At 66.5% G+C, this 115343-nt stretch carries 77 protein-coding genes, 1 tRNA gene and 1 pseudogene (1 of these 79 running past the window's edge); 37 read left to right on the plus strand and 42 right to left on the minus strand.

What is annotated here, in order from left to right; all coding sequences use genetic code 11:
* Window positions 1-282: 282 nt before the first annotated feature.
* The 5 genes from FHS28_RS21900 to FHS28_RS21920 all read left to right on the plus strand — a co-directional run bounded on the left by FHS28_RS21900 (window position 283) and on the right by FHS28_RS21920 (window position 2703).
* Window positions 283-711 carry a hypothetical protein gene (locus FHS28_RS21900; RefSeq protein ID WP_246410457.1) on the plus strand — a complete coding sequence of 143 codons (429 nt, stop codon included), beginning with the start codon at window positions 283-285 and terminating at the stop codon, window positions 709-711.
* An 81-nt stretch (window positions 712-792) separates the two neighbouring features.
* Window positions 793-1131 carry a hypothetical protein gene (locus FHS28_RS21905; protein ID WP_088453979.1) on the plus strand — a complete coding sequence of 113 codons (339 nt, stop codon included), beginning with the start codon at window positions 793-795 and terminating at the stop codon, window positions 1129-1131.
* Window positions 1128-1490, plus strand: coding sequence for a hypothetical protein (locus FHS28_RS21910; RefSeq protein ID WP_184295416.1), 363 nt, complete (start codon window positions 1128-1130; stop codon window positions 1488-1490). The genes FHS28_RS21905 and FHS28_RS21910 overlap by 4 nt, the downstream gene beginning before the upstream one ends.
* Before the next feature lie 219 nt (window positions 1491-1709).
* Window positions 1710-2270: a hypothetical protein gene (locus FHS28_RS21915; RefSeq protein ID WP_088453981.1), complete on the plus strand. Its 561-nt coding sequence runs from the start codon at window positions 1710-1712 to the stop codon at window positions 2268-2270.
* A 70-nt stretch (window positions 2271-2340) separates the two neighbouring features.
* Window positions 2341-2703 (plus strand): DUF2185 domain-containing protein, encoded by a 363-nt coding sequence (locus FHS28_RS21920; protein WP_088453982.1) that lies wholly within the window; start codon window positions 2341-2343, stop codon window positions 2701-2703.
* 57 nt (window positions 2704-2760) lie between these two features.
* On the opposite strand, the gene FHS28_RS21925 is transcribed toward FHS28_RS21920, so the two are convergent.
* Complete coding sequence (locus tag FHS28_RS21925; protein ID WP_088453983.1) at window positions 2761-3456, minus strand: ABC transporter ATP-binding protein; 696 nt, start codon at window positions 3454-3456, stop codon at window positions 2761-2763.
* On the opposite strand from FHS28_RS21925, the gene FHS28_RS21930 reads away from it, so the two are divergent.
* The 5 genes from FHS28_RS21930 to FHS28_RS21950 all read left to right on the plus strand — a co-directional run bounded on the left by FHS28_RS21930 (window position 3455) and on the right by FHS28_RS21950 (window position 10186).
* Window positions 3455-4150: an arylesterase gene (locus FHS28_RS21930; RefSeq protein ID WP_246410458.1), complete on the plus strand. Its 696-nt coding sequence runs from the start codon at window positions 3455-3457 to the stop codon at window positions 4148-4150. The two genes, FHS28_RS21925 and FHS28_RS21930, sit on opposite strands and share 2 nt — an antisense overlap.
* Before the next feature lie 74 nt (window positions 4151-4224).
* Complete coding sequence (locus tag FHS28_RS21935) at window positions 4225-5445, plus strand: alpha/beta fold hydrolase (protein ID WP_088454145.1); 1221 nt, start codon at window positions 4225-4227, stop codon at window positions 5443-5445.
* A 169-nt stretch (window positions 5446-5614) separates the two neighbouring features.
* Complete coding sequence (locus FHS28_RS21940) at window positions 5615-7027, plus strand: efflux transporter outer membrane subunit (RefSeq protein WP_088453984.1); 1413 nt, start codon at window positions 5615-5617, stop codon at window positions 7025-7027.
* A gap of 10 nt (window positions 7028-7037) precedes the next feature.
* Window positions 7038-8231, plus strand: coding sequence for an efflux RND transporter periplasmic adaptor subunit (locus FHS28_RS21945; RefSeq protein ID WP_088453985.1), 1194 nt, complete (start codon window positions 7038-7040; stop codon window positions 8229-8231).
* Window positions 8231-10186, plus strand: a complete 1956-nt coding sequence (locus tag FHS28_RS21950) for a MacB family efflux pump subunit (protein WP_088453986.1) — start codon at window positions 8231-8233, stop codon at window positions 10184-10186. The genes FHS28_RS21945 and FHS28_RS21950 overlap by 1 nt, the downstream gene beginning before the upstream one ends.
* 20 nt (window positions 10187-10206) lie before the next feature.
* On the opposite strand, the gene FHS28_RS21955 is transcribed toward FHS28_RS21950, so the two are convergent.
* Both FHS28_RS21955 and def read right to left on the minus strand, forming a co-directional pair.
* Window positions 10207-12261 (minus strand): DUF6600 domain-containing protein, encoded by a 2055-nt coding sequence (locus FHS28_RS21955; RefSeq protein WP_088453987.1) that lies wholly within the window; start codon window positions 12259-12261, stop codon window positions 10207-10209.
* 121 nt (window positions 12262-12382) lie between these two features.
* Window positions 12383-12919, minus strand: a complete 537-nt coding sequence (gene def, locus FHS28_RS21960) for a peptide deformylase (protein WP_088453988.1) — start codon at window positions 12917-12919, stop codon at window positions 12383-12385.
* An 84-nt stretch (window positions 12920-13003) separates the two neighbouring features.
* Here def and FHS28_RS21965 point away from each other — a divergent pair, with 84 nt between their 5' ends.
* From FHS28_RS21965 to FHS28_RS21975, 3 genes are all read left to right on the plus strand, one after another.
* The gene (locus FHS28_RS21965; protein ID WP_088453989.1) at window positions 13004-13486 is read left to right on the plus strand and encodes a hypothetical protein; all 483 of its coding nucleotides are present in this window, start codon (window positions 13004-13006) and stop codon (window positions 13484-13486) included.
* A 63-nt stretch (window positions 13487-13549) separates the two neighbouring features.
* Window positions 13550-14599: an MBL fold metallo-hydrolase gene (locus FHS28_RS21970; protein WP_246410460.1), complete on the plus strand. Its 1050-nt coding sequence runs from the start codon at window positions 13550-13552 to the stop codon at window positions 14597-14599.
* Between the two features lie 215 nt (window positions 14600-14814).
* Window positions 14815-15174, plus strand: a complete 360-nt coding sequence (locus FHS28_RS21975) for a hypothetical protein (RefSeq protein ID WP_184295419.1) — start codon at window positions 14815-14817, stop codon at window positions 15172-15174.
* A gap of 842 nt (window positions 15175-16016) precedes the next feature.
* On the opposite strand, the gene ntrC is transcribed toward FHS28_RS21975, so the two are convergent.
* From ntrC to FHS28_RS22025, 10 genes are all read right to left on the minus strand, one after another.
* A complete protein-coding gene (gene ntrC, locus FHS28_RS21980; protein WP_088453991.1) occupies window positions 16017-17492 on the minus strand; it encodes a nitrogen regulation protein NR(I) in 1476 nt (491 codons plus the stop codon).
* A 43-nt stretch (window positions 17493-17535) separates the two neighbouring features.
* Window positions 17536-18648: a nitrogen regulation protein NR(II) gene (gene glnL, locus FHS28_RS21985; RefSeq protein WP_088453992.1), complete on the minus strand. Its 1113-nt coding sequence runs from the start codon at window positions 18646-18648 to the stop codon at window positions 17536-17538.
* Window positions 18649-18696: 48 nt separating this feature from the next.
* Window positions 18697-19170, minus strand: coding sequence for a coiled-coil domain-containing 22 family protein (locus FHS28_RS21990; RefSeq protein ID WP_246410462.1), 474 nt, complete (start codon window positions 19168-19170; stop codon window positions 18697-18699).
* A 275-nt stretch (window positions 19171-19445) separates the two neighbouring features.
* Window positions 19446-20864, minus strand: coding sequence for a type I glutamate--ammonia ligase (gene glnA, locus FHS28_RS21995; RefSeq protein WP_088453993.1), 1419 nt, complete (start codon window positions 20862-20864; stop codon window positions 19446-19448).
* 315 nt (window positions 20865-21179) lie between these two features.
* Window positions 21180-21989: a competence/damage-inducible protein A gene (locus tag FHS28_RS22000; protein ID WP_088453994.1), complete on the minus strand. Its 810-nt coding sequence runs from the start codon at window positions 21987-21989 to the stop codon at window positions 21180-21182.
* An 89-nt stretch (window positions 21990-22078) separates the two neighbouring features.
* Entirely contained in the window at window positions 22079-23050 is a 972-nt protein-coding gene (locus tag FHS28_RS22005) for an EI24 domain-containing protein (protein WP_246410464.1), read from the minus strand.
* Window positions 23050-24126: a sterol desaturase family protein gene (locus FHS28_RS22010; protein ID WP_088453995.1), complete on the minus strand. Its 1077-nt coding sequence runs from the start codon at window positions 24124-24126 to the stop codon at window positions 23050-23052. The genes FHS28_RS22005 and FHS28_RS22010 overlap by 1 nt, the downstream gene beginning before the upstream one ends.
* Before the next feature lie 27 nt (window positions 24127-24153).
* Window positions 24154-24975, minus strand: coding sequence for a polysaccharide deacetylase family protein (locus FHS28_RS22015; RefSeq protein ID WP_310736849.1), 822 nt, complete (start codon window positions 24973-24975; stop codon window positions 24154-24156).
* A gap of 130 nt (window positions 24976-25105) precedes the next feature.
* Complete coding sequence (locus FHS28_RS22020) at window positions 25106-26329, minus strand: YncE family protein (protein ID WP_259373089.1); 1224 nt, start codon at window positions 26327-26329, stop codon at window positions 25106-25108.
* A gap of 281 nt (window positions 26330-26610) precedes the next feature.
* Window positions 26611-27423 (minus strand): TIGR00266 family protein, encoded by an 813-nt coding sequence (locus FHS28_RS22025; RefSeq protein ID WP_088453996.1) that lies wholly within the window; start codon window positions 27421-27423, stop codon window positions 26611-26613.
* 152 nt (window positions 27424-27575) lie between these two features.
* On the opposite strand from FHS28_RS22025, the gene FHS28_RS22030 reads away from it, so the two are divergent.
* Complete coding sequence (locus tag FHS28_RS22030) at window positions 27576-28502, plus strand: IclR family transcriptional regulator domain-containing protein (RefSeq protein WP_184295422.1); 927 nt, start codon at window positions 27576-27578, stop codon at window positions 28500-28502.
* An 8-nt stretch (window positions 28503-28510) separates the two neighbouring features.
* On the opposite strand, the gene phbB is transcribed toward FHS28_RS22030, so the two are convergent.
* From phbB to pgeF, 4 genes are all read right to left on the minus strand, one after another.
* Window positions 28511-29248 (minus strand): acetoacetyl-CoA reductase, encoded by a 738-nt coding sequence (phbB, locus tag FHS28_RS22035; RefSeq protein WP_088453997.1) that lies wholly within the window; start codon window positions 29246-29248, stop codon window positions 28511-28513.
* Between the two features lie 110 nt (window positions 29249-29358).
* On the minus strand, window positions 29359-30546 hold the full coding sequence (locus tag FHS28_RS22040) for an acetyl-CoA C-acetyltransferase (protein WP_088453998.1): 1188 nt from the start codon (window positions 30544-30546) through the stop codon (window positions 29359-29361).
* 41 nt (window positions 30547-30587) lie between these two features.
* Complete coding sequence (gene phaC / locus FHS28_RS22045; RefSeq protein ID WP_375140797.1) at window positions 30588-32258, minus strand: class I poly(R)-hydroxyalkanoic acid synthase; 1671 nt, start codon at window positions 32256-32258, stop codon at window positions 30588-30590.
* A gap of 599 nt (window positions 32259-32857) precedes the next feature.
* Complete coding sequence (gene pgeF / locus FHS28_RS22050) at window positions 32858-33634, minus strand: peptidoglycan editing factor PgeF (RefSeq protein ID WP_088454000.1); 777 nt, start codon at window positions 33632-33634, stop codon at window positions 32858-32860.
* Between the two features lie 39 nt (window positions 33635-33673).
* Here pgeF and FHS28_RS22055 point away from each other — a divergent pair, with 39 nt between their 5' ends.
* Window positions 33674-34222 carry an NUDIX hydrolase gene (locus FHS28_RS22055; RefSeq protein WP_088454151.1) on the plus strand — a complete coding sequence of 183 codons (549 nt, stop codon included), beginning with the start codon at window positions 33674-33676 and terminating at the stop codon, window positions 34220-34222.
* A 51-nt stretch (window positions 34223-34273) separates the two neighbouring features.
* Here the strand turns inward: FHS28_RS22055 and FHS28_RS22060 are convergent, their stop codons facing one another.
* Together FHS28_RS22060 and FHS28_RS22065 are read right to left on the minus strand one after the other, a co-directional pair.
* A complete protein-coding gene (locus FHS28_RS22060) occupies window positions 34274-36202 on the minus strand; it encodes a bifunctional diguanylate cyclase/phosphodiesterase (protein ID WP_088454001.1) in 1929 nt (642 codons plus the stop codon).
* Window positions 36203-36254: 52 nt separating this feature from the next.
* Window positions 36255-36953, minus strand: coding sequence for a transglutaminase-like cysteine peptidase (locus tag FHS28_RS22065; RefSeq protein WP_088454152.1), 699 nt, complete (start codon window positions 36951-36953; stop codon window positions 36255-36257).
* Between the two features lie 132 nt (window positions 36954-37085).
* Between FHS28_RS22065 and FHS28_RS22070 the strand changes: the two genes are divergently transcribed.
* Window positions 37086-37958: an HDOD domain-containing protein gene (locus FHS28_RS22070; RefSeq protein WP_088454002.1), complete on the plus strand. Its 873-nt coding sequence runs from the start codon at window positions 37086-37088 to the stop codon at window positions 37956-37958.
* A 10-nt stretch (window positions 37959-37968) separates the two neighbouring features.
* On the opposite strand, the gene FHS28_RS22075 is transcribed toward FHS28_RS22070, so the two are convergent.
* From FHS28_RS22075 to aceE, 4 genes are all read right to left on the minus strand, one after another.
* Window positions 37969-38883 carry a delta(1)-pyrroline-2-carboxylate reductase family protein gene (locus FHS28_RS22075; RefSeq protein WP_088454003.1) on the minus strand — a complete coding sequence of 305 codons (915 nt, stop codon included), beginning with the start codon at window positions 38881-38883 and terminating at the stop codon, window positions 37969-37971.
* Between the two features lie 180 nt (window positions 38884-39063).
* Window positions 39064-40917 carry a dihydrolipoyl dehydrogenase gene (gene lpdA, locus FHS28_RS22080; protein ID WP_088454004.1) on the minus strand — a complete coding sequence of 618 codons (1854 nt, stop codon included), beginning with the start codon at window positions 40915-40917 and terminating at the stop codon, window positions 39064-39066.
* A 61-nt stretch (window positions 40918-40978) separates the two neighbouring features.
* Window positions 40979-42709 carry a dihydrolipoyllysine-residue acetyltransferase gene (gene aceF / locus FHS28_RS22085; RefSeq protein WP_088454005.1) on the minus strand — a complete coding sequence of 577 codons (1731 nt, stop codon included), beginning with the start codon at window positions 42707-42709 and terminating at the stop codon, window positions 40979-40981.
* Window positions 42710-42737: 28 nt separating this feature from the next.
* Entirely contained in the window at window positions 42738-45446 is a 2709-nt protein-coding gene (gene aceE, locus FHS28_RS22090) for a pyruvate dehydrogenase (acetyl-transferring), homodimeric type (RefSeq protein ID WP_088454006.1), read from the minus strand.
* 288 nt (window positions 45447-45734) lie between these two features.
* Here aceE and FHS28_RS22095 point away from each other — a divergent pair, with 288 nt between their 5' ends.
* The 4 genes from FHS28_RS22095 (at window position 45735) to FHS28_RS22110 (ending at window position 52287) form a co-directional block, all read left to right on the plus strand.
* Window positions 45735-48335, plus strand: coding sequence for a PAS domain-containing sensor histidine kinase (locus FHS28_RS22095; protein ID WP_088454007.1), 2601 nt, complete (start codon window positions 45735-45737; stop codon window positions 48333-48335).
* Window positions 48332-48958 carry a response regulator transcription factor gene (locus tag FHS28_RS22100; RefSeq protein WP_058934215.1) on the plus strand — a complete coding sequence of 209 codons (627 nt, stop codon included), beginning with the start codon at window positions 48332-48334 and terminating at the stop codon, window positions 48956-48958. Before FHS28_RS22095 ends, FHS28_RS22100 begins: the two co-directional genes overlap by 4 nt.
* A 72-nt stretch (window positions 48959-49030) precedes the next feature.
* Window positions 49031-49894, plus strand: coding sequence for a bifunctional methylenetetrahydrofolate dehydrogenase/methenyltetrahydrofolate cyclohydrolase FolD (gene folD, locus FHS28_RS22105; protein WP_088454008.1), 864 nt, complete (start codon window positions 49031-49033; stop codon window positions 49892-49894).
* A gap of 302 nt (window positions 49895-50196) precedes the next feature.
* Window positions 50197-52287: a M3 family metallopeptidase gene (locus FHS28_RS22110; RefSeq protein WP_088454009.1), complete on the plus strand. Its 2091-nt coding sequence runs from the start codon at window positions 50197-50199 to the stop codon at window positions 52285-52287.
* Between the two features lie 536 nt (window positions 52288-52823).
* Here the strand turns inward: FHS28_RS22110 and FHS28_RS22115 are convergent.
* Window positions 52824-55589, minus strand: coding sequence for a M16 family metallopeptidase (locus tag FHS28_RS22115; RefSeq protein ID WP_184295425.1), 2766 nt, complete (start codon window positions 55587-55589; stop codon window positions 52824-52826).
* A gap of 567 nt (window positions 55590-56156) precedes the next feature.
* On the opposite strand from FHS28_RS22115, the gene FHS28_RS22120 reads away from it, so the two are divergent.
* Complete coding sequence (locus FHS28_RS22120; RefSeq protein WP_184295428.1) at window positions 56157-56807, plus strand: hypothetical protein; 651 nt, start codon at window positions 56157-56159, stop codon at window positions 56805-56807.
* Window positions 56808-56883: 76 nt separating this feature from the next.
* On the opposite strand, the gene FHS28_RS22125 is transcribed toward FHS28_RS22120, so the two are convergent.
* Window positions 56884-57321: an HIT family protein gene (locus FHS28_RS22125; protein ID WP_088454013.1), complete on the minus strand. Its 438-nt coding sequence runs from the start codon at window positions 57319-57321 to the stop codon at window positions 56884-56886.
* Window positions 57322-57390: 69 nt separating this feature from the next.
* Between FHS28_RS22125 and FHS28_RS22130 the strand changes: the two genes are divergently transcribed.
* Window positions 57391-58389 carry a Bug family tripartite tricarboxylate transporter substrate binding protein gene (locus FHS28_RS22130; protein WP_088454014.1) on the plus strand — a complete coding sequence of 333 codons (999 nt, stop codon included), beginning with the start codon at window positions 57391-57393 and terminating at the stop codon, window positions 58387-58389.
* A 293-nt stretch (window positions 58390-58682) separates the two neighbouring features.
* Window positions 58683-60602, plus strand: coding sequence for a methyl-accepting chemotaxis protein (locus FHS28_RS22135; protein WP_246410466.1), 1920 nt, complete (start codon window positions 58683-58685; stop codon window positions 60600-60602).
* A gap of 110 nt (window positions 60603-60712) precedes the next feature.
* On the opposite strand, the gene FHS28_RS22140 is transcribed toward FHS28_RS22135, so the two are convergent.
* From FHS28_RS22140 to uraH, 3 genes are all read right to left on the minus strand, one after another.
* Window positions 60713-61963, minus strand: coding sequence for a urate hydroxylase PuuD (locus FHS28_RS22140; RefSeq protein WP_088454016.1), 1251 nt, complete (start codon window positions 61961-61963; stop codon window positions 60713-60715).
* Between the two features lie 192 nt (window positions 61964-62155).
* Window positions 62156-62965, minus strand: coding sequence for a xanthine dehydrogenase accessory protein XdhC (gene xdhC, locus FHS28_RS22145; protein ID WP_088454017.1), 810 nt, complete (start codon window positions 62963-62965; stop codon window positions 62156-62158).
* 1 nt (window position 62966) lies between these two features.
* Window positions 62967-63323: a hydroxyisourate hydrolase gene (gene uraH / locus FHS28_RS22150; RefSeq protein ID WP_088454018.1), complete on the minus strand. Its 357-nt coding sequence runs from the start codon at window positions 63321-63323 to the stop codon at window positions 62967-62969.
* A gap of 66 nt (window positions 63324-63389) precedes the next feature.
* Between uraH and FHS28_RS24370 the strand changes: the two are divergent.
* The 5 genes and pseudogenes from FHS28_RS24370 to FHS28_RS22175 form a co-directional block, all read left to right on the plus strand.
* Window positions 63390-64148, plus strand: a pseudogene (locus FHS28_RS24370) (GntR family transcriptional regulator); the annotation flags it as partial.
* Between the two features lie 257 nt (window positions 64149-64405).
* Complete coding sequence (gene puuE / locus FHS28_RS22160) at window positions 64406-65416, plus strand: allantoinase PuuE (RefSeq protein ID WP_088454019.1); 1011 nt, start codon at window positions 64406-64408, stop codon at window positions 65414-65416.
* Window positions 65417-65423: 7 nt separating this feature from the next.
* Entirely contained in the window at window positions 65424-67220 is a 1797-nt protein-coding gene (uraD, locus tag FHS28_RS22165; protein WP_088454020.1) for a 2-oxo-4-hydroxy-4-carboxy-5-ureidoimidazoline decarboxylase, read from the plus strand.
* A 23-nt stretch (window positions 67221-67243) separates the two neighbouring features.
* Window positions 67244-68521 (plus strand): M20 family metallopeptidase, encoded by a 1278-nt coding sequence (locus tag FHS28_RS22170; RefSeq protein WP_088454153.1) that lies wholly within the window; start codon window positions 67244-67246, stop codon window positions 68519-68521.
* Window positions 68522-68634: 113 nt separating this feature from the next.
* Window positions 68635-70866, plus strand: coding sequence for a prolyl oligopeptidase family serine peptidase (locus FHS28_RS22175; RefSeq protein WP_088454021.1), 2232 nt, complete (start codon window positions 68635-68637; stop codon window positions 70864-70866).
* A 106-nt stretch (window positions 70867-70972) separates the two neighbouring features.
* Here FHS28_RS22175 and FHS28_RS22180 read toward each other — a convergent pair whose 3' ends face one another.
* Both FHS28_RS22180 and FHS28_RS22185 read right to left on the minus strand, forming a co-directional pair.
* Entirely contained in the window at window positions 70973-73675 is a 2703-nt protein-coding gene (locus tag FHS28_RS22180) for a TonB-dependent receptor plug domain-containing protein (protein ID WP_088454022.1), read from the minus strand.
* A gap of 156 nt (window positions 73676-73831) precedes the next feature.
* On the minus strand, window positions 73832-74905 hold the full coding sequence (locus FHS28_RS22185; protein WP_184295434.1) for a helix-turn-helix transcriptional regulator: 1074 nt from the start codon (window positions 74903-74905) through the stop codon (window positions 73832-73834).
* A 732-nt stretch (window positions 74906-75637) separates the two neighbouring features.
* Here FHS28_RS22185 and FHS28_RS22190 point away from each other — a divergent pair.
* From FHS28_RS22190 to FHS28_RS22220, 7 genes are read left to right on the plus strand one after another with little or no spacing between them, the layout of a single operon-like run.
* Window positions 75638-78814, plus strand: coding sequence for a hypothetical protein (locus FHS28_RS22190; RefSeq protein WP_088454025.1), 3177 nt, complete (start codon window positions 75638-75640; stop codon window positions 78812-78814).
* 47 nt (window positions 78815-78861) lie between these two features.
* Window positions 78862-82170: a hypothetical protein gene (locus FHS28_RS22195; RefSeq protein ID WP_088454026.1), complete on the plus strand. Its 3309-nt coding sequence runs from the start codon at window positions 78862-78864 to the stop codon at window positions 82168-82170.
* Window positions 82171-82207: 37 nt separating this feature from the next.
* Window positions 82208-84739 carry a hypothetical protein gene (locus tag FHS28_RS22200; protein ID WP_088454027.1) on the plus strand — a complete coding sequence of 844 codons (2532 nt, stop codon included), beginning with the start codon at window positions 82208-82210 and terminating at the stop codon, window positions 84737-84739.
* Window positions 84740-84760: 21 nt separating this feature from the next.
* A complete protein-coding gene (locus FHS28_RS22205; RefSeq protein ID WP_088454028.1) occupies window positions 84761-88117 on the plus strand; it encodes a hypothetical protein in 3357 nt (1118 codons plus the stop codon).
* A 23-nt stretch (window positions 88118-88140) separates the two neighbouring features.
* Window positions 88141-91695, plus strand: coding sequence for a hypothetical protein (locus tag FHS28_RS22210; protein WP_088454029.1), 3555 nt, complete (start codon window positions 88141-88143; stop codon window positions 91693-91695).
* A gap of 24 nt (window positions 91696-91719) precedes the next feature.
* Window positions 91720-94836: a hypothetical protein gene (locus FHS28_RS22215; protein ID WP_088454030.1), complete on the plus strand. Its 3117-nt coding sequence runs from the start codon at window positions 91720-91722 to the stop codon at window positions 94834-94836.
* A 7-nt stretch (window positions 94837-94843) separates the two neighbouring features.
* The gene (locus FHS28_RS22220; RefSeq protein WP_088454031.1) at window positions 94844-98005 is read left to right on the plus strand and encodes a hypothetical protein; all 3162 of its coding nucleotides are present in this window, start codon (window positions 94844-94846) and stop codon (window positions 98003-98005) included.
* A gap of 48 nt (window positions 98006-98053) precedes the next feature.
* Here FHS28_RS22220 and FHS28_RS22225 read toward each other — a convergent pair whose 3' ends face one another.
* The 3 genes from FHS28_RS22225 to FHS28_RS22235 form a co-directional block, all read right to left on the minus strand.
* Window positions 98054-100480 (minus strand): membrane-bound PQQ-dependent dehydrogenase, glucose/quinate/shikimate family, encoded by a 2427-nt coding sequence (locus FHS28_RS22225; RefSeq protein ID WP_088454032.1) that lies wholly within the window; start codon window positions 100478-100480, stop codon window positions 98054-98056.
* Window positions 100481-100767: 287 nt separating this feature from the next.
* Window positions 100768-102309 (minus strand): class I SAM-dependent methyltransferase, encoded by a 1542-nt coding sequence (locus tag FHS28_RS22230; protein ID WP_246410468.1) that lies wholly within the window; start codon window positions 102307-102309, stop codon window positions 100768-100770.
* Between the two features lie 110 nt (window positions 102310-102419).
* Window positions 102420-103412 (minus strand): response regulator, encoded by a 993-nt coding sequence (locus tag FHS28_RS22235; protein WP_088454033.1) that lies wholly within the window; start codon window positions 103410-103412, stop codon window positions 102420-102422.
* Between the two features lie 420 nt (window positions 103413-103832).
* Between FHS28_RS22235 and FHS28_RS22240 the strand changes: the two genes are divergently transcribed.
* Window positions 103833-105638 (plus strand): hypothetical protein, encoded by a 1806-nt coding sequence (locus FHS28_RS22240; protein WP_221194187.1) that lies wholly within the window; start codon window positions 103833-103835, stop codon window positions 105636-105638.
* Window positions 105639-105645: 7 nt separating this feature from the next.
* Here FHS28_RS22240 and argJ read toward each other — a convergent pair whose 3' ends face one another.
* The 4 genes from argJ to secA form a co-directional block, all read right to left on the minus strand.
* Window positions 105646-106875 (minus strand): bifunctional glutamate N-acetyltransferase/amino-acid acetyltransferase ArgJ, encoded by a 1230-nt coding sequence (argJ, locus tag FHS28_RS22245; RefSeq protein WP_088454155.1) that lies wholly within the window; start codon window positions 106873-106875, stop codon window positions 105646-105648.
* 204 nt (window positions 106876-107079) lie between these two features.
* Window positions 107080-107634, minus strand: coding sequence for an FxDxF family PEP-CTERM protein (locus tag FHS28_RS22250; protein ID WP_088454035.1), 555 nt, complete (start codon window positions 107632-107634; stop codon window positions 107080-107082).
* Between the two features lie 174 nt (window positions 107635-107808).
* Entirely contained in the window at window positions 107809-108354 is a 546-nt protein-coding gene (locus tag FHS28_RS22255) for an FxDxF family PEP-CTERM protein (RefSeq protein WP_088454036.1), read from the minus strand.
* A 312-nt stretch (window positions 108355-108666) separates the two neighbouring features.
* On the minus strand, window positions 108667-111420 hold the full coding sequence (gene secA / locus FHS28_RS22260) for a preprotein translocase subunit SecA (RefSeq protein WP_088454037.1): 2754 nt from the start codon (window positions 111418-111420) through the stop codon (window positions 108667-108669).
* 258 nt (window positions 111421-111678) lie between these two features.
* Here secA and FHS28_RS22265 point away from each other — a divergent pair, with 258 nt between their 5' ends.
* Window positions 111679-112014, plus strand: coding sequence for a DciA family protein (locus FHS28_RS22265; RefSeq protein WP_088454038.1), 336 nt, complete (start codon window positions 111679-111681; stop codon window positions 112012-112014).
* 168 nt (window positions 112015-112182) lie between these two features.
* On the opposite strand, the gene trhA is transcribed toward FHS28_RS22265, so the two are convergent.
* The 5 genes from trhA to FHS28_RS22290 all read right to left on the minus strand — a co-directional run.
* Window positions 112183-112857: a PAQR family membrane homeostasis protein TrhA gene (trhA, locus tag FHS28_RS22270; RefSeq protein ID WP_088454156.1), complete on the minus strand. Its 675-nt coding sequence runs from the start codon at window positions 112855-112857 to the stop codon at window positions 112183-112185.
* A 316-nt stretch (window positions 112858-113173) separates the two neighbouring features.
* A tRNA-Thr gene (locus tag FHS28_RS22275) sits at window positions 113174-113249 on the minus strand.
* A gap of 104 nt (window positions 113250-113353) precedes the next feature.
* Window positions 113354-113920 (minus strand): ClpXP protease specificity-enhancing factor, encoded by a 567-nt coding sequence (locus tag FHS28_RS22280; RefSeq protein WP_088454039.1) that lies wholly within the window; start codon window positions 113918-113920, stop codon window positions 113354-113356.
* Window positions 113921-113933: 13 nt separating this feature from the next.
* Window positions 113934-114551: a glutathione S-transferase N-terminal domain-containing protein gene (locus FHS28_RS22285; RefSeq protein WP_058934185.1), complete on the minus strand. Its 618-nt coding sequence runs from the start codon at window positions 114549-114551 to the stop codon at window positions 113934-113936.
* A 123-nt stretch (window positions 114552-114674) separates the two neighbouring features.
* Window positions 114675-115343, minus strand: the 3' portion of a protein-coding gene (locus FHS28_RS22290) for a cytochrome c1 (protein WP_088454040.1). 114 nt of this gene lie beyond the right edge of the window; 669 of the gene's 783 nt are visible here — the last part of the coding sequence; its start codon lies off the right edge, out of view; its stop codon occupies window positions 114675-114677.

Below are 115343 nucleotides of genomic sequence, written 5' to 3' on the forward strand. Positions count from 1 at the left end.
GCACGCTCACGCACCTCGGGTGAGAACTTGTTCGACTTGCTCATGGCTCAATCCTCTCAGAGTGTTGAGCCTCCTCAAAACCCGGGTTGATTCAGCAGTGGGCATTCGCGACCGACCGCTTTCAGGCAACAGTCGCGGCACGTTACCTCGGGTCTGCATGCTGCAATCTAGCATCTGGCATCGTGCGGCGTAAGTGGCACCCGTTAGGGCAAGCAAATGATCAAGACAGGAATGCACGCTGGTTATTGGGTGGTTACCTGGGCGGACGGTTTTGATCCATCCTTGGACGACCTGCTGCCACATATTCCTGAGGCTGTCTTAGGGCGGCGCGTCCTGATTGCTTCCTTCGACAGCGGTCAATTTAGTCCGACGCAGCATGAACTTGAGCATGGCTGGTCGGTGCAAGGAAACCAAGCGGTAAGTGCACCGGTTAAAGCCGTCTCAGACGTTCCAGCGGTGGGCTTCGACGAGTGGTATGTCTATGACGGCGATGTCCCCCTCGGACATCACAAAGCGTTTGTCAACCGGTTAGGCTTCTCGCCGCTGGACCCAGCTTGCTTGGAAGCTACCGAGTTCTGGAAGCAAGTGGCGCGCTTCCAACCGCTGAATGTGCTTGGCGCCGGAACGCCGACCATGTTCCTGGTAACTCGGGACGCGCAAATCTACGCGCGAGCCGTAGCGGTTGGGGGCTTACCAGAAGTGCGCCCCTAACGTCAGCGCCCGGCCAGGTGCGGTCGCAAGCGATAGACTGCTTCGAGGCACTCCTCCCTCGCGTCTGAGGCGCACCAACATATGCCCGAAGTCTTGCTCTGCACGGTCGAAGACACCTTCTTGGTGACGGGGTGGGGGCTCATCATTGCACCGATGTTTCCAGTCTCGGAGTTCCGCTTCGATTCAAATCATCAGGTGCGCATCGTCCGCCCTGATGGCGAAGTGCTCGAATGCCGCTGCCATTTTCAAGTTCCGTTTCAGAGTCCGCCAGCGAAGGTAATGAGCTTTGTCTGCGCGCTGCAGGGTGTCGGGAAGGAGCACGTTCCCATTGGCAGCCGGGTTTGGCTTCTGGGGAAAACCGAAGCCGACATCAAAATTACCGCCGAGCCGCAGGTTGCGAGGAGCGCGCGGCGGCCATGAGCGGTCCTTTTCTCGGAGACACCGTAACCCAATCAGTCGCGCCTGAGATTGAAACTCGGGCAATTGACGCGGCTTCAGCCCAGCCATTATGGGCCGAAGCGTCGATGCATGCGCACTGCGCTACAGAGGTTTTTTCGATGCCGAAAGACTTCGTAAAACGCATGCCCAATGTCACGGAGGGCGAGCGTAGCGAGTTGCTTGCCGCACTTGCGCTGGAAGATTCTGTTGTGATCGTGGGGGGCTGGACTGCCGAACGCAAGCCGGAGCCGCTCACCGGGGGCGGGAAGCTCTATGCGTTCATGATTCATCCGTCTTCGTTCAAGGTTCTGCATGCCGGCGTCGGAACGTGGCGGTCTTAGCACGATGCCCGTTCTAAGCAGGAGGAAGCTGGCCCGCTCTGGTTCGCTGGATGTCCGCTTCCGGGCGCTCAACCTGGTCATGCCGATGCCGCCTTTGAGTCGAGAGCTGTCAGTCTTCCGTGAGCCCGTGATCGACCGCTCCCAGCCTACAGCCGCCGCCCATCACAAGCCCCAGCTTCGCAGCCGAAGTCGGCCAATGAAACATGGCAGACTTCCGGCATGCTGACTGAGCGTGACGCTTGCCATTTGGTACTTCATGAGCTTGACCACCCCGAAGCCTTCGTGGTGCAGTCGTGTTCATTGTCGACGCATAAGGACTACTGGGTCGTCCGCGCGAACAGCGCCGACGATGTGCTGCGAGGAAACGTGGCGCAGTGCTACGTCGGTGTCAATGCTTACCTCGTCGACGTGAGAACCGGCGAGATCGAAATCGTCGGCAGCAACGAATCGGTTCATTCGTATCTCCAGGACAAATACGACCTTCGCAAGGCTGCGGGCCGGCACTACGTTTTGCGAGCGGCTTTTGCCCGCTCGGACAAGCGCGCCATCATTCACCTGCACAAGGCGCTGGAGTGCACGCTCCAGCGAGCGCGGGAGCTTTCCGAAGAAGATTGCGATTGGCTCACTGGCATTCGGGGGCATGTGCGCGACGCACAGGAGCTGCTTCGACAGAAAGGCATCGCCACCTCGATTGAGCTTGTTGATCACGCGGAAAGTGTCCGGCCAATAGACCACCGAACACGGCGCTGGGAAGAGCTGAAGAATCTACTTCGTCACTAACCACCAGCGCATGAAGCCAATCATTCCCACAGAGCTCTTGGTCGTCCAGCCCACAAGCCCCTCCGCCCCAATGTCCGACCCAACGCAAAAGCCCTTCAAGCTCCCCGCCGCCGACATCAAACCTTTGGCCACGGGCCATGGCGGCTGCATCGCCACGGACATGATCACCTGCGAAGGCAGAAAAGTCGCCTTTATGTACCGCGAGGAGCCCGACAACGACATCGACAGCGGATGGCGGTTCCTGTCCGGCTTCGAATCGGACGAGTACATGGACAACCCGGACCATCACGCCGCCTATGACGTGAACACCATTGCCAACTACGACCCGGACATCATTCGATTCCTGGACGCACCCGTCGGATCGGCCTTCGAGCGGGAAGACGGGGTCGGCGACTTTGTGGAAGTGCAAGACTTCGAGCCGTCTGACGACTGATCGCCGGCTTCGCGGATGGACTTAGAAGGACGTCTCAGCGCCCTCCACCGCCCCAAATCACGCCGGCAAATCCGCCATCGTCACATCCTGCAAGTGCCCCGCCGCAATCTTCAGCTGCCGGTCACACTGCCGCGCGATGTTCTGGTCATGGGTGACCATCACCAGCGTCGTCCCCAGCTCCCGATTCAGGTCGAACATCAGCTTCATCACCTGCTCGCCGGTGGCGAAGTCCAGGCTGCCCGTCGGTTCATCCGCCAGTAGCAGATCCGGCTGCTGCACAAACGCCCGCGCCAGCGCCACCCGCTGCTGCTCCCCGCCGGACAGCACCCGCGGATAGTGAGACAGCCGCTGCCCCAACCCCACACGCTCCAGCATCTGCCGCGCCAGACCCCGGGCATCCCGTTCGCCCCGCAATTCCAGCGGCAGCATCACGTTTTCCAGCGCGGTCAGGTGACCCAGCAACTGGAAACTCTGGAATACGAACCCCAGATGCGCCCCGCGCAGCGCCGCACGGCCGTCTTCGTCCAGGGCAAACATGTCCTGCCCCCGCAGACGCACCGTGCCGCTGGTGGGCGTGTCCAGGCCCGCCAGGATGGACAGCAACGTGCTCTTGCCCGAGCCCGACGCGCCCACGATGGCCACGGATTCCCGTGCCTGCAGCTGGAAGGTGATGTCATGCAGAATCGTCAGCACGCCGCTGGCGTCCTGCACCGACTTGTTGACGTGATCGACCTCGAGGATGTTTAGAACCATGAATCAACCGCAGATGCGCCGCCGTGAGTGGATGCGCTACTCTAGCGCCACTCTCCTGTCCGTGACCCTGGCGGTGTCTCTCGCCGGACCTGCCGCCGCACAAGGAAAGTCCGCAACCGCCGCCAAGGCCGATGCCGGGCCCCGCCGCATCCTCGTCCTGGGCGACAGCCTTTCCGCCGAATACGGCCTGGCCCGCGGCGCCGGCTGGGTCGCCCTCATGACCCAGCGGCTCAAGGAGCAGCAACTGCCCGCGGAGGTCGTCAACGCCTCCATCAGCGGCGACACCACCTCCGGCGGCCTGGCCCGCCTCCCCGCACTGCTCAAGCAGCACAAGCCGACCTTGCTGGTGATCGAGCTGGGCGGTAACGACGCCCTGCGCGGCCTGCCCCTGGCCAGCACGCGGGACAACCTGCGCGCCATGGTCAAGGCCGGCAAGGCGGCGGGCGCCAAGGTGCTGCTGGTGGGCATGCAGATTCCGCCCAACATGGGCCCCAGCTACACCCGGGAATTCGAAGCAGGCTTCAAGACGGTGGCGCAGGAGGAGAAGGTGCCGCTGGTGCCGTTCCTGCTGGCCGGCGTCGCAGACCGCACCGATGCCGCGGACTGGTTCCAGGCCGACCGCATCCATCCGCTGGCCAAGGCCCACCCGGTGATGCTGGACAACGTCTGGAAGCAATTGCGGCCGATGCTGTGAACCGTCGGTTCTCGGTGTCCCTGGCGGGTCCCTTGGACCTCACGCCCTCCTCTCTCTTCATGCAGGACTTTTTGATGCTGTCTCGTCGCTTCCCGTTGTCGCTGCGCAGCGGCGCTGCCGCCGTGTCGTTCGGCTTCGCCTCCCTGGCTTCCTCCGCCGCTCTGGCAGTGTCGCCCGCCACACCTGTCCCCAACACCCACGAGGCACCGCCAGCCGCCGCATCGAACAGCATCAACGCCGCCAGCGGAGCCACCGGGGCCACCACCCAGCCCAGCTACGGCCCGCAGCTCGAAGGCTTCGCCTACCCCCATCCCCAGCAGCGATTCCGCTTCACCTCCCAGCAGCAAACGCTGGAGATGGCCTACATGGATGTAGCGCCCCGCGGCACGCCCAATGGCCGCACCGCCGTTCTGCTGCATGGCAAGAACTTCTGCGGCGCCACCTGGGAGTCCACCATCGAAGCGCTGACCGGCGCCGGCTTCCGCGTGATCGCGCCGGACCAGATCGGCTTCTGCGCCTCCAGCAAGCCGCGTGGCTACCAGTTCAGCTTCCAGCAGTTGGCGGCCAACACACATGCACTGCTGCAGTCACTCAACATTGCGCGCGCCACGGTCATCGGCCATTCCATCGGCGGCATGCTGTCTCTGCGGTATGCGCTGCAATATCCGCAGGACGTGGAGCAGCTGGTGGTCGTCAATCCCATCGGCCTGGAAGACTGGCAGGCGCTCGGGGTGCCGTATGCCTCGGTGGACACGCTCTATCAAGGCGAACTCAAGACCAGCTTTGAATCGATCAAGGCCTACCAGCAGCGCTTCTACTATCACGGCCAGTGGACTCCGGCGTATGGCCGCTGGGTGTCGATGCTGGCTGGCCTCTACACCGGCCCGGGCCGCGAAACCTTCGCCTGGAACCAGGCCCAGACCACCGAGATGATGTTCACCCAGCCGGTGGTGCATGAGCTGGACCGCATCCGCGTGCCCACCACCCTGATCATCGGGCAGAAGGACCGCACCGCCCCAGGCGCCAATCGCGCCAGCCCGGAGTTGCAGCGTCAGTTGGGCGACTATCCGGTCCTCGGTCGCCGCGCGGCGCAGGCGATTCCTGGTAGCCGTCTGGTGGAGCTGCCGGAACGCGGCCACTCGCCGCAGGTGGAGGCACCGGAGGAATTCAATGCCGCGCTGCTGCAATCGCTGCAGGCCGCATCGCCCTCCCAGCCGATCCGCCCCACCGCTAACGATGCGAAGGACGCGAGCGAAGTGAACGACGCAGGGCGCGCCAGCGGCGCCAAGCCTTGATTCCGCGCCTTCTCTGCGACTCACCACTCCAATGAGTGGTGACTTTTGCACATTGCAATGCATTCATCACTGCATTGCATCAACCCTGACAAAGTCGCTTTACTGCTGAGCCAACATCCGCCCGGAGCCGTGCGGCATGATGGAGGCGCTTTCAACACACGTTTGCCGAATGACTCATGCCCGTGCGCGCCTGCGGCCGGGCTGGCGCTCCGGTTCAGCCTTGGTGCTGGCCCTGACGCTGGCCGGTTGCGTGAACCTGGCGCCCGACTATCACCGCCCCGCCGCCGCTGTGCCGCAAGAAGGCACCCCTGCCCCGCAGGACGCCGCTCAACTGCCCTGGCGAAGCGTTTTCAATGACGGACGGCTGCGGGAGACCATCGCCCTGGCCCTCGCCGAGAACCGCGACCTACGCGTCGCGGCGCTGAATGTCGAGAAGGCTCGTGCCGCCTTCGTGCAGACGGATGCGCAGCGTTGGCCAACGATCACGGCCGGCGCCAGCGCCTCCCGCTCCGACAACGCCAGCGGCACCGCGAACGCCTTCTCTGCGCAGCTTGCGATGACCAGCTTCGAGCTGGACGTCTTCGGACGCGTGCGCAACCAGAGCGCCTCGGCGGAAGCGTCTCTGTGGGGCCTGGATGCCACGCGCCAGAGCGTGCAGATCAGCCTGGTGGCGGAAGTGGCCAGTGCCTGGCTCACCTGGGCGGCGGACCTGCAACGTCGGGCGCTCGCCCAGCAGACCCTGGCCAGCCAGGAACAGACGCTGGCGCTGACCGAACGCCGTCATGCCGTCGGTGCCGTCTCCGGCCTGGCGCTGGCGCAGGCCCGCACTGCGGTAGAAAGCGCCCGTGCCGATGTGGCCACCTATCCCGCCACGCTGGAGCAGGACCGCCACGCCCTGGAACTGCTGCTCGGCACGGCCCTGCCTGACGCGCTCCGGCCGCAGGCCGGCGATGCATTTGCACAGGTCAGCACCCTGGTCGATCTGCCCGCGGGTGTGCCGTCGAGCGTGCTGCTGCGTCGGCCGGACGTGCGCTCGTCCGAGCAATCCCTCATCGCCACCCACGCCGACATCGGCGCCGCCCGCGCTGCACGCTTCCCGACGATCAGCCTCACCGCCAGCGCCGGCCGCGCCAGCCCGGCCTTGTCCGACCTGTTCAAGTCGGGCAATGGCAGCTGGTCCTTCGGCCCTTCCGTCTCGCTGCCGGTCTTCGACGCCGGTGCCAGCCGCGCCGCAGTGCGACAAGCCGAAATCAGCCGCGACATCGCCGTCGCCAGCTACGACAAGACGGTGCAGACCGCCTTCCGCGAAGTGGCCGATGCCCTGTCCATCCGCGCGACGCTGGCCGATAGGCTGACCGCCCAGCAGACGCTGCTAGCCGCCACCGAGCGGCAATTGCGTCTGGCCGAAGTGCAATACCGCGCCGGCAGCAGCACGCAGCTGGACGTGCTGGACGCGCAGCGCTCGCTGTATTCGGCGCAGCAGTCCCTGATCACGCTGCGCCTGACCGAACAGCTCAACCGCATCACGCTCTACAAGGTGCTGGGTGGCGGCTGGAACGATGACAACACCCTTGCATCCTGAGGATTTCCGAATGAAGACATGGTTGAGGCCGGGGCGGCTGGTGCTGCTGCTGGTCGTTCTGGTGGTGCTGGGTTTCATCGTCAAAGCCGTCTGGTTCTCCCCGCCCCCGCCGCCGCAGGTCACCACCGCGGTGGTCGAGCGCGGCGACCTGGAAGAGTCGGTGCTGGCCACCGGCACGATCAACGCTTACAAGCTGGTGAGCGTCGGCGCGCGGGCGACCGGTGAAGTCAAACGCCTGCATGTGGCGCTGGGGGACCAGGTCAAGGAAGGCCAGTTGATCGCCGAGATCGATGCCCTGACGCAGCAGAACGCGTTGCGGGACGCACAGGCCTCGCTGCGCAGCGCCGAAGCCTTGCTGGCTTCGCGTCGGGCCACGCTGGCCCAGGCGGAGCTCACGCTGAAGCGTCAGCGCGCCCTGAACGAGGCGGATGCCGGCGCCCGCGCCGATCTCGAAACCGCCGAAGCCACGCTGGGCACCGCCCGCGCCGATGTCGAGTCCCAGCAGGCGCTGGTGGCCCAGGCCAAGGTGAATGTCGACACAGCGCAGGTCAACCTCGGCTATGCCCGCGTGGTGGCGCCGATGGACGGCACCGTGGTGGCCATCGTCACCGAGCAGGGGCAGACGGTGAACGCTACCCAGTCGGCGCCCACCATCATCAAGCTGGCCCGCCTGGACACGATGACCATCAAGGCCAAGATCTCCGAAGCCGACGTGCCACGGGTGCGTCCGGGCATGCCGGTCTACTTCTCGCTGCTGGGCGATCCCGACCGCCGCATCGAAGCCAAGCTGCGGGCGATCGAGCCGGGCGACACCACGCTGGCGGACACCACCAGTTCCACCAGCAGCTCCACCTCCACCACCAGCGCCATCTACTACAACGGCATCTTCGACGTGCCCAACCCCAGCGGGCAACTGCGCATCAACATGACGGCGCAGACCACCATCGTGCTCGACCAGGCCAAGGGTGTGCTCCTGGTGCCTTCTGCCGCCCTCGGCAAGAAGGATGCGCAAGGCCGCTACACCGTGCGGGTGCAGCAGCCGGATGGCCGCATCGAGCCGCGCACCATGCGCATCGGCCTGAACAGCCGGGTGCGCGCACAGGTGCTCGAAGGGTTGAAGGAAGGCGAGCGGGTCGTGACCAGCGAAGCGCTGGCCGACGCAGCGCCGAATGAAGGCGGCCGTCGCGGCCCGCCCCCGATGTAATGACCGCCCTGCTTGAACTGCGCGGCCTGGTCCGCGAATTCCCGGCCGGTGACGGCGTCGTCGCCGTGCTGCGCGATGTCGATCTCACCATCGAGGCGGGCGAGATGGTGGCCATCATCGGCCCGTCCGGCTCCGGCAAGTCCACCCTGATGAACATCCTGGGTTGCCTGGACCGTCCCAGCCGCGGCAGCTACCGCGTCGCAGGGCAGGAGACGGGCGCGATGGGGCCCGATGAACTGGCGCGGCTGCGCCGGGAGCATTTTGGATTCATCTTCCAGCGCTATCAGCTGCTGGGCGACCTCAATGCCCTGGGCAACGTCGAGATTCCGGCCATCTATTCCGGGACGCAGGCGGAGCATCGCCATCAGCGGGCGCGGGAGCTGCTCACGCGGCTGGGACTGGCGGAGCGGCTGGAGCATCGGCCGGGACAGCTCTCCGGCGGGCAGCAGCAGCGCGTGTCGATCGCGCGGGCGCTGATGAACGGCGGCGACGTCATCCTCGCCGACGAGCCGACCGGCGCGCTCGATCAGGCCAGCGGCCGCGAGGTGATGAAGATTCTGGAAGAGCTGCATGCGGACGGGCACACCATCATCCTGGTGACCCACGATCCGCAGGTGGCTGCGCATGCCCAGCGGGTGATCGAGATCAGCGACGGGGTCATCGTGGCGGACCGCCGCCGCGACGACGCAGCCGCACCGGTCACCAAGGTGGCCCCGCCCGCCGCGCCGACGAGCGCCTCCTGGCAGGCAGTGATCGGCCGCGTGGCCGAAGCGGCCCGCATGGCCTTGCGCGCCATGGTGGCGCACCGTCTGCGCACGCTGCTGACGATGCTGGGCATCATCATCGGCATTGCCTCGGTGGTGTCGGTGGTGGGGCTGGGCCAGGGCACGCGTGCCAAGGTGCTGGCCGACATCAGCGCCATGGGCACCAACACCATCAACATCATGCCGGGCAGCGGCTTTGGTGACCGCAAGGCGGCGGCCATCCGCACGCTGCGGGCCGGGGATGCAACGGCACTGGCGCAGCTGGACTATGTGGACAGCGTCTCGCCCTCGGTGGCGGTCAGTGCCGGCCTGCGTTACCGCAATGTGGACGTCACTGCCTCCATCACCGGGGTGGGCGGGCAGTACTTCCGCGTCTACGGCTACACCTTCGCCCAGGGCGGTGCCTTTGATGAGCAGGACGTGCGGGCGCAGGCGCAGGTGGCGGTAATCGACGACAACGCCCGCAAGACGCTGTTCCCGAACGGCGAGTCCGCACTGGGCGAGGTCATTCTTCTGGGCAGTGTGCCAGTGCGCATCGTCGGTGTGACCGCGAAGAAGGCCAGCGCCTTCGGCAATGACGACTCGATCAACATCTGGCTGCCCTACACGACGGCGATGAGCCGGATGACGGGTCAGGACTACCTGCGCAGCATCACGGTGCGGGTGAGCGACGCGGTGCCGAATGCGGCGGCGGAGCAAGGCATCCGCACCCTGCTGACCCAGCGGCATGGCCGCACCGACTTCTTCCTGATGAACACCGACAGCATCCGCAAGACGGTGGAGCAGACCACCGCCACCATCACCCTGCTGATCTCGTCGATTGCGCTGATCTCGCTGCTGGTGGGCGGCATCGGTGTGATGAACATCATGCTGGTGTCGGTGACCGAGCGCACCGGGGAGATCGGGGTGCGGATGGCGGTGGGCGCGCGTCAGAGCGACATCCTGCGCCAGTTCCTCATCGAGGCGGTGCTGGTGTGCCTGATCGGCGGCGCCCTGGGCGTGGGGCTGGCGGTCGGCGTCAGCCTGCTGTTTGACTACCTCGCCGGCGCGGCCGGGTTCAAGATGATGATCTCGACCTCGGCCATTGCCGGCGCGTTTGGGGTGTCCAGCCTCATCGGCGTCATCTTCGGCTTCCTGCCGGCGCGCAATGCGGCGCGGCTGGATCCGGTGGAGGCGCTGGCGCGGCCTTGAGGGCTGCGCGCCCGTCGCGTTCAGCGCTCGCTTTGGCGGCGCTCCTCCCCCCGCTGCCGCATCGGCTCGGCGGCGGGTCGCGCGGGTTGGGCGGCTTGGGGCGGCACGGCCACTGGGCGAACGCCGTTTTCACGGCGAGGCGGTTCCACCCGCGGGGCCTGCGGCTGCGGCTGCATCTGCGGCGGGGGCTGCATCTGCGGCTGCGGCGGCGCCATCACCGGACGCGGCGCCTCCATGCGCGGCGGCTCGCGGTTCTCCCGGATCGGTTCACGGATCGGCTGACCGCGCGCGTCACCCCGCCACGGCTCACTGCGCGGCGGTTCATAGCGCGGCATGTCATTGCGCGGCTCCGGTCGGTTCTGCACCGGGACGCCAAAGCGTCCGTCGTCCCGACGCCCCGGCTCATTGCCATCGTCGCGCCGCTGCGGCTGCCAGCGCTCGTCGCGCGGGCTGCGCTCCTCGCGGGCGTTGTCCGGTACGCCGGTGAAGGGCCGCACCCCGTTGGGCGCCGGTGCGGGCACCGCAATCGGACGCACCTGGCCCGGCGGGGTGCCCCCCGGGCGCCCGTCCGGCCGGCCGTCCCAGCGGCCGTCGTTGCGGTTGTCATTGCGGCCGTCGGGTCGGCCACCGGCGACACCGCCCGGACGATCCGGCCCCGACCGCATCGGCGTGCGGGGCTCGACCACCGGCAGCGGTCGTGTCACCGGCCGGCTGGGATTGAACAGTCCGCCGTGTTCACGTTCATATCGGAACGGCGGCACCGGATCATTCGGGCGCGGCACGCGGCCCGGCTCGATGCGCGGATTCACCCGGCGCCAGTAGTCATTGGAATAACGGCCCGGTGGGTAATACGCCTCGCGCGGGGCCAGCGGCACCCAGGCGCCATACCGTGGCGGCGGCGGGCGTCGGCCGCCGCTCCATACATTGATGCTCAGGCCGGCGCCACCGACCCAGCCCACCACGGCGGGCGCATAGGCCGGCCGCGGCTCGTAGGGCCCGGGCACCCAGCACCAGCGGTTCCCCCAGTAGGCCCAGCGGCCGTAATGGAAGGGGGCGAAGCCCCAGGGCATGTCGTCCACCCAGGTGTAACCCCAGCGGCTGCTCCAGACCCAGCGACCGTAGCGGTAAGGGGCCCAGTCGTCCACGATGACCGTGGTCGGCACCCACACCTGGCCGTATTCGGGAGACTGCTGCCAGGTGCCGTAACGGCTCAGTTCTTCGACGCCGGTCATCTCCGGCGACACGACATTTGCCGGCACCGGCAGAGCGATGGCCGCGCGTTCGTCGGTCAGCAGGATCTGCGCGAAAGCGTCCCGCTGCAGCGGCTGGCGTTCGGTACGCGGGCCGTTGTCCCACCAGAACTCGGCCTGCTCGTTGGTCGCAATGAACACCGGCGGCACATCCATCGCGCGGGAATCAAAGCGCAGCTTGCCCTGCCACGCCTGCGTCTGGGTGCCGCGATCCAGCTGGCTGACGCGGTAGAGGCCCTCACGCTCGAAGGAGACCCGACCTTCCAGGGTCTGGAAGGTCCACTCGTCGGCAGCCTGCGGCGAGCGCAGCCGTACACCGGCACCGCCGCGCACGATCTGCACCGACACCCGTTGTTCGGCCAGCGCGTTGAATTCAATCTCGGAGCGCTCATCCACCCACAGGGTGCTGGAGCCAATCGTCAGCGTGACACCAGCGCGCTCGTCGGTCCGGATGCGGTCGCCTTCGCCGACGCTCTGGTTGCGTTGCAACTGCAGCCATTCACGGCCATCGGGGTCGTAGATCCAGACGCCACTGCTCACCTCGGCCACGCGGCCGGCGCGGGTGGGCACATCGCCCTGGATGCCCTGTACGCTCTGGCGCCCCTGCTCGGGCGGCTCGGCCAGGGCCGTGCAGCCGGTGGTTAGCGCTAGCATCGCTGCCACTGCCGTGGCGCACAGACCGGTCAGCGGGCGCGTCCAGCCGGTGGCGGCCGGGCCGACGCCTGACCGCGCCCCCGAGGGCGACGGACCGCGCAGGCCACCGTCGGGCACGGCGGCCGCCTGGCGGGTCTGAGACAGGCGCGAGGAGAACGACAAAACGGTCATGCGAACGGCTCCGCCGGTAGGAGTCTGTTTAACGATCTGGACACGAAATGGTGGACGTCTGCTTACAACTTGACGCGCTATTGCGGGCTCGTCAAGGCAACCGGGGAACCTGTCGGCGCCCTCAGTCGTCGCTTCGCGGATCCATCCCCGGGAACAGCACTTCGGTAAAACCGAACTGGGTGAAGTCCTTGATTCGCATGGGGTACAGCATGCCCACCAGGTGGTCGCATTCATGCTGCACCACCCGCGCGTGGAAGCCATCCACTTCACGGTCGATGACTTCGCCCTTCGCATCAAACCCCTGATAACGGATCTTTTGCCAACGCGGCACCATGCCACGCAATCCTGGCACCGACAGGCAGCCTTCCCATCCGTCCACCTGCTCGTCGCCGATGGGCGTGATGGTGGGATTGATCAGCACCGTCATCGGCACCGGCGGCGCTTCCGGATAACGCTCATTGCGGTTGAAGCCGAACACCACCACCTGGAGGTCCACGCCGATCTGCGGCGCGGCCAGGCCGGCCCCATTGGCGGCCACCATCGTGTCGAACATGTCCTGCAGCAGGTCCCGCAGCTCCGGGGTGTCGAAGTGCTCGACCGGCTTGGCAACTCGCAGCAGACGGGGATCGCCCATCTTCAGGATTGGTTTCACGGCCATCGTTTTGTCTCCGAGGGGTTGTCTCGTGGCGAAACCCTGCATCTTGCCGGAAACTCCAGGCATCTTTCGGAACAAGGTTGGAGCATGGACACAGCCTGGAAGCGATGGCTGTCGCTGGCCGTGCGCCTTGGCGTGGTCGGCGCGCTGGTGGCGCTGCTGGTGCGCGGGTGGACGCAGGGTAATGCCATGATGGCGGTGTTGGCGGCGGTGAACCTGATCGGCCTGGGCGCGGTGATGCTGGCGTCGCCAGCGATGGATCTCACGGCGTTTCTGTTTCGGTCCACACGCAGCGCTGCACTGCGGCCGGAGGAAGGTCGCTGGCGGGAATTCCGGGGGGTGCCGGTGACCGTACGGCGCCTGGACCACGAATTTTTCGTGCGCGTCAGCGACGCCCGAAGGGTCTGCGGCGCTGCATGGCCGCAGACGCTGGCAGCAGCCCGGTCGATTCCCGGTGAACGCGGTGAGTTCCTGCGGGCCCGCCTGCTGGCGGACAACCTGGAACGGATTGATCCGATGCCGGACATGCGCCTGATGGCGTTTGTGCACTGGCTGCGGACGCTACGCTGACAGTACGGCCGCAGCGTCGCTGCCATCGACAGCACCACAACAACAGACACGCAAGGAGACATCTTGCCCGCCAATGCCCTGCCCTCGACCTCGCCGTCAACGCCCTCGACATCGTCGAAGCTGCCGTCTTATGCCCAGGAGTTCGGCCACGGCATCTACGCCATCGACACCGCTTTCCAGCGCGATCACTTCGATGCCGCCTACCTGATGGTGGACGACGGCCGTGCGGCCTTCATCGACACCGGCACTCGTCACGCGGTGCCACGCCTGCTCGGCACGCTGGAAGCGCTGGGCCTCTCGCCGCAGGCGGTGGATTGGGTCATCCCGACCCACGTGCACCTGGACCACGCCGGCGGCGTCGGCCCGCTGATGGAACAGCTGCCGACCGCACGTCTGCTGGTCCACCCGCGCGGCCTGCGCCACATGGTCGACCCCTCGGCGCTGTGGGCCGGCGCGCTGGCCGTGTATGGCGAGGAAGAAATGCAGCGCTCCTACGGCACGCTGGTGGGCGTGCCGGAAGCACGTACCGTCGCCAGCACCGACGAACAGCGAATCACGCTCGGCCAGCGCGAACTGCGTCTGATCGATACCCCGGGTCATGCGCGCCATCATCATTGCATTTGGGATCCGGTCAGCAGGGGCTGGTTCACCGGCGATACCTTCGGCCTGTCTTATCGCGAGTTTGACGATACCAACGGCCGCGCCTGGATCCTGCCCACCAGCACGCCGGTGCAGTTCGAGCCGGATGCGCTGATCGCGTCGATCGAGCGGATGCTCGCCGCGCAGCCGCAGCGGATGTATCTCACCCATTACGGCGCGGTGGGTCGGGATGCCGCGGATGTACAGCGGCTGGCGCAACTGCTCGTCTCGCAGATCCGGGAGATGGCTGCCATTGCGATGTCATTGCGTGAGGCATCGGACCGGCATGAGGCGCTCAAGCGCGAGTTGCTGGCGCTGTATCAGCGCGGCGTGGCGGCGCATCTGGTGGATGCGATGCCGCCCGATGCCATGACGCCGGAACGGGTCGCCCATCTGCTGACGATGGACGTTGAGCTCAATGCGCAGGGGCTCGGCGTGTGGCTGGACAAGCTTGACAAGCTCCCGACACGTTAAACACAGATAAGCGTCCCGGCACGGCAGGTTGATTCCCTTCCAACGGTGGCTTCGTTGATCGGTGTCCTTGCGCTCACGAATCGCGCTCACGATGACTGCATGAGGTCCAACCGTCGTAGAGGATCAATCGGAGCATCCAAGCCCGTCGCACGCTTGGTTAAACGGCAGCGCTCGGAGTTAACCGGCACGGCGTGCTGGATAAACTCTTAGGCATCATGCCCAAACACCTTCTCATTGCATGCATCCTGTACATCGCTTCTCGCGGCGCAATGGCAGCATTGGCACCGCTGTATGAAACAGGTATCCCGAGATTCACGTCGCCAGCCTTGATGCTTCTTTTCCTAACAGTTGCGGTTCTGTTCATGCGCCGGTCTGCATGGGCTTGGCGGTTTATGCAATGGGTTGCCTTCACCGAGATCGCACTTAACGCGTTCTTCTACCCAAATCCAAAGTTTCACGGTGCCTACACAGGCATAGCACAAGTCCTGATCGCACTAGTCATGGCTGCATGCTGCGTCATTCTTTGGTCTATGGTTTGCAATCCAAAGACCAAAGCTTGGTTCTCGCGACAGTGATGCCTAACCCTTCCATCATGAACAAAGAAGAGCCCGTCTCCCAGACTGAGTTTGAAGAGGAGAGGCGTCGTGCCCGTGACCGACCCGCTCTCTCGGTGGGGGACATCTACGAAGACTGCGCTTTTCACCCTGTCTTGTGTGTCTCAGTGGACTACGAGCAGGATGACATCTCTGGTATTTCTTTGATTGACGGTACATATCCTCGCTCATGTAGTCTTCGACATTGCGGCGTTCGAAAGCTGAGCGTGGAGGAAGCCTGGGAAATTCGCCGCACGGGTCCGGCAGATCCAAAGGTGCGAGAGAAGCTTTCTGCGGAGCGAAGATGGTGGCGCGGATAGCGCAGCCCGGACGGCAGGCGGCGGGCCATCGGGACGTCAACGCCCGAACGCTGTCGTTCAACGTTGGAGGTAACCGGCGGGCCGTCAAGCATGTCCGGTTGACCGAGAGCTTAGGCTGCGTACTCACAGCCCGGCGATGAAGAGAACACCGATGACAGCCACACCTGCGCCCCAAAGGATGATGGTTGTAGGGCGCAGACTGCTCTCGTCGCGAGTGCCGAGTGCCGAGTGCCGTGACCCTGATGGCCTTGCGGCGAGCCTGCGCAACGCTTCGAGCGGCCAAGATTGCGAAGGCTCCCACAGCCAGCAACAGCGCTCCCACGAAGCGTTGAGGAGCGCCGAAGAGAACAAAGAGCACGACTGCAGCAAGAAAGCCAGCCAACACTGCAGCGACAAGGACGATGCCGAGACGGTCTTTCATGCGCGTGAACTCTCGTCGCTTCCCGCCGGCGGCACGCGGGGCTCGAATGTCCCTCGGCGCGCCCCGGCGCTCACCCACCTCACTCAAGCATCCAGATTGAGTTCCTGAATCTTGCGCGTGATGGTGTTGCGCCCGATGCCCAGCTTCTGCGCGGCTTCAATGCGCCGTCCGCGCGTCAGGTCCAGGGCGGTCAGGATCAGGCTCGCCTCGAATCGACGCGTCAGCACATCCCACACATCCGGCTCCCCGGCTGCCAGCAGACGTCGCGCTTCCCGCGCCATCTCTGCCACCCACGCATCCGGCGATGCCGTCATCGGCGCGGCCCCGGCCGTGGCCACCGGCATCGCCGTGTTGCTGGTCAGCCCGCTGCTGACGGGCACCGCCTCGGACAGGCCGCTGCCCCCACCCGGCGCCAGCAGTTCCTGCGGCAGGTCCTTGGCCTCCACCACCAGGCTCGGCGCCATCACGCTCAACCAATGGCAGATGTTCTCCAACTGCCGCACGTTGCCCGGGAAATCAAAATTCACCAGTCGCTGCAGCGCGGCCTCGGACAGCCGCTTCGGCTCCACGCCCAGCTCCGCCGCACTGCGCTGCAGGAAATAACGCGCCAGCAGCGGCACGTCTTCACGGCGCTCCCGCAGCGGCGGCAGGCGCAGCCGGATGACGTTGAGCCTGTGGAACAGGTCTTCACGGAAGCGACCTTCCTTGACCAAGGTCTCCAGGTTCTGGTGGGTCGCCGCGACCACCCGCACATTCGCCCGTTGCGGGCTGTGTCCGCCCACACGATAGAACTGCCCGTCCGACAGCACCCGCAGCAGCCGGGTCTGCAGATCCAGCGGCATGTCGCCGATTTCATCGAGGAACAGCGTGCCGCCCTCGGCCTGCTCGAAGCGGCCGCGACGGGTCGCCTGCGCGCCAGTGAAGGCGCCGCGCTCATGGCCAAACAGTTCCGACTCCAGCAGGTCCTTCGGAATCGCTGCCGTGTTGATGGCCACAAACGGTCCATCCGCCCGCGGGCTGTGCTTGTGCAGCGCCCGCGCCACCAGCTCCTTGCCCGATCCCGATTCGCCTGTGATCAGCACCGTCACATGGCTCTGGCTCAAACGCCCGATGGCACGGAAGACATCCTGCATCGCCGGGGCCTGGCCCAGCATTTCAGGCATCTGGACCTGCGTCTCTTCCGCCACCGATTCCCGCTGGCTTTCTTCCTGCGCGCGGCGGATCAGCTCCACCGCTCGAGGCAGGTCAAACGGCTTGGGCAGGTATTCAAACGCACCGCCCTGAAAGGCGGACACGGCGCTGTCCAGATCGGAGTACGCCGTCATGATGATCACCGGCAGCCCCGGCAGCTGCTTCTTGATCGTGCTCAGCAGCTCCAGCCCCGATCCACCCGGCATGCGGATGTCCGAGACCAGCACCTGCGGCGAGTCTTCCTCCAGCGCCGCGAGCACCTCGCGGGCCTGGCTGAAACTGCGCACCGGCAGTCCTTCGCGCGTCAGCGCCTTCTCCAGCACAAAACGAATGGAATGGTCGTCGTCAACAATCCAGATCGACTTCATCTAAGGCTCCCCTTCATCCTATGCGCGCGCTTGTGGCACTGCGTCAGGGTAAAGGCAGGGTGATTCGGAAATCGGTCCGGCCCGGCTGGCTGTCACAGTCGATCATCCCCTGGTGCTGTTGGGCAATCGTCTGTGCCAGCGTCAGCCCGAGACCGGAGCCGCCATCCCTGCCCGACACCAGCGGGAAAAAGATGCGGTCCTTGATCTCCTCGGGCACGCCCGGGCCGTTATCTTCAATATGCAATTCCAATGCCAAGCGCCACCGCTGCTTGCCAATCGTCACCTGACGGGCGACCCGCGTGCGCAAATGAATGACGGCATCGCCGGCGGCAATACGCTCATGCAGCGCCTGCGCCGCGTTCTGCACGATGTTGAGCACCGCCTGAATCAATTGCTCGCGGTCTCCGCGGAAATCAGGCAGTGAGATGTCGTAGTCCCGCTGCAGTCGCAGGCCGCGCGGATATTGCGCCTGCACCAGCGTGCGCACCCGCTCGCAGATCTCGTGGATGTTCACATCGCCCACCACCTGCGCGCGGCGGTGCGGCGCCAGGAGGCGGTCCACCAGCGATTGCAGCCGGTCCGCCTCGTGGATGATGACTTCGGTGTATTCCTCCAGCTCGGGCCAGAGGTCGGTGGGCTGCAGTTCCAGTGCGAGCAGCTGCGCCGCCCCGCGAATGCCGCCCAGCGGATTCTTGATTTCATGGGCGAGATTGCGGGTCAGCTCCTTGGTGGAGCGGACCTGGTCGAGGTTGCGTTCCTCGCGGTCCTGTCGGCTTTGCTGGGCGTTCTCGATCAGCTCGATCACCAGCCGCTGCGGATCATCCGTCTGGCTGACGATGACATGCACCGGCAGCGCATCGTCATGGGCCCGCGGCCCGCGGCGGATCTGCGCGTCGAAGCGGCTGCTGGAGAATTCGTTGCGGGAGACGCCTTCCAGCGCCTCAAGCAGGCGGCTGGGGTCCGGGAACCAGTCGAGCAGGTTGCTGCCCTGCACTGCCCGGCGGGGCAGGTTGAACAGAGTCTCGACGGCCGTATTGGCGAATTCGCAGATGCCGTCAGGCCGGACGACCGCCACCAGCGTGGCGAGCAGATCGAAGGCCTGGTAGGCATGCGGCGCTACGGAAGCGGCGGAGGGAGGCGGTGTTTTGGCAGTCATCGGAGTTACCGTGCATCACCATCGATGCGGCTGCTCCGACCGACCCGCTCAGTTCGGAATCTTGGAGAGCTCGCGCTTGATGGCCTGGATGTCGCTTTCCTGGCGAGACACGCTGGCCTTGAGTTCCGCAACGCGTTCCACGTACTTCTGGTAGTTGCGCTCGTTGCCCTGGCGTTCCGGCTCGCCGTTGTTGTATTCCTTCTGGAGCTTGGCCAGCCGCTCTTCGGCTTCACGCAGTTCCTGCTCCAGCACCCGGCGACGTTCGTTGTCGCGGGATTTCTGATCTTTCGGGTCCACCCGCTCATTGGGCGCTCCCGAAGCCGCCGTCGGGCTGGTGCTGCCGGCCTTGGGCTTGATCGGCGAGAAGACGGTGATGGGCGTGCCATCGATGCTGCGGCAGCCCTTGTCCTGCGCTTCCTTGGCGGACAGCGCGTCGGTGTAGAGCACCGGTGGGCCGGGGCAGCGATAGACCGTGGCCTGCGCCGACGCAGGCCCGGTCACGCCGGCCAGAGCCAGCACCATGGCCGCTGTCAGGCCCGACGCACTGATGGTCGTCGTCCCCAAGGTCCGGGGAAATGCCCCGAAAGTCCCAACCCGCTTGATTCGCATTGCTCGCATCCAATTGACCGAAGTCGATACTCATTGTGACGCAAGCTGGGGTTTTACGGGATGGAAGCTTTGCACAGCCCTGTTGCGAGGTGTACGGTTCGGGAACTCTCCACGCGGCGGCCCAGAAAAAAAGGGATGACCTTGGCGGCCATCCCTTCTTCAGTCCCGAGGGACGCATGGGCGCTCGATCAGAGCGCGTAGTACATGTCGAACTCGACCGGGTGCGTGGTCATGCGGAAGCGCTGGACTTCCTGCATCTTCAGCTCGATGTAGGCATCGATGTACGCATCGGTGAACACGCCGCCCTTGGTCAGGAACGCGCGGTCCTTGTCCAGGTATTCCAGCGCCTGGTCCAGGCTGTGGCAGACGGTCGGGATCTTCGCGTCTTCTTCCGGCGGCAGGTGGTACAGGTCCTTCGTTGCGGCTTCGCCCGGATGGATCTTGTTTTCCACGCCGTCCAGACCGGCCATCAGCAGCGCTGCGAAGGCCAGATAGGGGTTGGCGGAAGGATCGGGGAAGCGCGCTTCGATGCGGCGGCCCTTCGGGTTGGCCACATACGGAATGCGGATCGAGGCCGAGCGGTTCTTGGCCGAGTAGGCCAGCTTCACCGGGGCTTCGAAACCGGGGACCAGACGCTTGTAGCTGTTGGTGCCGGGGTTGGTGATGGCGTTCAGGGCACGGGCGTGCTTGATGATGCCGCCGATGTAGTACAGCGCAAAGTCGCTCAGGCCGGCGTAGCCGTCACCCGCGAACAGGTTCTTGCCGTCTTTCCAGACCGACTGGTGCACGTGCATGCCGGAGCCGTTGTCACCAACGATTGGCTTGGGCATGAAGGTGGCGGTCTTGCCATAGGCATGGGCCACGTTCTGGATGATGTACTTTTGCAGCTGCAGCCAGTCAGCGCGCTGCACCAGCGAGCTGAACTTGGTGCCGATTTCCATCTGGCCGGCGTTCGCCACTTCGTGGTGATGCACTTCGACCGGGATGCCCATCTGTTCCAGGATCAGGCACATTTCCGAGCGCATGTCCTGGCCGGAATCGACCGGGGGCACCGGGAAGTAGCCGCCCTTGACGGTGGGGCGGTAGCCGCTGTTGCCGTGCTCGTATTCCTTGCCGGTGTTCCAGGCGGCTTCTTCGGATTCGATCTTCACGAAGCAGCCCGACATGTCCACATTCCAGCGGACGCTGTCGAAGATGAAGAATTCGGGTTCCGGACCGAAGTAGGCGGTGTCGCCCAGGCCGGACGACTTCAGATAGGCCTCGGCACGACGGGCCAGCGAACGCGGGTCGCGCTCATACGCCTTGCCGTCGGTCGGGTCGATGACGTCGCAGGTCAGGATCAGGGTCGGTTCTTCGAAGAACGGATCGATGTTGGCCGTGTTCGGGTCCGGCATCAGCAGCATGTCCGAGGCTTCGATGCCCTTCCAGCCGGCGATCGAGGAACCGTCAAAAGCATGACCCGACGCGAACTTGTCTTCGTCGAAGGCGGACACGGGCACGGACACGTGCTGTTCTTTGCCGCGGGTGTCAGTGAAGCGGAAGTCAATGAACTTGACTTCATGCTCCTTCACCATGTTCATCACGTCGGCGACGGTCTTGGTGGCCATCAATCACTCCTAGGGGGACTGGGGATAAGAAGAAAGATTCGTCGGGCAGGACTGCGACCTGCATCCGGTGAACTATTTAGCAGGTTGCATGCCAACTCGGGGGTCGCCGCGCGCCACCTTCGCACATTGCCCGGCCAGGCAGGCGCCACCTCGGTGCATGCCGCACCGGGCCTGGACTTGCGCCCGATCTTGCGCTGATCCTGCGGCCGGTCACCCTCGTGTGCGAAGGAGACCGTCAGGGATTCTGGCGGGGCGTTGTGACGAAAGTGAGGCACTGGGCGACCACCCGTGGGCGGCCCGTTCCAGCGCGGTGCATCATCGCACCATTTCAGTGCTGATGACAGCACCAAATTGGACGACCCCCTCCCGGAGGGCGCCGTAGGCGGCGTCGAGCTGGTCGGGTGTGAGGTCGGTGCCGGCCGGCTTGACCCCCAGCTCGATGTGGCGACCCCATTGCGGATGGTCCACGCTGGGGAGCGAGAACACCTTGATGCCGGGGTGTTCGGCTTCCACCCGCTCCATCAGCGGCGTCAGCGAGGCCTCCATCGCGCCCTGGACGATCATCGACCGCTCCCGGGTGCTGACCTGCCGATGCAGGGCAGCGTACTGCTGGTCCAGCACCCATTCGATCATCGGGTGGGCCATCACCGGGAAGCCCGGCACGAAGTACACGCTGCCCACCGAGAAGCCGGGGATCTTGTTGTAGGGATTGGGAATGATGGCGGCGCCTTCCGGGAAGACGCCCATCTCCATGCGGCGCTGGGTGTCGGGATGATCCCGCTCAGGCGCGGTGCCCTGCTCCGCCGCCATCTGCTGCACCCGCTGCCAGATGAATTCCGCCGCCTCCGGATGCAGCGCCATCGGACGGGCCAGTGCCGCTGCGGCGGCCTGCCGGGTGTGGTCGTCCGGCGTGGCGCCGATGCCGCCGCAGCTGAAGACCAGATCACCGCTGTCAAACGCGGAGCGCAGCTCGCGGGTCAACTGGTCCCGGTCGTCGCCGAGGTACTTGGCCCAGGACAAGGACAGGCCCCGCGCACTCAGCAGCTCGATCACCTTGGCCAGGTGTTTGTCCTGCCGCTTTCCGGAGAGGATTTCGTCGCCGATGATGATGAGGCCGATGTTCATGAGCTGTCCTGAAGGTCAAAGAAGAGCGACGGCATGATGCCGCCGCTTTGCAGGGGTTGCTGAGGCAGGGATTTGCCCCGCGGCGCGGATCAGGATCCGGGCACGCCCGGCACGCCTGGGACGCCTGGGATGGCAGCGCCGGGGGGCCGAGTCGGCTCATCGGGCGGGAAGTCCTCCACCCGTGGCGGCGGTGTCGCATAGTTCGCCGGCAACGCGTCCATCACATCATCGAGCGGGGTGTGCGGGGTGACGCTGTCCTCGCGCCGCATCTCCTGCAGCGCCGCCAGGGCATAGTGGGTGAACCACAGCGAACTGAAGGCAAAGACCAGGGTGAACAGCCAGACCGCCAGCGGCAGCAGGAAGGGGCTCAGCGCGATCGCCAGCAGGCCGAGCGAGAACAGGGCTGCCGGCGCCGCACCCAGGTAACCGGTGCACAGGCCCAGCAGCAGCAGCGGCAGGCGATGCTCACGCAGCAGCCGGCGACGTTCAGGCGCCGAGGCATGGTCCGCCAGCGCGTCGAAGGTGAACACCCGGTAGCCCAGCCAGCCAAAAATCAGCGGCGGCAGGACGGCGAACAAGGGCGGAATCAGCCAGAACGGCAGCGACACCAGCAGCAGCACCAGGCACAGCACCGTGTGCCCCAGCGACCACATCAGGCTGGCCACAAACCCGCCACCGCGCTTGCGCTCCAGACCGGGGAACCGACGGCGGGCCACCAGGTTGACCAGCGAGGGTGTCATCATCAGGGCCACCAGCACCATGCTCAGCGCGGCGAGTGGCGGCAGCGTCAGGCACAGCACGATCATCGGTGCCAGCACAGCGCGCAGCGCCTGGCCACCCATGCTGTCCAGCCACTTCAGCAGCGCATCCACCAGGCTCCACGACTCCATGGTGGAGCGCACCACGGCCACCGCGTCGCCCCAGAAGAAGTAGCCCAGCACGCCGCTGAGCGCCCCCAGCACCAGCACCGGCAGCAGGGACAGGCCAATCACCTGCGGATGCAGGCAGTAGACCGCCGCGCGCCAGAACGAGTCGGCCACACGGCCCATCGGTTTGATCATCAGTCGTCCCCTCCCGTGGACAGTGGCTGAGTGTCGGCGACCTGCGGGCCGGGTCCGACCTGGGCGGTGTGGTGTTTCTGCGCCGATCCTGTGTGGCTTGTGTGATGCGGCGCACGGTCCCGTCCGAACAGGCGCCGGAGTCCCAGCCACTGCTGGGCCCAGAAGCCCTGGCCATACTCACGGTTGCCTTCGTCCGGCAACTGGTCCCGCACGCCGGTGGGATCCCAGCGGTCCTCGAAATTGGCGGTGCGGAACATCACGTCCCAGATCGGGAACAGCACCGCGAAGTTGTGACCGCCCAGCGTGCCGGCGCCAAAGCCTTCGTGGCCGATACCGATGGAATGATGCAGCCGGTGGAAGCGCGGGCTCACCAGCAGCCGCTCACCGAAACGGCCGAAGCTCAGCCGCAGGTTGGCATGCTGCAGGTTCTCGAGCAGCTGGGAGAGGGCCACCAGCGCCACGAACTGGCCGGGGCCGACGCCGATCAGCCGCGCCACCAGCACCACGGCGCAGTCGATCAGCAGGTCATCCAGCAGATGGTTGCGGCTGTCGGACCACATGGTCATCTGCCGCTGGCTGTGATGCAGCGAATGCAGCGACCACCACCAGTGCCACTGGTGCTGCGCCCGGTGCAGCCAGTAGTTCAGCAGGTCGAAGGCGATGAGGTAGAGGACGAAGCTGACCCAGGCGATATCGGTCACGCCAGGCCAGACGGCATCGAGCTGGAAGGTCGGGATGCCCCAAAGCCGCAGCTGCCCGGTGACCGCATCGGCGGCCGGCTCCAGGGTGAAGAACATCACCAGCCGGAACAGGCCCAGGCGCTGGATCAGCGTGTAGATCACATCCACCCGGATGGCGCGCCGGTCGGTCACCGGCTCGGCGGGGCGCCAGCGCTGCAGGCTGCCGATGACCACCAGCATCACCGCCATCTGCAGCAGCCCGACCAGCAGCCAGCCGGTGGCGTCAAAGGCGTCTTCCAGCAGATTGCCGAAGCCCATGCCGAACACCAGCGGCTGCACCACGGCCTCGAAGAGCGCCTGCTGCGCCTGTCCAAAAAGATCGGTGAACCAGTCCATCACGAGAGCGGCCTCACTGCAGGTCGGTCAGTTGATCCGGCGCGGCCGGACCAGGGCCAGGGACTCCGGCGGCCGTCGCATCCATTGAGCATAGTCCGGATGATCGCGCAGCGGTGCGAAGCACATGCCGCGGTCCTTCAGGCCCTGCATCAGCGGCTCCAGCACCATGGGCGCCCAGGGGTCCTGGCGGGACCAGATGCCCAGGTGAGCCATCAGGATGTCGCCCGGCTTGATGCGGCGCAGCGCCTGCTCCAGCAGCGCCTGATTGGGGAAGCGGTCGCTGGGCAGTTCGTCGCCAAGGAAACCGGCCGGCTGGGCCCAGCCGACATGGCGGTACCCGCAGGCGCGCGCGGCGGCGATCAGGGCAGGCGAGGTGCGGCCGGCGGGCGCCCGGAAGATCATCGACATCGGCCGGCCGGTCATTTCGGCGAAGCGGCGGGCGGGCTGCCGCAGTTCGTCGCAGTAGTCCGCGGCGGACATCTCCACCATCTGCGGCACCTGCTCGCCGGCGGCACGACGGAAGCGGAAGCGGCCGTCCGGCAGGTCGGCCACCCAGGTGTCGTGGTACCAGGTGTGCGAGCCGAAATCATGGCCCTGCTCCGCCAGCGTCTTCCACCAGGGTGCCCACTTGTCGTCCAGCGTCTGGCCGCCGTCCTTGGTGGGCTCCTGAGCGAGGAAGAAGGTGGCCTTGGCATCAAAACGCTTGAGCGTTTCGACGATCAGCGGCGCCACGCCCATGTGACCGGTGTCGAAGGTCAGGTAGACGGGTTTGTCGCAGGGCGGGGTCGGTGCGGCCGACGGCTGGGCGCGCAGACCGGGCGCCACCAGCAGTCCCGCGAGCAGGCTCACCACCAGGCGGCGGGGCCACCCGGGGGATGGCCCGGAGGGACGCCCAAAGGCGGTCCCGCCGGGCTTGGCGGCGGGCCCGGCGTGGGGCCCGGGCGGGCGGTACTTCGGCTCAGTCACAGTCGGCTCGCGGTCACTGGCGGGGCATCTGGTCCAGCGTCCACACGCCGTGCGGCGACTTGCCCACCTTCACCTGGGTGGTGATCTGCTTGGTCTGCAGATCCATCACGGTGAGCTTGCGGGCCCAGCGGGAGGTCACCAGCAGGGTGCGGCCATCCGGCAGGATTTCCATGTCGTCCGGGCCGCCCGGCACCTTCAGCACGTCCACCACCGACAGGCTGTCCAGCGAAATCTTGCTGATGGTGTTGGCCGCGCGGTTGCTCACCAGCACATGGCGGCGGTCGCCCAGCGCGCGGAAGGAGTGGGCACCGTCGCCGGTGTCGATGCGCTTGACGAGCTTGGGCTGCGGCAGGCCGCCCACTTCATAGACCTCGACAAAGTGGTCGCCGGTCAGGGCCACCAGCAGGTACTTGTCATCCGGCGTCAGGTAGACGTCGGCCGGCAGCTTGCCGACCGGCACCTTCCAGCGGACCGACAGGGTGTTCAGGTCGATCGCCATGATCTCGCTGCTGTCCTGCATGCTGGCGTAGACCACCGTGCTCCGGGTGTCGATGGACAGGTGGCTCGGCGTCTTGGGCGCCGAGAAGCGCTTGGTCAGCGCCAGTGGCTGCGCCTGGTTCTGGGGCTGCCACTTGTAGATGTCCACGTGGTCCAGGCGGTTGCCGGCCAGCACCAGCCACTTCATGTCAGGCGAGAAGCGCAGGTGATAGGGGTCGGAGATGCCGTAAATGGTGCGCTGGACTTCGGCGGTCACCGGGTCCAGGAAGGTCAGCGAATCCCCCAGCGCATTGGCCACGACCATCGTCTTGCGGTCCGGCGTCAGGTAGAGGTGATGCGGCTCCTTGCCGGTGGGGATGCGCTTGACCTCGCGGAAGGTGCGGGGGTCGATGACGCTGATGTCCGCATCCAGGGAGTTCAGCACGAAGATCGGGCTGGTGGCGACCTTTGAAGTGGCAGCAGGGGCAGCAGGGGCAGCAGGGGCAGCGCCCGCCGACGGGCTGGTGATCGAAGGCGCGGTCGGGGTGCCAGCGGCGGCGGCCGTCGCGGCCCCCGTGCCAGCGGCCGCTGTCGTGGCGGCCGCAGTCGAGCCGGCGCCATGCGCCTGGGCGCTGTGGGTGGCATGGGTGGCTGCCGTTCGGCGGGCCAGGGCCGGCGAGGCCATCAGGAGGGAGCCAGCCACCGCAGTGGCAGTCAGAACCAGGGCAGCGGCCACGGGCCGCGCGGACGAAAACAGCATCAGGAATCCTTGAGGGAGGGCCAGGCGATCGGCAAAGGTTGCCGCCAAAATTGGACAACTGCCGAACAGTTCACCGGGCGCAACTATCCGCCCATTGGCTGAGGGCGACCTGAAAAAAAGCAAAGGCAGCGCAGGCGCTGCCTTCCATGCGACGGCAGCAGTGGCGCTGCCCTCAAGTGTAGGCGGGAAGCCGGGGCCGACCCGTTCGAACAGGCCGGTCGGCGCCCGCCAAATGCGGGGATGGCGACATTCGCACGGCCGTGGAAGCCGTGCGGCGCGCCTTATTCGTCGTCCCCGCCCAGCAGACCGCCGAGCAGCCCGCCGGTGGCAAAACCGCCCAGCACCGAGCCCTCTTCACGCGAGCCGCCACGCTGCGGCGCCGCCGCAAAAACGCGGGACGCCAGGCGCGAGAACGGCAGGCTTTGCAGCCAGACTTCGCCCGGGCCGGTCATCTTGGCCAGGAAGAGACCTTCCCCGCCAAACAGGGCGGTCTTGATTTTGCCCACGTACTGAATCTCGAAACTGACGTTGGGGGTGTAGGCCACCACGCAGCCGGTATCCACCAGCAGGGTCTGACCCGGCTGGAGGGAACGACGAACCACCGTTCCGCCGGCATGCACGAAGGCCAGCCCGTCCCCATCGAGCTTCTGCATGATGAAACCTTCACCACCGAAGAAGCCGGTCGACAGCCGTTGCTGGATGGCAATGCCCAGGGACACCCCGCGGGCGGCGCACAGGAACGCGTCTTTCTGGCAGATCAGCGTGCCGCCGAGCTGCCGCAGGTCCATGGGCAGGATCTTGCCGGGGTACGGTGCCGCGAAGGCGACCCGTTGTTTGCCATGAGCCTGATTGGTGTAGATCGTGGTGAACAGCGATTCCCCGGTAACCAGGCGCTTGCCGGCGCCCAGCAGCTTGCCGAAGAAGCCGCCCTGGTTGGCCGACCCGTCCCCGAAGACGGTGTCCATGCTGATCCCGGCGTCCATGAACATCATGGAACCGGCTTCGCCGATGGCTGCCTCGCCGGGGTCGAGCTCGACCTCCACGAACTGCATCTCCGCACCCTTGATTTCGTAGTCCACCACATCCATGGCCATTTGATTCACCTTCTGACTGAGCTTGGGTTGATACTGGTTTTGCCCTCCCTGCCCCGCTGGCTGCCCTGCAGTCGTGCCGCAGGTGACCAAAGACAGGAAGACCCGATCGGCCGGGATATTAACGTTTCGCCCACCTTCCTTTTACTGGGGACATGACGCTTATGCCTAGCGAAGACCTCGATCCGTCGCTGAAGCCTGGCGACAGCTATGTGCAGTCTTTTGCACGTGGTCTGTCGGTCATCCGCGCCTTTGGCGCCGATGCACCACGCCAAACCCTGACCGAAGTCGCCAAGCGCTGCGGCCTCACCCGGGCCGGTGCCCGCCGCATTCTGTTGACGCTGCAGACACTGGGCTATGTGCGCGCCGAAGGCCGCCTGTTCGAGCTGACGCCCAAGATTCTGGACCTCGGCTTCGCCTACCTCTCGTCCCAGCCGCTGTGGCAGTTTGCCGAGCCGCAGATGCTGCAGCTGACCGGCGACCTGAAGGAGTCCTGCTCGATTGCGGTGCTGGATGCGCAGGACATCGTCTTTGTGATGCGCACCCCCACCCGCAAGATCTTCAATGAGGCCCTGGGCGTGGGCAGTCGGTTGCCCGCCTGGGCCACCGCGATGGGCCGGGTGATGCTGGCGGCGCTGCCGCCGGAAGAGCTTGATCACCGTCTGCCGGCCGCCCTGCTGAGCGCCAGTGGCGGCCAGAACGGCGCCACTGCTTCGGCAAATCCGTCCGGCATGGGTGGGATTTCCGCAGCGCCCGGTGTGGCGTTTCCGTCACCGGCGCCGGCTTACGGCGGGCTGCAGGGCGCGTCGTCGGCATCGTCCACGCCCCGCAATGCGGAGGAATTGCGCGCGGCGCTGGACCAGGTGCGTCAGCAGGGCTGGTGCCTGCTCGAACGCGAGCTGGAAGAGGGGCTTGTCACCCTGGCGGTGCCCATCCAGGGTCGCCAGGGCCGGGTGATCGCTTCCATCGCGCTGCATGCCCAGACCAGCCGCACCTCGCCGCAGCTGCTGCTGGAGCAGGGCCTGCCCAAGCTGCAGGAAACCGCGCAAAGCCTGTCGCGCTTGCTGCAGATCAAGGGCTGACCCCGGGGTCACCCCATGTGCAGGCCGCCGTTGCAGCTGAAGTCTGCGCCGGTGGTGAAGCCGGACTGCTCACTGGCCAGCCAGGCGATGATGGAGGCAATCTCCTGCGGTTCTCCCAGTCGCTTGACGGGGATCTGCGCGACGATTTTCTCCAGCATGTCTGGCCGCACGGCCTTGACCATGTCGGTGCCGATGTAGCCGGGGCTGACGGTGTTCACCGTCACGCCCTTGGAGGCCAGCTCCTGCGCCAGCGCCATGGTGAAGCCGTGCATGCCGGCCTTGGCCGCCGAGTAGTTGGTCTGGCCGGCCTGCCCCTTCTCGCCGTTCACCGACGAGATGTTGATGATGCGGCCCCACCCCTTGTCCACCATGCCGGGCACCACCTGCTTGGTGACGTTGAACATGCTGTTGAGGTTGGTGTCGATCACCGCGTCCCAATCTTCACGGGTCATCTTCAGGAACATGCGGTCCTTGGTGATGCCGGCGTTGTTCACCAGTACATCCACCGGGCCGTGCTCCGCAATGGTCTTTTCAAAGGCCATCACCGTCGATTCCCAGCTCGCCACATTGCCGACGGAGGCGTAGAACTTGAAGCCCAGGGCTTCCTGTTCCCCCAGCCATTTGGCGTGGTCGCGGCTGGGTCCGCAGCCGGCGATGACCTTGAAGCCGTCCTGCGCGAGCTTCTGGCAGATGGCGGTACCAATGCCGCCCATGCCCCCTGTCACGTATGCCACTTTCTGACTCATTTGATTTGCCTCCTGATGTGGGCCTCCCGGCGCGCGCCCCGGCCGGAAAGCATCTGACTCGCTAGTAGACGCGCTAGCTTCTCTCGATGCGACGCTGACGAAACCGGGACTCAGCGCTCAATGCACAGGGCCACGCCCATACCGCCGCCGATGCACAGGCTGGCAATGCCCTTTTTGGCATCGCGCTTGATCATCTCGTGCAGCAGGGTGACCAGGATGCGGGCGCCGGAAGCTCCGATGGGGTGGCCCAGCGCAATGGCGCCGCCGTTGACATTCACCCGGCTGGTGTCCCAGCCCATCTGCTGATGCACCGCGCAGGCCTGCGCCGCGAAGGCTTCATTGATCTCCAGCAGGTCCAGGTCCTGCGGCTGCCAGCCGGCGCGGGCCAGGGCCTTCCGGGAGGCCGGCACCGGGCCCATGCCCATCGTGGCAGGGTCCACGCCGGCGCTGGCATAGGAGGCGATGCGCGCCAGCGGCTGCAGGTTCAGTTCCCGCGCCTTGGCGGCGCTCATCACCACCAGGCCGGCAGCGCCATCATTCAGGCCGGAGGCATTGCCGGCGGTGACCGTGCCGGCCTTGTCGAAGGCGGGGCGCAGGCCGGCCAGCGCTTCGGCATTGGTCTTGCGGTTGATGAACTCGTCGGCGGCAAACACCACCGGGTCCCCCTTCTTCTGCGGAATCGTCACCGGCACGATCTCCGCCACAAAGCGGCCGGCATCCTGCGCGGCGGCCGCCTTCTGCTGGCTGGCCAGGGCCAGTTCATCCTGCTGGCTGCGGCTGACGTGATATTCCTTGGCCACGTTTTCCGCCGTGATGCCCATGTGGTACTGGTTGTAGACGTCCCACAGGCCGTCGGTGATCATCGTGTCCACCAGCTTCCAGTCGCCCATGCGCTGGCCGTCCCGCGAGCCGGGCAGCACATGCGGCGAGAGGCTCATGCTTTCCTGGCCGCCGGCGATGATGATGTCGGAATCGCCATCCCGGATGGCCTGGGCTGCCAGCATCACCGCCTTCAGGCCGGAGCCGCACACCTTGTTGATGGTCATCGCCGGCACACTCACCGGCAGGCCGGCCTTGATCACCGCCTGACGGGCCGGATTCTGGCCGGTGCCCGCCTGCAGCACCTGGCCGAGGATGACTTCCTGGATCTGATCCGCCTGCAGGCCGCTGCGGCGCAACAGGTCCTGGATGACCAGGGCGCCGAGTTCGCTGGCGGGGATCTTGGCCAGCGAGCCGCCGAACTTGCCGATGGGCGTGCGGGCCGCCGCGACGATGACGATGTCCTGCGCTGTGCTCATGTCTCTCTCCTGTGTTGCGATGCGGAAATTCAGGGTGCGGCTCAGGCCCGCGCCTTGACGTAACGGCCCGGTGCCGGTTCGATCGGCTTGTAGGGGCCCCGCCCGAAGGACTTCGGTGCGGCCTTGAGGGGGCCCGCCTGCGCGGCCAGCCAGTCGGACCAGTCCGGCCACCAGCTGCCGGCATGCTCGGTCGCGGTGGCCAGCCACTGCTGCGGCTGGGGCGGCAAGGCGCTGCCCTTGCCGATCCAGTGACTGCGCTTTTTCTTGGCGGGTGGGTTGATCACGCCGGCGATGTGGCCGGAGGCGCCCAGCACGAACCGCTTCTTCCCCTTGAAGATCTGGGTGCTGCGATAGGCCGCTTCCCAGGGCACGATGTGATCTTCCCGCGAGCCGTAGATGTAGACCGGCGCGCGGATCTGCCCCAGGTCCAGCGCCTCGCCCGCCACCGTCAGGCGGCCGGGAATCTTCAGCTCGTTCTGCAGATAGGTATGGCGCAGATACCAGCAGTACATCGGCCCCGGCAGGTTGGTGGCGTCGCTGTTCCAGTAGAGCAGGTCGAAGGGCGGCGGCGGCTCGCCCTTGAGGTAGTTGCCCACCACATAGTTCCAGACGAGATCATTGGGCCGCAGCATGCTGAAGGTGCTGGCCAGCTGCTGACCGTGCAGCAGCCCGGGCCCGTTCGGCGCCTGCGCACCGATGGTGAGTTCGCGCATCTGCACCGCGGCCTCGTCGACAAAGATGTCGAGCACGCCGTTGTTCTCGTAATCGATCAGCGTGGTCAGCAGGGTGACGCTGGCCGCGGGATGCTCCCCGCGCGCCGCCAGCACCGCCAGCGCCGTGGCCAGCAGCGTGCCGCCGACACAGAAGCCGAGCGTATTGATGGTCTTGGTGCCCGCAATGCTCTGCACCCCATGGATGGCCTCGATGGTGGCGCGTTCGATGTAGTCGTCCCAGGTCCAGTGCACACAATCGGCATCCGGATTGCGCCAGCTCACGACAAAGGTGCGGTGGCCCTGCGCGACCGCATGACGGATCAGCGAGTTCTCCGGCTGCAGGTCGAGGATGTAGTACTTGTTGATGCAGGGCGGCACCATCAGCAGCGGGCGCTCATAGACCTCGTCGGTCAGCGGCTTGTATTCGAGCAGCTGGAAGAGCTCGTTCTCGAAGACCACCTGCCCTTCCGTGGTGGCCACATTGCGGCCCACTTCGAAGGCGCTTTCGTCGGTCTGCGACACATGGCCGCGCTGCAGGTCCGACACCAGTTGCTGCATGCCGCGGGCAATGCTTTCCCCCTGCGTGTTGAGCGCGCGCTGCTGGGCTTCGGGATTGAGCGCCAGGAAGTTGCTGGGCGATGAAGCCTCGACGAACTGCTGCACCGCAAAGCGCAGCCGCGCTCGGGTCTTGTCGTCCCCGCCCACCTGCTCGGCCATGCGCTGCAGCATGCGGGCATTGAGCAGGTACAGCTCGGCGCTGAAATGGGACAGCCGGTTGCTGTTCCAGGCCGCATCGGCAAAGCGCTTGTCCGGCAGCGAGGGCAGCGTGTCGGCCTTGCCGTCATGCGGGGCATGCAGCGCGCGGTTCCACAGCGCGCCGGCCTGGCTGAGATACTCCTGCTGGAGCTGCTGCCAGGCATCGGTCGGAATCTGCAGGGACTGGATCTGCTGCAGGGTGTCGCCCATCTGCCGTGTCATGCCACTGACGGCGTCCGCCATCTGGCTGGCCAGATGCTGGAAGTCCGAGAAATCAGGCACGCCAGAGGCGCCGGCAGCACGCGTATCGCTCATAGATCTCCTCGTTCGGGACCGAGCAAGAAGCTTGCCACAACGGGAGAGGATTCCCCCACGACGGGCTTCGCATATGCTCAATGGCTTTGTAGCGTCTTGAGCTTACCCCCGCGTGACGATGTCGCACCAGCGCCTGTCCGGCTGGCCGGACATCGACATGCTTCTTCTTTGATCTCGCATGGTCCTCGTTGCTCTCGCCTGGATGTATGTGGTGCTCATGATGGCCGCCGCCGAAGCCATGAGCCCGCAAGGGACGTTGCTGGGCGCCGTCTTCACCTTCGTGATGTACGGCGTGTTGCCGCTGTCCATCGTGCTTTACCTGATGGGAACGCCGGCGCGGCGCAAGGCCAGGCGGCGTGCCGAAGCGGCTTCAGAAGCGGCGGCGGACGCAGCGGCGGAAGCGGTACCAGCCCCCGAGGCGGTGCCTGTTGCAGTGCCTGTTGCAGTGCCTGTCCAGGTCCCTGTCGCAGGCACTGATGCGATCCCTGAAGCAACGGCCCAAGGGGCGATGCCTGCCGGGCCGGCGCTTACGTCAGCCGGATCACTGCCGCCATCCGGCCGCCCGGCTGATGACGCGTCTGCTCGAAGCGATACGAAAAGAAGCGCTCCGGATCACTGAAGGTGCACCAGTGGCCGCCGTGGATGTCGGTCAGGCCCAGCGACTGCAACCGCTGGCGGGCCAGGCCCACCAGATCGGCGCGCCAGCGCGGCTGGCCGGCCGCGTTGGCCTGATAGCGGAAATGCGGCTGGTCCTCCTGGACTGCCGCGGCGCCAAAGGCCTCCAGCACATCCGCCCCCACTTCGAAGGCCGCCGGCCCGATGCAGGGCCCCATCCAGGCCTGCACCTGCGCCGGCTCGCAGCCGGTCGCCTCGCACAGGGCCTGGACAGTGTTGTCCAGCACCCCGGCGGACAAGCCCCGCCAGCCCGCATGGGCCGCGCCCACGCCCCCCGGCGCCGCGAACAGCACCGGCATGCAGTCCGCCGCCATCACGGCGCAGGCCAGGGCCGGATCCAGGCTGATGCTGGCATCCGCCGGTTCCGGCTCCAGCCCGGGCACGGCCAGGGACGGCGCCAGCCGCACCACCCGCGTGCCATGCATCTGTTTGAGGAAGACCGGCGTGGCGCCGATGGCTTCGGCCACCCGTCGCCGGTTCTCGGCCACGGCGGCCGGATCGTCGCCCACCGACCGTCCGAGGTTGAGGCTGTGCCAGCCGTTCAGGCTCACGCCGCCCTGACGGGTGGTCATGAACGCCTGCGTGCCTGAAGCGCGCCAATCCGGGCGCAGCCAATCATGAAGTTCCATGCGGGCATGATGCCATGCGTGTCCCGCTACACTGGCCGCATGTTCCAAACCCGGCGCTTCCAGCATTGCCCGGTCTGCGGCGGGCAGATCGAGTACCGCATCCCCGCGGACGACAACCGCGAGCGGGCCACCTGCACCGTCTGCGGCACCATCCAGTATGAGAACCCGCTGAATGTGGTGGGCACGCTGCCGGTCTGGGGCGACCAGGTACTGCTGTGCCGTCGGGCCATCGAGCCGCGGCTGGGCAAGTGGACCTTGCCCGCCGGCTTCATGGAGCTGGGAGAGACGCTGGCGCAAGGCGCTCAGCGCGAGACCGACGAAGAAGCCGGGGTGCAGATCGAGATGCAGGACCTCTACTGCATCATGAACGTCGTGCGGGTCGGCCAGGTCCACCTGTTCTACCGGGCCCGCCTGTTGAGCCCCGAGTGCGATCCCGGGCCGGAAACGCTGGAAGCGCGACTGTTCCATGAGCATGAAGTGCCCTGGGACGAACTGGCCTTCCACACGGTGCGGTATGCGCTGGAGCGGTTCTTTGAAGACCGCCGCCGCGGCGAGGGCTTCCCGCTGCATTCGGCGGACATCACCTGAAGCCTTCGGGGCCGGGGCCCGTTCCGCAACAGGCCGCCCCGGCAATCTCGATCAGGGCTTGATGTCCTGCGCCGACGCCCACGGGCCGGTGATGCCGTCCAGCTCGCAATCCCACAGCGCCTGTGCATCCAGCGCGTCGGTCACGCCTTCGGCATAGACCTTCAGCGACAGGCTGCGCAGCATCACCACCAGGCTGCGCACGAAGGCCGCGCGGCCGGCATCCGCCGACACACCGGACACGACCGAGCTGTCCAGCTTCACATAGTCCAGGCCCGCCTGGAACAGACGGTCGATCTGGGCGAGGCCCGCGCCGGCATGTTCCAGACCCAGCTGCACGCCCAGCGGACGCAGCTGGCGACCCAGCTCCTGCAACACCTCGAAATGCTGCACGGCGGCCGGCTCGGCCAATTCCAGTCCGATCTGGCGGCGCACCGCCATCGGCGCGGCCTGCACCAGTTCCCGCGCCCGGGCGATGAAGCTGCCGTCGTTCAGCGACGCCGGCGCCACATTCACGCAGCGCGGGCGATGGTCCTGCTGGATGGCGGCCAGCGCCAGGGCCAGGGCCTGCAGGTCGGCCTCGGCACTGAGACGGTGACGCAGCGCCAGCGGCAACCAGCGCGCGGCCGGTTCGAACTCACCCAGTGGATTGAGCTTGAGCTGCAGCGGGCATTCCAGATGCAGCACCTGACGTTCGCGCCCGATCAGCGGGAATTCCAGCAGGCGGCTGCGCTGTTGGACCAGCGCATCCGAAATCAGCGCCCGCCAGGCGCGTTCGCCCTGGGCCACTTCTTCCGACGGCGCCACCTGACGCAATTCCAGCACCACGCCATCGCCCAGCTCGGCCTGGGCCAGCGCCGCATCGGCGGCAGCGAACCAGGCGCTCATCGGCTGGTCCCGCGGCAGTTCCACCGCTCCCAGGGCCACCCCGATGCCGGGATCCACCCCTTGCAGGCCGGCGCGCAGCGCATCGGCCAGCGCATTGGCGGTGTCTCCCACCACCTTCGGCGCGGGCAGCCACAGGGCGAAGTCGGAGCCGTTCAGACGCCCGGCCAGGCAGCCGCGCACCTGCTCCGGATACACCCGCAGCGCCTGCGCCATGGCCAGCAGCGCCTGGTCGGTCCCGCCGTGACCCAGGCGCTGGTTGAGCCCCTGCAGATCCTTCAGGCGCAGCAGCACCAGACCGGCGCGCAGCGGACCATCGTCCCGCTCCAGCGCGGAGCTGAGTTCGGCCACGAACTGGCGGCGATGGGACAGGCCGGTGAGTTCGTCGCACAGCAGCTGGTGATGCAGGGTGCGCAGCTGCTCGGCCTGCGCCTCGAACATCTGGCGGGTGCGCAGGACCATCGCATTCATGGCACTGGTGAGCTTGCGCATCTCGGGCACCTGCGGCTCCAACACCGTTTCGAAGCGGCCTTCGGTGACGCCTTCGGCCTGGCGCACCGCGGTGTCCAGTGGCCGACGCAGGCGGGACAGCACCAGCGCCGCCGTCACCCCGGTGATCACGCCCACCAGCAGCAGCCACAAGGTGGCACGCAGGGTGGCATTCCACAGCGCCTCATGCACATAGCCGGTCTGCCCGCGCACCTCCACCTCGCCGACGGCGCGCCAGCCATCCGAGACCTTGGCCTGGCCCGGTGCCACCTGCAGCGGCAGCAGGGCCACGAACCAGGCCGGCGCCTGCGGCTTCTGCGCAATCTCCAGATGCCGCTCGAAGACGGCCTTGCCCTGGCCATTGCGCCAACGGACGCTGTCATACGCGCCCGCATCGAACTGGGCCGATATCAGCAGCGACATCAGCTCGACGTCGCCCTTCTGCTGAGACAGGGCCAGCGCGAGCGCATTCGCGTTGTCATTGTTCTTGAGCTGCGCCTGGGTCTGCAGCAGATCGCGCAGGGACCAGGTACTGACGGCCACGCCGCCCAGCACGGACACCAGCACGGCGCCGATCACCAGGCACCAGATTTGACGGATCAGGGACATGGGGCCGATTCTCCCCTGTCCACGACGGCTTTTCCCTGCTGTCTTTTCCTCATCAGAACCCCTCCTCCTTGGCCTTGGCCAGCAAATCCCGCCACAGGGACAGACGCACCAGCGGATTGCCCGCCGTGGTGCCGCCCACGCCGGTCCACAAACCCTCGCCGTTGAAGCTGAAGACGGGGGTCAGGTCACTGCGCTGCGAAGCCGCCCGGATCTCCGGGTTGATATTGTCCAGAATCAGGGGCTCCGCATCCGGGTCGGCATACCAGGCCAGCACCATGTGCGCCTGCATGCGTCCCTGAAACAGGGCCCGTACATACACCATGCGCAGATGCGCCTGGGGCACCCCGGCTGCCAGCAGGCTCATGTATTTGGCGATGGCGTAGTCCTCGCAGTCGCCCCGACCCTTGTCCAGCAGCTCCAGTGGCGTGGCCCAGTAGTCGATCACACCCCACACCTCCGTGTCATCCCGAAAGGCGATGCGCTGGTTGAAAAAATTGTTCACGACTGTGAGCCGCTGTCGCTCCTGCGGCAGCGCTGCGGCCCGCTGCACCATCTGCATCATGGCGCGCACCTCGACCAGGGTGCGCGGTGATCGCGCAGCGGCCTGCGCTTCCAGCTTGTCCCGATCCCAGCCGGGGGAAGGATCGGCGCGGGAGGCGAGACCCGTCCCCACCCCCAGAACGACCGCGCAGCCCAGCGCCACCAGGCCCGGACGGCTCTGGCGCTGGCGAAGGCGCGGGGTCTTGAACATGCGCTGCAATGTATCTGTATCAGAAGGTATCCCTGGGCGAAGAGCGACGAGACCGGGAACAACCGGCAATTTGCCGCAGCGGACCGAGTCGGCCCCGGAAGGCCCGACGAGATAATCTGCAACAGAAGCATCATGAAGACACAAGCCGTCGTCCACCAGGAACTGGACCGCGCACGCGCCAACGGCCCGCTGCGCCAGATCCAGATCCCGCCCTGCCCCGAACTGCTCACCCGCTTGCGGGCAGCGATGTCGGCCCATCCCCAACCGGATCTGGAAGAGGTGGGCCGCATTGCCGCGGCTGACGTCGCCATGTCCGCCACGCTGCTGCGCGTGGCCAACAGTCCGCTGCATCTGGTGGCAGGCCACGTGCCCTGCACCACCGTCGGGCAGGCGATGTACCGCATCGGCCTGGATGAAAGCGCCGCGCTGATGCAGGCCTTTCTGGTGCGGCATGCCATTCCGGTGAACAGTCCGCATCTGGCGCGCTTCTGGCAGCGCTCGACCAAGCGGGCGGTGGCCATGGCCTTCATTGCGCGGCAGTTGCCCGGCATGCAGGTGGACCTGGCCTATGGCTATGGCCTCTTCTGCCATGTGGGCATGCCGGTGCTGCTGCAAAGCGTGCGGGGCTATGGCGCCACGATGGTGGAGGCCGGTGCCCGCATCGACCGTCCGTTCATCGCCACCGAAAACGCCAATCACCGGACCGACCATGCGGTGGTCGGTGCCCTGGTGGTCAAGGTCTGGCACCTGGCGCCCGCGCTGATGATGGCCATCCGGCTGCATCACGACTTCGACGCCCTGGGCGACGAAAGCGTCGAACCGGAAGTGCGCAGCTTGATTGCGGCGGGGGTGATCGCGGAACATCTGATGCGCCAGCATGAAGGGCTGGATGAAGATGCCGACTGGGCGGCTAACCGGGAAGGCGCCCTCAGCTGGCTGCATCTGACCCAGGAAGACCTGGAGCACTGGGACGACACGCTTCGGCCTCTGCTCGACGAGGCCTGACGCCGGCCCTTCAGCGCTGCTGCACCGCCACGCGGGCGGCAGCCAGATCCCAGCGGGCGCAGCCCACGCTCTTGAACACCCGGGTGCGGCCGTCGTCCAGCGGCTGCTGGCCCATCACCAGATCTTCCAGCGACGCCTGCGGTTGGAAGAGGCCAGCGGCCATCAGATCCCCGGCTTCCGCCTGGGCACCGACCGGATCGTCCACCCAGACCTGCGCATCGCGCACCAGCTCCGGCGGCAACTCCACCATGTCCTCGCGGAAGGCGCCGACGCCGACCACCAGCGCCCCCTCGCCCACCCCCGGGCGCAGCACCGGCACCCGGCTGGTGGTGGCGCAGAGGATCAGGTCCCAGTCGTGACGGTTCTGGGATTCCGGCGGCAGCGGCTCAACGCCCAAGGTCTCGACGAAGGACGGCACCTGCTGATGGCCCTGCACATGGATGGTGGCCTGCGGCTGCAGCGCCTGCAGGGCCTGCACATGCGCATGGGCCTGGACACCTCCGCCGACCACCAGCACCCGCCGCAGCACGCGGCGTGACAGCAGCTTCACCGCCAGCATCGTGACGGCCGCCGTACGGCGTGCCGTCAGCGTCGGGCCGTCCAGCACTGCCAGGCGTTCGCCGGTGCGGCTGTCCAGCGCCACGACTTCACCGGCAATCGTCGGCAGGCCCAGCGCCGCATTCAGCGGATGCACGCTGACCAGCTTGGTGATGGTGAGCGTGTCGCTCATGCAGGGCATGACCAGCAAAACACCGTCCTGCCGCAGCGGCAGCACCTGGCGCGGCGGGCAGATGAGGCGGCCTTCATGATGCTCGCGGCAGACCTGCGCCACCTCGTCCATCAGCAGCGCCCACGGCAGCGCGCGGGCGGTGGCGGGTCCGTCCAGCAGGCGAAGGCCGGGCAACTGGGTGGGGTCGGTGGTCATGGCTCAAGCATATCGAGGAGGAGCCCGTCGGCCTATGGTCACGGCCTGGGGGTTTCCGAGAAGAAAAAAGCCCGGCTGCGGAGCCGGGCTTGGGGTCAGGACGGGACGGCCATGCTGCACAGGCCGATCATGCCGGTCATCCCGGTCATTGCGCTGTCACCTGCGCTGTCACCTGCGCCGTCACTTGCGCGGCGGGGGCACGTCGGTGCAGGAGCCATGCGCCACTTCCGCCGCCAGCCCGATGCTTTCGCCCAGGGTCGGATGCGGGTGGATGGTCTTGCCGATGTCCACCGCGTCGGCGCCCATCTCGATGGCCAGGGCGATCTCGCCGATCATGTCGCCCGCATGGGTGCCCACGATGCCGCCACCGATGATGCGATGGGTCTCTTCATCAAACAGCAGTTTGGTGAAGCCTTCATCGCGGTTGTTGGCGATGGCGCGGCCCGACGCATTCCAGGGCAGCAGGCCCTTCTTGTACTTGATGCCGCGGGCCTTGGCCTCGTCTTCGGTGATGCCGACCCAGGCCACTTCCGGATCGGTGTACGCCACGCTCGGAATGACGCGTGCATCGAAACGGGACTTGGCCAGTGCTTCGTCGCCCAGCAGTTCACCGGCGATCACTTCCGCCGCCACGTGACCTTCATGCACCGCCTTGTGCGCCAGCATCGGCTGACCCACCAGGTCGCCGATGGCAAACACGTTGGGCACGTTGGTGCGCATCTGCACGTCCACCGGCACGAAGCCGCGGTCGGTCACGATCACACCGGCCTTGTCGGCGCCGATCTTCTTGCCGTTGGGGCTGCGGCCGACGGCCTGCAGCACCAGGTCATACACCTGCGGCTCCTTCGGCGCACCTTCGCCTTCGAAGGTCACCTTGATGCCTTCGGGCGTGGCTTCGGCCGACACCGTCTTGGTGTTGAGCATGATGTTGTCGAAGCGCGGCGCATTCATCTTCTGCCACACCTTGACCAGATCACGGTCGGCGCCGGTCATCAGCGTGGGCAGCATTTCCACGACGTCCAGGCGTGCGCCCAGGGTGGAATAGACGGTGCCCATTTCCAGGCCGATGATGCCGCCGCCGACGATCAACATGCGCTTGGGCTTGCTGGTCAGCTCCAGCGCACCGGTCGAGTCGATCACCCGCGGATCGTTGGGCATGAACGGCAGGCGCACCGCCTGCGATCCCGCCGCGAGGATGATCTTCTTGAACTTGAGCGTCTGGGCCTTGCCGCTGCGTTCCTGGCCGGTGCCGCTGGTCTCTTCCACCGACAGATGCTGGGCGTCCAGCAGCTGACCGTAGCCGCGCACCACCGTGACCTTGCGCATCTTGGCCATCATGTCCAGGCCCTTGGTGAGCTTGCCGACGACCTTCTGCTTGTGGGCGAGAAGCTTGGGCAGCTCGACCGTCGGTTCACCATAGGCCACGCCCAGGTCCGCGAAGTGCTTGACCTCGTCCATCACCGCGGCCACATGCAGCAGCGCCTTGGACGGGATGCAGCCGACGTTCAGACAGACGCCGCCCAGGGTGGCGTAACGCTCGACCAGCGCGACCTTCAGGCCCAGGTCGGCCGCGCGGAAGGCGGCCGAGTAACCGCCGGGGCCACCGCCCAGGACGATGACGTCGAATTCACCATCGGCGTTGCCGGTGTAGGTGGCGGCTTGCGGGGCCGGGCCGGCCGCTGCTGCAGCGGGGGCCGGTGCAGCCGCGGGGGCTGCGGCCGCCGGCGCTGAAGCGGGAGTCGGTGCGGGTGCGGGTGCGGCTGCAGGAGCCGAGGCGTCTGCCGGCGCTGCCGCGGCATCGCTTTCCAGCGTCACCAGCAGGTCGCCCTGATTGATCTTGTCGCCCAGCTTGACCTTGAGCTCCTTGACCACGCCTGCGGCCGACGACGGAATCTCCATCGACGCCTTGTCGCTCTCCACCGTCACCAGGCTCTGTTCCGCCTTGATGGTGTCGCCCGGCTTCACCAGGACCTCGATGATCGCAACGTCCTTGAAATCGCCGATGTCAGGGACTTTGACTTCTACCAATGCCATAGCTGTCTCTCTTCGTATGTGATGCCGCCCCGCCGGAGCGGGGCCGGAAGCTCATGTGTCCTCAGAGGACGATGCGGCGGAAGTCCGCGAGCAGTTGGGCGAAGTAGACGTTGAAGCGGGCCGCGGCCGCGCCGTCGATGACGCGGTGATCCCAGCTCAGCGACAGCGGCAGGATCAGGCGCGGCACGAACTGCTTGCCGTCCCACACCGGACGGGTGACGCTCTTGCACACACCCATGATCGCGACTTCCGGCGCATTGATGATGGGGGTGAAGTAGGTGCCGCCAATGCCGCCCAGCGACGAGATGGAGAAGCAGCCGCCGGTCATCTCCGCGGGCGACAGCTTGCCGTCGCGGGCCTTTTTGGCCAGCTCGGACATTTCCTGGCTGATCTGGAAGATGCCCTTCTTGTCGGCATCCCGGATCACCGGGACCATCAGGCCATTGGGCGTGTCCGCCGCAAAACCGATGTGGAAGTAGTTCTTCAGCACCAGTTGCGCGGTGTCGCCCGTGCCGTCCAGCGAAGCGTTGAACTCGGGGAACTTCTTCAGGGCCGCGACCGTCGCCTTGATCATGAAGGCCAGCATCGTCACCTTGACGCCGGACTTCTCGTTTTCCTTGTTCAGTTGAACGCGGAAGGCTTCCAGCTCGGTGATGTCCGCATCTTCATGGTTGGTGACATGCGGAATGGTGACCCAGTTGCGATGCAGGTTGGCGCCGCTGATCTTCTTGATGCGCGGGAGGTCCTTGCGCTCGACCGGGCCGAACTTCTCGAAGTCGACCTTGGGCCAGGGCAGCAGACCGGGGAAGGCACCGCCACCGGATGCACCGGCAGGCGCGGCGGCCTTCTGGGCAGTGGTCTGTACCGAGCCGGCCATCACCGCCTTGACGAAGCCCTGAACGTCGGATTCGGTGATCCGGCCCTTGGGACCGGACCCCTTGACCTCTTCCAGCGGCACGCCCAGTTCACGCGCCAGCTTGCGGATGCTGGGCGAGGCGTGGGGCAGCTGGCCCTTCGGCGCAGTGGGCTCGTGCGGGGGCAGGGCGGCGGTCGGGACCTGACGGTCCGGCGCCGGTGCGGAGGCGGTGGCGGCTGCCGGAGCGGCAGCAGCTGCGGACGTGGGCGCAGCGGCTGGTGCAGCAGCCGCCGGAGCAGGTGCCGAAGCAGGCGCAGAAGCGCCGCCGGTGGCTTCGATTACGGCGATGGCCGAGCCCTTGGCGACCTTGTCGCCCAGCTTGACCTTCAGCTCCTTGACTACGCCGGCATGCGACGACGGGATTTCCATCGAAGCCTTGTCGCTCTCAACGGTGATCAGGCTCTGTTCGACCTTGACGGTGTCGCCCACCTTGACCAGCACTTCGATGACGGCCACTTCGTCGAAATCGCCAATGTCGGGGATCACGACGGTGACGGGGCCGGCCGATGCGGGGGCCGCGGCGGCAGGTGCAGCGGCCTGGGCCGGTGCGGCTGCAGGGGCGGCCTGCGCGGGCGCTGCGGGCGCTGGTGCAGCCGCCGCCGGTGCTGCGGCAGGCGCTGACGCACCTGCGCCGGCATCCGCCGCTTCCAGCACCAGAATCACTGCGCCTTCGGCGATCTTGTCGCCGAGCTTGACCTTGAGTTCCTTGACCACGCCGGCATGCGAGGAGGGAATCTCCATCGATGCCTTGTCGCTTTCCACCGTGATCAGGCTCTGTTCGGCCTTCACCGTGTCGCCGGGCTTGACCAGCAGCTCGATGATCGCCACTTCCGAGAAGTCGCCGATATCGGGAACCTTGACCTCAACCAATGCCATGGGATGTCTCCGGGAAATTGTCTAACGCTCAGGCGTACAGCGGGTTGATCTTGTCCGCCTTGATGCCGTACTTGGCGATGGCCTCGGCCACCTTGGCAGCCGGGATCTTGCCTTCGTCGGCCAGGCTCTTGAGGGCGGCCACCACGATGTAATGGCGGTTGACTTCGAAGTGTTCGCGCAGCTTGGAGCGGAAATCGCTGCGGCCGAAACCGTCGGTGCCCAGCACCTTGTAGGCGCGGCCGGCCGGGATGTAGGCGCGAATCTGCTCGGCGTAGCTCTTCATGTAATCAGTCGAGGCAATCACCGGACCCTGCACCTTGCTCAGCTGCTGCGTCACATACGGCACGCAGGCCAGCTCGGTCGGATGCAGCAGGTTCCAGCGCTCTGCGTTCTGGCCGTCGCGGGCCAGTTCGTTGAAGCTCGGGCAGCTCCAGACGTTGGCGCCCACGCCCCAGTCCGACTCCAGCAGCTTCTTGGCCGCCTGGCTTTCGCGCAGGATGGTGCCCGAGCCCAGCAGGTTGACGGTCAGCGGCTGTGCAGCACCGGCCTCTTCCAGCAGGTACATGCCCTTGAGGATCTGCTCTTCCGTGCCGGCCTTCAGGCCCGGCATGGCGTAGTTCTCGTTGAGCAGGGTGATGTAGAAGAACACGTTCTCCTGGTTCTCCACCATGCGCTTGAGACCGGCGTGCAGGATCACCGCCACTTCATGGGCGAAGGTCGGGTCGTAGCTGATGCAGTTCGGGATGGTGCCGGCCAGGATGTGGCTGTGGCCGTCTTCGTGCTGCAGGCCTTCACCGTTCAGCGTGGTCCGGCCGGACGTGCCGCCCAGCAGGAAGCCGCGGGCCTGCATGTCGCCCGCCGCCCAGGCCAGGTCGCCGATGCGCTGGAAGCCGAACATCGAGTAGTAGACGTAGAACGGGATCATCACCCGGTTGTTCGTCGAGTACGACGTGGCCGCAGCGATCCAGCTGGCCATGCCGCCCGCTTCGTTGATGCCTTCCTGCAGGATCTGGCCGGCCTTGTCTTCCTTGTAGTACATCACCTGGTCCTTGTCGACCGGGGTGTAGAGCTGACCCTTGGGGTTGTAGATGCCGATCTGGCGGAACAGGCCTTCCATGCCGAAGGTGCGGGCTTCGTCCACCAGGATGGGCACGGTGCGCGGGCCCAGGGCCTTGTCACGCAGCAGCGTGGTCAGGAAGCGGACGTAAGCCTGGGTCGTCGAGATCTCGCGGCCTTCGGCGGTCGGGTCCAGCACGGCCTGGAAGGTGGCCAGGTCGGGCACCGTCAGGGCTTCGTCGGCCTGCGGGCGACGCTTGGGCAGGTAGCCGCCCAGCGCCTTGCGGCGCTCCTGCAGGTACTGCATCTCGGGCGTGTCATCGGCCGGCTTGTAGAACGGGATCTTGGCCAGTTCCGAGTCGGGGATGGGGATGTTGAAGCGGTCGCGGAAGGCCTTGATGTCCTCGTCCTGCAGCTTCTTGGTCTGGTGAGCGGTGTTCTTGCCTTCACCGATCTTGCCCATGCCGTAGCCCTTGACCGTCTTGATCAGCATGACGGTCGGCTGGCCGACGGTGTTGACGGCGCGGTGGTAGGCCGCATAGACCTTCTGCGGATCGTGGCCGCCGCGGTTCAGGCGCCAGATGTCCTCGTCGCTCATGTTCTCGACCATCTTCAGCAGCTCGGGGTGCTTGCCGAAGAAGTGCTTGCGAACGAACGCGCCATCGTTGGCCTTGTAGGCCTGGTAGTCGCCGTCCAGCGTCTCCATCATGACCTTGCGCAGCAGCTCCTGCTTGTCGCGGGCCAGCAGCGGATCCCAGTAGGAGCCCCAGATCAGCTTGATGACGTTCCAGCCGGCACCGCGGAACTCGCCTTCGAGTTCCTGGATGATCTTGCCGTTGCCGCGCACCGGGCCGTCCAGGCGCTGCAGGTTGCAGTTCACCACGAAGATCAGATTGTCCAGCTTTTCGCGGGCAGCCAGGCCAATGGCGCCGAGCGATTCCGGCTCGTCCATTTCGCCGTCGCCCAGGAACACCCACACCTTGCGCTTGGAGGTGTCGGCAATGCCGCGGGCATGCAGGTACTTCAGGAACCGGGCCTGATAGATGGCCATCAGCGGGCCCAGGCCCATCGAGACGGTCGGGAACTGCCAGAACTCGGGCATCAGCTTCGGATGCGGATAGCTGGACAGGCCCTTGCCGTCCACTTCCTGGCGGAAGTTGTTCAGCTGCTCTTCGGTGATGCGGCCTTCCATAAAGGCGCGGGCATAGATGCCGGGGGCGCTGTGGCCCTGGATGTAGAGCAGGTCGCCGCCGTGCACGCCGTCGTCGGCATGCCAGAAGTGGTTGAAGCCGCAGCCCAGCATGGTGGCCAGCGAAGCGAAGCTGGAGATGTGACCGCCCAGGTCACCGCCGTCTTCCGGATGCAGACGGTTGGCGCGCACCACCATGGCCATCGCATTCCAGCGCATGAAGGCGCGCAGGCGCTCTTCCATGTCGATATTGCCGGGGAAGCGCTCTTCCTGATCCGTCGGGATGGTGTTGACGTAGGCGGTGGTGGCGGAGAACGGGACGTCGATGCCGGCCTGGCGGGCATGGTCGATCAGCGTTTCCAGCAGGAAGTGGGCACGGTCGCCGCCTTCGGTGCCAATCACGGCGGACAGCGCGTCCAGCCATTCCTTGGTTTCGAGAGCGTCGGTGTCATTGGCGGCTGCGCCGAGGAATGACTGGGGCTGCGCGGACATGGTCTTGTCTCCTGTTTTCACGGCCCGGCACCCCGGACCACACGACTAGCTTAGGCAAATGCCTGGGGCAAGGCACCTGCCAGAAGATGGAGGCCCTTCGGGCCCACGGCGGCGGAGTTTCGCATAAGCCCGGCATTTTCCAAATAGTGCCATGTGATTTCACTTTATGAAATTCTGGCGCCTGGCTGGGACCGGCACGGGCCCCGTCATCCGCATGCCGGGGCGATCAGGGAATGCCCCGAGACGGCACCTCCGGGAGGGCCGCTGCCGCCCGGGATAATCCGGCGCATGTTGTCCCGTCTCGCCGTGCAGGGCTTTTTGCGCCGTGCCCTGACCCCTGCCAAACGCCTGGCCTCCACCTGGTGGCGACGGCAATCCCCCTCACGCCAGGACCGTTTCGCCACCCTGGGGCCGCTGCTGTCGGTGCTGCTGTTCCTGGCAGCGATCGTTTCGGCCTTCTGGTACCTGCGGAACGAGGAAATCGAACGCGAGGCGGAAGGGGTGAAGCGGGACACCGAGATGGCCCAGCAGTTGATCCGCTCCCGGCTGATCGACAACGAGGATCAGCTGATCCTGCTGCAGCGGGACATCACCACCCGGGCGATGGACCCCCTGGAGTTCAGCCAGCGCGCGATGACCATCGCCCGCAACCGGCCCGAGATCACCCACATTTCCTGGATCAACCAGCGCCGCGAGCGCCGGGCCAGCGTGGCTGCCATCGGCGACCAGGCGGATTCCCTGATGACGCTGGAAGGCGGCGACCCCTCCATGCCCAACGGTCATGCGAGCAGCGAACCGGAAAAGGCCTTCCAGGCCGCCCGGGACCGCCGCCTGCGGGTGTATTCCGGTCCCTTCCCGGATGCGAACAACACCATCGTCTTCCAGCTGCATCTGCCGCTGAGTGACCGCAACGGCTTCGGCGGCGTGCTGGTGGCCGAATATGCGGTGGATGCGCTGGTGCGGTATTCGGTGCCGTCCGAGGTCACCAACCGGCATGCGATGGCGGTGCTGGACGGCCGCGAGCAGGTGGTATCCAGCACGGTGACCCCGATGCCGGGCCGGCGCCTGACCCGCGCGCCCATCTTTTACGAAGTGCCGATGGCGCCCGCCCCCGGGCTGGTGCTGCGCGGCCAGGGCTATCGCACCTCCATCGGCCTGATCTCCAACACCCTCTTCTGGATGGTGATGGCGCTGTCGGTGCTGACGGTATGGATGCTGCTGGGCACCTGGAAGCACATGCGGCGACGGGCCCATGTGCAGAACGCGCTGGCCGCCGAGACCAATTTCCGCCGGGCGATGGAAAACTCCATGCTGACCGGCATGCGGGCGATGGACCTGGAGACCCGCATCAGTTACGTGAATCCGGCGTTCTGCGCGATGACCGGGTTTTCCGAGAATGAACTGATCGGGCGCAAGCCGCCCTTCCCGTACTGGCCGCCCGACCGGTATGAGGAGAACGTGCGCCTGCTGCAGCAGGAAATGCAGGGCCGCAGCCCCGCCGGTGGTTCGGAAGTCAAGGTGATGCGCAAGGACGGCAGCATCTTCGACGCCCGCATGTATGTCTCGCCGCTGATCGACCCCAAAGGCAAGCAGAACGGCTGGATGACCTCGATGACCAACATCACCGAGGCCAAGCGGGTGCGGGATCAGCTGTCCGCCTCGCATGAGCGCTTCACCACCGTGCTGGAGGGGCTGGATGCGGCGGTGTCGGTGCTGTCGGTGCAGCAGGGCGAGCTGCTGTTTGCCAATCGCAGCTACCGCCTGTGGTTCGGCGCGGATCCCAAGGGCCATGCGATGCTGGCCGGCTCGCAGCTGGGCCTGGCCGCACCGAAGGAACCGGCAGAAGACACCGATGAAGATGTGGAAAACCTGGACGGCATGCCCGCCCCGCATCTGACCGAGATCGGCGCCGATTCCCGCGAGGTGTTCATTGCGCAGCTGGACATGTGGTTCGACGTGCGCGCCCGCTACCTGCAGTGGACCGACGGCCGACTGGCGCAGATGTTGATCGCCACCGACATCACCGCCCGCCGCCACGCGGAAGCGCAGCAGCAGCAGCAGGCGGAGAAGGCGCAGGTCACCAGCCGCCTCATCACGATGGGTGAGATGGCCTCCAGCGTGGCCCATGAGCTGAACCAGCCGCTGACCGCCATCAGCAATTACTGCAATGGCATGTTGTCCCGCGTGCGCAGCGACAACATCCGCAAGGAAGACCTGATGCAGGCGCTGGAGAAAACGGCCAAGCAGGCGCAGCGGGCCGGGCAGATCATCCATCGCATCCGCGCCTTCGTGAAGAAGAGCGAGCCGCAGCGCCAGCCGGCGTTTGCCGCGTCCATCGTGGAAGACTCGGTGGAACTGGCCGGCATCGAGCTGCGCCGGCGCAATGTGCAGATCCACACCTATGTGGCGCAGCGGCTGCCGGTGATGCGGGTCGATCCCATCCTGATCGAGCAGGTGCTGCTGAATCTGCTGAAGAACGCCGCCGAGGCCATCGACAACGCGGCTTTGCCGCCGTCGCGCCGCCACATCGAATTGCGGGTCGTGCCCAAGCACACCGCCGAATTGGGGGCGAACATCGAGTTTTCGGTGACCGACATGGGCCCCGGTCTGCCCGAGGAGGTGATCGAGCGGATGTACGAAGCGTTTTTCTCGACAAAAGCTGACGGACTGGGGATCGGACTAGGGTTATGCCGGTCCATCATCGAGTCGCATCAGGGCAGGATACGCGCCGAGAACTTATACAATGGGGCAGCCATCGTCGGGTGCCGTTTCGCATTCACGATCCCCGTGGATATTCCGCGACCCGAGCCCTCCTTGCCTGACAAGATCCCTGAAAAGATCCATGACAAGGACGAAGGGACTGCTCACAACACCGCATCAACACCATGAGCTTGATTCCGAAGAAGGGTACTGTCTACGTCGTAGACGATGATGAGGCCGTGCGAGATTCCCTCCAGTGGCTGCTTGAAGGCAAGGACTACCGGGTGAAGTGTTATGACTCCGCCGAATCCTTCCTGAGCCGCTACGACCCTCGCGAAGTGGCCTGCCTGATTGCCGACATCCGCATGGAAGGCATGAGCGGTCTGGACCTGCAGGACAAACTGCTGGAACGCAAGAGCCCCCTGCCCATCGTGTTCATCACCGGCCACGGTGACGTGCCGATGGCGGTGCAGACGATGAAAAAGGGCGCTGTCGATTTCATCGAGAAGCCGTTCAAGGAAGAGGAACTGCTGAGTTTGGTGGAGCGCATGCTCGATCAGGCCCGCGGTGCCTTCGCCACCCAGCAGGAAGCCGCCAGCCGCGACGCCCTGCTGTCCCGCCTGACCACGCGTGAAGCGCAGGTGCTGGAGCGCATCGTCGCCGGCCGTCTGAACAAGCAGATTGCGGACGACCTGGGCATCAGCATCAAGACGGTGGAGGCGCACCGCGCCAACATCATGGAAAAGCTCAATGCCAACACGGTGGCTGACCTGCTGAAGATCGCGCTCGGCGCGACCGCCAAGGCTGGCTGACCCCGCCCCACCTTCCCCGAGGCCGCTGCATCAGCGGCCTCTTTTGCTTTCTGGAGTCCCTGGAGTTAACAAATGACCGCACAACTGATCGACGGCAACGCCCTGTCCAAGAAGCTGCGTGGCGAGGTGGCTGCCCGCGCCGCCGCGCTGACGGCCCAAGGCCTCAAGCCCGGACTGGCGGTGGTGCTGGTGGGCGACAACCCGGCCAGCCAGGTGTATGTGCGCAACAAGGTGAAGGCTTGCGAAGAGGCGGGCCTGCATTCGGTGCTGGAGAAGTACGACGCGTCGCTGACCGAGGCGGCGCTGCTGGCGCGGGTGGACGCGTTGAACCAGGATCCGACGATTCACGGCATTCTGGTGCAGCTGCCCCTGCCGGCGCATATCGATGCGCACAAGGTGATCGAAGCGATCGCACCGGAGAAGGACGTGGACGGCTTCCACGTGGCCAGCGCTGGTGCGTTGATGGTGGGTCAGGAAGGCTTCAAGCCGTGCACGCCGTATGGCTGCATGAAAATGCTCGAATACATCGGGTATGAGACCAGGGGCAAGCATGCGGTGGTGATCGGCCGCAGCAACATCGTGGGCAAGCCGATGGCGATGCTGCTGTTGCAGGCAAATGCCACGGTGACGGTCTGCCACAGCGCCACGCCGGACCTGGCTCACTTCACCCGTCAGGCCGACATCGTGGTGGCCGCCGTGGGCAAGCGCAATGTGCTGACGGCCGACATGGTCAAGCCGGGCGCGGTGGTGCTGGATGTGGGCATGAACCGCACCGACGACGGCAAGCTCTGCGGTGACGTGGATTTCGCCGGCGTGAGTCAGGTGGCCGGCTGGATCACACCGGTGCCGGGCGGCGTGGGGCCGATGACGATCACGATGCTGCTGGTCAATACGATTGAATCGGCGGAGCGGGCGGCTCAGTCGGTGGACAGGTAAGCCACCGCTCAAGCGGACGAAGCAGATGGCCGAAGGGGTGGCCGGACGGGCTGCCGGACGGGCTGCCGGACGGGCTGCCGAACGGGTCTCGGTGAGCCCCCACTGAGGAAAGCCCCGATTCAGGGGGTGCGGGCATGCGGCTTGAAGCGCCGCAGTCCGCCCTCAGGTGAGACAGTCGGGCGATAGCTTTCCAATCGCCGATAGCCTGGCGCTAGGGAAGCGATAGAAACCCCACCGTTCAGGTGTGTCCAAAGGCTGAGACACTTGAACTTCTCGCCTGCCATCAGTTTCCAGAGGATTGCATGGACGCCAATGCTGCTTCCCCCACCGCTGTGTCGACGCCCGACTCCGCGGCCTTGTCTGATTTGACGACCAACCCCCTGCTTTCCACCGCGCCGCTGCCCGATTTTGCGGCGATCCAGCCCGGGCATATCCAGCCCGCCATCAGCGAATTGCTGACGCAGGCGCGTCAGGCGCTGGCAGAGGTGACGGCGCCGCAGGCGCCCGCCGATTACGAGACCCTCTCCCGCGTGCTGAATGTCGCCACCGAGCGGCTGGGCACCGCCTGGGGGGCTGTGGGACATTTGAATTCCGTTGCCAATACGCCCGCATTGCGCGAGGCCTACAACGCGGTGCTGCCGGCGGTGACCGAGTTCTATACCGGTTTGGGCGCGAATGAAGCGCTGTATGCCAAATACAAGGCGATTGCGGGACGTCCGGATTTGACTCCGGAGCGTCAACAATTGCTCAAGCATGCGATTCGCGATTTCGTGTTGTCGGGTGCTGAGTTGTCCGGCGAAGCGAAGGAGCGGTTCGCCAAGATCCAGGAACGGACCGCGGAGATTGCGCAGGCCTTCTCCGAGCACGTGATGGATGCGACCGATGGCTGGAGTCTGTTCGCAACAGCCGAAGAAATGCAGGGAGTGCCGCCCGATGTGCAGGCCAATGCGCGGGCTGCCGCGGAGAAGGACAGTCGGGAAGGCTTCAAGCTGACGCTGCATTTCCCGGTGTACATGCCGGTGATGCAATACGCTGAAGACCGCTCCCTGCGGGAGCGGCTGTATCGCGCCTATGTGACGCGCGCCAGTGAGCTGGCGGACAAGCCAGAATTCGACAATTCGCCACTGATGCAGGAGCTGCTGGCCCTGCGTCAGGAAGAAGCCAAAATCCTGGGATTCAACAACTTCGCGGAAGCGTCGCTGGTGCCCAAAATGGCCAGCTCGCCGGCGCAGGTGATGGAATTCCTCCGTGATCTCGCCGCGCGGGCCAAGCCCTATGCGCAGCGGGACCTGGAAGAGCTGAAAGACTTTGCCAAGGCCGCGCTGCAGATGCAGACGCTGGAAGCGTGGGACCTGGCTTATGTGTCGGAAAAACTGAAGGAAGCGCGGTATGCGTTTTCAGATCAGGAAGTCCGTCAGTACCTGACATTGCCCCGGGTGCTGGAAGGACTCTTCCGCATCGTGGACCGGCTGTTTGGCGTGCAACTCATCCCGGCGAAAGCGTCGGTCTGGCATGAGAGCGTGCAATTCTGCGAATTGCGCCGGGGCGGTCAATTGATCGGTCAGGTGTATCTGGACCTGTTCGCCCGCAATGGCAAACGGCCGGGCGCCTGGATGGACGAAGTGCGCAGCCGCTGGACGCGGCCGGATCTGCAAGATGCCGGCGCGGAACAGATTCCGGTCGCCCATCTGGTCTGCAATTTCCCGCAAGGCGCGGACGGCAAACCCGCCCTGCTCACCCACGACGACGTCATCACCCTCTTCCATGAATGCGGTCACGGTCTGCATCATCTGCTGACGCGGGTGGCAGAACTCGGTGTCTCCGGCATCTCGGGGGTCGAATGGGATGCCGTGGAATTGCCCAGCCAGTTCATGGAAAACTTCTGCTGGGAATGGGAAGTGGTGCAGCAGCTGTCCGGCCATGTGGATACCGGCGCCTCGTTGCCGCGCGAGCTGTTCGACAAAATGCTGGCGGCCAAAAATTTCCAGGCCGGACTGCAGACGCTGCGTCAGATCGAGTTCGCACTCTTCGACATGCGCTTGCATGCAGAACCAGGGTCGGAAACCCGCATCCAGTCACTGCTCGATGACGTGCGCGCCGAGGTGTCGGTGAATCCCCCACCCGCCTTCAACCGCTTCCAGCACAGCTTCTCCCATATCTTCGCTGGCGGGTATGCGGCGGGGTATTACAGCTACAAATGGGCTGAAGTGCTCTCCGCCGATTGCTGGAGCGCTTTCGAGGAAGAAGGCGTGTTTAATCCAGCCACCGGGCGGCGCTACCTCGATGAAATCCTCTCCATGGGGTCAGTGCGGGATGCCATGGATAACTTCAAAGCGTTTCGGGGACGGGAACCGTCGATTGATGCGCTGTTGCGGCATCAAGGGATGGCTTGAGGTTCGGGTTTGGGTTTGGGTTCGGCTTGAGGTAGGCGCGAGGCGTAAGCTTGGCGCGGGGTGCGGCGTGGGGTGAATCCGGAGGTCTTGAGGGCCCAAGCCCTCAAGACTCCCCTCCGGTGCTCACTCGTCGGGGCGGGCCCAACTCGCTTCGCTCACCTTCGGCTCACTCCGCTCAAACAGACGGGCCCTCTAGTCAGTCATTGAAGCGCGCTCCGCGCGCCCCCCCCGACTCCCTCCGCTCCTCGGCTCCTCCCACACCCCACGCCGCACCCCGCGCCAAGCTCACACCCATCACCACCCAGGACTGCCGGGACATACGACTGCCGGATCTCAGGACTTCGGCAACATCCCTGCTGCTCACCACCATAAAAAAACCGCTCCAAGCCAATTGGGCTGGAGCGGCCTTCTCGTCGCCTGACATCGGCAAGCTGGATGAAAGTCAGTCAGTCATTCAGCCAGTCAGTCATTCATTGACGGCGTCGCTGGATCGTCAGCTTGTCCAGCGCGGCGTGAGGGGGCTGTCTCTGGATATCTCACTGCGCGGGGGTGCCAGCCTTCGCAGCAGCCTTGCCTTCCTCTTTGAAGTCACCCACAGTCGAGACGACAAAGCCATCCACCGCAATGCGCTTGCGCCACGCGGCATTGACCTGCTCCACCGTGACCGCCTGGATGGCAGCATCTCGCTCGGCAACAGTCTTCCAGCTCTCTTCACGGTCCGCCATGCTGAGCAGGCCAGCCGCCAGGTTGGCATCGTCGGCGCGGCCCTGGCGCAGGCTGGCCAGGATGTCAGCCTTGGCACGGTTCAGCTCCGCTTCGGTGATGCCCTCCTTGCTCATGCGCTGGAGCTCCTGCTTCACCAGCGTCAGCACCTGCTCGCGGTTCTGAGGCGCAAAGCTGCCGCCAATCACCAGCTCAGCATCATCACCAAAGTGCGGAGCCGAGAGCGATGCACCCACGCCATAACTGAGCCCCGCCTTCTGGCGGATGCTGACGGACAGGCGGTTCTCCAGAGACCCTCCCCCCAGGACGTGCGTCGCAAGCATCAGCGGCAGGTAATCCGCCTCCCGGTCGTTCAACGCAAAGTCCAGGCGCCAGCGCATCGCCGCATTGGCCTTGTCCTTGGCCAGAGCATCAAAACGCGCAGCCGGAATGCTGTCCGCCTTCGCAACGTAGCGGACGTAAGCCGGTGCCTGCGGCTTCTTCCAGGCGCCAAAGAGCTGGTCAATGGCCTGGTCGATGCCGTCAGGCACCGCACCCACCACCGCCACACGCGCTTCATTGGCGGACCAATACCGAGCGTGGAATTGCTTCACATCGTCCAGCGTGGTGGCCTTGAGCTGGGCCACCTGCTTATCCACCGTCATCAAGTAATCCGGGTCGCCCAGCTTGACGCCGCGTGCACGATTGTAGTGATCCCGCACCGCCGCCTGTCGCAAGGTCTCCAGCTCCTGCCGTCCTGCCTCAAGGCCGGCCAATGAGGCCTTCTGATCGCGGTCGAAGGCGTCCTGCGGCAGCAGCGGGTGCTGCAGAACGTCCGCCGCCATGCGAAGCACTTCCAGCAGCGTGTCCTTTTCCGCGGAGATCAGCAGCGTCGCGCCCTGGTCCTCGCTGCTGACGCTCATGTTGGCCCGCAACTGCACCAACCGGTCCTGCAGCGCCTGCTTGGACAGCGTCGGCGTGCCTTCATCCATCAGCTGAGCCACCAGATCGGTGCCGCGGTGCTGGAAGGTGTCGTTGCGCTCGCCCCAGCGCAGCTGCATCTGCAGTTGCACCGTGTTGGCACGGGTGCGCTTGTTCAGCGCAGTGAATTCAATGCCGGAAGGCAGCCGCTTCATCACCGTGCGCTCCGCCAGATGCGCCGGCGTGGGATCAAAGCGTTCGCCGTCCTCCACCTTCGGCGGGCCCTGCAGGCCGGCCAGGCGAGCTTCCAGCGGCGGTGCGGCAGGAATCTCCACCCGCTCCACCTGCTCCGCCGGCAGATAACGGCCCAGCGTGCGGTTGGCCGGGCGCAGATAGGCCTTTCGCACCCGCTCGACGTCCGCCAGCGTCACCTTCGGAATGTCTTCCATCAGCTGGAAAAGCAGACGCCAGTCCGTAGCCCCCAGGCTGGAGATCTGCTGGATGAGCGCCTCCGGATTCTTCATCTGCTCGCGATAGGACATCAGCGCCAGTTCACGCACCCGCGCCAGTTCCGATTCGTCGAAGGGTTTGCTGGTGCGCCCCTCCACGATGTCCAGCAGGCGCTGCTCGACCGCCGCCTTGTCGGCATCCGGCGGCAGCACGGCGTAGGCCCGGATGCCACCGGGGTCTGCACCCCCCAGTCCCGTCAGGCCCGCGGCAATCGCCAGCTTGGGCTCGACCAGCTCCTTGTACAGCTGGCCGCTGGGCTGCAGGGAGAGCATCAGGCCCAGCACCAGCAGCGGCGCGCTGTCCGGGTGCGCCATGGCCGGCACATGGTAGTAGCTCAGCAGCAGAGGCTGGCCGCCAATGCGGCGCACGACCACCGTGCGCTCGCCATCCTGCGGCGGCTCGACGGTGTAGGGGCGAGGCACCGCGGTGGCCGGATTGCGCAGGCCGGCGAACAGCTGGCTGATGCGCGCCAGGGTCTTGGCCGGGTCGAAGCGGCCCGCCACCATCAGCGTGGCGTTGTCCGGCCGGTAGAAGCGCTTGTAGAAGGCTTGCAGCTTTTCAATGGGGACGTTCTCAATGTCGCTCTTCGGACCGATCGTGTCGTGACCATAGTTGTGCCAGTCGTAGGCGGCGCCCACCACACGCTTGTTCAACACCTCAAAGGGCTCGTTCTCGCCGCGTTCGTATTCATTGCGGACGACCGTCATTTCCTTGTCCAGGTCGGACTTGGCAATGAAGCTGTTGAGCATGCGGTCCGCCTCCAGCGTCAGGGCGAAGTCCAGGGTGGCTGCGTCCGCATTGAAGTTGGAGAAATAGTTGGTGCGATCGCTGGTGGTCGTGCCGTTGAAACGCATGCCGCGCCTTGCGAAGACATCGGCCAGGTCGCGATGCTTGGGCGTGCCCTTGAACATCAAGTGCTCCAGCAGATGGGCCATGCCATATTCGCCAGGAGACTCATGGCGACTGCCGACTCGATAGGTGATGTTGACCGTGGTGGTGCTCTGCGCATCGTCCGGAAAGAGCAGCACCTGCAGGCCATTGGGCAGCCGGTATTCGGAGATGCCCCCCATCTCCCGCACGAATTGCGCCTGACCCACCCGCAGACCGGCGACCGCGCCCTTGCCCTTGGCCGCGGAACCGGTGGCGGTAGCCGCGGCTGGGGCGGACACGGGAGCCGTCGGGCTTTGCGATGCGCGCTGCGCCCATCCGGGCGCCGAAGCACAAGCCAGAAACGCAGCGACCGCCAGCACGTGCGGGACACGGGACAAGCACGCGGAGCGCACGGGCGCGGGCAAGACCGCATGGCCATTCAGGGACACAGAAGACATCCGCAGCAACTCCTTCAAGTCATCCATCGGTCGGTGCGACGCACTCCACCGTGAAGCCGATTTTCTACCCATTTGGAACACCACAACCCGGCCACCAAGAAGTCACTTCGCTGCCGCTTCGCACCCAGGTCGCAGCCGCTTCGGAGGCACTTCGGAGGCACGTCAGGGGTATCTCCGAGGCACTTCCAAGGCCATGACCGAGCCATGACTTTCGACCCATGCGGAACGGCATGGAGGTCGACGTCAGTCCCTGAAGTGCAGTCGCCAAGGCATGCAGTTCATCGCTGAATGAATGCAGTGCAGCCCATGACAAAGACGCTTCGTCGCGAACGCGTTGGCCGTGTCCGCCGGGCTTTCTAACCTGCACTGCGTTTCATCCCGGCCCTCAACCATTCAGGAGTTGTCACCATGTCATTCGCCCCCAAGCGTCCGTCGCTGCCCTCTGCTGCCGCTTTGCCCGCTTCTTCCGTTGCGTCCGGTTCTTCCGCTTCGTCCTTTTTTTCCCTTCCGCCCGCTTCGTCTGGCGCGTCTTCCCGCACGTCAGCGCGGCCCCGCTCGACGTCACCGCACAAGCCTTCCGCCGCCCGCTGGTCGATGCTGGTGATCGGACTTTGCGCGGGCGCCGCCTCGGGCGTCGCGCTGGCGCAATCGTCCGGGCCAACCACCGCTCCGCAGTCAGCCCATGCGGCGGCCCTCTCGTTCGAAACGCGCGTCCTGGCGGTCTGCCCCGGTGTCGAGACGCAGTTGGCGGAAGCACTCGGTCCGGCGCAGGCCCGCAACGGCGCACAGGGCAATGCCGTCGTGACATTCCGTCTGAACGGCAAGGTCATTGATGACGTGGTGCAGGTCGCAGGCCCGCAGATCTATCGCAGCGAATTGCGACGCGCCGTGCGTCACCTCCAGTGCGACAACGGTCAGGACAGCAAGACTTACGCCCTGCAGGTCAGTTTCATGGATGCCGACGGCAGCGCGCCAACCAAGCATCTGACGCTGGCCGCCATCACACCGCTCAGTGGCGTCGATGCCGCCGCCTTGCGCCGCAGTCGCACGGCAGACTGATGACACGCCACGGCGGCGGCCCCGTGCCGAACCGGGACCCACGGCGCCGCAGCGCCTCTCGCGACGGTCGGCGCCCTTAGCCGGGCAGCGCCATCACCGCGTCCCGCACGCGGCCATCCAGCTCGGACAGCGGAAGCGCCAGCCGCGCCTCCGCCGGAACGGCCAGGGTACGACGTCGCTCGCCCCAGACCGGATTGGGGAAATGACTGTCCCAGTCGAAGCGAGCAATGACGTGCCAATGCACATGCGGCACCACGTTGCCCAGCGTCGCCAGATTGATCTTGGTGGGGGACAGCGCCGCCCTCAGCACCTCCTCAACCCTCACCACCACGGCCATCAGCGCGTCCCTGTCCGCCAGCGGCAGATCACTGAACTCGGCCACGTGCGCGGTCCAGATGACGCGATAGAAGGCCGGGAAGTCCGGCTCGGCCGCGCGAATGACGCGCCAGCGTGTGGCGCTCGCGACCGGCAGTCCGCCGACGTCTCGGCACAGAGGGCAATCAGGGTGTTCCATGGGCAAAGGCGGGCAGGTCCGCTGGCTAAGATCAGCCGACTCTAGCCGAGCCGGCGCTCAGGAACCCCCATGGCCCTTCGTCTCCCTTCCGCCCGTCGTCGCACCCTGCTGCTGGGCGCCGCAGCTGCCCCACTGGCCGCCGGCATGCCCACACGGGTTCATGCTGCCGACGCGTGGCCCACCAAGCCGATCCGCTGGGTGGTGGCCTATCCCGCCGGCGGCGGCTCCGACTTCCTCGCCCGCCAGCTGGCCCCGGCGCTGGGCCGCCAGCTCGGCCAGACGATCGTCATCGACAACCGTCCCGGCGCCGCAGGGATCATCGGCACCGACAACGCCGCCAAATCCCCGGCAGACGGCTACACCCTGCTCACCGGCGACAACGGCGCGATGGTCTTCAACAGCGCGCTCTACAAGAAGCTGCCCTATGCGCCAATCGACTTCACACCGGTGGCGTTCATGGCGCGCTTCCCCCTGCTGCTGGTGGTGAATCCGCAAGCCGGCTTCGCCTCGGCACAGGACTGGCTGCGCCAGGTGCAGGCCAAGCCCGGACGCTTCACCTACGCGTCGCCCGGCGTCGGCAGTCCACATCATCTGGCGATGGAGCTGCTCAAGGACCGTACCCATAGCTACATCGTCCATGTGCCCTACCGCGGCACCGCCTTCACCACGCAGGACATCATCGGCGGCGTCGTGCCGATGGGCATCCTGGACACTGCCGCCGCCCTGCCCCATCTGCGAAGCGGCCGGCTGAAGGCGCTGGCAGTGCTCTCCGGCAAACGCGTCGCGGCGCTGCCGGAGGTGCCCACCTTCGAGGAAGCCGGGGTGAAGGGCGTCGACGTCAGCGCCTGGCAGGGACTGTTCGTACCAAAGGGCACGCCGGACGCCGTCATCAGCCGGCTCACCGCCGAGACCCTCAAGGCGCTCACGCAACCGGACGTCAAGTCAAAACTGGAAGAGTTCGGTCTGGAAGTGGTGCCGACCGATGGCCCCGCACTCGCTCGCTTCATTCAGCAGGAAACCATCCAGTGGCATGCGCTCATTCGCAGCCGCGGCATCAGCGCCGAGTGAACTGAGGGGTGGGACGTGACAAGGTGCTCGTCACGTCCCTTTTGTCCGTCATGCGGACCAATGGATCCGGTACCACCCCTACCGGACGGCGTTTCTCAGCCGGGTATTACTTCACGTAGAAGCCAAATAGCATTAGGTTATTCCCGTGATTGCGCTTCATTGAGCGCGCTAATCGCCTTACGGCAGCTTACAGTTTGACCTAAAGCAAAAACAACAAACCGAAGGCGCCCACCCCTCTTGTCGGCGCCTCTTGCCACCGTCCCATTGGTGTAGGCACCGCTATGAATCCACAAATGTCTGTCCGCACGACGGTCGCCCGTCGTGTTTCCCTGTTCGCCAGTATCGGCATTGCTGTTCTGCTGGTGCTGATCTGCGGCACCCTGTCCTGGGTCCTGACCAATCAGGCGCGTCAACGGACGGACGACTACATGGCCAGCGAGGCCGCCTCGGTGGCCCGTGTGGCTGACGCCCTGGATCGCACTGCGCGCGACTCCGCCAACCGTCTGTACGACGTGCTGGCCACCGACCTGACCGACGGCAAATTCACCCTGGACGCGGACGGCGAACTCTCGCACGACGGTCACAAGATCAACGGCAGCCTCGAACTGCCGGATGGCTTCACCCGCCGCACCGGCGGCGTGGCGACCATCTTCGCCAAGAAGGGCACCGACTTCATCCGCGTGACGACCTCGGTGAAGAAGCAGGACGGCTCGCGCGCCATGGGCACGCTGCTGGACACCACCGGCGCCGCCTACGCCAAGACCAGCGCCGGCGAGACCTATGTTGGTCCGGCCACGCTGTTTGGCGTCCCCTACATGACCCGCTACACCCCGGTGAAGGACGCTGCCGGCAAGGTCGTTGGCATCCTGTTCATCGGCTTTGACATGCGCGGCCTGCAGGACGAGCTGGTGCAACTGGCGGGTGCGGTGAAGCTGTTCGACACGGGCGGCCTGTATCTGCTGGATCCGGGGAAGACGCCGGCCGATGCCGTGCTCAAGGGCCATCCGACCGCCAAGGGCAAGAAGCTGTCCGACGTGCTGAAGCCGGACGTGGCGGAAGCGCTGGTCAAGCGTCTCTCCGAAGACAAGGACGGCGTGCTGGAAGAACTGCCGGCGGTCTACAACACCGATCACAAGGACGCCTTCGCCGTGGCGCAGCGCTCCAAGGCCACCGGATGGTACGTCGTGGCGGAAGCCTCCCGCGCTACCGCCCTGGCCTCCCACTACCGCACCCTGTGGGCGCTGTGGGGCCTGATGGCCCTGGCCGTGGTGCTGCTGGGCCTGGGCGTGACCTGGCTGCTGGGCCGCTGGGTCGGCCAGCCGATGGCACAGCTCAACCGCGCCATCACCGCAGTGGCCAACGGCGACCTGACGCAGCCGGTGCATGTGAACCAGCAGGACGACATGGGCGCCCTCGCCGCCGGCGTGGAACAGATGCGCCAGCAGCTGGCCAGCACCATTACCGAAGTGCGCCACGCCAGCGACAGCATCGGCACCGCCAGCGCCGAAGTGGCCGCCGGCAGCCGCGATCTGTCGTCGCGCACCGAGCAGTCCGCCAGCCATCTGCAGGAGACCGCCTCGGCCCTGGAAGAACTGGCCGGCTCAATGAGCCAGACCGCCGCTTCCGCGCAGCAGGCCCATCAGCTGGTCGGTGAATCGGACCAGGCCGCCCAGCGCGGCGGTGCGGTGGTGCAGCAAGTAGTGACCACGATGGACGAGATCAGCAGCGCCAGCCGCCAGATCAGCGACATCATCGGCACCATCGACTCGATCGCTTTCCAGACCAACATCCTGGCGCTGAATGCGGCGGTGGAAGCTGCACGTGCGGGCGAACAGGGTCGCGGCTTTGCGGTGGTGGCGTCGGAAGTGCGTCACCTCGCCCAGCGCAGTGCCGAGGCCGCCAAGCAGATCAAGGGCCTGATCACCGCCAGCGGCGAGCGGGTGGAATCGGGTGCGCGTCTGGTGAGCGACACCGGCGCCGCCATGCAGGCCATCGTGACCAGCGTGCGCCGCGTGACCGACATCATTGGCGAGATCTCGACCGCGGCCCATGAGCAGGCCCGTGGCGTGACCCGCATCAATGGCGCCGTGGCTCAGCTGGATCAGGGCACGCAGCAAAATGCCGCGCTGGTGGAGGAAAGCACCGCCGCTGCGGAAAGCCTGCGTGAGCAGGCCCACCGCCTGGTGGAGCAGGTCGGGCGCTTCCGCGTCTGATCGCGTCCGCCCCTGCGCTCCAGAGGCTTGAAAGGACCGCTACGGCGGTCCTTTTTCATGGGCGCTTCCTCTCTGCGTTGCTTGTTCGCGCCGATCGTTGGCGCCGAGGCTCAACGGGACTTGAACCACTGCCCCAGCACCGCCCGCTCTTCTTCGGTGATGCCGGTGGCGTTGTTGAGCGGCATGGCCTTCTGCACCACCGCCTGCTGGTAGATGTCCTGCGCATGCTGCTCGATCAGTTCCGGCGTATGCAGCTGGATCCGCTTGGGCGCAAGCGCTGCGTTGTGACAGGCCTGGCAGCGGTTCTGCACGATGGCCTGGACCTGCGCGAAGGTCGGCGGGCTGGCCGTTGAAGCGCCCGTTGGCGCACCGGAGCCGGCCACGCCCGATGCACCCGCCTTACCCAACGCACCCGACGTACTCGACGGCTCCACCGATCGCGGCGCCAGCCCGATGATCAGCCCCACCAGCAAGACACCCACCGCCACCAGCAACGGCCAGGCATTGACGCCCTTGTGGCGCTTCACGAACCAGGTCCGCACCAGCGCGCCCACCAGCATCAGCGCGATCAGCACCAGCCAGTTCCACGCATGGCTGTAGAGCATGCCGTAGTGGTTGGACAGCATCGCAATCAGCACCGGCAGCGTGAAGTAGGTGTTGTGCACGCTGCGCTGCTTGCCGCGCTGGCCGAACACCGGGTCCACCGGGCGTCCGGCCCGCATGTCCTCGATGACCTGTTTCTGCCCGGGGATGATCCAGAAGAAGACGTTGGCCGTCATCATCGTGGCCATCATCGCGCCGACCAGCAGAAACGCCGCGCGCCCCGCAAACAGCTGGCAGGCGCCCCAGGCGGCTGCTGCGATCACCACCGCCACCAGGCCCAGCACCCGCCCGTCGTGGCCGATGCTGCCATCAGCCTTGCGTCCGAAGCGGCGGCAGATCTGGTCGTACAGCAGCCAACCGCCCGCCAGGAAGCACAGCGCGCCTGTCACCGCCGCCGGCGCGCTCCAGTCGTGCACCCGTCTGTCGATGAGATAGGTGTCGGCATTGAAGAGGTAGAGCAGCGCGAAGAGCGCAAAGCCGCTCATCCACGTCCAGTAGCTTTCCCAATAGAACCAGTGCAGATGCTTGGGCAGATGCGCGGGCGCCACCATGTACTTTTGCGGGTTGTAGAACCCCCCGCCGTGCACCGCCCAGAGTTCACCGTCCACGCCGCGGGCCCGCAGGTCTTCGCCGGTGGGGGGGACCAGATGGTTGTCCAGCCAGACAAAGTAAAACGAGGCGCCAATCCAGGCAATGGCCACCACCACATGCAGCCAGCGCAGCAGCAGATTGGCCCAGTCGAGCAGATAACTGTCCATCAGAGACATTCAGCAAGAACCGGACCACCACTGCGGGCGCTGTAATCCGGCTGAGCGTCGCGCTTATGTTCCTGGCGCCGCGGCGACGTGATCAAAGTGTATACAGTTCCGTGCGCGTCAGATTCGCGAACGGTGGATCCGTCCTCTTCGGATTCCGATTCAGTACCGCATCAACCCTGCGTCAGACCTGCATCAGTCCTGCATCAGCTGCGCCACCGCCGCCAGCGCCACCACTTCGGGCTGCTTGCCCTGGATGCCGGGGATGCCAATGGGGCAGATGACACGCGCCAGTTCGGCCTCGGTGAATCCCCGGGCCTCCAGCCGGTGGCGGAAGGCGGCCCATTTGCTCTTGCTGCCGATCAGCCCGATGGAATGCAGGTCCCCCTGGTTCCGCTGCCGCTGGAGACAGGCGGCGAGGATGTCCAGATCTTCTGCATGACTGAAGCTCATGATCAGGACCCGCGCCCCCGCTGCCAGGGACGGCACCGCCGCCTGCACCGGCTCCGACTGCTCGGCGCGCACGTTGTCCGGCAAGGGCTCGAGGAACACGCCGTCGCGACTGTCGAACCACTGCACCCGCGCCGGCAGCCGGGCCAGCAGCGTGACGATGGCATGGCCCACATGCCCACCGCCAAAGAGTGCCACCGGTCGCCAGCCCTGCTGAGAGCCCAACCGTTCGTCCAGATCGGCAATGGCCGACCCATCCAGCCATTCGAAGTCCAGCCAGACCACGCCCCCGCAGCACTGCCCCAGGCTGGGGCCCAGTGCGAAACGCTGACGCGCTTCCATCACCCGCCCCGCCGCCAGCGCGGCGCGCGCGCGGGCGATGGCCTCATATTCCAGCTGCCCGCCGCCGACGGTCCCCAGCACATCCGACGGCGTGACCGCCATCCAGGCACCGACTTCCCGTGGCCCGCTGCCCTCCACCTGCGCGACCCGCACCAGCACCGCAGGTGCATGGGCCAGCCGCAGGGCGAGCGTCTGCCAGGGCCGCAGCGCCATGTCAGCTGCCTCGGTAGGTCGAATACGACCAGGGGCTGGCCAGCAGCGGCACGTGATAGTGCGCCGACGCCTCCGCAATGCCGAAGTCCAGCGGCACGTCATCCAGGAAGGCGGGCTGGGGCAGTTGCACGCCGCGCGCGGTGAAGTAGGCGGCCACGGCAAACACCAGCCGGTAGCGGCCCACCGCCAGTGCTTCGCCTTCCAGCAGCGGCCCGTCCGCCCGGCCGTCCGCATTCAGCTGCAGGGACCGCAGCAATTCCGGCGGCCCGTCCGCGCCCAGACGGTACAGGCGGACCGCCATGCCGGCCGCGGGTGCGCCATGCATCGTGTCCAGAACGTGGGTGGTGAGCTTGCCCATCGGAAGGGAGTCGGCCAGGCGCCGTGAGGTGGTGAACGGACCAAAGTGTATACACTCCGGAACACAATGCGCGTGTCGTCTCTTCATTCATCCGCAGCGTCCGGCGGCTCCTCCTCGGTGATCGCCGCGACCTCGGGAACGTCCGGAAGCGCCGGGTCCGGCGAATCCGCGGGCGGCAGCTCGGTGACCGAGCAGATCACTGCCGCCATCACCCAGGCCATCGTCGAGCGTCGGCTGATGCCGGGCACCAAGCTGGTGGAGCAGCAACTGGCAGACATCTTCCGGTGCTCCCGCACCCTGGTGCGCCAGGCCCTGAACCAGCTCAGCCGCGATCGGCTGGTGAAGCTCGAGCCCGCACGCGGCGCCTTCGTGGCCGAGCCCGGCGTCGAGGAAGCACGGCAGGTCTTCGAGGTGCGCAAGATGCTGGAAGCCGCCATGCTCACCGACCTGTGCCAGCACGTCACGCCCACCCAGGTGCGGCAGCTGCGTGCCCATCTGAAGCAGGAACGCGAAGCCGTTCGCCGGACCGACGTCCCGGGTCGCACCCGCCTGCTGGCCGATTTCCATGTGCTGCTGGCCCGCATGCAGGGCAACGCGGTGCTGGCGCAGATCCTCACCGACCTGCTCTCCCGCAGCTCGCTCATCGCATTGATGTATCAGAGCTCCCATTCCGCCGCCGAGTCCCAGGCCGAGCATGAAGCCCTGGTGGAGGCGCTCGAAGCGCGGGACAAGCGGGCGGTGCTCCGGCTGCTGGACACCCACCTCGGCAATGTGGAGGCCAATCTGCGGCTGAATCCGCGGGTGCAGGATCTCAAGGCCGTGCTGCAGGGAGAGCCGGCAGCCGTTGCGAAGGCTCCCAAGTCCTCGATGGGGAAGAGACGCAGCGCCGCCCCAGCCGCCGCCCCAGCCGCCAGCACGACCACCGCCGCTGCGAAAGCCGCCAAGGCCACCACGCCCACCAAAGCCAACAACGCCGCTCACAGAACCGCTGCAACCACGGCTGCCAACGCGGCCGCAACAACGGCTGCCAAAGCCACTCTCAAAACACGCGCCTGACCGATCGCCCCTCGGAGTCCGACTTCATGCCCACGCCGCCTCCCCCACCGCCCCCGCAGCCACCGCATCGCTTTGCAGGCGCCCCGCTGCAACGCTCCCCCGGCTACCCACGGGACCTGATCGGCTACGGCGAACATCCGCCACAAGCCCAGTGGCCGGGCCAGGCCCGCATCGCCGTGCAGTTCGTGCTGAACTATGAGGAAGGCGGGGAGAACTCGGTGCTGCATGGCGACGCCGGCAGCGAGCAGTTCCTCTCCGAGATGTTCAACCCGGCCGCCTACCCGGCCCGCCATCTGAGCATGGAGGGCATCTACGAATATGGCTCTCGCGTCGGCGTGTGGCGGCTGCTGCGCGAATTCGAAAAGCGGGCTCTGCCGCTCACGGTCTTTGGTGTGTCGATGGCGCTGGAGCGGCATCCGGAGCTGACCCAGGCCCTCGTGCAGTTGCAGCATGAGATTGCCTGCCACGGCTGGCGCTGGATCCACTACCAGGGCATGGACGAAGCCACCGAGCGCCAGCACATGGAAATCGGCATGGACATCCTCCAGCGCATGACCGGCGAGCGTCCGGCCGGCTGGTACACCGGCCGCGACAGCCCCAACACCCGGCGCCTGGTGGCCGACTATGGCGGCTTCGAATACGACAGCGACTACTACGGCGACGACCTGCCCTTCTGGATGCAGGTGCGCAAGACCGACGGCTCGCTCGCCCCGCATCTGGTGGTGCCCTACACCCTCGACTGCAACGACATGCGCTTCGCCCTGCCCCAGGGCTTCAGCCATGGCGACGAGTTCTTCGAGTACCTGCGCGACAGCTTCGACGTGCTGTATGCCGAAGGCGACGAGCATCCGAAGATGATGAGCATCGGCATGCACTGCCGCCTGCTGGGCCGGCCGGGTCGCATGCGGGCGCTGCAGCGCTTCCTCGACCACATCGAAAAACATGACCGGGTGTGGATCACCCGCCGCGTGGACATTGCGCGCCACTGGCGCCAGACCCACCCCTTCGATCCTGCCACCGCCTTCGTCTGGGGCTGAGCCCATCATGAACCCTGTCCCCACCCTCACCCTCGCCCAGCTGGCCACACGGGACGCAGCCGGCTTCGTGGCGGCCCTCGATGGCATCTACGAACACTCGCCCTGGATTGCCGAGCGCGCCTTTGCCCGGCGCCCGGCCGGCGGCCACACCAGCCTTGCCGGCCTGAAGCAGGCGCTCGCGGAGGTGGTGCGCACTGCCACGCTCGACGAGCAGCTCGGCCTGATCCGCGCGCACCCCGAGCTGGCCGGCAAGGCGATGGTGGACCACAGCCTCACCGCCGAGTCCAGCAACGAACAGAGCAAGGCCGGCCTGACCCATTGCACGCCGGAAGAGTTCAAGCAGCTGCAGCAGCTCAACGTCGATTACAACGCCCGCTTCGGGTGGCCGTTCATCCTGGCGGTGCGCGGCCCGCGCGGCCTGGGCCTGTCCCGCCAGCAGATCATCGACACCTTCGCGCGGCGCCTGCTCGGACATCCCGAGGTGGAGCGGGCCGAATGCCTGCGCAACATCCACCGCATCGCGGAGATCCGCCTGAATGACCGCTTCGGTGTGCGACCCGCGCTGGGCGAGCAGGTCTGGGACTGGGCGGAATCGCTGGCCCGCTTTTCGGACCCCGGCTTTGCGGAACAGGGCCAGCTCACCGTCACCTACCTGACCGAGGCCCACCGGGCCACCGCGGCGCAGCTGATGACCTGGATGCGGCAATGCGGCTTCGATGAGGTGGCGCTCGATGCCGTCGGCAATGTGGTGGGCGTCTATCACGGCGACGCACCCGACGCGCCGCGCCTGCTCACCGGCAGCCATTACGACACCGTGCGCAACGGCGGCAAATACGATGGCCGCCTGGGCATCCTGGTGCCGATGGCCTGCGTGCGGGAACTGCATCAGCAGGGCCGTCGCCTGCCCTGCGGCATCGAGGTGATCGGCTTTGCGGAGGAAGAAGGCCAGCGCTACGGCGCCACCTTCCTGGGCTCCAGCGCCCTCACCGGCCACTTCGATCCGGCCTGGCTGGACCAGCGCGACACCGACGGCATCTCCATGCGCGACGCCATGCTGCAGGCCGGCCTGCCCGGCACGATGGCCGCGATCGAAGCGCTGCGCCGCGACCCGTCGCGCTACCTGGGTTTCGTCGAGGTGCACATCGAACAGGGCCCGGTGCTGACCGAGCTGGATCTGCCGCTGGGCATCGTCACCTCCATCAATGGCAGCGTCCGTTATGTGGGGGAAGTGCGGGGGCTGGCCTCCCATGCCGGCACCACGCCGATGGACCGCCGCCGGGATGCCGCCGCCGCGGTCGCCGAGCTGATCCTCTTTGTCGAGCAGCGTGCCGCAGCGATCCCCGATGCCGTGGGCACCGTCGGGCAGTTGCAGGTCCCGGCCGGCTCCATCAACGTGATCCCGGGCCGCTGCCTGTTCAGCCTGGACCTGCGCGCCACCACCAATGAGGCCCGCGACCAGCTGGACCAGGAGGTGCGCAGCGCCCTGGAGGCCATCGCCGAGCGCCGCGGCGTGAGCGTCCAGTTGCAGCGCACGATGTCGGTCGCCGCAGCACCGAGCGCCGCCGCCTGGCAGCTGCGCTGGGAAGCTGCGGTGCAGTCGCTGGGACTCCCGGTGCACCGCATGCCCTCTGGCGCCGGCCACGATGCGATGAAGCTGCACGAAGTCATGCCGCAGGCCATGCTGTTCCAGCGCGGCCTGAACCTGGGCATCAGCCATAACCCGCTGGAGTCGGTCACCACCGACGACACTGAACTCTGCGTGCAGGCCTTCCTGGCGCTGCTGGAAGGGCTCTCAACGCCATGACCGCCACGAACGCTACGAACGCCATGAACGCCAACGCCGAGCCCACCCCCGACGCCACCGCGCCGTCCGCCTACCAGGCCCTGGACACCTGGATCGACCAGCACTTCGACGACGAAGTGGCCTACCTGCAGGCCCTGGTGCGCGTGCCCACCGACACGCCACCTGGCAACAATGCGCCGCATGCCGAGCGCACCGCCGAACTGCTGGCGGCCATGGGCCTGCAGGCCGAGCGTCACCCGGTGCCCGAGGCCGCCGTGCGCGACTACGGCCTCACGGCCCTCACCAACCTGATCGTGCGGCGGCGTTATGCCGACGGCGGCCCGGTGATTGCGCTCAATGCCCATGGCGACGTCGTGCCGCCCGGCGAGGGCTGGACCCACGATCCGTATGGGGCCGAGATCGAGAACGGCCAGCTGTTCGGCCGCGCCGCCGCCGTCAGCAAGAGCGATTTCGCGACCTACACCTTTGCGCTGCGCGCACTTGAATCACTGGGCCTGCCGCTGCGTGGCGGCGTCGAGCTGCACTTCACCTATGACGAAGAATTCGGCGGTGAACTCGGCCCAGGCTGGCTGCTGAAGCAGGGCCTGACCCGGCCCGACCTGCTGCTGGCCGCAGGCTTCAGCTATGAGGTGGTCACCGCCCACAACGGCTGCCTCCAGATGGAAGTGACGCTGCACGGCAAGATGGCCCATGCCGCCATTCCGGACACCGGCGTCGATGCGCTGCAGGCAGCCACCGTGCTGCTGCAGGCGCTGTACGCGCGCAATACGGTCTACCGCGGCCTCCGCTCGCAGGTGCCGGGCATCACCCATCCCTACCTCAATGTCGGCCGCATCGAAGGCGGCACCAACACCAATGTCGTGCCCGGCAAGGTGGTGCTCAAGCTCGACCGCCGCATGATCCCTGAAGAAAATCCGGTCGAGGTTGAACAGGAAATCCGGGACGTGATTGCCGCCGCCACCGCGAAGCTGCCCGGCATCACGGTGGACATCCGCCGCCTGCTGCTGGCCCGCGCGCTGCAGCCCTTGCCGGGCAATCAGCCGCTGGTGGAGGCGCTGCAACGCCATGGCGAAGCGGTGTTCGGTGAACCGATCCCCACCTCCGGCACCCCGCTCTACACCGATGTGCGGCTGTATGGCGAGCACGGCATCCCCGCGGCCATCTATGGTGCCGGGCCGCGCACCGTGCTGGCGTCGCATGCCAAGCGTGCCGACGAGCGCCTGTCGCTGGACGACCTGCGCCGCGCCACCCAGGTGGTCGCCCGCACCCTCTACGACCTGCTCAAGGTTTCCCCTGAGTGACCGACGTCATGCCCGGCCGGACTGGGCACAATGCGGACACCGCAGCCCGCACGCCCGGGCCACAAGCCCGCGCGGTGCGGTGATGTCTCACCGACTCTCAGGAGTTCCGTTCCATGACCTTCCGTCTTTCTCCGGGCGCCGCCCTGGCCCTGAGCCTGTGCGCGTCCTTTGCCGTGCAGGCACAGTCGCAGTCCTCAGCCGCCTCGCAGTCCGCCTCGCAGCCTGAGGCCGCCGCTTCGTCCGCCGCGGTCGCCACGGCTGCCGCCCCGCTGACCTATCCGGCCACCCGCAAGGTCGAACAGTCCGACAACTACCACGGCACCATCGTCCAGGATCCCTACCGCTGGCTGGAAGATGACAACAGTCCGGAGACCAAGGCCTGGGTGATGGCGCAGAACGCGGTGACCGACCGCTTCCTGCAGTCCATGCCGCAGCGCCTGCCCACCCGCAAGCTCTACACCGACCTCTACAACTTCGAGAAGTTCGGCGTGCCCTTCAAGGAAGGCGGCCGCTACTTCTGGACCCGCAATGACGGCCTGCAGCAGCAGTCGGTGCTCTACACCGCCAAGTCGCTGAAGGACACGCCGCAGATCGCGCTCGACCCCAACACCCTGTCCAAGGACGGCACCGTCGCCCTGAGCGGCACCGCCATCTCCCACGACGGTCGCCTGCTGGCCTACGGCATCGCCGGCGCCGGCTCCGACTGGCAGACCTGGAAGGTCCGCGACCTGCAGACCGGCCAGGACCTGCCCGACACCATCGAATGGGTGAAGTTCTCGTCGGCCTCGTGGACGCCGGACGGCAAGGGCTTCTTCTACGCCCGCTATGACGCGCCCAAGACCGGTGAAGCCCTGACCGGCGCCAACTACTACCAGAAGCTCTACTACCACCGCCTGGGCACACCCCAGTCCGACGACGTGCTGGTGGCCGAGAACAAGGAAGAGAAGCAGTGGGGCTTCGGTGCGGATGTGACCGATGACGGCCGCCTGGCCATCATCAACATCTGGACCGGCTCCGGCCGCAAGAACGGCCTGATGCTGCTGCCTCTGGATGCGCAGGGCGGTTATGCCGGTGCCAAGCCGGTGCCGCTGACGATGGCCTTTGACGCCGAATATGTGCCGGTGGTGCTGGACGGCCAGCGCCTGATCCTGAAGACCGACAAGGACGCCCCGCGCGGCCGCCTGCTGGAAGTGAAGCTGGGCAAGGACTGGTCGGTGCCCGAGGCCTCCACCTGGACCACCCTGGTGCCGGAATCGAAGGAAGCCATGGTGAGCGCCAGCGGCGTCGGCGGCCGGCTGCTGCTGAGCTATCTGGCGGACGCCTCCACCCTCGTGCGCGAATACGGCGCCGACGGCAAACACGTGCGCGACATCCGCCTGCCCGGCATCGGCACCGCCGCCGGTTTCAGCGGCAAGTGGAAGGACAGCGAAACCTTCTTCAGCTTCACCAGCCTGACCTCCCCCGGCGAAATCCATCGCCTGGATGCCAAGACCGGCAAGACGGAGCTGTTCAAGCGTCCCACGACCGCCTTCCAGGCCGACCAGTTCGAGATGAAGCGCGCCTTCGTCACGAGCAAGGACGGCACCCGGCTGCCGGTCTTCATTGCCCATCGCAAGGGCCTGAAGCTGGACGGCAACAACCCGACGCTGCTGTATGGCTACGGCGGCTTCAATGTGCCGATGACCCCCGGCTACAACGTGACCGCGGCCACCTGGATGAAGATGGGCGGCGTCTATGTGCTGGCGGTGCTGCGCGGCGGCGGTGAATACGGCGCCTCCTGGCATGAAGCTGGCACGAAGGAACGCAAGCAGAACGTCTTCGACGACTTCATTGCCGCCGGTGAGTGGCTGGTGAAGAACCAGTACACCCGTCCGCAGCGCCTGGCCATCAATGGCGGCTCCAACGGCGGCCTGCTGGTCGGCGCGGTGGTCAACCAGCGTCCGGACCTGTTCGGCGCCGCCGTGCCGCAGGTGGGCGTGATGGACATGCTGCGCTTCCAGAAGTTCACCATCGGCTGGGCCTGGGTGTCGGACTACGGCACCTCCGACAAGCCGGAGGACTTCCAGTGGCTGATCAAGTATTCGCCGCTGCACACCATCCAGAACAACAAGCGTTATCCGGCGGTGATGGTGACGACCGGCGACCATGACGACCGTGTCGTGCCGGCCCACAGCTTCAAGTACACCGCCGCGCTGCAGGCCGCCAACAACGGCCCCGCACCGAAGCTGATCCGCATCGAGACGCAGGCGGGCCATGGCGCCGGCAAGCCCACCTCGAAGATCATCGAGGAGCGGGCCGACATCCTGGCCTTCATCGCCAACACCTTCGGCATGGACGTGCGCTGAGCCTCGGCACGGCGTGAATGAAAAAAACCCCGGCACCGCAAGGCGCCGGGGTTTTTTGTTGGCCGGAACCCGCAGGTCCCGGTGAGCGACAGGCGCTCGATCCCGATCAGAACTCGTAACGTGCCCGCAGGTTGAAGACGCGGCCGCGGATGTCGTAGAGGCTGGGGTTGTAGCCCACCGAGTAGTAGGTGGACGACGCCACGTCCGTCGGCGGAGCCTTGTCAAAGACGTTGTTGACCACGCCCGACAGGGTCCAGTTCTTGAAGCCGGTGTAGCTGAGCGACCAGTCGGTGGTCGTCATGCTGCCCATGGTGCACAGGTCATAGCGCTGGGCGGCGGTGGCCGTGCTGCTGCAGACGCTGTCCGGGTCGTAGCTCTTGAAGCCGCCCTGGAAGCGCACGGCCACACCGGTGCTCCAGTCGCCGTAGGCATAGTTCAGGGCCGCATTGAGCTTCAGCGCCGGCGTGCCGTAGTAGCCGACATAGTCATACACGTCCTGACCGGCTTCGGTCTGCTCCTTCTGGCTCAGCACACGGGTGCCGGAGAAGCTGAAGCGGACATCATGACCGGCGGCCGGACGCCACTTGAAGCGCGTCTCCCAATCCACGCCCGACGTCGACTTGCGCGACATGTTGCGGTACTGGCGGATCACCTGGGTGATTTCGCCTTCGGAGTTGCGGATCACGGCACCGGGGAATTCGGCGGCACGGTCCACCACATCCTGGGCGCTGAGGCGGTCCACCACGTTGCGCACGATGATGTGATAGGTGTCCAGCGTCATCTCCATCCAGTCGGTCGGATTGAAGATCAGGCCCACCGTCAGCGAGTTGGACTGCTCGGGTTTGAGATGGGAGTTCGACGCGATGACGCTGGAGACCGACTGCGTGCAGTTGGTGTTGGTCGAGCTGACCACCGGACACAGCACCGGGTCCTGCACCGTGGTGAAGGCAAACACCGTCGACTGGGTGATCTGCGACAGCGACGGCGCTCGGAAGCCGTTGGCATAGGTGGCCCGCAGCGCCAGCGAGTCCACGACCTTGTACTTGGCGCCGAGCTTGCCGGTGAAGGCGGAGCCGAAGTCGTTGTAATGCTCGACCCGTGCAGCGGCCTGGGTTTCCAGTTTCTTCAGCAGCGGGGCCTGCAGTTCGGCGTAGGCGGCCGCCACATTGCGCGAACCGTTGGCCTGCGAGATGCCCAGTCCGATGATGTCGCCGGCGCTGATCTTGTCATCGGCCGACACCTTGAAGCTTTCGCGGCGCAGTTCACCGCCCACCCCCAGCATCAGCGGACCGCCGGCCAGTTGCATCAGTTCGCGTGAGCCGCGCGCATCCAGCGACGTGGTTTGTGCGGTGCCGCCGTTGTTCAGCTTGGGCGACAGGGCGCTCAGCACCTCGGCGCTGTTGGTGCCGCCAAAGCGGTAGGTCTGGTTGGCCACGGCCGCATTCAGGGCCGACACGCTGATGAAGCCCGCCCGGTCTTCGCTCTTGTCCTGCCAGTGGTGCAGCAGGCCGACATCCAGGTCCCAGCCCTTCCATTCGAACTGGCTGCTCAGCACCAGACGCACATTGTTCGTGGTGTTCTCGGTGTAGCGCGGAATGTCGGTGAAGCGGTAGCGCAGGCCCAGGGCGGTCGGCGCGGTGTAGCCAAACACCGGATTGGTCGCGGTGGCGGCGGAGGTCGGGTTGTCCGGATGGTTGCCTGGCAGCACCAGACCGCCGTAGGTCACCGAGTTGCCGGCGGCATCGCCCCAGGTGGTGGACACCTCACCCACGGTGGAGGAGGACGAGTTGTAGCGGCTGCGCGTCTGGGACGCCAGCAGCTCGGCGCTGATCTGAGCGCCGCTGTCCAGGTTCAGCGTGCCCTTGAGCAAGCCGGAGACGCGCTTCTGGTCGGAGACGTAGGTCAGGTCCTGGCCATAGGTGCCGTAGCGGCAGGTGGTCACACCGGCGGTGGTGGTGAACTGGCTGGACGTCGGGCAATTGGCGGCCATGCCCTTGAAGGTGCCGGTCGCCCCATTTTTGTAGGTGTAGAAGTTGCCCGGATTGGAGTAAGTGCTGTTGAGCGTATCCCGCAGGAACAGCGGGCCCAAGGTGTTATGGTCGGCCAGGTTCAGATCTTCGGTGATGGCGACCGGATCGCGCTGGGAGACATCCAGCATGCCGAAGATGTTGAAGCCGTCGGTGGCCACATTGCCGCGACCGAAGGCCACGTTGCCGCTGCGGGTCTTGAACAGGCCGTCACCGCGCTGGGCGGCCGACACTTCAATCGCCTGCCCGGTGTAATCGCGCTTGAGGATGATGTTGACCACGCCGGCCAGCGCGTCCGAACCATACAGCGCCGAGGCGCCGTCCTTCAGGATCTCCACCCGCTCCACGGCGGACAGCGGAATCGAGCTGACGTTGAAGATGGTGCCTTGACCGGTGTTGGGGTCGATGGCAGCGGCCGGGGCCATGCGGCGGCCATTCAGCAGCGTCAGCGTGCCGGAAGAGCCCATGCCGCGCAGGGCGATGGAGGACGTGCCCGCGGCCCATCCATTGCCACTGCTCAGGTCCTGCTGACCGTCGCCGGACACGGCCGAGACGGTGCGCAGCAGCTGCTCCACCGTGGTGGCGCCGCTGCGCTGGATGTCCTGCTGGGTCAGCACCGTCACCGGGGCCGGCGTTTCCTTGTCGGTGCGCTTGATCATGGAGCCGGTGATTTCCACCTTCTCCAGCTGCTGGTTGGCAGCGGGGGCAGCATTTTGTGCATACACCGAGGCCACAACGGGCATCAGCATGGCAACGGCGGTCATTCGGGTGCGGAGTCGCATGGGTCTTCCTGGACTGAAGGGAGAGAACGGGGAACTTGAAAAAACGTGCCGGCAGGTCACGCTTTTAAAAATTCTGTAACTCGCCTGTCATTGCCGCCCGGAGAAAACCGCCGCGTTTGTAGAAAGCCGCTGCAAGCCGTCCCGATTGCAGGGAAATCACCAAGCCTGCAGGGCGGCCGGGTGTTGGTTCAGCGCCGCACCCGCAGGCAGGGTCCGGCGTGCACGCCGGAATTGTGTCGGTGTCTGGCCGAATCGCTGTGCAAAGAGCCGCGAGAAATGGCTGGCATCGGTGAAGCCGAGATTCAGCGCAATGTCGCCAATGCGCTCATCGGTGTCGCACAAGGCTTCACGCGCCTGGGCCAACCGCTGCTGCAGCATGTATTGATGCGGCGGCATGCCCACCGCGCGTTTGAATTCACGCGAGAAGTGGGATTCGCTCATGCCGCACAGGGCGGCCAGCTCATGCACGTACAGATCGCCATCGGCGCGTTCGCGGATGAGGTCCAGCACCCGCCGCAGCATCAGCCCCTGCAGCCCGCCACCGGCTTGCGAGGCCGCCGGTGCGGCATAGCGCCGCACGAGATCGGCGAGCAATGCGGTGACCAGTCCATCGCAGTAGTGCAGGCTGAGATGGCACGGGGTGAGCGGCGCGGCCTCCAGGATCTGCCGCGTGAGTTCTGCCACGCGGCGGTCGTGGGTGAAGCCGGTCACCAGCGGCCACTGTTCGTCCTGCAGGCCCGCCAGCTGGATGTATCGATGCACCGTTTCCAGGGGCAGGAATACATTGGCCACATCGCAGCGACTCAGCTGCGTCCAGCGTCCTGATTCCTCCGGACCGCAGATCCGGAAGTGCTGGGCGCCGATCACGCCGCTCCACACGGGACGGTCGTTCTTCCACACCCGGGCTTCCATCGGCTCGAGGATGACCGAGAGCCGCAGGAAATGCGGATGCGGCAGGATGTCCCGCGGCCGCGGGTCGGGCGCCCCGGAGGACCATTGCATCACATAGGCGCCCGTGCCCGGCAAAGGGCCGAGACACACCTTCAGCGGTTCGGTGACGCCGCTGTCGCGACACCAGGTCCTGAGGTCTTCGAGGGATCGGATCAACAGCGCCGGAGCGGGCATGGGCAGGAACAGGGAGGACGGCCGGACACACACCGCCAGGAGGCGGCCACGGAAGTCTCCAGGGGCGTTATGGAATGCCGCTTCTTCTTTGATGAGCGTTCTCAAGAATAGCGTTTCATTCGCCGTCTCTGCTTATATATCCATTGGCTTTACCCTCCCTGAAAGCTTGTTGGTCGAATGCAAATGCATGAACAACCTGCGCATGCTCATGCGGCTTTTCATTCCATTTGCATTGCCGCTCGCCCAGAGTGGCGACATGCGCACGAAGCCCGCAATGGAATTGAGTGGACACTGACCGTTGCTCATGCCAAGGCCCACCAGTCAATGGCAGGGGCGTCCTGCGGCTGACGCAACGGTGCAACACCGCCCCCACCCTGGTCGGGCTTCCGTCCCACGCCCCTCTGCCCCCGGCACACGCTGAAATCCGAAATGGACCGAAAAATCCGCCTACTTGTTTGGCGGGATTTGCCCCCGGTTCTCCGCCGGACAGACGGCCGGCTGACTGAGAAGATGCAGCCCATGACGACACGCCTCACCTCCACCCCCGTTGCATCCACGCCCCGGCGTCCCGCAGACACGGACCGGTGGGAGGCCAGGCCGACGGGCCACGCCGTCCCGGCCTGATCGTCGCGCCCCTCAAACGCGCCCTGGATGCAGCCGGACCCCGGCTGCCAGATCCGGCGCCCGTGCGCAGCTTTCGCCACGCCGCAGCTCCACACTGACTCCGGTCGGTGTCCAGGCGGTGTCCCGCGCCTTTGCCCGGCTTGCCCCATCGCAAGCCGGGCTTTTTTCTGTCCGGGCCGGGCACTGAATCGATGCCGGATCCCACTGACCGGCATGTTCCAGCCCTCGGTGCCTGCTTTTCTCGATCGCGCGCGAGACCTCTACACCTACCGTGCGTTTGATGTGCCGCCGCCCGCCGTGGCCGCGCCGGACATTCCCGCCGACTGGCAGTCCTATGACGGCCCCGACGGGAGCCAGTCCGAGCCCTGGAAGCGTTTCAGGCAGTCCCCACAATTCCTGCAGGTGCACCGGCAGTGGCTGGACCGTATCCAGGACTGCGAACGCTTTGCCCTGCGCCATTGCAGCGGTCAGGAAGCGGCTGACATCCTCGATGCCTTCAAAACGCTGCGCGCGCGTCTGATGAACGGCTATGGCGAAAGCTTTGCCACCAGCCGCATCACCGCGCTGTTCGGTGAGGGCAAGCGGGCCATGGACCGCGTCTGTGTCCGGCTGGATCAGGACGCGTTGCCGCTGGACTTCCGGCGCCGCCATCTGCGCGAGATGGCCTACCAGCTGCATCACTGCCTCTCCATTGGCCCGGCTTACGTGCAGGCGGCTGCGGCCCTGGACACGCCCCCGCACGGACTGCGCGGCGCCATCTACGCCCTGGTGTGCCAGCGCTCTGACGAAGTGCTGCGTCAGGCCTATTTGAAGGACTACAGCACCCGCGACGAGGCGCTGCTCGAAGGCATGGAAGCGCATGTCGTGAACCGCATGCGGCTCGAGTACCGGCTACCGGGCGCTGACCTGTCGGACAAGATGAGTCTGGGCACCCGCATGTTCGACCCTCGCCGCCATCCGGAACATCATCAGGCGCTGCGGCAGGCGCTCGCACCGTGCCGGATGGCGGAAGCGCTGGCGGAGGCGTACTGGAGCCAGTTGCTGGATCGGCTGCCGCCGGACGTACCGCGACGGAGCTCGGACCAGGACCTCAACGAGGTCGTGCCGCTGATCCAGGCCGCGGTGACCGCCCTCGACACCGCGCTCGCGCCGGTCCCGATGACCAGCCTGCTGGAGATCGACGAGACGTCCGACACCGTCCGTTGGCGCCGAGGCAATGCGCTCGTCACCCGCGACCTGCTGCTGGCGCTGGAGGGCGCGGGGGTGGCCGTGCCGCAACCGCGGGTCGTGCTGCATCGCGACCGCAGCGAAGGAGTCAGCTGGCAACTGGAAGGGATCGACGACCAGCTCTTTTATGTCATGGAGCAATCGCCCCTGCTGCGGACGCCGGTCGCCGTGCCGGTCGGCCTGCACCACCTCGCCGCGATCGAGCGCTCCACGCGGCCGCCGGCAGAGTCAGCAACAGCAACAGCAACAGCAACAGCGACGGCGTCCACACCGCCCCGGACGACCCTCCCGGATGCATGGCTCAACATCGTCCTCCACGACACACCCACCCATGAGCTGGACAAGATTCCGCCTCACTGGCTGGCCAAGCCTCATCATTTCAACGCCTGGCTGGCTCGGGTCACCCCGGAGACCTTGGTCCGCTGGATCCGCACGACGCAGGTCCGGCACGACGCTGCGCAGCATGCGCCGAGGGACATTGTCCGCGCCATGACCCGTCAGGGTCGCACCGATCTGCTGGAAGCCGCCATGGACAGCGCGAAGGCGCCGGCCATCGCCTGGCTGCAGTGGGGCGGCCCGGACATCCTGTGCCTGGCGGTGGCTGCCCCGTGTGCCAGCACCTTCGACCTGTGGCGCCGACGGGTGACGGAAGTGCTGCCCACCGCCAGCCCGGCGAAGGTGTCGCGCTGGTTCACGCCCGCCGTTGATCGCACCCTGCTCAGCTGCGCGATGGACACCCGCCATGGCGACCGTGTCGGTGCCGTCCTGGCGTTCATTGACGAATCGCTCACGGCCGGGGTCCTGCCGCCGGACCAGCTCCTGAGACATCTGGTCTGCCCGGTGCAGACGCTGATGTACCACGGCCGGCAGGACGTGTTGCCTGTGGTGGGAGACTTCCTGGTGAAGGCGGGTCGGATGGGCTGGCTCGATTCCAACGACCTGCTGATCTTCCTGGGCGGCAAATGTCCCGGCTGGGGCTGCGAAGGCGTGCTCGCAGGCGGCAAGAATGGAACCTTGCGCTGGTATCTGGACCTGGTTCGGCAACTGCAGGCCGCCGGTGCCCTTCCCCCGTCGGCACTGGCCCACCTGGTGGCGGAGCCCTCGCCCGACGGTTGCAGCGTGAGCCATGTCGCCGTGCGGAACCACCACAGCATCACGCTCGGCCTGTTTCTCGATCAGTTGATCGCCCACACGCACGAGGGCCGCATTCCCCTCCACCTGCTGCAGCGCCAGCTGACCTGTGACGGTGATGACCGCTCCGGCGTTCACCACATGACCGTACTGCCCGACCCCGCCTGCCTGCACGTCTGGCGCGAAGCGGTGCACAAGGCCTGGCGCCTGAACCTGCTTTCCTGCCCCGATGTGGAAGCGCTGGTCGGTGGCACCGGCTTCAGCGGCCACCCCGTCCTCCGCCCCCTCGTGCAGGACGATCCCCAGCTGCCTGCGCAACTCTGGATCCAGACGGTGCAATGGCTGTCGGAGCGGGGGATGCTGACGACGGCCCAGGTGGCCGCCCTGCTGCGGGCCGACGTCCAGCGCGAAGGCCTGCCGGCCCGTCCCCTGTTCCATCAAATGCTGTTGAACCTCGACGGTGCCAAGCATGCGACGCGCTACGGCTTCATCGTGAGCTTCGCCCACCAGGCCGGGCTGATCTCGGACGGTGCGCTCGAAGACCTGCTGCGCGCGGAGAACCCCGATCGGCACACCCCCGCGCTCATCGATGCCGTGGAGCAGGGTGCGCCGCAGGTGGTGGACGGCTTCGTCGAGACGCTGATCTGCATGGCGGAGGTTGAGCGGCTGCCGTCGGCGGCGCTGGTCCGCCTGATGGATGGACGATCGCCCCAAGGCCGGTCTGCGCTGGCCACGGCGGCGCGGCGCGGGGATCGCGAGACGCTGCAGATCCTGCTGGACCACGGACTGGACTGCCTGGAGACGAACGTCCTCAGCCCTGCACAATGGTTCAGTCTGCTGGCGCCAGAGGACCACACCGAGAACCCGATGGTGGCGGTTCGGACGCGCAAGGATCCTCAGTTGATCGACCTCATGGAGCAGACGCTTCGGAGCGCCGAGACGCTCGGGGCGCTGAGCCTGGACCAGCGCCTGTTGGCCGCCAGCCTGCTGGGCGTGTCGCTGGAAGATCCCGCGCCGGCCCCTGCCGAATAGGCGTGCATCCTGCCTTCCATGCCGGTGGGATCGCCCGCAATTGACCTATGCATGCATGGCACCAGGCCCCCGGTCGCGAGCAACTCAAGGGCATGTTCCCGCCCACACGGTCGCCCTCGGACACGTTCTCCCGCTCGGTCCCGGCGTTTCTCGACGCTGCGCCCGACCTCTACCCCGCACGGGCCTTCGACATCCCCGCCAACCCCGTGCCCGCGCCGCCGGCCCGGGCGGACTGGCTGTCCTATGACGGCCCGACCGAGGTGCAATCGCCCGAGTACCGGGCCTTCCGCACCTCGCCCGCATTTCTGCAGGTGCATCGGCAGATGCTGGACCGCGTGGATGACATCGAAACCTTCGCCCGCCGGCACGCCTCGCCGGTCGAGTTTCGACAGTGGATGGCCGGCCTGAACGTCTTCCGGCTCCGGTTGGTGGACCATGGAGAGTCCTTTGTCGGAGACCGCATGGCCCTGCTCTATGGCCCGGGCAAACGCGCCCTGGACCACATTTGCCAGCGACTGCTGCAGGACGAACTGCCCCTGGACTTCCGCTGCAGGCAGCTGCGCGAGATGTGCCACCAGCTGAAGCTGTGCATGGCCACCGGGCCCGCCTTCCTGCAGACGGCCCAGGCGCTGAACGTCGACCCGAACGGGCTGCGCAGCGCCTTGCTCGAGGTGATCCAGACCCATGCGGATGAAGTGTTCCGGCGTGCCTACCGCAAGGAGCATGCGGACGACTACTGGGTGGTGCGCGACAACTGGGAAGTGCACGGCATCAACCGGATGCGGCTGGAATATGGTCTGCCAGGCGGGGACCTGTCGGACATCCACAGCTTCCGGAACGACCTGTTTCTGCCCCACCGGCAGCGCAACCATCACAAGAAGCTGCGCCTGGCACTGGACCCCTGCCGGATGGCGGAGGTGCTGGCGGATCGCTATCTGGCCGAGCTGTCGAGCCGGCTACCGGCCTGTGTGCCGCAGCGGTGTGCCCGGGTGGACCTGAATCCCTTTTTCCCGGCAGTCATGGAGGCGGTGGGGGCCGCGAACGGCGCCCTGGCCCCTGTGTCGCCACTGAGCCTGATGGAGGAAGACGAGACCACCGGTGAGTGCTACTGGAGACAGGACCCCTCGCTCGTGCAGCGCGATGTCCTGCTGAGTCTGGAGGCGCAGGAGCTGGTCACGCCTCGCGCCCGGGTGGAACTGGCCAGCAACAAGGCCGACAACCACGGGTGGACGCTGGAAGCGGTGGATGGCCAACTGTTCTACGTGATGGTGACATCCGGCCTTCAGCCCGCACCGCAGGCAATTCCGGTGGGCGTTGAGCACCTGCTGTCGCTCGAGCGGAAGCAGCGTTCCCGCGCATGGCCCCTGGGGCCGGGCGTAGGCCCCAGCCTGGGTCCTGGCGCGGGTGGGAGCGAGGGCACGCCCCCCGTCCTGCTCCCGGAGCGGCTCATCACCACGGTCCTGCAAAGCACATCGCCCCAGGACCTTGGCAGGGTACCCGCCCGCTGGCTGACCGGGCCGGCCCACCTGCAAACCTGGCTGCAGCGCATCGGTCCCTTAGCCTTCGAGTCATGGCTCAGGGCCCACCCACCCGAGCGCCTGCCCGCGTCCATCACGCTCCCCACGCTGGTCTTGGCGGTCACGGGTGCGAAGCGGGGCGACCTGCTCCGGGCGCTGCTCAACAGGGTTCCGGGCGCACCGCGCGACCCGCGCCTGATGGAGCTCGCCACCGACGCGATGGCATGGGGCGCGCCGACCGCCGACGAGATCCTCGACGTCTGGCAGCAGTACCTGTGCGGCGCATTGCCAACGCTCTCGCAGGACGCCGTGGAGTCGCTGTTCTGCGACCCGGAGAGGGCGATGCCTCTGGCCCTGGCGGTCGTCGCAAACGACGGCCAGCACCTGCGCCGGCTGCTGGCGCTGTTGACGATGGCCCTGACACACAAGCTGATCCCGCCGGACACGCTGAGGCATGTGCTGGACGACAGCCTTCCGCTCAGCATGAGGCAGGGTCACGTGCAGGCACTGAACGCCCTGTCGGAGTTCCTGGTGGACGCTGCGGCCCGCGACCTGATCCATCCGGACGAGCTGGCGCGTTTCCTCGGCGGACGGCAGCCACGGCTGCCCTGTGAGGAGGCGACCCGCAATGGCCATGCGGGCTGTGTGCATGGGTACTTCGATCTGATCAGCCAACTGCATGCCCGCGGTGTCCTGTCGAGTGCATCGCTGGGACCGCTGGTCGCCGCCCCCTCGCCGCAGAACGCCGTCGTCAGCTATGGCGCCGTCGCGAATCAGCACCCGGAGGCGCTGCGTGCCTACCTGGCCCGGCTCACGCAGAGCGCGGCGCAGGGCCAGCTCGACCCGACACTGCTGAAGCGCCAGCTGACCTGCGATGGACTGAATCAGTCAGGCGTGCAGACCTTGTTGAGGCAGACGGATCCGGCATGCCTGCACGTCTGGCGTGAGTCGGTCCGGGAGGCTCAGCGGTCGGGCCTGATCTCGTCCGGCGACGTGCGTGACCTCATCGCCGTGCATTCGTTCAGCCGGGTCGCCCTCCTGCCGCATCTGCTGAGGCAGCCAGCGAATCACGGCGGCCTCCAGGCATGGACCGAGACGGCCATCTGGCTGGTTCAGGAAGGAGTCCTGACCCACCCCGACATCCTGGCGCTGCTCCGGGGCGACGACCGTGACATGCCCGGCGTCCCCCCCCTGATGAATGACCTGATGCGAGCCCATCGGGATCCAGCGATGGTGAAAGCGTATCTGGATCTCGTCGGACAGATGACCTACCGGGGCGTGCTGCATCCCCACGAGGCCGAGTCGCTGCTGAGTGCCCCCGAGCCGACGAGCGACACACCGGCGCTGATCGATGCGGTGCGGCACCAATCCCGCCCGGTGATCGACGCCTTCTTCAGGGGCCTGATGTACCGCGGATGGGCACGCACGCTGTCGCCGGACGCGCTGACCCGCCTGATGGACGGACGCTCACGGCTGGGGCGCTCCGCCCTCACCACCGCCATCCGCCACAACGATGCGGAGATGCTGCACCTGCTGCTGAACAACGCCTTCCAGTTTTTGCGCCAGCGCCTCATTGGCAAGGCGCAGTGGCTGAGCCTGTTCGAGCCGGGTCCCGCCGCGCCAGCCCACCTGCCGATCGACGGCGCACTCGACGCGGTGGAACGACTGAATCCGGAGCCGCTGACACCCCTCCTGGCCGAGGCCGTCAAGGAAGCCTGGGCCGCGCGTCTGATCGAGGATCACGACGCGCAGCAACTGCTATACCGGTTGACCGTCGGCGCCGCGGAGGCCGCGGCCCGAAGGGCTTTGACCCGCCCTCCAAAGTCCCTCACGCCCTGACCCGTTCGGGTCGGCCGTTCCTCCCGCGAGCACGTCCATGTTCAGCCCCTCTGTTGCCTCCTTCGCCTCGCAGTCCCGCGATTACTACACGCCTCGCGCCTTCGAGACGCCCGCCGCCACCGTCGCGCCGCCGACGATGCCCCCGGAGTGGTGCAGTTATGAAGGCCGGGACGATGTGCGGTCCCTGGCCTGGCTGGCCTTCCGCGCGTCCTCATTGTTCCGGCTCATCCAGCGGCAATGGCTGGACCGGGTGCACGACTGCGACACCTTCGCCGCCCGCCACTGCACCGATCAGGAGATGGCACAGGCCCTGTCCGGGCTGAGCATCTTCCGCGACCGGCTGATCGACTACGACGGTGAGGCCTACTTCGGCCATCGGCTGCCGCTGCTCTACAGTGCCGGCAAGCGGGCGATGGATCACATCTGCCTGCGTCTGGGCCAGGACGAACTGCCCCTGCATTTCCGTCGCACCCAGCTGCTGGAAATGGCGAAGCACCTGGAGTTGTGCATGTCCGCCGGCCCAGCCTTCATCCAGGCCGCCGAGGCGCTGGACGTCAATCCTGAAGGCCTGCACAGTGCCGTCCACACCCTGATGCGCGCCCGCGCGGACGAGGCGTTCCGCACGATCTACCTGGAAGAGCAGCGGCGAACGGGGGAGACGTTTCTGGCCAGCATGGAGGTCCATGCGGTCAACCGCATGCGCCTGGAATATCGGCTCCCGGGCGGGGACCGCTCGGACCGGTACAGTTTCGGGCCCCGGATGTTCAAGGCAGACCACCAGGCCGATCATGTGCAGCGTCTGCGCCAGGTGCTGGCCCCCGGCGAAATGGCGGTGGCGCTGGCCGATCGTTATCTGGCGCAGTTGAATGACCGCCTGCCCCCGGAAGTGCCCCGCTGGCCCGCGCGGGTCGACCTGAACGATCACTGGCCGAAGATCCACGCGGTGGTGCAGGCGCTGGACCTGTCGCTGGCACCTGTGTCTCTGCACAGCCTCACGGAAGAGGACGAGATCACGGAAGCGTTCTATTGGCGTCGGGACCCGTCCCTGGTTCAGCGCGATCTGTTGCAGGCGATGGAAGACAAGCAGCTGACGGTGCCTCGCGCCCCTGTGGCCCTGCTGACCCGGAAGGACGATGACCCGTCCTGGACGCTGCAGACGGTGGACCGGGCCGTGTTCTATGTCGACGCATCGTCCCGACTGCATCCCGGCGTGGTGCACCAGCCGGTGCGCAGCAACCATCTTCTGACCCTGGATCGGGCCCGCCCCCTTCCCGCATTCACTGGGGTGCCCGAACGCCTGCTCAATCACTTCGTGGCGACCCAGCCGGACCAGGAGCTGCCCCGCATCCCCGCGATCTGGTTGCAGTCCAAGGTGCGCATGGAACCCTGGCTCTCGCGCATGACGCCCGGAGGGCTGCGCTCATGGCTGCAGACCCAGCCCGGACCCGACGGCCTGCAACTGGCCCAGTTGCTGCTGCTCTGCACTGAGCTGGGCAAGGGGGCGCTGTTGCAGACGGTACTTGATCACGGCCCGAGCGCCGAAATCGCCCGCCTCACCGCCTTGGGCACCTCCTACCTGCCGGATGCGATCGGTGCCAGCGACGTGCTGCAGGTGTGGAAGGACCACCTGATGAAGTCCCTTCAAGACCTTGCGCCCGAGCGTGCGGCTCAGCTCTTCACACGATACGGCGAGGGGCCCCTCATTCCGGAGACGCTCATGGAAGGACAGACTGATGCCCTGTCCGCTCTGCTGCAGCTGCTGGAGCGCGCGGTGCAGTGCGGCGTGATCCCCGCCGATGATCTGCACACCCACCTCGGCCGCGCCCTGCCCGAGGCGATGGATGCTGGCCACCACGACACGGTGGCCGTGCTTGGCGACTTTCTCCTGAAGGCCTTCCGCCAGGGCTGGATGCGCAGCGATGACCTGCTGCAGTTCCTGCATGACCGGATCCCCGATCGCGCCTGTGCGGGCGCGCTGTTGAATGGCCATCCGGAATGCCTGCAGTGGTACTTTGACTGGATCGGACGCCTGCTGGCCGAAGGTGCTCTTCCCGCCGAGGGCGTGCAGGACCTGGTGAGCGTGCTGGGCGATGAAGGCGAGCTGATGAGCCATCACCCCCTCGGCCAGAACCGCGCCACCACCCTGGGCGTCTACCTCGACGGCCTCACACGATTCGCCCGGCAGGGGCTGCTGTCGCGAGACCTGCTGCACGAAGCCCTGTCCTGCGACGGCCTGGAGGAATCCGGCCTCCTCCTGATGGTGGGGGGCCTTCCGGACGAAGCCTGCCTGCATGCCTGGCGCCAATCGCTGTTGTATGCGTTTGAGCAGCAACAGATCAGCGCCACCGACGTCGAAACCTTCCTGCGCGGCAGCGCCTCTGCCGAAGGTCCGTTCATGGAACGGCTGCTGGCGGACCCAGCCGACGACCGTGCGCTGGCGGCATGGCGTGCGACGGCACGCTGGCTGTTTGAGCGCAACGCCCTGTCCGCGATGCAGTTGCAGCAGCTCCTGAATGACGCGGAGCCTCCCCAGGCCGGTCATGCCCTCGGTGCGCTGAGGGGCCCCTGAGCCAAGGCAAGAGGCCCGTCCATGTCTCCCTCCTCCGTCACGCCTTTTCTCCGCGACGTTCCGGATCTCTTTCCGCCGTCCGCCTTTGACCCGCCGCCGGTCACCCGGCCACCACCGGACCCGCCTGCGGACTGGATCTCCTTCCCGCCGAAGGACGGACCGAGCAGCTTCGATGAGTTCCGCGGGTCACCGCTGTTCAAATGCACCCGCGACCAGATCCTCGACCGCTTGGCGAACTGCGAGACCTTCACCCACGCCCACTTCAGCGCGCGCGAAGCCGCCCAGATGCTGGACGGCTTCCAGGCCTTCCGACGCAACCTCATCCATGAAGACGGCGACGCCTTCTTCGCCCAGGGTCTGCCCAACCTGTATGGATACGGCAAGCGCCACTTCGACGGCTTCTGCCTGCGGCTCGCCCAGGACGACCTCGACCTGGACCAGCGCAAGACGGCATTGCGCGAACTGGCCCAGCAGCTGCACTTCTGCGGCTCGACCGGACCGGCCTTCCTCACCGCCTACCTGATGCTCGATCGGGCCCAGGGCGGTCTTCACAGCGAGTTTCACGACGCCCTGCTGACACGCATGGAGGCCCTGCTCGTCGAGTTCGTCAATCAGGACCCGCCGGGCAGCGACCTCTCGCCCGAGTCTGTGTTCAAACGACAGGCCTGGCGCGAACAGATGGAGGTGCACATGGTGAACCGGCTGAAGCTGGAACTGGGACTGCCCGGCGGCAATTCGTTGGACCACTTCTCCTTCGGCACCCATATCCATATGCCCGACCAGACGCCGCGCTGCAAGGCCTTCCTGAAGCAGCACCTGCGCCCGACGGTGCTGGCGCGAGATCTGGCGGAGCGGTATGTGGCGCGTCTGCGGGAAGCCCTGCCGGAACCCTTGCGCGATCCGGACGCCGATCTCAGCGATGTCACCGAGCTGATCCGCCCGGCCCATACCCGGCTCAATGCCACCTTCGGTCCGGTGGCGCTGCAGCACCTGCTGACCGAGGACGAAGCAACGGGACAGACCCGTTGGCAGAGCGACGTGGCGCTGGTCGCCCTGGACGTGCTCACTGCGCTGGAGCAGCTCGGTCTGGTGGTGAGGCCCGCACCGACGGCGCTGATGCACGGCGAGGAGGACCACTGGAAGTGGGAACTGTTGCACGTCGATTGGCAGCTCTTTTTCGTCCACGAACGATGGCCCCCGGCCACCGAGCCTGTGCCGGTCCCCGTCCAGTTGCGACACCTGCGGAGCCTGATGGCGTCGAGTCCGCCGAGCAGCAGCACCGTGGGTCCGCTGGTCGATGCGGTTCTGCGGAGCGAGCCACCGATCCGGCTGATGGAGATTCCCCCGCAATGGCTGTCGACGCAGGACCAGATGCGGGTGCAATTGCAGACCCTGGGCAGTGCTCGCTCGATCGAGTGGTTGTCGCAGCACGCTGCTCACGGCCTCGCCGAGCCGGTGCTGAGACGGCTGCTGCCGGTGCTGACCGAACTCGGCATGGGCGTGGTCCTCGGCCAGGTGCTGACACCGATCGAACGCTTCTCGCCGCGCACCTGGATGACCCTGGCAGGCGGACTGGACGTGTTGCACCGATCGATGCGCCAGGGTGACGCGCGCTGCCAGAGCCTCTGGTGTTCGGTGCTCGACGCCGCCCGCGGCGAGCTGTCGGGCGCGGACATTGAGCAGGCCTTCCTGGTCCCCGGCCAGCCTTCGCTGGTGACACAGGCCATGCTGAGCGACAGCGACGTCCTGCTCAAACCCCTGCTCGGCCTGCTGGTCGAGGTCCGCCGGGCGGACAGGATCGACAACGCGGCCTTGATCCGGATGGTGGAGGTGCCGATCCAGCATGCCATGGCCCGGGGTTTGATCACCCCCCTGACGGCCTATGGCGCGTCCCTGAAGCAGATGGCGATGTCCTGCTGGCTGAGCAGCCATGACCTGCGGCGCCTGCTGGAAGGTCCGGTGCGCGGCGCCGGCTGCGGCGGTGCGATGGTCGCCGGGCAGACGCAGGTGGTGAGATGGCTGCACCGGTGGGTGGCCGAGCTGTTCCGCGGGCATCTGCTCAGTCGGGAAGATGCCCGTGCCATCTCCGCAGGTGAAGGCGCGCCGGGGGAAGACTCCGCGGCAATGAAGGCGGTGCGGGCCTATCGTCCCCGCTCCCTGGCGGTGCATCTGAAGGCGTTGCTGGACGACGTCAGGACCGGCCTTCTCCCCGCCGCCTGGCTGCCCCGGCTGCTGGCCTGCCGGGCCGGCGACGGACAGTCAGCCCTGGGACTGATGCTCGGCGAGCACCGAACGCATCCGTGCCTGGGCCCCTGGCGCGCGGCGGTGGGGCACGCCTGCCAGGAGCATCAGCTGTCCCGCACCGCGCTGCGCGGACTGCTGACCGCGCCGGACGGCGCTGGCACCCCGTTTCTGCGCGACCTCATTCGGCACGCCGGCGACTATGTCCGGGCGATCGAGTGGCTGGAGACGGTGAAGTGCTTCCAGGACCTGAACCGGCTGGAGCAAGCCGACGTGGTGGAGCTGCTGGAGGGGCGCGGCCCCAGGCAACTGGGTCAACAGGAGTCGGTCCTGCATGCGGCGATGACCACCTGGAACCTGACCGCGGCGGTCAGCTTCATGTTCTCGCTGTACGGTCGTGCCAACGCGCTGCAGATGGTGTCCAACACGGCGCTGGAACAGCTTCTCAAAGCCGGCAGGGCCGGTGATCCGCAGCGGTCCGCGCTGTGGAGCGCCGTCGGATTTCAGCAGACGATTCGACTCAAGGAGTATCTGACGGAGCTGCGCTGGCTGTTTCATCACGGGGCCATCGACGCGCCGGCGCGATGGCGCCTGCTGGACGGACGCTCCGACGGCGGGCAGTCAGCCCTGGCATGGGCCGTTGACGCAGATCATCCACAGGCTGTGGTGGCCTTGCTGCACGAGTCGCTGGAGGCAGCACAGCAACAGCAGATCACGGGCGAGGACTGGTGCCTGACACTGCTGGCGACGCAGCAGACCGGCGGGCGCGCTGCACGTGTGGTCGGTGGTGTGGTCGGTGGTGCGGTCGGTGGGCGCGCGGGGCCTGCCGTGAGGGACGGTGGCGCAGGCTCCGCGGATGGATCGGGCGCCCTGGACCGGCTTCGGCCGCTCCCTGGGCGGGCAAGGCCGAATCCGGAGATCCTGCTGGCGTTCGTCCACGCATTGGACCTCGCCAGCAGCCGGGGCCTGCTGACCGGCCCCCGGGGCGCGGAGGTCCTGCAACGCTGGCGCCTCCTGCGCCCCTCCATGGAGACCCTCGAAGCCATGGCTCCGCTGAGGATCCATGCAGTCGATGCAGACATGGATGATGAAAACGGGCCCCCAACCACGCCACCGCAAGGGCCCACTCAGGCTTGAATACCGGCTTTCGTCCTTGACCCATGTTCCAGCCTTCCGCCCCTCTGCTGCCGACCATTCCTCACCTCTACACCGCGACCTCGTTCCAGGCGCCGCCCCAGCTGGCAGCGCCCACGCCGCCGGACGACTGGGTGTCCTACAACACGGTGGAACCGAACGGCCCCCCGGGCTTCGAGGCCTTCAAGGCCAGCCCGGCGTTCAAAACCACCCAGGACCAGTTCCTGGAGCGCATTGCGGCCTGTGAGCAGTTCGCCAGCCAACACTTTCCGGCCAAGGATGCGGCGAAGATTCGAAGTGGGCTCGACACCTTCCGCAGCCACCTGCTCCTGAATGACGGCGCCACCTTCTTCAACGCCTCGCTCCCGAAGCTGTATGGCTCCGGCAAGCGTCACTTCGACCACTTCTGCCTGCGCCTGACGCAGGAGGACATCGACCTGCATCGCCGCAAGACCGCGCTGCGTGAGCTCGCGGCCGATCTGCCGCTGTGCCGGTCCAGCGGCGCCGCCTTCAGGACGGCCTCCAAGACCCTGAGCGGCAAGCCGGGCGGCCTCCACGGCGAGTTCCACGCCCTGCTGTTGCGACGTATCGATGCGCTGCTCCAGGAGGTGGTCAGGCGTGGCCCGGGCGGCGAGCCACTGTCCACCGTGGCCCTGAAGCGACGCGAGGAGTACCTGCTCGGCATGGAAGTCCATGCCGTCAACCGGCTGAGAATGGAGCTGGACCTGCCCGGCGCCGAGCGGGACGACCGGTACACCTGCGACAACGTCGTGACGCCGGGGCTCATCCACTACGCGCAAGACCTGCTGCGTGGAGAACTGCATCCGGCGGAGCTGGCCAGGGACCTTGCAGAGAGCTACCTGCAACAGCTGCGGGAACTGCTCCCGCCGGAGGCCCGATCCCCCACGGCGGAGCTCACCGACAGCATGAGCAAGATCAGTGATGCGAACGCCCAGATGGGCGCCACTTTTGGACATGTGCCGCTCAACCACCTGCTGCATCTGGACGAGGCCAGCGGCCAGACCTTCTGGCAGAACGATGTCAGCCTGCTCGCGACCGACCTGCTGAAGTCGCTGGAAGAGAAGGACCTGGTGGTGCGCCAGGCGCTTGGCAAGGCGCTCAGCCACTACACCCCTCCGCATCACTGGGATCTGCTGCATCTGGACTGGCGGCTCTTCCTGGCGAGCGAAAGGGATGAGCCCGCGGCCGAGCCGGTAGAGATGCCCGTGCAGATCCATCACGCCCTGGCCCTGCTGCACCGCCTGCCGCGGCTGCTCCCCCTGCATGCGCTGACGGACACGCTGCTGTCCGGCGGCCGCCCGGAGAACCTCGCGAGGCTCCCTGCCCACTGGCTGGAGGACGAGGCGCAATGCCTGCAGCACTGCCGTGCCCTCGGAGACGAGGGGATGAAACGCTGGATCGGAGCAGCAAGCCCGCTGCCCGCGGATCAGAAGAAGCTGCTGACCTCCGCCATGACCCAGCTCAATCTGCATCAGTCCCTGCCCGCGCTGATGGCGTCCGATGGTGAGGCCACGCCGCGAGAGTGGATCGAGTGGGCCGGCGGATTCGGCTTGCTGCGCCAGTTGCTCGCCAGTCAACCGGCCGCGGAGGTCCTCCGCTTCTGGGCCCAGAAAATCGATGACTACCTGCCCGCCGCTCGAGCGGACGAGCTCAGGGAACTGTATGGTTCCGAGCGCTCCACTTCATTGATCACACGGGCGATGAGAGCCGCGCCGATGCCCGTGCTGAAACAGCTCCTGCTCATGACGTTGACCGCGCGGGAGGGCGAGATCCTCTCGGACAGCGGTCTGTACGCCGCGCTGCGTGCACCCATCCAGCAACTGATGAAGGAAGGACGTACCGACGCCTTCATCGCGTATGCAGACACGCTGGACCAAATGGCCAGCGAGCGGTGGATTGACCCGCCCCACCTTCGCCTGCTGCTGGAAGGCCCAAACTTCGGGGATGGCTGCCGCGGCGCCCTGCAGGCCGGTCACGCAGCCTTGGTCCAGGCATTCCACGCGACGGTGCGCCTTCAGCACTCACATGCGCACCTGACCACCGACATGGCCCGGTGCATGGTCATGGGCGCGCCCGCAGGCAGGAAGTCCTGCGGCTGGGAGGCGATCGAGGCCGGGCACTCCGCCGCGCTGGCGGCCCATCTCAAAGAGATTCAGAACAGCGTCCTCATGGGACTGGTCCCCAGAGACAGGCTGCGCGATGTGCTCAGGTGCCAGGACGACCAGGGCTACCCCGGGCTGGCCAGCATGGTGGTCGGCACCGCGGACCGTCACCCCTGCCTGGATGTCTGGATGAGCGCCGTGCTGGAAGCGCACCGGCATTCGTTGCTGACGCTGCATGACACGACCGCGCTGCTGCATGCCCGTGACCGAGCAGGCACGCCGGTGCTGCATCACATCCTGCAGCAGGATCAACGTCGAGACGGGGGCATCCGGTGGCTCTACCTGGTTCACTTGATGCACGCGGACGGTGCCCTGCCCCCTGGTGAGGTGGCGCTGCTGCTCGAATCACGATTGCGTACGCCTCAGTGGACGGGAGAGACCCTGTTGTCGGAGGCGATCCGGGGAGTGTTTCCGGAAGGCGCCATCCGGACCCTTCTCGAGATCTACGGCCGTGCGCATGGCCGGCAGCTGGTGTCGGCCCCGGAACTGGTCCGACTGGTCCGTGCCGAGATGGACGATGTCGACAACGCGCCTTTTCTCATCGTGGCGATGCACGGCGGACGTGTCGCCGAGCTCAACGAATACCTGGACGGAATCCAGGCGCTCGCCGAGGGGGCCATGCTCGATGAGACCGCCCTGTTGACCTTGCTCGATCCGAAGAACGCCAAAAAAGAGTCGGCGCTGACCCTGGCCCTGATCAACAAGAACCTGCCGGCGGTGGAAGCCTTCCTGCAGACCACCCTGGCGCTGGCGGAGCAGGGCCGCCTCTCCGGCGAAGCGTGGTGCCGGCTGATGATGCCCCTCCAGGACGGACGACCCATCTACGAGTTGTCTTCCGGCTGTTCCAACGACCTTCTGCGGATGTTTGACGGGGCGATGCAGCGCGCAGAGCAGGCCGGACTCCTCGGCGGGTCGCAGGGTGGTGAGCTCGCCCTCCTGTGGCGGCAGTTCCGGATGCCGCTACCGGAGGCATCCGAGGCCCCTCTGGCGCCAGAGGCGCTCCAGCCGCCCGTACGTCTGCGTTTCTCGGACGCCGAGGCGCTTCCCCAAGATGACCCCCGCGCCCCGGGCGCTCGCTCCGACGCGACGGAGCGACCCAGTGTCGCGGCAGGGCGCGCTGCCATGGCGCGCGCGGCCATGGCCGTACGCCAGCAGGCGGATGCGGCGCAGCCCCCACCACCGGCGCCGCACCAGCCCATGCATCGGGTGGCAGAGCCGCCGCACCTGCTGCAAATCCCCCCGCGTCGCGGCGCCTGGGCGCCGCCCCTGCCACAACGCCGTGAACCTCAGGCCGCAGAGCCCCCCGAGCTGCCGCCCCCTCTGCCGCCGCGTCCCCGACCGGCGGCTCGCCCACCGCTCCCACTGCCCGCCCAAGCTCCGGCGCGGCGCGCACCATAACGTGGCGCCCCGCCCGCCGCCGTCATGTTCAAAGCTTCCGGTTCCCCCTTCCTCAGCGAGGTTGCGCACTTCTACACGGACCAGTCGTTCCAGCTGCCGCCGCAGCTGGCGCCGCCCGTGCCGCCCAAGGCGTGGGTGTCCTACCACCCGATGGATGCTGACGGCCCCGCCAGCTTCCGGGAGTTTCGGGCGTCGCCGGCCTTTGGTCAGGCGCTGCAGCAATTTCTGGACCGGATCGCGGACTGCGAAGCCTTCACCCGCACGCACTTCTCGCCCCGCGAAGCCAGCGTCATGCTCGAGTATTTCCACACCTTCCGCACACGGCTGACCGACGGCAACGGCGAGCCCCATTTCGGAGATGCGCTTCCCCAGCTGTACAGCCGGGGCAAGCTGCATTTCGACCGTTTCTGCCTGCGGCTGGCGCAGGACGACCTGGACCTGCCCCAGCGCAAGACGGTGCTGCGTGAATTGGCCTTTCATCTGCGCGCCTGCCGGGCCCAAGGTCCTGCTTTCGAAGAAGCGGCCCGCCGCCTGGACCGAAAACCCGGTGGCCTGCAGGGGGAGTTTCATGAGCTGCTGATGATGCACACCGACGCGCTGCTGCGGGAGGTCATCAACCGCCCGGCGCCGGGCCTGGTGCTGTCTCCTGCGCAGGCGCAAGACCGCCTGCAGCACCTCCACAGCATGGAGGTCCACATGGTCAACCGGCTGCGACTGGAGCTGGGCCTGCCCGGCGGTGATCGAAATGACCGCTTCGTCTTGGCGGACAGTCTGGTGACCCCCTCTCAGATCGAGGCCAGTCGCCGCCTCCTGCACCAGCAACTGCGTCCCGCCGCCCTGGCCCGGGAACTCGCCGGTCGTTACATGGAGCAGCTCCGCGAGATGCTCCCCGTGGCGCTGCGGGCCCCTGATGCGGACCTCAGCGAGCATACCGGCGAGATCGACCGGGCCCAGCAGCGCATGGAAGCCACCTTCGGCAAGGTCGCACTGGACCATCTGCTGGAGTACGACATCAAGACGGAGCGCACCGGTTGGCTCCAGGATCTGTCGCTGGTCGCCTACGACCTGCTGGGCAGTCTGGAGCGCCAGGGCCTGATCGTGCCCCAGCCACGCGGCTCGCTGATGAGGGGGTCGACCGGGAACGCTTACTGGGAACTGATGCAGGTGGACTGGCGGCTGTTCCTCACGGAAGAGTACGAAAGGCTCGACGGCCCGCGGAGGCAGACGGCCGTGCAGCTTTCGCATGCGCTCGGCTGGCTCGACCAGATGCCGGCCATGAATCCCGTGCCTGCGCTCGTGGACGCCGTGCTGGCCAGCAGTCGCAAGGAGGACCTCCTGTACCTCCCCCGGACCTGGCTGATGGACGAAAGCCGGTGCGCCGCCTTCTGCCGACGCTTGGGGGAGGACACGCTGGTGCAGTGGCTGGAGCGGAACCCCGACCTCAGCGACCGTCTCAGAGGCCAGATGCTGCGAGTGATCACCGACCTCGGCCTGCAGGCCGCCTTGCTGACGGTCACCACGCCCGCGCCGCACTGCGACGCCGCCGCCTGCGTCCGCCTCGCCGGGGGAGGCGATGTTCTGGTGAAGGCGATGAACCGACAGGACGGGGACATGGCGATCCGCTGGTTTGCTGTCTTCCAGGCGGCGATTCCGCTGCTGAAGGAGGCCGAAGCCCTGCGTCTCTTTTGCACCGGCACACCGGGTCTGGTGGGGCAGACCCTGCGCAACGGCCATGGCGGCCATGTTCGACAGGTGCTGCGGTTGCTGGCCCTCGCGGTGGATCAGCGCAAGATCCACCCGGGCCAGTTGCCGGCGCTGCTGAAGTCGCCAGTGCAGGACATCATGGCGGCAGGACACGTCGACCGGCTGGTCTCGCTCGGCGAAGGTCTGCAGGTGCTGGCCAAAGGCGGTCACCTTCAAAACCGCCTCCTTTGCCAGGCGCTCGCCGGACCCGACTGGCAGCGAGGCTGCAGCGGCGCCATGGTTGGCGGACATCCCCACGTCGTGCGCTGGTTTCATGAGCAGGTCCGGGTGCTGCTGGACGGCGGCAGCATCAACCGTGACCAAGCGGCCCGGTTGCTGATGTCGCATCCCCGGGGAGAGCCATCCGCCGGCATGCTGGCCATCGAAGGCAAACATGCGGAAGCGCTCGCCGTCCACCTGTCCGGACTGCTGGAGGCCGTCTCCGCCGGCATCGTGCCGGCGCCGGAGCTTCGGGACCTGCTGGCCTGCCGCGGGGCCGCCGGCGAACCCGGATTGGCCGTGATGACAAAAGGCGAAAAGCCGCACCCCTGCACCCAGGCGTGGCGCACCGCCGTGGTGGAGGCCAATGAGCGGCATCTGTTGATGCCCTGGGAGGTGGGCGGTCTCGTGTCGGCCCATGACCCGCAGGGCCTTCCGCTGCTTCGTCAGCTGGTGCGGACCTGGTTCTCCGAGAACCGCAGCTGGTTATGGCTCGGCCTGGTCAAGGACCTGTTCCACGCCAAGGCCTTGCCGGCCCCCTTTCCGGTCCTGGAGGCGGTGGGGGGACGCAGCCTGGAACCACCGGAAACCCTGCTGTTTCGGCTGATGACAGACACCTCCGACCTCTCCGCCGTCTGGCTGCTCATGAAGCTCTACGGCGAGGCCCGTCGGGAGCAGATGATCGAAGCGTCCGATCTGGCGCTGCTGCTGCTGGGCTTGAGCAAGGGCGAGCGGGAGGTGCCCGCATTGACATCGGCCCTCGGCGAGCTTCAGAGCGGTCAGGTGACGATCTATTTGAGGGGCCTCATCTTGCTGGCACAGCAGGGTCTGATTTCCGCGGACCAGTTGTTCCATCTCTTCGATGGGTATGGACGGGGAGACCGCTCACCGCTCGGCGCTGCCATCGACAAAAAATGGGCAGAGGGCGTGGAGCACCTGCTGGACGCTACGCTCAAGGCCGCCCGGCAACAATTGATCACCGGCGATCAGTGGTCCCAGCTGTTGCGATCGGCGCCGGCCAGCCGCAGCTGGACCGTCATTCTGAACTGCAGGTGCGAACGCATCCAGGCGCTCATCCATTCCGCCATCAAGGAGGCCGACACCGCCGGTCTGCTGCAGGGTGAGGCGGGTGCTGAACTGATGCATGCGTGGCGGCAGCGTACGCCCCTGCCAGCCTGAAGTCCCCATGTTCAGAGCCTCCGCCGCACCCTTTCTGCCGGGCGTCCCTCACCTCTACACCGCCGCGGCCTTTGATGCCCCGCCGCAGCTGCCTGCGCCCGACCTGCCGAGCGAATGGACGGCCTATCACTGCATAGATCCGATCCACGAGGGCAGCTTCGATGACTTCAAGGCCTCCGCGCTATTTGCCGCCACCCAGCAGCAGTTTCTCGACCGCTGCACCGAGTGTGAAGCCTTCGCCGACGCGCAGTTCTCGCCGGAAGATGCCCAGGCCATCCGGACCGGCTTTGCCGCCTTCCGCCGGAACCTGCTCAAGGACAACGGGGAGACCTTCTTCACCGGCAGCCTGACGAAGCTCTACAGCATTGGCAAACGGCATTTCGACCGCTTCTGCCTGCGGCTGCGCCAGAACGACCTGGACTTGCACCGCCGCAAGATGAAGCTGTATGAGCTGTCGCGCGACCTGCACAACTGCCGCTCCAGCGGCTCGGCCTTTGTTCACGCGGCGCTGGGGCTGGACTCGTCGCCCGGCGGCCTGCAGGGCGAATTCCATCACCTGCTGGTGGCCCGCATCGACGCTCTGCTCCGCGGCGTCGTTAACCAGCTGCCCGCCGGCGTGCCGCCCTACACCCCCAGTGCCCGCCTGCACGAGGATCACGTCCGCAGGATGGAAGTGCACATGGTCAACCGCCTGAAGCTGGAGCTGGGCCTGCCCGGAGCGGACGCCAGTGACCTCTTTGTCGGGGGCACGGGCCTGATCCAGCCCGGTCAGGTGGAGCAGTGCCGGACCCTGCTGCGGGATCAGCTGCGTCCGGTGCTGCTGGCCCAGGAACTGGCGCAGCGCTACATCATCCAGCTGCGCAGCGAATTGCCGCTCGCAGCGCAAGACCCCAAGACCGATCTGGCCGAGTACATGGAAGACCTCTACCAGGTCCATGAGCGCCTGGGGGCGACCTTTGGCGACGTGCCTCTGAATCATCTGCTTGAATGCGACCCGGATACGGGACAGACCCACTGGCTCAACGACCCGGCGCTGGTCGCCAACGACATGCTGGTCACACTGGCCCGGCAGAAGCTGATTGCCCCCCGCAGTCCGGCCTCTCTGCTGCACGATCATTCCGAGGGCTATCACTGGGACCTGATGCATGTGGACATGCGACTGTTTCTGGTGGACGAACGCCGCGAGCTGAAAGACCCGGAGAACCTGGTCCCGGTGCGGATCGGTCATGCGCTGGAGTGGGAGCGCCAGAATCCGGCACTGTCTCCGATCCCGATGCTCACCGAGACCCTGCTGGCGGCTCGGCGGCCGGACGACCTGATCCAGCTCCCTGGCGCCTGGCTGACGGACGAGGACCAGTGCACCGCACACTGCCGTGGACTGGGCGATGAAGGGGTGGTGCGCTGGCTCAGTGCCCAGTCCTCGCTGCCCGAGCGGCTGCGCAAGCTGCTGCTGCCCGCGCTCACCGGGCTGGGGATGCCGGAAGCGCTCCAGAAGGTCATGAAGCACCCGCCGCAGCTGCCCGCTGGCACGCTGTTTCTGGCGGCAGGCGGCCAGAACATCCTGCTTCGGACCATTGCGCAGGGCAATCACTACGTCAAGGCCGCCTGGTACGGGACGCTGGTCGAGGCGTTCCGCGACCTGCCACAGCGCACGGTGGGCGCCCTGTTCACCGCAGGCCGGTCGTGCCTGATCGGCAAAGCCATGATGACCGGGCTGCCGATGGATGTCTCCAGCCTCATGGCGCTGCTGCAGCAGGGCGTCCAGGCGGGCAAGGTCACCGCCGAGGTGCTGCCTTCCTCCCTCCACGTCAATCCGCAGGAGGTCATGCGGGCCGGTCGGCTCGAGGTGCTGCGGGAGTATGCGGACCGCCTGTGCGACATGTTCAGACAAGGGCAGTTGCCGCTGCATCTCCTGCTCTTCGGACTGGGGGGACAGTATTGGCAGCGCGGCTGCACCGGCGCACTGGAAGGCGGCCATGTGCCAGTGGTGACGTGGTTTCACGGCCTGGTGGCAGGCCTTCACCGGGCGGGGTGTCTGGTCGATGCCACTGCGGCGGCCTTGCTGAGCGCGGCGCCGGACCATGTGGACTCGGGGGGCATGCGGGCCATCTGCAACCGACATCCCGCGGCGCTGGCCGAGCACCTGCACCAGCTGCAGGAGGCAGTCGCGGCACGGCTCATTCCGGGCGACAGGCTGCCCGAGCTGCTCGCCTGCAGGGGCCGCGGTCCGCGATGGGGGCTCTGCCAGATGGTGATCCAGGATTCCGAGCACCCCTGCCTGCCGGTCTGGGCCGCGGCCGTGAGCCGGGCCCGCCACCGCAACCTCATCTCGCCGGCGGATGTGGCGGAACTGCTCCGCTCGTCCGATGAGCTGCATGAGGCACCGCTGCTGCATCACCTGCTCGTCCTGCCGAACGCTGGCCCGCGGCTGCAGGCCTGGCTGCGAGTACTGGCCACGCTGGAGCACGCCCACGGCCTCCAGATGGCCTTCCACCTGCTCGATGCCCGCCCCCTGCAGGGCCATGCGCCAAAGGACGGCACCCTGTTCCGGGCCATGGCCGAAGGCTGGATGGCGGGAGCGGTCAGCGCCCTGGTGGCACTGTATGGTCAGGCCCTGGAGCACAAGCTCATCACCCGTCCCGAGCTGAACCAGCTGCTGCAGTCTTCCAGCCACGCGACCGCGCCAGTGACCGCGCTGATGACGGCGGTTCAGGAACTGCGGCACGAACACGTTGCTGAGTTTCTGCAGGCACTGCTGTCGCTGGCAGAGAAGGGGCACCTGGACGCCGACGCCCTGCTCCACCTGCTGGAAGGCGGCTCACGGACGGACCGCACACCACTGAGCACCGCTCTGGCGCTGGAAATGACCGAGGTCGTGGAGAGCGTGCTGGACACCGCGCTGGCTGCCGCCGAGCGCGGCTACATCAGCGCCGAACAGTGGTGCCGTCTGCTGCGGCCGGCGCAGGACGGTGCCGTCTGGCAGGAGATCGCGCACTGCCGCGCGCCCGCACTGCGCGAGACGCTCGAGCGGGCCTTCACCCGCGCCTGCAACGGTGGCCTGCTGGACGGCCCGCTCGGGTTCCAGCTGGCGCAGGCCTGGCAGTCGCTGCGACCGCCGGCCCCGTCTGCGCAGGGACTGGTCACGACCCCGCTCGCCGAGGCGCCGTGAGCCGGGTGGCAGACCCTGGGCCCGAGGTCTGAACCCTTCGCTGCGGCGTCAAGGCTGCTTCAGCACATACGCCCGCACATAGTCGCCCGGCTTGGTGCCAGTGGAGCCATGCCCACCGGCAATCACCAGCAGCATCTGCCGCCCTTGCGCATCCTGGTAGCTCATCGGCGTGGCCTGACCCCCGGCGGGCAGACGGTCTTCCCACAGCTGGCGGCCATTGCGCACGTCATAGGCCCGCACGTAGTTGTCCATGCTGCCCGACAGGAAGGCCACGCCACCAGCCGTCATCAGCGGACCGCCCAGGCTCGGCACGCCCATGCGGATCGGCACCGGCACTGGCGACAGGTCCCGCACCGTGCCATTGCGATGTCGCCAGGCGACGGTGCCGGTGTTCAGGTCCACACCAGCCACCGTGCCCCACGGCGGCGCCTGGCAGGGCACGCCCAGCGGCGAGGTGAAGGGCTTCATGCGGGATGCAAACGGCGCGCCGTAGTTCTCATTGAGCGCGGGCAGGCTGCCGCTGGGCTTGCCTTCGTCCTGCACCAGCATCGTGGTGTCGTCCTTGCGCGGCACCAGCTGCGAGGTGAAGGCCAACACGGCTGGCGTGGTGAAGGCAATGCCGCGCACCGGATCCACCGCAATGCTGCCCCAGTTGAAGACGCCGAAGTTCCCGGGGTTGATGATGGAGCCCTGGGTGCTCGGCGGCGTGAAGCGGCCTTCATACCGCAGCGAATGGAAGGCGATGCGGCACCAGAGCTGGTCCAGCATGGTGGCGCCCCACATGTCTTTTTCGGTCAGCTTCGGAGGTTCGAAGGAGATGGCCGAGACGGGCTGGGTGGGCGCGGTGTGGTCGCCGGTGGCAGCGCCTTGCGGGGCGGCCACTTCACGCACCGGATGGATTGGCGCGCCGGTGCGGCGGTCCAGCACGAACAGCTCGCCCTGTTTGGTCGGCTGCACCAGGGCCGGCACCCGCTGGCCGTTGACCGTCAGCTCCACCAGCACCGGCTGGGATGGCACGTCGTAGTCCCACAGATCGTGATGCACCGTCTGGAAGACCCAGCGGACCTGACCGGTGTTGATGTCCAGCGCCACGACGGACGATGAATAACGCTCCACCGCTGCGGAGCGATTGCCGCCCCACTGGTCCGGCGGCTGGTTGCCCATCGGCAGGTAGACCAGACCCAGCTGCTCGTCGGCACTGGCGACCGACCAGCTGTTGGGGGAATTGGGGACGTACTTCTGACCGGCCGACAGCGGCGTGGTGACGTCCGGATTGCCGGAGTCCCAGTTCCACACCAGGGCACCGGTGCTGATGTCGTAGGCGCGGATGACGCCGGACTGTTCCTTGGTGGATGCGTTGTCCAGCACCGTGCCGCCCACGATCAGCAGCCGCTGGGTCACGACCACCGGCGAGGTGGAGTAGTAAGCCCCGGGGCGCGCATTGGGCATGCCGGCCCACAGGTCGATCGCGCCCCCCTTGCCGAAACTCTGACACACCTTGCCGGTGTCGGGATTGAGCGCAATGAGCCGCGCGTCCGCCGTCGGCATGAACAGCTTGGCGGGGCATTCCGCCGAGGCGGGAGCCGATGCCGCCGCGTCCGGCGGCGCCTGGTAGGACAGGCCGCGGCAGGTCAGATGCTGAAGCGCCAGCTGGCCCTGCACCTTCGGGTCGTAGCGCCACAGCTCTTTGCCGGTCGTGGCATCGAGCGCCAGCACCGACTGGTGCGGCGTGCACAGGAAGAGACGTTGACCGATCTTCAGCGGCGTCACTTCAAAGGTGGTTTCCTTCGGATCTCCCGGCTGGCCGCGCATGTCGCCGGTGCGAAACTCCCAGGCCATGCTGAGGTTGGAGACGTTCTGGGGGGTGATCTGGGTCAGCGGTGAATAACGCTGGCCGAAGCTGGTTCGACCATAGGCGTGCCATTCACCCGCTGGCACATTGTCCGAGGCGGCCGCAGTGGCGGCAGCCGGTGCGCCGGCGGTGTCGGGGATCTCCCCCTCCTGGGCGTGCAGGTCCCGCGTCCACGAGATGACGGCCACCACCACAAAAGCGAGCAGCACCAACATCAGCGCCTGGCTGGGACGGCTGCTCCAGCGCAGTCGGCGCGGATCGGTGTCCGGCACGGCGGGGTGCAGGCGCGGCAGCAGCGCCAGCATCAGCGCGCCGATGATCCACGGCACGTCCAGGCGTGCCGCCAGCGGCCACCAGTCGACGCCGACTTCCCACAGGCTCCAGATCAGGCTCGCCAGGAAGAACAGGGCGTAGAGGAAATAGGCTTCCCGCAGGCGCCCCCACATCAGCCCGCCGATCACGGCGAAGCTCAGGCCGGCGAGGGCGTAATACCAGCTGCCTCCGACCGAGGCGAGCCAGCCACCCGCCGCCAGGAGCACAAAGCCCAGCAGCAGCAGCACACCGCCAAAGAGGCGGGCCAGGAACGGGACGGGTGCAGAAACACGCGACAGGACGGCGGCCATGATGTGGCTTCCAGAAAAGGCAATGCCGCCGAATGGCAATATTCATTCCCCTCTGGCCCATTTCAGGACGGGCTGTCCCCCGCTTTCACCGGGCTTTGCACAGCTTTGCAAACCTCGTGCGCTGACGGTGGAGGAAGTGTGGACAGCCCCGGGCCGTGGGCCGGGCCGCGTCCACCTTACCCCCGCCAACTGTGGACAAGTCGTGGGAGAAGCTGAGGCCGGCTATGCCAAGCCGTTGATTTCACAGCGGAAACCTTCCGCTGCTCAAGAATGAGGCAATGGGAGATTCAGGCCGCGTGCAGGTGCCCGTCCTGCACCAGCAGGGTTTCAAGCGTTTGCTGGCGCAGACCGTAGAACTGCTTGATGGCCTGCAACTGCTCCACCAGTTCCGCCCGGCGCGCCGGGGACAGGCCTTGCGGACGTTTCACCGCCAGCACCATCTTGTTCTTGCTGGTGTGTTCCAGGGCGATGAACTCGATGACCTGGGTGTCGTACCCCATCAGCTCCAGTAGCAGGGCACGGACGGAGTCGGTCACCATCTCCGCTTCCTGGCCCAGATGAATGCCGTGCTGCAGCAGCGGCCGCAGGGCGGCGGGCGTGCGCATCTGGGGTCGGACTTCCTTGTGACAGCAGGGCGCGCACATGATGATCCGCGCCTCGCTGCGCAGGCCCACATGCATGGCGTAGTCGGTGGCGATGTCGCAGGCATGCAAGGCCACCATCACTTCCAGCCGCATGTCGTCGCGCTCGCGCACGTCGCCCTGCTCGAAGCGCAGGCCCTGCAGGCCGTGGCGCGCCACTGCATCGTTACCCACCCGCACCATGTCCGGCCGCAGCTCCACGCCCTGCACGTCGGGGGCAAGGCCCTGGCTGTGCAGGTAGTCGTGCATGGCGAAGGTCAGGTAGCCCTTGCCAGAGCCGAAGTCGGCCAGGCGCACGCGGGTGCCAGGTTCGGACAGTCCGGCGTGGCGGATCGCTGAACCGAAGATCTCGATGAACTTGTTGATCTGCTTCCACTTGCGCGCCATCGCCGGGACCAGGTCCACACGGCCCTTGACCTCGTGGGTCACGCCCAGTTCACGCCAGAAGGGACTGGCGAGGGACAGGGCGCGGGGCTTTTCGCGGTCATGACGGGACGGCAGAGACGGCGCCCCTTCATCGGCAGCGCCGGCGGGGGCCGTCGGTGCGCCATTGGCGGCGGGTACGGCAGTGGCGGCGGGTGCCACCGTGGCGCCCATGGCGCCCACAGCGCTTTGTCGCTCACTCGGCGCCTTCGCTGCGGGTGCACCGGTCGAAGACGCGACGCCGGACGCCAGACCCGCAGATGTAGCGGCAGTGCCAACAGCCGATGGTGCTGGTACTGCTGCTGCCGTCGGTGCTGGTGCAGAGGCTGGCGTCATTGCAGATGCCGGCGTCAGTGCAGATGCCGGCGCCGCTGCCTGCGCGGCGCCCGGCTTGCGCGCCACATGCAGCAGCGGCTTGCCCTTGCGGCTGAAGCGCAGTTGGACCTGCTGGGTCGTCGTGTCGAGGTTGGCCTGCGCAAAGACGCTGCCCATCAGCTGCTGGATCTCGGCCAGTCCTTCGTCCACGGCAAGGTTGCGGGTGATGTCCTTGGTCGCATGGCGCCAGAGGAAGCTCAGCGTGGGGGCGCCGCGCAACTCGATCAGGCGCACGGTCAGGCGCTCGATGTCCTGGTCGCCCTCATATTTGCTCAGCAGCAGCCGCTCCAGGCGACGCTCCACCACCGCCGTCTGCAGCAGACGCATGAAGCGCTCGCGCTCGTCGGGAGCCGGACGCGAATCGGACGGAGGAACAAGGAAGCTGAACATGGGCAACCACACTGGAAACAGCCCCGAATTGTCGCGGAATCCCGGCATACGGTCCGCGCGCACGGCGGGAGGCCCTGTCATCGACTGACGGAGCGGCTGCCGCAGGCGGACTACCCTTGCGGCACCAGCGCATGCCGCGCACGGGCCACCGCCTGCGCCGGATCCACCACGCCCAGCCGGTCGCACAGGGCGCGCATGCGGCGCTCATACGCATCTTCGCTCAGGCCCAGTTCATGCACCTGCCGCCGCGGCACCGGTTGCCCGAGGGTCCAGAACAGCAGTTCCGCCTCCGCCTGCGGCAGGTCCAGTGCCTTCGCCAGACGCGCCACCAGGGCCGCCTCATCGCCCTCATGCAGCACCAGCAGCCAATGGCCTGGACCGATCACTTCCGGATCTGCCGGCATCAGGTAGAAGCTCAGCCGCTGCCGCAGATGGCCCGCCCGGGGCGCAACCGTCAGCCCTGCCGGCACGGCGCCCGCCCGGCGGCGCAGCGCCTCGCGATGCAGCCAGGCCAGCACCTCGGGCGGCAGGCGGGCATGGTCCGCCCAGGGCGCCGGGAAGTACTGCAGCATCAGCGCCCGCGCCTGCGGGGTCTGCCAGCTGCAGTGGCCGTCTCGCTCGCGCACCGTCATGCTGGCCACCGGCCGCAGCGGCTCGGCGGCCACCGGCCGAGCGATCGGATGGATGCGCCGCTCAATCAGGGCGAGCAGGTCGCTCAGACGAACGGGCTTGAGCAGGCAGTCGGTTGCGCCTGCTTCCATCAGCGCCCCGCCCTGCTGAGCATCCTGCCGGCGGCTCAAGGTGATCACGGGCACGCCGGCGCCGGCGAGTTCCCGCAGCAGTGCCACCGCCTCGGCCCAGGGCAGGCCGGGCAGCTCCATGTCCATCAGGATCAGGCGTGGGCGATGCACTGCGTCCGGCTGGGCCGCGGAAGCGGGCGCGGCATCCTGCAGCACGCGGCGGGCGGATGCGGCATCACCGGCACGGATCAGCTCATAGCCGCTCTCCTCCAGCACCTCGGCCAGCGGCTGGACGGACAGCGCCTGGACGATCAGCAGCCGCACAAGGGCGGAGGACTTCTCTTGGGACATCAGATCAGGCATATCTCTTCACCATACAAATCCCATGCCCGCTTCACAAGCGCCTTTGTTGCCGGAAGCGCGGATCGGACCTGCATCGGTCAAGAATGAACGCTGCGAAGGGAGGCCAACGGCTGCCGATGCGGTGATGAGCGACGGACGGTGCAGGATGCCAGGGCGCTAGAAGCGGAAGACGCCGGGCAAACGGCCTTGGTGCATGTGCATGTGCATGTGCATGTGCATGTGCAGGTGCATGTGCATGTGCAGGTGCAGCTGCGCGGTGCAGGTGCCCGGTGCGGGTGCGCGGTGCGGTGCTGGGCCGGAACGCGGGGACGGGGTACCGGCCGCATTTCAGCGGCATCCTTCTCGGCCGGCGACGCTGTGGCAGGCGCGAAGCGCTCGGAGGCCTTGGCGGCGCCTGGTTGCGCGACATAATCATCCGCCATGGATGAACAGCCCGGTTCGAATGATCCCTCCATGCCGCCGGGCACTGCCTCGGGCGGTCTGTCCGCCCCCCCCTCGACGACCGGGGCTACCGCCGCATCGATGACCGGGACTGCGACCGCAACCGGCCTTGGAACCAGCCCAGGGACCCCGGCAGGCAGCCCCCCGGGGGCCGCCGCACCGGCCGCCCCCTGGGAAGGCCCCGCACCGGATGCCGTGGCCTGGTTGCTGGTCAACTGGCACAACAAACACCCACTGGCCCGCCGCATTGGTGTGCAGGACGTTCACACCGTCGGCGCCGTCGCCCTGCCCTTTCTCGCGCAGCCGCTGCCCAAGGAACCCAGCCTGGAGCCCACACCGGCGGCCGGGGGCGGCGAAGGCGCGGCGGATGCGCCCGGCGCCAAACCCAGGCGGCGCTGGCCCTGGCAACGCAAGCAGGCGGCCACCGGCGGCCCGCGCCGCGCCTGGAGCGATGTCTTCATCCCCGGCCTGAAGCCGGACGCCGTTGCCGCCATGGCCCTGGACCACGGCTTCACCACCGCGCCGGAGGAACTGCCGCTGCGCCGCGTGGAGATCAACAACCGTGAACTGGAATCGGGCGGCGCGACCCAAAGCGGTGCCTGGCCGATGGAGCTGGTGCTGCTGAGCGCCGCCATCGATGCCGGGCCCGCCCGCACACGCGTGCTGGTCGGCCGACGGGATCAGGTGCTGGGCAAGCGGGCGCTGGATCCGAAGCGGCTCGGCATCGTTGCGGGCGTGGCGGTGCTGCTGATGGCGCTGCTCACCTGGCTGCTGTGGCCCCATGCGCCCAAGGAATCCGGCGACGCGGCGGCCTCGGCCGCGGCAGCTGCGTCGGCGGCGTCCGCAGCGGCGGCGGCATCCGGACCGGCCAGCGGCACCATGATCGCGCCGTCGGCATCGGCAGCCTCCGGGTCTGCAAGCGAGCTTGAATCCGGAGAGTCGGCGGCGGTGCCGGCTGAAGCCGCATCAGGCAGTGGTGGCGCAACCGGAGCGACCGGTGCGACGGGTGCTGCAGCAACCACCGGCGCGGCCAGTGCGGCGGCCTTGAGCCCGGCGACGGGGGCCCTCGCGGCCTCGGGCGCGGCCGCAGAAGCGTCCGCACCGGCGGGCGTGGCTTCCGGCGCAACGGCTGCCAGCGGCGCCGTGCCTGCGCCCTTGGCCAAGCCGCGCAGCAATGGGGGGCGGCCTTCCCTGCAATCCGGTGTGGAGCGATTGAAGGAAGAGGAAGCACAGAAGGCGGGTGGCAAACCGGCAGACCCGTCCGCGCCGTCTTCGAAGACCGCACCAGGGGCGGCACCAGCGACAGCACCCGGGACGGCACCCGGGACCTCCCCTGGGACGCCTCCCGGCAAGCCCGGCTCGGCCAAAGAGAGCGGCAGCGCGGACAGTAGCGGCAAGGAAGGCGCCGCCACGGGCCCGGGATCAAGCGCCGACGCCAAATCCGGCGCGGCGGCCCGCCCGAAGGATGAAGCCGAACAGCGCCTGGCGGTGGATGACGCGGGCCTGAGCAAGCTGATCACCCCTGGCGCCCCCGGCGCGAAACTGGTGGCGCTGGTGGCCTTGCCGCAGAAAACCAGGCCGGAAGCGGAGGCCCAGCTGGCCCGCATGCAGGAGATGGTCGGCGAGACCCTGCGCGGTGGGTCTCAGAAGCTCAACGGGGCGGTCTTCCAGACCAAGGAAGGCTGGCGGGCCGCGGTCTGGCCCTTCAGCAGCCGTGAAGAAGCGCAGCTCATCAACGCCACGCTGCTGGCCCGCGGCTTGCGGGCCCGCGCGGTCGATTTCTAGACCCGGATTACGAGCGGTAGTCCGCGTTGATCGTCACGTAGTCGTGGCTGAAATCGCAGGTCCAGACGGTGGTGCTGGCAGTGCCGCGGTTCAGGCCCACGCGCACGGTGATCTCGCTTTGCTTCATCACCCGCTGACCGTCTTCCTCACGGTACTCCGGACGACGACCACCGCGAGTCACCACATGCACGTCGTCCAGGTGCAGCTCGATCAGGCTTTGGTCCAGATCGTCGATGCCGGCATAACCGACCGCCGCCAGGATGCGGCCCAGGTTGGGGTCGCTCGCGAAGAAAGCGGTCTTGACCAGCGGTGAGTGCGCAATCGCATAGGCGGCCTTGCGGCATTCCTCTTCGGTCTTGCCGCCCTCCACCACCACCGAAATGAACTTGGTCGCCCCCTCGCCGTCGCGCACGATCGCCTGCGCCAGCTGCTGCGACACCGCCACCACCGCATCGCGCAGCAAGCGGCCTTCCTCGCTGGTCAGCGAGGTGATGGGTGCATGGCCGGCCTTGTGCGTTGCGATCAACACGAAGGAATCGTTGGTCGAGGTGTCGCCATCGATGGTGATGCGGTTGAAGGACAGGTCCGCCGCTTCACGAACCAGCGGCTGCAGCAGTTCCGGCGCGATGACCGCATCCGTCGCCACAAATCCCAGCATCGTGGCCATGTTCGGACGGATCATGCCGGCGCCCTTGGAGATGCCCGACAGCGTCACCGTCTTGCCGCCGATCACGATGGTGCGCGAGCAAGCCTTTGGCAGTGTGTCGGTGGTCATGATGCCGGCGGCGGCTTCGCCCCACTGGTTCTCACCCAGCGCGGCGATGGCGGCAGGCAGGCCTGCCACGATGCGATCCACCGGCAGGGTTTCCATGATCACGCCGGTGGAGAACGGCAGCACCTGCTGCGGCGACAGCTGCATCAGGCCGGCAAGCGCTTCGCAGGTCTGACGGGCACGGGCCAGGCCGTCAGCGCCGGTGCCGGCGTTTGCATTGCCGGTGTTGATCACCAGCGCGCGGATGTCGCTGCGCTGCGCCAGATGCTCCTGGCAGACCTGCACCGGTGCCGCGCAGAAGCGGTTGCGGGTGAAAACGCCCGCCACGCTCGCTCCGGCGTCCAGCGCCACCACCGTCAGGTCACGCCGGTTGGCCTTGCGGACCCCGGCCATCGTGACACCCAGCCGCACGCCAGGCACGGGCAGCAGGGATTGGGGATCGGGAGCGGTGAGGTTGACAGGCATGGCGGTGCTGCTCTGAAAAGAGAAAAAGCGGCCCCTGGCAGGGACCGGACGATCTTGGCGCGCATTGTAGGAGCGCCCTCGTGAAGCGAGGGCGGCAATGTGCGCGCCTGCGCCGGCGGCGCGTGCCATGACAAAGGCCTCGCAGTGCGAGGCCTTGAAAGGACGCGGAGCGGCTGGGCCGCAATGCCGTGGGATCCCGGGGGATCAGACCCGGCGACGGCGACGGGCCACCAGGCCCACGGCACCCAGTCCCGCCAGCAGCAGCGCAGCGCTCGCCGGCTCCGGCACTGCAGACGTCAGGACGTTGAAGGTGCCGGTGTAGCTCGCGCCGATGCCGCTGCCCACCGGCAGCGAGCCGCCCGCGTAGCCTTCCACCGTCAGCGTCACAGCGCCGCTCAGGCCGGCCTGCGCCAGATACCCGAGGCTGCTGCGGGTGCCGTCGCCCTGCAGGTCGGTCTGGATGGAGACCGGCACGCCGTTGAGCAGCACTTTGGTGAAGGTGATGAACTGGTCATCGCTGGCGCCAATCGTGATCAGGCCGACTTCCACCAGCGATGGGCCAGTGAGGTTCAGATGGAAGGTGTCGGTGAAGCTGCCCACTTCAAAGTGCTCGACCGGCTCGGCGCCGGTGTAGCTGCTGCCGTCAGTGCCGGTGATCAGCGCCACGTCCACCGACTTGGCCGCGGCGGGGGCGACCATGCTCAGGGCCAGCAGGCCGGCGCCGGCAGCGGCGATCAGGGAAGCAGTGAATCGTGTCATGGTGGGCAGTGTTGGGGTAAGAGTCGGCGCGGGGCACGGCGCGCAGCAGCAAAGGCGGCTGCGGTGGGCGTTGTAGCGGCGGCGGATGCGTGTCTGAATTGAGCTTGGACCGAGGTCGGATCGAGGTGAGATCGAGAGCGGATCGAAGGCGGGCGGCGGGCCGTCGCAACGGCCTCAGGCCGCGCGACGCCGACGGGACACGCCAACGCCGATCAAGCCGGCCACCGCCAGCGTCAGACTGGCCGGTTCCGGGACCTGCGTCACATTGAAGGTGCCGGAGTAACTCGCGTTGATCGGGGAGCCCGCCGCCAGGCCCGCTCCGGCATAGCCGTGCACGGTCAGCACCAGCGGCGTGCTCAGCAGCGTGTTGATGAAGCTGCCAGTCTCCACGCCGTCCGGGTTGGCGCCCAGCAGGCTTCTGTTGAAGCTGTAGGCCACACCGTTGAGGGTGGCGGACACGAAATCGATGTCCACCGCCTGGGTCGATCCGAGCGTCGTCAGGCTCGCATTGATCCGGGCCCAGCCGTCCACGCCGGTCAAGGTGAAGGTGTCGATGAACTCGCCAGCGACGGTGTGCACCGACTTGAAGGTGCCAGTCTGCGTCGTCCCCGTCTTGCTGGCCTGCAGCGCCACGGACTGGTCCGCCAGCACCGGAGCGGCCTGCGTGGCAACGCTGGTGATCAAGAGGGCGGCGAAGCTCAGACGGTGAAGAAGAGTCATGGGATGAACATCCGGAACACCCGCAGGGGACGGGTCTTGAGCGCACTGTATCGACCGGCGTTCAATGAGGCCTCCCCGTCTTGCGGGGGCTGAGGTGCGGCACTGGATGCACGTGTGACAAAACGCACGCGCAAGGACGGCATCCGCGCCGACGCCCTCTGCGTTTGATGCCCTGGCTGTGCGGCGCCAACAACAACGGCACCAAAGACAACGGCACCAAAGACAACGGCGCCCAAAGGCGCCGTTTCAGGGGAGCAGCCGTGTCCAGGGGACCCGGTCTGCATCAGTGCATCAGTGCATCACTGCATCCGATCAGGCCAGCTTGCCGTGGCACGCCTTGAACTTCTTGCCGCTGCCGCAGGGGCACGGATCGTTGCGGCCCACATGGCCCCACTCGGCCGGCACGGCCGCCGGGCCCGACGGTTCGGCTTCCTGGGAAATCGAGCCGTCTTCGTTGGGGTGGGTGTAGGTGACGTTGCTGACGTTCTCGGCGCGCTGCTCGATGGCATCGGCCGCGGCACTGGCTTCGGCCTCGCTCTGGATGCGGACCTTCAGCAGCACGCGGGTGACGTCGGTCTTCACCACATCCAGCAGCTGGGAGAACAGCTCGAAGGCTTCGCGCTTGTATTCCTGCTTCGGGTTCTTCTGCGCATAACCACGCAGATGGATGCCCTGACGCAGGTAGTCGAGCGCGGCCAGATGTTCGCGCCAGTGCTGGTCGATGCTCTGCAGCAGCACCATGCGCATGAACGGCGTGAACTGCTCCAGGCCGACGCGGTCCAGCTTGTCCTGGAACGAGGCGTCGCCGGCTTCGATGACCTTCTTGAGGATGTCTTCGTCGGTCAGCGTCTCGCTCTTGTCCAGCAGCGCCACCAGGGGCACGTCCAGCAGCCAGTCTTCACGCAGCACGCGCTCCAGCGCCGGCAGGTCCCACTGCTCTTCCAGGCTCTCTTCCGGGACGAAGCCACGGACGATGTCGGTCAGCGTGCCGTGACGCAGATGGGCGATCTGGGCCAGCAGGTCTTCCGATTCCAGGATCTCGTTGCGCTGCTGGTAGATGACCTTGCGCTGATCGTTGGAGACGTCGTCGTATTCCAGCAGCTGCTTGCGGATGTCGAAGTTGCGGGCCTCGACCTTGCGCTGCGCGCTTTCGATGGAGCGGGTGACGATGCCGGCTTCGATCGCCTCACCTTCGGGCATCTTCAGACGGTCCATGATGGCCCGCACGCGGTCGCCCGCGAAGATGCGCATCAGCTGGTCGTCCAGCGACAGGTAAAAGCGCGAGGAACCCGGGTCACCCTGACGGCCGGAACGGCCGCGCAGCTGGTTGTCAATGCGGCGGCTTTCGTGGCGCTCGGTCGAGACGACGCGCAGACCACCGGCCGCCTTCACCTGCTCATGCAGCTGCTTCCACTCCTCCTTGAGGGTGGCGATGCGGGCGTGCTTGTCGGCTTCGGAGAGCGTCTCGTCGGCTTCCACCGCAGAGACTTCCTTCTCGATGCTGCCGCCCAGCACGATGTCGGTACCGCGGCCCGCCATGTTGGTGGCGATGGTGATCACGCCCGGCCGGCCGGCCTGGGCAATGATGTCCGCTTCACGGGCGTGCTGCTTGGCGTTCAGCACCTGGTGCGGCAGGCCGACCGCATTGAGCATGTCGGCAATCTTCTCGGAGTTGGCCACCGACGTGGTGCCCACCAGCACCGGCTGTCCGCGCTTGTGGCAGTCGCGGATGTCCTCGATGACGGCGTTGTACTTCTCGTTGTCGGTCTTGTAGACCAGGTCCAGCTCGTCGCGGCGCACCGTCGGACGGTTGGGCGGGATCACCACGGTTTCCAGACCGTAGATTTCCTGGAATTCGTAGGCTTCCGTGTCGGCTGTACCGGTCATGCCGCCCAGCTTGCCGTACATGCGGAAGTAGTTCTGGAAGGTGACCGACGCCAGCGTCTGGTTCTCGGCCTGGATCTGCACGCCTTCCTTGGCTTCCACGGCCTGGTGCAGACCATCGCTCCAGCGGCGGCCGGTCATCAGGCGGCCGGTGAATTCGTCCACGATGATGACTTCACCGTTCTGCACCACATAGTGCTGGTCGCGGTGATAGATGTGGTGGGCCCGCAGCGATGCATACAGGTGATGCATCAGCGTGATGTTGGCGGCGTCATACAAGCTGGCGCCTTCGGCCAGCAGACCGGCTTGGCCCAGCAGACGCTCGGCATTTTCGTGACCGTCTTCGGTCAGGTAGATCTGGTGGGACTTCTCGTCCACCGTGAAGTCGCCCGGGTCGATGACGCCCTCGCCGGTGCGCGGGTCCATCTCGCCAATCTGACGCTTGAGCTTGGGGGCCACCTGGTTGATGGCGTGGTACATCGCCGTGTGATCTTCGGCCTGGCCGGAGATGATCAGCGGCGTGCGGGCCTCGTCGATCAGGATCGAGTCCACCTCGTCGATGATGGCGTAGTGCAGGCCGCGCTGAACGCGGTCCTGCAGCTCGTAGACCATGTTGTCGCGCAGATGGTCGAAGCCGTATTCGTTGTTGGTGCCGTAGGTGATGTCGGCGGCGTAGGCGGCCTGCTTTTGCTCCCGGGGGGCATGCGGCAGGTTGATGCCGACGCTCAGGCCCAGGAAGGTGTACAGGCGCCCCATCCACTCCGCGTCACGACGGGCGAGGTAATCGTTCACCGTCACCACATGCACGCCCTTGCCAGCCAGTGCATTGAGGTAGACGGGCAGCGTCGCCATCAGCGTCTTGCCTTCACCGGTGCGCATTTCGGCGATCTTGCCGGCGTTGAGCACCATGCCGCCAATCAGCTGCACATCGAAGTGACGCATCTTCAGGACGCGCTTGCTGCCCTCCCGGCACACGGCGAAGGCTTCGGGCAGCAGGTCGTCGACCAATGCGCCGTCAGCGATCCGCTTCTTGAACTCTTCGGTCTTCCCGCGCAATTGCTCGTCGCTCAGACCTTCGTACTGGGGCTCCAGCGCGTTGATCTGCTGGACGACCTTGCGATAGGTCTTGAGCAGCCGCTCATTGCGGCTGCCAAAAATCTGGGTCAAAAGCTTGGGCAACATGAAGCTGGTGGTGTTCTTGTCGTGGATACACGGGATGCCGTCAGGTGAGGGTCCGGCGGGGCTTTGCAAGCCCTGTCGTCAACGGGCGTCAACGATCGGGGGCAAACCCTCACTGGTCTCCTCGCCTGGACAGCGGCAGCAGGGCACACGCCCAGCAGCATCCACGCGTAGAAAAACCGGCGGAGTTTAGCACCCGGGGCTCCTGGCATCCCTCGGCCCTGGCGCGCCCGGGCGGAGCACTCCCGTACACTTCGGGGCATGACGACGCGTTACCTGCCGCCCCGCACACGACCGGAGGCGCCGGATCCCATGGATTTCGGCCAGGCCTTGTCGCGTCACGGCACGCTGGCCCAGCTGGGGCAGCGTCTCCAGGCGTCACAGCATCATCTGGCGGTCATCAGCGTGGCGCTGCCGGGACCGATGCGGCAGTTCGTTCAGGCCGGAACGCTGGATGAAAACGGCTGGACCGTCGTGGCACACAACGCAGCGATTGCTACAAAGCTGAGACATATGCAGCCGGTTCTGCTGCGTTTGTTGCAGGAGCAGGGACTGCTGCAGCAGGGCGAACTGCGGATCAAGGTACGTCAATCCTGACGGAGCCGCGGTCGTCGGCCCCGATCGCCCATCATCGGACGATCAGCGATCAGCGATCAGCGATCAGCGATCAGCGATCAGCGATCAGCGATCAGCGATCAGCGATCAGCGATCAGCAACTAGCGGCTGGCAATCATCAGTCGCCCAATATGGATTGCCGACGCTCCCTCACCGATAGGCGTAGAACAGCGCCGCGAAGAAGTGGCAGACACTGCCGCCCAGCACAAACAGGTGCCAGACGAAGTGGGCGTAGCGCAGCTTGTTGTCGAACAGGAAGACTATGGCGCCCAGCGTATAGCTCAGGCCGCCAGCCACCAGCAGGGCGAGACCTGGGCCTGCGGTGCGCTCGATCAATGGGCCGAGGGCGAACACCACCACCCAGCCCATGGCCAGGTACAGCGCGGTGGACACCAACGGGTGGCGCAGCCGGTTGAGCAACTTGATGGTGACGCCAAACGCGGCGGCGGCCCAGACGGCAATCAGCAGTGTGACGCCGGGGCCCTGATGCAGCACGCCGAGGGTGAACGGGGTGTAGCTTCCGGCGATGAAGACGTAGATGGCGGCGTGGTCCAGACGCATGAGCCACGCCTTGATGCGCCCCTGCGCCAGCGAGGCCGGCAGCGCGTGATAGAGCGTCGAGATGCCGTAGAGCAGGATGCCGGTGCAGGCAAACACCGCGGCTGCGACCACATCCGCCGTGCCGCCATGGTTCAGGGCGCGGTTGACCAGGATGGGCAAGGCAGCGATGGCCAGCAGCGCGCCCAGCCCGTGGCTGATGGCATTGGCGATTTCTTCGCCCAGCGTCTGGGGGCGGTCGGCAGGGAGCGTCGCGGGAGAGGACATGAGGGCGGGCGTGGCTGCGGTGGATCGGTGATGCGTGCGGACGGGACGGCCGCGCATGGACAGGGCAAGGATGCCACCGATTCTCAGCGAGTGCAGAGGGTCAGGCATTGACGAGGGGCAAAGCAGCGAACCGCAGGCAGGTCGGCGTCATTGCAGGGGTTGAAGAACGCCACCTCAAGCGTCGAAACAGAATCCGGCGAACAACGCCAAGTCCTTGCCTAGATTGAAAAAATGGGAGAAATTCGCAATTCGCGAATAGCGCCGGATGAGCAAAAAAAAACGGGACCCCGCTTCACGCAGGGTCCCGTTCACTTTTTGGTGCCGGCTATCGGATTCGAACTGATGACCTACCGCTTACAAGGCGGTTGCTCTACCAACTGAGCTAAGCCGGCACACGAAAACTGATGTCATCCGCACCGAAGCGCGAATGACGTGGGCCGCATTCTAGACGCAGTCCAGACCGCCGCCAGACAAGTGGCCGCTTATTTCAACCGTTTTATTTCACCCGCTTCAGGGCCGGCCGGCCCCCCGACGGACCACCGCTCGGATCGTCCTCGCCGTCACCGGAGGGAACAGCGGTCGGGGCCGACGGCGCTTCAGGCTTGCCACCCGCCGTCTCACCGTCCGCCTCGGTCGCGAGGCGCAGACCCCGCGGCGCAGGCGATGCAGCCACCGCCGCAGGTGCCGGCGCCGCTGCACGCGGCGCTGCCGCCGCCTCATCGGCCGACGGCGGCGGGAAGGCCATGCCTTGCCCGTTTTCACGGGCATAGATGGCCACCACATGATCCACAGGCACCATGATCTCGCGCGCCACGCCGCCGAAACGCGCCTTGAACTGGATCAACTCGTTGCCGAGGTCCAGATTGCTGGTCGCTTCGAAACCGACGTTGAGCACGATCTCATTGTTGCTCACGTACTCCAGCGGCACCTGCACCGTCCGGTCCACGTGAACCGCGATGTAGGGCGTGAAACCGTTGTCAGTACACCATTCGTGCAGGGCGCGGATCAAATAAGGCCGCGTCGAGCTGGCAGCGGTGCCGCTGCCATCCTTGCTGTCGTCCATGCGTGCCAGTGTATTACTTGCGCATCACCTTCTCGGACGGCGTCAGCGCCTCGATGTAGGCCGGACGCGAGAAGATGCGTTCAGCGTACTTCAGCAGCGGCAGGGCATTCTTCGACATGTCGATGCCGTAGTAGTCCAGACGCCACAGCAGCGGGGCAATCGCCACGTCCAGCATGCTGAAGTCGTCTCCCAGCATGTACTTGTTCTTCAGGAAGATCGGCGCCAGCTGGGTCAGACGGTCACGGATCTGCGCGCGTGCCTTTTCCAGCTGCTTTTCAGTCGGCTTGACCGGCTGGCCGCGGTTTTCCAGGATGTTGACGTTGGCGAACAGTTCCTTTTCGAAGTTGAACAGGAACAGGCGCACACGGGCGCGGGCCACCGGGTCCCCGGGCATCAGCTGGGGATGGGGGAAGCGCTCGTCGATGTACTCGTTGATGATGTGCGATTCGTACAGGATGAGGTCGCGTTCCACCAGGATGGGCACCTCGTTGTACGGGTTCATCAGCGCGATGTCTTCGGGCTTGGCGAACAGGTCAACGTCCCGGATCTCGAAGTCCATGCCCTTCTCGAACAACACGAAACGGCAACGGTGCGAATAAGGGCAAGTCGTTCCGGAATAAAGCACCATCATGGCAGTGGACTCCTGATCGAAGCCTCTCGGCTTCCTCGATTTCTAACCAAACAAAAGGCAAACGCAGTGGAGCCTTTCGGCACCCACTGCGCGGGAGGATCCAGCCAGGGCTGGATCATCGACTTACTTGACGTCCTTCCAGAAGGAGGCGTTCAAGCGCCACGCGAATACGGTAAACACCAGCAGGAACAACACCACCACGACGCCGAGACGGAATCGGGTTCCCTGAGCCGGTTCGCCCATCCATTGCAGATAGGCCACCAGATCGGCGACCGAATCGTCAAATTGCTGCGGCGACATCGTCCCGGGGGTCACCTGCTCGAAACCGGCGAAAACATGCGTGACCTTGCTGGGGTCATGCGGATCTGGCCGTTCCTCGAACTTGGCGGTGCGGACACCCTGGAGCTCCCACAGCACATGCGGCATCGCAACGCTGGGGAACACGAGATTATTCCATCCCGTGGCCTTGGTATCGTCCCGGTAGTATTTTCGCAGATACGTGTAGAGGTAGTCGGCCCCCGAACCTTTGCTGCCATCCGCCCGTGAACGGGCGATGACCGAGAGGTCAGGAGGGGCGGCGCCGAACCAGGCCTTGGCCTGCTTCGGGTCGATCGAGGCCTTCATGGTCTCGCCCACCTTGTCCCCGGCAAACAACAGATTGTTCTTGATCTGCTCGTCGGTGAGCTGCAGGTCCTTCAGCCGGTTGTACCGCATGTACGCGGCAGAGTGGCAATTCAGGCAATAGTTCACGAACATCTTCGCCCCACGCTGCAGGGCGGCGACATCGTTCAT

It is taken from the genome of Roseateles terrae, assembly GCF_014192155.1.
GTDB lineage: Bacteria > Pseudomonadota > Gammaproteobacteria > Burkholderiales > Burkholderiaceae_C > Roseateles > Roseateles terrae.

What these genes read in the sequence shown, in the direction of transcription:
- FHS28_RS21905 (WP_088453979.1), top strand. Translation starts at nt 793, where the DNA reads ATGCCCGAAGTCTTGCTCTGCACGGTCGAAGACACCTTCTTGGTGACG.
- FHS28_RS21910 (WP_184295416.1), top strand. Translation starts at nt 1,128, where the DNA reads ATGAGCGGTCCTTTTCTCGGAGACACCGTAACCCAATCAGTCGCGCCT.
- FHS28_RS21915 (WP_088453981.1), top strand. Translation starts at nt 1,710, where the DNA reads ATGCTGACTGAGCGTGACGCTTGCCATTTGGTACTTCATGAGCTTGAC.
- FHS28_RS21920 (WP_088453982.1), top strand. Translation starts at nt 2,341, where the DNA reads ATGTCCGACCCAACGCAAAAGCCCTTCAAGCTCCCCGCCGCCGACATC.
- FHS28_RS21930 (WP_246410458.1), top strand. Translation starts at nt 3,455, where the DNA reads ATGAATCAACCGCAGATGCGCCGCCGTGAGTGGATGCGCTACTCTAGC.
- FHS28_RS21925 (WP_088453983.1), bottom strand. Translation starts at nt 3,456, where the DNA reads ATGGTTCTAAACATCCTCGAGGTCGATCACGTCAACAAGTCGGTGCAG.
- FHS28_RS21935 (WP_088454145.1), top strand. Translation starts at nt 4,225, where the DNA reads ATGCTGTCTCGTCGCTTCCCGTTGTCGCTGCGCAGCGGCGCTGCCGCC.
- FHS28_RS21940 (WP_088453984.1), top strand. Translation starts at nt 5,615, where the DNA reads ATGACTCATGCCCGTGCGCGCCTGCGGCCGGGCTGGCGCTCCGGTTCA.
- FHS28_RS21945 (WP_088453985.1), top strand. Translation starts at nt 7,038, where the DNA reads ATGAAGACATGGTTGAGGCCGGGGCGGCTGGTGCTGCTGCTGGTCGTT.
- FHS28_RS21950 (WP_088453986.1), top strand. Translation starts at nt 8,231, where the DNA reads ATGACCGCCCTGCTTGAACTGCGCGGCCTGGTCCGCGAATTCCCGGCC.
- FHS28_RS21955 (WP_088453987.1), bottom strand. Translation starts at nt 12,261, where the DNA reads ATGACCGTTTTGTCGTTCTCCTCGCGCCTGTCTCAGACCCGCCAGGCG.
- def (WP_088453988.1), bottom strand. Translation starts at nt 12,919, where the DNA reads ATGGCCGTGAAACCAATCCTGAAGATGGGCGATCCCCGTCTGCTGCGA.
- FHS28_RS21965 (WP_088453989.1), top strand. Translation starts at nt 13,004, where the DNA reads ATGGACACAGCCTGGAAGCGATGGCTGTCGCTGGCCGTGCGCCTTGGC.
- FHS28_RS21975 (WP_184295419.1), top strand. Translation starts at nt 14,815, where the DNA reads ATGCCCAAACACCTTCTCATTGCATGCATCCTGTACATCGCTTCTCGC.
- ntrC (WP_088453991.1), bottom strand. Translation starts at nt 17,492, where the DNA reads ATGAAGTCGATCTGGATTGTTGACGACGACCATTCCATTCGTTTTGTG.
- glnL (WP_088453992.1), bottom strand. Translation starts at nt 18,648, where the DNA reads ATGACTGCCAAAACACCGCCTCCCTCCGCCGCTTCCGTAGCGCCGCAT.
- FHS28_RS21990 (WP_246410462.1), bottom strand. Translation starts at nt 19,170, where the DNA reads ATGGTGCTGGCTCTGGCCGGCGTGACCGGGCCTGCGTCGGCGCAGGCC.
- glnA (WP_088453993.1), bottom strand. Translation starts at nt 20,864, where the DNA reads ATGGCCACCAAGACCGTCGCCGACGTGATGAACATGGTGAAGGAGCAT.
- FHS28_RS22000 (WP_088453994.1), bottom strand. Translation starts at nt 21,989, where the DNA reads ATGAACATCGGCCTCATCATCATCGGCGACGAAATCCTCTCCGGAAAG.
- FHS28_RS22005 (WP_246410464.1), bottom strand. Translation starts at nt 23,050, where the DNA reads ATGATCAAACCGATGGGCCGTGTGGCCGACTCGTTCTGGCGCGCGGCG.
- FHS28_RS22010 (WP_088453995.1), bottom strand. Translation starts at nt 24,126, where the DNA reads ATGGACTGGTTCACCGATCTTTTTGGACAGGCGCAGCAGGCGCTCTTC.
- FHS28_RS22020 (WP_259373089.1), bottom strand. Translation starts at nt 26,329, where the DNA reads ATGCTGTTTTCGTCCGCGCGGCCCGTGGCCGCTGCCCTGGTTCTGACT.
- FHS28_RS22025 (WP_088453996.1), bottom strand. Translation starts at nt 27,423, where the DNA reads ATGGCCATGGATGTGGTGGACTACGAAATCAAGGGTGCGGAGATGCAG.
- FHS28_RS22030 (WP_184295422.1), top strand. Translation starts at nt 27,576, where the DNA reads ATGACGCTTATGCCTAGCGAAGACCTCGATCCGTCGCTGAAGCCTGGC.
- phbB (WP_088453997.1), bottom strand. Translation starts at nt 29,248, where the DNA reads ATGAGTCAGAAAGTGGCATACGTGACAGGGGGCATGGGCGGCATTGGT.
- FHS28_RS22040 (WP_088453998.1), bottom strand. Translation starts at nt 30,546, where the DNA reads ATGAGCACAGCGCAGGACATCGTCATCGTCGCGGCGGCCCGCACGCCC.
- phaC (WP_375140797.1), bottom strand. Translation starts at nt 32,258, where the DNA reads ATGGCGGACGCCGTCAGTGGCATGACACGGCAGATGGGCGACACCCTG.
- pgeF (WP_088454000.1), bottom strand. Translation starts at nt 33,634, where the DNA reads ATGGAACTTCATGATTGGCTGCGCCCGGATTGGCGCGCTTCAGGCACG.
- FHS28_RS22055 (WP_088454151.1), top strand. Translation starts at nt 33,674, where the DNA reads ATGTTCCAAACCCGGCGCTTCCAGCATTGCCCGGTCTGCGGCGGGCAG.
- FHS28_RS22060 (WP_088454001.1), bottom strand. Translation starts at nt 36,202, where the DNA reads ATGTCCCTGATCCGTCAAATCTGGTGCCTGGTGATCGGCGCCGTGCTG.
- FHS28_RS22065 (WP_088454152.1), bottom strand. Translation starts at nt 36,953, where the DNA reads ATGTTCAAGACCCCGCGCCTTCGCCAGCGCCAGAGCCGTCCGGGCCTG.
- FHS28_RS22070 (WP_088454002.1), top strand. Translation starts at nt 37,086, where the DNA reads ATGAAGACACAAGCCGTCGTCCACCAGGAACTGGACCGCGCACGCGCC.
- FHS28_RS22075 (WP_088454003.1), bottom strand. Translation starts at nt 38,883, where the DNA reads ATGACCACCGACCCCACCCAGTTGCCCGGCCTTCGCCTGCTGGACGGA.
- lpdA (WP_088454004.1), bottom strand. Translation starts at nt 40,917, where the DNA reads ATGGCATTGGTAGAAGTCAAAGTCCCTGACATCGGCGATTTCAAGGAC.
- aceF (WP_088454005.1), bottom strand. Translation starts at nt 42,709, where the DNA reads ATGGCATTGGTTGAGGTCAAGGTTCCCGATATCGGCGACTTCTCGGAA.
- aceE (WP_088454006.1), bottom strand. Translation starts at nt 45,446, where the DNA reads ATGTCCGCGCAGCCCCAGTCATTCCTCGGCGCAGCCGCCAATGACACC.
- FHS28_RS22095 (WP_088454007.1), top strand. Translation starts at nt 45,735, where the DNA reads ATGTTGTCCCGTCTCGCCGTGCAGGGCTTTTTGCGCCGTGCCCTGACC.
- FHS28_RS22100 (WP_058934215.1), top strand. Translation starts at nt 48,332, where the DNA reads ATGAGCTTGATTCCGAAGAAGGGTACTGTCTACGTCGTAGACGATGAT.
- folD (WP_088454008.1), top strand. Translation starts at nt 49,031, where the DNA reads ATGACCGCACAACTGATCGACGGCAACGCCCTGTCCAAGAAGCTGCGT.
- FHS28_RS22110 (WP_088454009.1), top strand. Translation starts at nt 50,197, where the DNA reads ATGGACGCCAATGCTGCTTCCCCCACCGCTGTGTCGACGCCCGACTCC.
- FHS28_RS22120 (WP_184295428.1), top strand. Translation starts at nt 56,157, where the DNA reads ATGTCATTCGCCCCCAAGCGTCCGTCGCTGCCCTCTGCTGCCGCTTTG.
- FHS28_RS22125 (WP_088454013.1), bottom strand. Translation starts at nt 57,321, where the DNA reads ATGGAACACCCTGATTGCCCTCTGTGCCGAGACGTCGGCGGACTGCCG.
- FHS28_RS22130 (WP_088454014.1), top strand. Translation starts at nt 57,391, where the DNA reads ATGGCCCTTCGTCTCCCTTCCGCCCGTCGTCGCACCCTGCTGCTGGGC.
- FHS28_RS22135 (WP_246410466.1), top strand. Translation starts at nt 58,683, where the DNA reads ATGTCTGTCCGCACGACGGTCGCCCGTCGTGTTTCCCTGTTCGCCAGT.
- FHS28_RS22140 (WP_088454016.1), bottom strand. Translation starts at nt 61,963, where the DNA reads ATGGACAGTTATCTGCTCGACTGGGCCAATCTGCTGCTGCGCTGGCTG.
- xdhC (WP_088454017.1), bottom strand. Translation starts at nt 62,965, where the DNA reads ATGGCGCTGCGGCCCTGGCAGACGCTCGCCCTGCGGCTGGCCCATGCA.
- uraH (WP_088454018.1), bottom strand. Translation starts at nt 63,323, where the DNA reads ATGGGCAAGCTCACCACCCACGTTCTGGACACGATGCATGGCGCACCC.
- puuE (WP_088454019.1), top strand. Translation starts at nt 64,406, where the DNA reads ATGCCCACGCCGCCTCCCCCACCGCCCCCGCAGCCACCGCATCGCTTT.
- uraD (WP_088454020.1), top strand. Translation starts at nt 65,424, where the DNA reads ATGAACCCTGTCCCCACCCTCACCCTCGCCCAGCTGGCCACACGGGAC.
- FHS28_RS22170 (WP_088454153.1), top strand. Translation starts at nt 67,244, where the DNA reads ATGAACGCCAACGCCGAGCCCACCCCCGACGCCACCGCGCCGTCCGCC.
- FHS28_RS22175 (WP_088454021.1), top strand. Translation starts at nt 68,635, where the DNA reads ATGACCTTCCGTCTTTCTCCGGGCGCCGCCCTGGCCCTGAGCCTGTGC.
- FHS28_RS22180 (WP_088454022.1), bottom strand. Translation starts at nt 73,675, where the DNA reads ATGCGACTCCGCACCCGAATGACCGCCGTTGCCATGCTGATGCCCGTT.
- FHS28_RS22190 (WP_088454025.1), top strand. Translation starts at nt 75,638, where the DNA reads ATGTTCCAGCCCTCGGTGCCTGCTTTTCTCGATCGCGCGCGAGACCTC.
- FHS28_RS22195 (WP_088454026.1), top strand. Translation starts at nt 78,862, where the DNA reads ATGCATGCATGGCACCAGGCCCCCGGTCGCGAGCAACTCAAGGGCATG.
- FHS28_RS22200 (WP_088454027.1), top strand. Translation starts at nt 82,208, where the DNA reads ATGTTCAGCCCCTCTGTTGCCTCCTTCGCCTCGCAGTCCCGCGATTAC.
- FHS28_RS22205 (WP_088454028.1), top strand. Translation starts at nt 84,761, where the DNA reads ATGTCTCCCTCCTCCGTCACGCCTTTTCTCCGCGACGTTCCGGATCTC.
- FHS28_RS22210 (WP_088454029.1), top strand. Translation starts at nt 88,141, where the DNA reads ATGTTCCAGCCTTCCGCCCCTCTGCTGCCGACCATTCCTCACCTCTAC.
- FHS28_RS22215 (WP_088454030.1), top strand. Translation starts at nt 91,720, where the DNA reads ATGTTCAAAGCTTCCGGTTCCCCCTTCCTCAGCGAGGTTGCGCACTTC.
- FHS28_RS22220 (WP_088454031.1), top strand. Translation starts at nt 94,844, where the DNA reads ATGTTCAGAGCCTCCGCCGCACCCTTTCTGCCGGGCGTCCCTCACCTC.
- FHS28_RS22225 (WP_088454032.1), bottom strand. Translation starts at nt 100,480, where the DNA reads ATGGCCGCCGTCCTGTCGCGTGTTTCTGCACCCGTCCCGTTCCTGGCC.
- FHS28_RS22230 (WP_246410468.1), bottom strand. Translation starts at nt 102,309, where the DNA reads ATGTTCAGCTTCCTTGTTCCTCCGTCCGATTCGCGTCCGGCTCCCGAC.
- FHS28_RS22235 (WP_088454033.1), bottom strand. Translation starts at nt 103,412, where the DNA reads ATGCCTGATCTGATGTCCCAAGAGAAGTCCTCCGCCCTTGTGCGGCTG.
- FHS28_RS22240 (WP_221194187.1), top strand. Translation starts at nt 103,833, where the DNA reads ATGGATGAACAGCCCGGTTCGAATGATCCCTCCATGCCGCCGGGCACT.
- argJ (WP_088454155.1), bottom strand. Translation starts at nt 106,875, where the DNA reads ATGCCTGTCAACCTCACCGCTCCCGATCCCCAATCCCTGCTGCCCGTG.
- FHS28_RS22250 (WP_088454035.1), bottom strand. Translation starts at nt 107,634, where the DNA reads ATGACACGATTCACTGCTTCCCTGATCGCCGCTGCCGGCGCCGGCCTG.
- FHS28_RS22255 (WP_088454036.1), bottom strand. Translation starts at nt 108,354, where the DNA reads ATGACTCTTCTTCACCGTCTGAGCTTCGCCGCCCTCTTGATCACCAGC.
- secA (WP_088454037.1), bottom strand. Translation starts at nt 111,420, where the DNA reads ATGTTGCCCAAGCTTTTGACCCAGATTTTTGGCAGCCGCAATGAGCGG.
- FHS28_RS22265 (WP_088454038.1), top strand. Translation starts at nt 111,679, where the DNA reads ATGACGACGCGTTACCTGCCGCCCCGCACACGACCGGAGGCGCCGGAT.
- trhA (WP_088454156.1), bottom strand. Translation starts at nt 112,857, where the DNA reads ATGTCCTCTCCCGCGACGCTCCCTGCCGACCGCCCCCAGACGCTGGGC.
- FHS28_RS22280 (WP_088454039.1), bottom strand. Translation starts at nt 113,920, where the DNA reads ATGGACGACAGCAAGGATGGCAGCGGCACCGCTGCCAGCTCGACGCGG.
- FHS28_RS22285 (WP_058934185.1), bottom strand. Translation starts at nt 114,551, where the DNA reads ATGATGGTGCTTTATTCCGGAACGACTTGCCCTTATTCGCACCGTTGC.